111 protein-coding genes (2 of these 111 running past the window's edge) are annotated in these 115,343 nt (G+C 32.1%); 74 read left to right on the forward strand and 37 right to left on the reverse strand.

The window, feature by feature from the left end; translation table 11 throughout:
- A protein-coding gene (locus NMK29_RS17005; RefSeq protein WP_108802069.1) for a hypothetical protein crosses the window boundary here: on the reverse strand, positions 1–259 show its 5' portion. 29 nt of this gene lie to the left of the window's left edge; the window shows 259 of its 288 coding nt (coding positions 1–259); its start codon is at positions 257–259; its stop codon lies beyond the left edge, outside the window.
- A gap of 107 nt (positions 260–366) precedes the next feature.
- On the opposite strand from NMK29_RS17005, the gene NMK29_RS17010 reads away from it, so the two are divergent.
- Positions 367–1,023, forward strand: a complete 657-nt coding sequence (locus NMK29_RS17010; RefSeq protein WP_108802070.1) for a DUF2461 domain-containing protein — start codon at positions 367–369, stop codon at positions 1,021–1,023.
- Here NMK29_RS17010 and NMK29_RS17015 read toward each other — a convergent pair.
- Entirely contained in the window at positions 1,020–2,267 is a 1,248-nt protein-coding gene (locus NMK29_RS17015) for a 3-deoxy-D-manno-octulosonic acid transferase (RefSeq protein ID WP_234424211.1), read from the reverse strand. The two genes, NMK29_RS17010 and NMK29_RS17015, sit on opposite strands and share 4 nt — an antisense overlap.
- 207 nt (positions 2,268–2,474) lie before the next feature.
- On the opposite strand from NMK29_RS17015, the gene NMK29_RS17020 reads away from it, so the two are divergent.
- The 7 genes from NMK29_RS17020 (at position 2,475) to NMK29_RS17050 (ending at position 11,567) form a co-directional block, all read left to right on the forward strand.
- Positions 2,475–4,280, forward strand: coding sequence for a T9SS type A sorting domain-containing protein (locus NMK29_RS17020; RefSeq protein WP_108802072.1), 1,806 nt, complete (start codon positions 2,475–2,477; stop codon positions 4,278–4,280).
- A 144-nt stretch (positions 4,281–4,424) separates the two neighbouring features.
- Positions 4,425–5,594, forward strand: coding sequence for a DegT/DnrJ/EryC1/StrS aminotransferase family protein (locus tag NMK29_RS17025; RefSeq protein WP_108802073.1), 1,170 nt, complete (start codon positions 4,425–4,427; stop codon positions 5,592–5,594).
- Between the two features lie 104 nt (positions 5,595–5,698).
- The gene (locus NMK29_RS17030) at positions 5,699–6,883 is read left to right on the forward strand and encodes an SNF2 helicase associated domain-containing protein (protein WP_108802074.1); all 1,185 of its coding nucleotides are present in this window, start codon (positions 5,699–5,701) and stop codon (positions 6,881–6,883) included.
- Between the two features lie 74 nt (positions 6,884–6,957).
- A complete protein-coding gene (locus NMK29_RS17035; RefSeq protein WP_108802075.1) occupies positions 6,958–8,601 on the forward strand; it encodes a DEAD/DEAH box helicase in 1,644 nt (547 codons plus the stop codon).
- 67 nt (positions 8,602–8,668) lie between these two features.
- Positions 8,669–9,622, forward strand: a complete 954-nt coding sequence (locus NMK29_RS17040; RefSeq protein ID WP_108802076.1) for a S9 family peptidase — start codon at positions 8,669–8,671, stop codon at positions 9,620–9,622.
- Positions 9,623–9,739: 117 nt separating this feature from the next.
- A complete protein-coding gene (locus NMK29_RS17045) occupies positions 9,740–11,014 on the forward strand; it encodes an amidohydrolase family protein (RefSeq protein ID WP_108802077.1) in 1,275 nt (424 codons plus the stop codon).
- Between the two features lie 46 nt (positions 11,015–11,060).
- On the forward strand, positions 11,061–11,567 hold the full coding sequence (locus NMK29_RS17050; protein ID WP_159092097.1) for a TlpA disulfide reductase family protein: 507 nt from the start codon (positions 11,061–11,063) through the stop codon (positions 11,565–11,567).
- 23 nt (positions 11,568–11,590) lie between these two features.
- Here NMK29_RS17050 and NMK29_RS17055 read toward each other — a convergent pair whose 3' ends face one another.
- Positions 11,591–12,739 carry a gliding motility-associated C-terminal domain-containing protein gene (locus NMK29_RS17055; RefSeq protein WP_159092098.1) on the reverse strand — a complete coding sequence of 383 codons (1,149 nt, stop codon included), beginning with the start codon at positions 12,737–12,739 and terminating at the stop codon, positions 11,591–11,593.
- A 275-nt stretch (positions 12,740–13,014) separates the two neighbouring features.
- Between NMK29_RS17055 and NMK29_RS17060 the strand changes: the two genes are divergently transcribed.
- Positions 13,015–13,539 carry a hypothetical protein gene (locus NMK29_RS17060; RefSeq protein ID WP_108802080.1) on the forward strand — a complete coding sequence of 175 codons (525 nt, stop codon included), beginning with the start codon at positions 13,015–13,017 and terminating at the stop codon, positions 13,537–13,539.
- A gap of 52 nt (positions 13,540–13,591) precedes the next feature.
- Here the strand turns inward: NMK29_RS17060 and NMK29_RS17065 are convergent, their stop codons facing one another.
- The 8 genes from NMK29_RS17065 to NMK29_RS17100 form a co-directional block, all read right to left on the reverse strand.
- Positions 13,592–14,575 carry an Ig-like domain-containing protein gene (locus tag NMK29_RS17065; protein ID WP_108802081.1) on the reverse strand — a complete coding sequence of 328 codons (984 nt, stop codon included), beginning with the start codon at positions 14,573–14,575 and terminating at the stop codon, positions 13,592–13,594.
- Between the two features lie 76 nt (positions 14,576–14,651).
- Positions 14,652–15,533, reverse strand: coding sequence for an ACP S-malonyltransferase (gene fabD / locus NMK29_RS17070; RefSeq protein ID WP_108802082.1), 882 nt, complete (start codon positions 15,531–15,533; stop codon positions 14,652–14,654).
- A gap of 79 nt (positions 15,534–15,612) precedes the next feature.
- Positions 15,613–16,368, reverse strand: a complete 756-nt coding sequence (locus NMK29_RS17075) for a LytTR family DNA-binding domain-containing protein (protein WP_108802083.1) — start codon at positions 16,366–16,368, stop codon at positions 15,613–15,615.
- Entirely contained in the window at positions 16,352–18,229 is a 1,878-nt protein-coding gene (locus NMK29_RS17080; protein WP_159092099.1) for a tetratricopeptide repeat protein, read from the reverse strand. The genes NMK29_RS17075 and NMK29_RS17080 overlap by 17 nt, the downstream gene beginning before the upstream one ends.
- A 232-nt stretch (positions 18,230–18,461) precedes the next feature.
- Positions 18,462–20,813, reverse strand: a complete 2,352-nt coding sequence (locus NMK29_RS17085) for a T9SS type A sorting domain-containing protein (protein ID WP_108802085.1) — start codon at positions 20,811–20,813, stop codon at positions 18,462–18,464.
- Between the two features lie 92 nt (positions 20,814–20,905).
- Positions 20,906–23,221, reverse strand: a complete 2,316-nt coding sequence (locus NMK29_RS17090; RefSeq protein ID WP_108802086.1) for a cellulase family glycosylhydrolase — start codon at positions 23,219–23,221, stop codon at positions 20,906–20,908.
- A 154-nt stretch (positions 23,222–23,375) separates the two neighbouring features.
- Positions 23,376–24,224, reverse strand: coding sequence for a fructosamine kinase family protein (locus NMK29_RS17095; RefSeq protein WP_234424212.1), 849 nt, complete (start codon positions 24,222–24,224; stop codon positions 23,376–23,378).
- A gap of 14 nt (positions 24,225–24,238) precedes the next feature.
- Positions 24,239–25,183 (reverse strand): dihydrofolate reductase, encoded by a 945-nt coding sequence (locus NMK29_RS17100; protein ID WP_108802088.1) that lies wholly within the window; start codon positions 25,181–25,183, stop codon positions 24,239–24,241.
- 78 nt (positions 25,184–25,261) lie between these two features.
- Here NMK29_RS17100 and NMK29_RS17105 point away from each other — a divergent pair, with 78 nt between their 5' ends.
- The 3 genes from NMK29_RS17105 (at position 25,262) to NMK29_RS17115 (ending at position 30,050) form a co-directional block, all read left to right on the forward strand.
- Positions 25,262–26,332: an aminotransferase class V-fold PLP-dependent enzyme gene (locus tag NMK29_RS17105; protein ID WP_108802089.1), complete on the forward strand. Its 1,071-nt coding sequence runs from the start codon at positions 25,262–25,264 to the stop codon at positions 26,330–26,332.
- 306 nt (positions 26,333–26,638) lie between these two features.
- Positions 26,639–29,533, forward strand: coding sequence for a T9SS type A sorting domain-containing protein (locus tag NMK29_RS17110; protein WP_108802090.1), 2,895 nt, complete (start codon positions 26,639–26,641; stop codon positions 29,531–29,533).
- A gap of 220 nt (positions 29,534–29,753) precedes the next feature.
- On the forward strand, positions 29,754–30,050 hold the full coding sequence (locus NMK29_RS17115; RefSeq protein WP_027393025.1) for an isoamylase early set domain-containing protein: 297 nt from the start codon (positions 29,754–29,756) through the stop codon (positions 30,048–30,050).
- A 34-nt stretch (positions 30,051–30,084) separates the two neighbouring features.
- On the opposite strand, the gene NMK29_RS17120 is transcribed toward NMK29_RS17115, so the two are convergent.
- The 9 genes from NMK29_RS17120 to NMK29_RS17160 form a co-directional block, all read right to left on the reverse strand.
- Complete coding sequence (locus NMK29_RS17120) at positions 30,085–30,366, reverse strand: DUF427 domain-containing protein (RefSeq protein ID WP_108802091.1); 282 nt, start codon at positions 30,364–30,366, stop codon at positions 30,085–30,087.
- Between the two features lie 31 nt (positions 30,367–30,397).
- Positions 30,398–31,372 carry an L-histidine N(alpha)-methyltransferase gene (gene egtD / locus NMK29_RS17125; protein WP_108802092.1) on the reverse strand — a complete coding sequence of 325 codons (975 nt, stop codon included), beginning with the start codon at positions 31,370–31,372 and terminating at the stop codon, positions 30,398–30,400.
- A gap of 10 nt (positions 31,373–31,382) precedes the next feature.
- Entirely contained in the window at positions 31,383–32,549 is a 1,167-nt protein-coding gene (egtB, locus tag NMK29_RS17130; protein WP_108802093.1) for an ergothioneine biosynthesis protein EgtB, read from the reverse strand.
- 102 nt (positions 32,550–32,651) lie between these two features.
- Positions 32,652–33,077, reverse strand: a complete 426-nt coding sequence (locus NMK29_RS17135; RefSeq protein WP_159092100.1) for an energy transducer TonB — start codon at positions 33,075–33,077, stop codon at positions 32,652–32,654.
- A gap of 25 nt (positions 33,078–33,102) precedes the next feature.
- Positions 33,103–33,927 (reverse strand): thymidylate synthase, encoded by an 825-nt coding sequence (locus NMK29_RS17140; protein ID WP_108802095.1) that lies wholly within the window; start codon positions 33,925–33,927, stop codon positions 33,103–33,105.
- 159 nt (positions 33,928–34,086) lie between these two features.
- A complete protein-coding gene (locus NMK29_RS17145) occupies positions 34,087–35,790 on the reverse strand; it encodes a NupC/NupG family nucleoside CNT transporter (protein ID WP_108802320.1) in 1,704 nt (567 codons plus the stop codon).
- Between the two features lie 55 nt (positions 35,791–35,845).
- Positions 35,846–36,463 carry a bifunctional nuclease family protein gene (locus NMK29_RS17150; RefSeq protein ID WP_108802096.1) on the reverse strand — a complete coding sequence of 206 codons (618 nt, stop codon included), beginning with the start codon at positions 36,461–36,463 and terminating at the stop codon, positions 35,846–35,848.
- 87 nt (positions 36,464–36,550) lie between these two features.
- On the reverse strand, positions 36,551–37,519 hold the full coding sequence (locus NMK29_RS17155; protein ID WP_108802097.1) for an electron transfer flavoprotein subunit alpha/FixB family protein: 969 nt from the start codon (positions 37,517–37,519) through the stop codon (positions 36,551–36,553).
- Positions 37,520–37,583: 64 nt separating this feature from the next.
- Complete coding sequence (locus NMK29_RS17160) at positions 37,584–38,330, reverse strand: electron transfer flavoprotein subunit beta/FixA family protein (protein ID WP_108802098.1); 747 nt, start codon at positions 38,328–38,330, stop codon at positions 37,584–37,586.
- A gap of 164 nt (positions 38,331–38,494) precedes the next feature.
- Here NMK29_RS17160 and NMK29_RS17165 point away from each other — a divergent pair, with 164 nt between their 5' ends.
- The 5 genes from NMK29_RS17165 (at position 38,495) to NMK29_RS17185 (ending at position 46,702) form a co-directional block, all read left to right on the forward strand.
- Positions 38,495–39,472: a pyruvate dehydrogenase complex E1 component subunit beta gene (locus NMK29_RS17165; RefSeq protein WP_108802099.1), complete on the forward strand. Its 978-nt coding sequence runs from the start codon at positions 38,495–38,497 to the stop codon at positions 39,470–39,472.
- A 391-nt stretch (positions 39,473–39,863) separates the two neighbouring features.
- The gene (locus tag NMK29_RS17170) at positions 39,864–42,362 is read left to right on the forward strand and encodes a DUF5686 and carboxypeptidase-like regulatory domain-containing protein (protein WP_108802100.1); all 2,499 of its coding nucleotides are present in this window, start codon (positions 39,864–39,866) and stop codon (positions 42,360–42,362) included.
- A gap of 210 nt (positions 42,363–42,572) precedes the next feature.
- Positions 42,573–43,103, forward strand: a complete 531-nt coding sequence (locus NMK29_RS17175) for an inorganic diphosphatase (protein WP_108802101.1) — start codon at positions 42,573–42,575, stop codon at positions 43,101–43,103.
- Between the two features lie 111 nt (positions 43,104–43,214).
- A complete protein-coding gene (locus NMK29_RS17180) occupies positions 43,215–45,623 on the forward strand; it encodes a sodium-translocating pyrophosphatase (protein ID WP_108802102.1) in 2,409 nt (802 codons plus the stop codon).
- An 80-nt stretch (positions 45,624–45,703) separates the two neighbouring features.
- Complete coding sequence (locus NMK29_RS17185) at positions 45,704–46,702, forward strand: App1 family protein (protein WP_108802103.1); 999 nt, start codon at positions 45,704–45,706, stop codon at positions 46,700–46,702.
- Here the strand turns inward: NMK29_RS17185 and NMK29_RS17190 are convergent.
- Positions 46,699–47,466: an XRE family transcriptional regulator gene (locus NMK29_RS17190; protein WP_108802104.1), complete on the reverse strand. Its 768-nt coding sequence runs from the start codon at positions 47,464–47,466 to the stop codon at positions 46,699–46,701. The two genes, NMK29_RS17185 and NMK29_RS17190, sit on opposite strands and share 4 nt — an antisense overlap.
- 167 nt (positions 47,467–47,633) lie before the next feature.
- Here NMK29_RS17190 and NMK29_RS17195 point away from each other — a divergent pair, with 167 nt between their 5' ends.
- The 4 genes from NMK29_RS17195 to NMK29_RS17210 are packed head-to-tail and all read left to right on the forward strand — an operon-like array spanning position 47,634 to position 50,469.
- Positions 47,634–48,014 (forward strand): endonuclease domain-containing protein, encoded by a 381-nt coding sequence (locus NMK29_RS17195; protein WP_108802105.1) that lies wholly within the window; start codon positions 47,634–47,636, stop codon positions 48,012–48,014.
- Positions 48,004–49,266, forward strand: coding sequence for a putative DNA modification/repair radical SAM protein (locus NMK29_RS17200; protein ID WP_108802106.1), 1,263 nt, complete (start codon positions 48,004–48,006; stop codon positions 49,264–49,266). Before NMK29_RS17195 ends, NMK29_RS17200 begins: the two co-directional genes overlap by 11 nt.
- A 10-nt stretch (positions 49,267–49,276) precedes the next feature.
- Positions 49,277–50,050, forward strand: a complete 774-nt coding sequence (locus tag NMK29_RS17205; protein WP_108802107.1) for a TIGR03915 family putative DNA repair protein — start codon at positions 49,277–49,279, stop codon at positions 50,048–50,050.
- A 53-nt stretch (positions 50,051–50,103) separates the two neighbouring features.
- On the forward strand, positions 50,104–50,469 hold the full coding sequence (locus tag NMK29_RS17210; RefSeq protein ID WP_108802108.1) for a hypothetical protein: 366 nt from the start codon (positions 50,104–50,106) through the stop codon (positions 50,467–50,469).
- A gap of 54 nt (positions 50,470–50,523) precedes the next feature.
- Here NMK29_RS17210 and NMK29_RS17215 read toward each other — a convergent pair whose 3' ends face one another.
- Positions 50,524–51,099: a nitroreductase gene (locus tag NMK29_RS17215; RefSeq protein ID WP_108802109.1), complete on the reverse strand. Its 576-nt coding sequence runs from the start codon at positions 51,097–51,099 to the stop codon at positions 50,524–50,526.
- A gap of 71 nt (positions 51,100–51,170) precedes the next feature.
- On the opposite strand from NMK29_RS17215, the gene NMK29_RS17220 reads away from it, so the two are divergent.
- Both NMK29_RS17220 and NMK29_RS17225 read left to right on the forward strand, forming a co-directional pair.
- Positions 51,171–51,875 (forward strand): methyltransferase domain-containing protein, encoded by a 705-nt coding sequence (locus NMK29_RS17220; protein WP_159092101.1) that lies wholly within the window; start codon positions 51,171–51,173, stop codon positions 51,873–51,875.
- A gap of 2 nt (positions 51,876–51,877) precedes the next feature.
- A complete protein-coding gene (locus NMK29_RS17225; protein ID WP_108802111.1) occupies positions 51,878–52,306 on the forward strand; it encodes a hypothetical protein in 429 nt (142 codons plus the stop codon).
- 15 nt (positions 52,307–52,321) lie between these two features.
- Here NMK29_RS17225 and NMK29_RS17230 read toward each other — a convergent pair whose 3' ends face one another.
- The 4 genes from NMK29_RS17230 to NMK29_RS17245 all read right to left on the reverse strand — a co-directional run bounded on the left by NMK29_RS17230 (position 52,322) and on the right by NMK29_RS17245 (position 55,387).
- The gene (locus NMK29_RS17230) at positions 52,322–53,443 is read right to left on the reverse strand and encodes a pentapeptide repeat-containing protein (protein WP_108802112.1); all 1,122 of its coding nucleotides are present in this window, start codon (positions 53,441–53,443) and stop codon (positions 52,322–52,324) included.
- A 141-nt stretch (positions 53,444–53,584) separates the two neighbouring features.
- Positions 53,585–53,806 (reverse strand): hypothetical protein, encoded by a 222-nt coding sequence (locus NMK29_RS17235; RefSeq protein WP_108802113.1) that lies wholly within the window; start codon positions 53,804–53,806, stop codon positions 53,585–53,587.
- Between the two features lie 208 nt (positions 53,807–54,014).
- The gene (locus NMK29_RS17240) at positions 54,015–54,809 is read right to left on the reverse strand and encodes a hypothetical protein (protein ID WP_108802114.1); all 795 of its coding nucleotides are present in this window, start codon (positions 54,807–54,809) and stop codon (positions 54,015–54,017) included.
- A gap of 5 nt (positions 54,810–54,814) precedes the next feature.
- Entirely contained in the window at positions 54,815–55,387 is a 573-nt protein-coding gene (locus NMK29_RS17245; RefSeq protein ID WP_108802115.1) for an RNA polymerase sigma factor, read from the reverse strand.
- Positions 55,388–55,776: 389 nt separating this feature from the next.
- Here NMK29_RS17245 and NMK29_RS17250 point away from each other — a divergent pair, with 389 nt between their 5' ends.
- A complete protein-coding gene (locus NMK29_RS17250) occupies positions 55,777–57,114 on the forward strand; it encodes a S8 family serine peptidase (protein WP_108802116.1) in 1,338 nt (445 codons plus the stop codon).
- Between the two features lie 98 nt (positions 57,115–57,212).
- Positions 57,213–59,960 carry a CHAT domain-containing protein gene (locus NMK29_RS17255; RefSeq protein WP_108802117.1) on the forward strand — a complete coding sequence of 916 codons (2,748 nt, stop codon included), beginning with the start codon at positions 57,213–57,215 and terminating at the stop codon, positions 59,958–59,960.
- 37 nt (positions 59,961–59,997) lie between these two features.
- Here NMK29_RS17255 and NMK29_RS17260 read toward each other — a convergent pair whose 3' ends face one another.
- From NMK29_RS17260 to NMK29_RS17275, 4 genes are all read right to left on the reverse strand, one after another.
- Positions 59,998–60,165 (reverse strand): hypothetical protein, encoded by a 168-nt coding sequence (locus tag NMK29_RS17260; RefSeq protein ID WP_159092102.1) that lies wholly within the window; start codon positions 60,163–60,165, stop codon positions 59,998–60,000.
- Positions 60,166–60,442: 277 nt separating this feature from the next.
- A complete protein-coding gene (locus NMK29_RS17265) occupies positions 60,443–63,115 on the reverse strand; it encodes a T9SS type A sorting domain-containing protein (protein ID WP_108802118.1) in 2,673 nt (890 codons plus the stop codon).
- Between the two features lie 58 nt (positions 63,116–63,173).
- Positions 63,174–64,304, reverse strand: coding sequence for a hypothetical protein (locus NMK29_RS17270; RefSeq protein ID WP_108802119.1), 1,131 nt, complete (start codon positions 64,302–64,304; stop codon positions 63,174–63,176).
- A 30-nt stretch (positions 64,305–64,334) separates the two neighbouring features.
- On the reverse strand, positions 64,335–66,248 hold the full coding sequence (locus NMK29_RS17275; RefSeq protein ID WP_108802120.1) for a T9SS type A sorting domain-containing protein: 1,914 nt from the start codon (positions 66,246–66,248) through the stop codon (positions 64,335–64,337).
- A gap of 2,157 nt (positions 66,249–68,405) precedes the next feature.
- Here NMK29_RS17275 and NMK29_RS17280 point away from each other — a divergent pair.
- The 8 genes from NMK29_RS17280 to NMK29_RS17315 all read left to right on the forward strand — a co-directional run bounded on the left by NMK29_RS17280 (position 68,406) and on the right by NMK29_RS17315 (position 73,528).
- A complete protein-coding gene (locus NMK29_RS17280; RefSeq protein WP_108802121.1) occupies positions 68,406–68,879 on the forward strand; it encodes a hypothetical protein in 474 nt (157 codons plus the stop codon).
- A 96-nt stretch (positions 68,880–68,975) separates the two neighbouring features.
- The gene (locus NMK29_RS17285; RefSeq protein ID WP_108802122.1) at positions 68,976–69,374 is read left to right on the forward strand and encodes a hypothetical protein; all 399 of its coding nucleotides are present in this window, start codon (positions 68,976–68,978) and stop codon (positions 69,372–69,374) included.
- A gap of 36 nt (positions 69,375–69,410) precedes the next feature.
- On the forward strand, positions 69,411–69,737 hold the full coding sequence (locus NMK29_RS17290) for a DUF6678 family protein (protein WP_108802123.1): 327 nt from the start codon (positions 69,411–69,413) through the stop codon (positions 69,735–69,737).
- Positions 69,738–69,808: 71 nt separating this feature from the next.
- On the forward strand, positions 69,809–70,423 hold the full coding sequence (locus tag NMK29_RS17295; RefSeq protein ID WP_159092104.1) for a hypothetical protein: 615 nt from the start codon (positions 69,809–69,811) through the stop codon (positions 70,421–70,423).
- A 532-nt stretch (positions 70,424–70,955) separates the two neighbouring features.
- Positions 70,956–71,108: a hypothetical protein gene (locus tag NMK29_RS17300; protein WP_159092105.1), complete on the forward strand. Its 153-nt coding sequence runs from the start codon at positions 70,956–70,958 to the stop codon at positions 71,106–71,108.
- Positions 71,109–71,191: 83 nt separating this feature from the next.
- Complete coding sequence (locus tag NMK29_RS17305; protein ID WP_108802126.1) at positions 71,192–71,431, forward strand: hypothetical protein; 240 nt, start codon at positions 71,192–71,194, stop codon at positions 71,429–71,431.
- A gap of 19 nt (positions 71,432–71,450) precedes the next feature.
- The gene (locus tag NMK29_RS17310) at positions 71,451–71,903 is read left to right on the forward strand and encodes a hypothetical protein (protein WP_108802127.1); all 453 of its coding nucleotides are present in this window, start codon (positions 71,451–71,453) and stop codon (positions 71,901–71,903) included.
- A gap of 395 nt (positions 71,904–72,298) precedes the next feature.
- Positions 72,299–73,528, forward strand: coding sequence for a site-specific integrase (locus NMK29_RS17315; RefSeq protein ID WP_108802128.1), 1,230 nt, complete (start codon positions 72,299–72,301; stop codon positions 73,526–73,528).
- A 12-nt stretch (positions 73,529–73,540) separates the two neighbouring features.
- Here the strand turns inward: NMK29_RS17315 and NMK29_RS17320 are convergent, their stop codons facing one another.
- The 4 genes from NMK29_RS17320 to NMK29_RS17335 form a co-directional block, all read right to left on the reverse strand.
- Positions 73,541–74,557: a DinB family protein gene (locus tag NMK29_RS17320; protein WP_108802129.1), complete on the reverse strand. Its 1,017-nt coding sequence runs from the start codon at positions 74,555–74,557 to the stop codon at positions 73,541–73,543.
- Positions 74,558–76,741, reverse strand: coding sequence for a prolyl oligopeptidase family serine peptidase (locus tag NMK29_RS17325; protein WP_108802130.1), 2,184 nt, complete (start codon positions 76,739–76,741; stop codon positions 74,558–74,560).
- Between the two features lie 116 nt (positions 76,742–76,857).
- A complete protein-coding gene (locus tag NMK29_RS17330) occupies positions 76,858–76,998 on the reverse strand; it encodes a class I lanthipeptide (protein ID WP_159092106.1) in 141 nt (46 codons plus the stop codon).
- Positions 76,999–77,134: 136 nt separating this feature from the next.
- Positions 77,135–78,850 carry a helix-turn-helix domain-containing protein gene (locus NMK29_RS17335; RefSeq protein WP_108802131.1) on the reverse strand — a complete coding sequence of 572 codons (1,716 nt, stop codon included), beginning with the start codon at positions 78,848–78,850 and terminating at the stop codon, positions 77,135–77,137.
- A 522-nt stretch (positions 78,851–79,372) separates the two neighbouring features.
- Here NMK29_RS17335 and NMK29_RS17340 point away from each other — a divergent pair.
- The 4 genes from NMK29_RS17340 to NMK29_RS17355 all read left to right on the forward strand — a co-directional run bounded on the left by NMK29_RS17340 (position 79,373) and on the right by NMK29_RS17355 (position 87,454).
- Positions 79,373–79,837 carry an RNA polymerase sigma factor gene (locus NMK29_RS17340; RefSeq protein WP_254097304.1) on the forward strand — a complete coding sequence of 155 codons (465 nt, stop codon included), beginning with the start codon at positions 79,373–79,375 and terminating at the stop codon, positions 79,835–79,837.
- 198 nt (positions 79,838–80,035) lie between these two features.
- Entirely contained in the window at positions 80,036–80,494 is a 459-nt protein-coding gene (locus NMK29_RS17345; protein WP_159092108.1) for a hypothetical protein, read from the forward strand.
- A 37-nt stretch (positions 80,495–80,531) separates the two neighbouring features.
- The gene (locus tag NMK29_RS17350; protein ID WP_108802134.1) at positions 80,532–86,978 is read left to right on the forward strand and encodes an FG-GAP-like repeat-containing protein; all 6,447 of its coding nucleotides are present in this window, start codon (positions 80,532–80,534) and stop codon (positions 86,976–86,978) included.
- 92 nt (positions 86,979–87,070) lie between these two features.
- Complete coding sequence (locus NMK29_RS17355) at positions 87,071–87,454, forward strand: RDD family protein (protein ID WP_108802135.1); 384 nt, start codon at positions 87,071–87,073, stop codon at positions 87,452–87,454.
- Between the two features lie 41 nt (positions 87,455–87,495).
- On the opposite strand, the gene NMK29_RS17360 is transcribed toward NMK29_RS17355, so the two are convergent.
- Positions 87,496–87,777 carry a hypothetical protein gene (locus NMK29_RS17360; RefSeq protein ID WP_159092109.1) on the reverse strand — a complete coding sequence of 94 codons (282 nt, stop codon included), beginning with the start codon at positions 87,775–87,777 and terminating at the stop codon, positions 87,496–87,498.
- Positions 87,778–88,310: 533 nt separating this feature from the next.
- Between NMK29_RS17360 and NMK29_RS17365 the strand changes: the two genes are divergently transcribed.
- The 11 genes from NMK29_RS17365 to NMK29_RS17415 all read left to right on the forward strand — a co-directional run bounded on the left by NMK29_RS17365 (position 88,311) and on the right by NMK29_RS17415 (position 96,986).
- Positions 88,311–88,919: a porin family protein gene (locus NMK29_RS17365; protein WP_108802137.1), complete on the forward strand. Its 609-nt coding sequence runs from the start codon at positions 88,311–88,313 to the stop codon at positions 88,917–88,919.
- A 302-nt stretch (positions 88,920–89,221) separates the two neighbouring features.
- Positions 89,222–89,695, forward strand: a complete 474-nt coding sequence (locus NMK29_RS17370) for a hypothetical protein (protein ID WP_108802138.1) — start codon at positions 89,222–89,224, stop codon at positions 89,693–89,695.
- 227 nt (positions 89,696–89,922) lie between these two features.
- Entirely contained in the window at positions 89,923–91,227 is a 1,305-nt protein-coding gene (locus tag NMK29_RS17375; RefSeq protein ID WP_159092110.1) for a hypothetical protein, read from the forward strand.
- A gap of 281 nt (positions 91,228–91,508) precedes the next feature.
- Complete coding sequence (locus tag NMK29_RS17380; RefSeq protein ID WP_159092111.1) at positions 91,509–91,679, forward strand: hypothetical protein; 171 nt, start codon at positions 91,509–91,511, stop codon at positions 91,677–91,679.
- A 4-nt stretch (positions 91,680–91,683) separates the two neighbouring features.
- Positions 91,684–91,974, forward strand: a complete 291-nt coding sequence (locus tag NMK29_RS17385) for a helix-turn-helix domain-containing protein (RefSeq protein WP_108802140.1) — start codon at positions 91,684–91,686, stop codon at positions 91,972–91,974.
- Between the two features lie 221 nt (positions 91,975–92,195).
- Positions 92,196–93,407 carry a hypothetical protein gene (locus NMK29_RS17390; protein ID WP_108802142.1) on the forward strand — a complete coding sequence of 404 codons (1,212 nt, stop codon included), beginning with the start codon at positions 92,196–92,198 and terminating at the stop codon, positions 93,405–93,407.
- Between the two features lie 3 nt (positions 93,408–93,410).
- The gene (locus tag NMK29_RS17395) at positions 93,411–93,662 is read left to right on the forward strand and encodes a hypothetical protein (RefSeq protein ID WP_108802143.1); all 252 of its coding nucleotides are present in this window, start codon (positions 93,411–93,413) and stop codon (positions 93,660–93,662) included.
- 104 nt (positions 93,663–93,766) lie between these two features.
- Positions 93,767–95,122, forward strand: a complete 1,356-nt coding sequence (locus NMK29_RS17400; protein ID WP_108802144.1) for a B12-binding domain-containing radical SAM protein — start codon at positions 93,767–93,769, stop codon at positions 95,120–95,122.
- Positions 95,109–95,783, forward strand: coding sequence for a hypothetical protein (locus tag NMK29_RS17405; protein ID WP_108802145.1), 675 nt, complete (start codon positions 95,109–95,111; stop codon positions 95,781–95,783). Before NMK29_RS17400 ends, NMK29_RS17405 begins: the two co-directional genes overlap by 14 nt.
- Positions 95,784–95,896: 113 nt before the next feature.
- On the forward strand, positions 95,897–96,184 hold the full coding sequence (locus NMK29_RS17410; RefSeq protein WP_108802146.1) for a DUF3144 domain-containing protein: 288 nt from the start codon (positions 95,897–95,899) through the stop codon (positions 96,182–96,184).
- Between the two features lie 58 nt (positions 96,185–96,242).
- A complete protein-coding gene (locus tag NMK29_RS17415; protein WP_108802147.1) occupies positions 96,243–96,986 on the forward strand; it encodes a hypothetical protein in 744 nt (247 codons plus the stop codon).
- A gap of 3 nt (positions 96,987–96,989) precedes the next feature.
- Here NMK29_RS17415 and NMK29_RS17420 read toward each other — a convergent pair whose 3' ends face one another.
- Positions 96,990–97,160, reverse strand: a complete 171-nt coding sequence (locus NMK29_RS17420) for a hypothetical protein (RefSeq protein ID WP_234424213.1) — start codon at positions 97,158–97,160, stop codon at positions 96,990–96,992.
- 31 nt (positions 97,161–97,191) lie between these two features.
- The gene (locus NMK29_RS17425) at positions 97,192–97,347 is read right to left on the reverse strand and encodes a hypothetical protein (RefSeq protein ID WP_159092112.1); all 156 of its coding nucleotides are present in this window, start codon (positions 97,345–97,347) and stop codon (positions 97,192–97,194) included.
- A gap of 5 nt (positions 97,348–97,352) precedes the next feature.
- Here NMK29_RS17425 and NMK29_RS17430 point away from each other — a divergent pair, with 5 nt between their 5' ends.
- The 26 genes from NMK29_RS17430 to NMK29_RS17555 all read left to right on the forward strand — a co-directional run.
- Positions 97,353–97,814, forward strand: coding sequence for a hypothetical protein (locus NMK29_RS17430; RefSeq protein ID WP_108802149.1), 462 nt, complete (start codon positions 97,353–97,355; stop codon positions 97,812–97,814).
- Entirely contained in the window at positions 97,814–98,749 is a 936-nt protein-coding gene (locus NMK29_RS17435; RefSeq protein WP_199915024.1) for a hypothetical protein, read from the forward strand. The genes NMK29_RS17430 and NMK29_RS17435 overlap by 1 nt, the downstream gene beginning before the upstream one ends.
- 18 nt (positions 98,750–98,767) lie before the next feature.
- Positions 98,768–100,024, forward strand: a complete 1,257-nt coding sequence (locus NMK29_RS17440; RefSeq protein ID WP_108802150.1) for a hypothetical protein — start codon at positions 98,768–98,770, stop codon at positions 100,022–100,024.
- A 132-nt stretch (positions 100,025–100,156) separates the two neighbouring features.
- A complete protein-coding gene (locus tag NMK29_RS17445; protein ID WP_234424214.1) occupies positions 100,157–100,645 on the forward strand; it encodes a hypothetical protein in 489 nt (162 codons plus the stop codon).
- A gap of 111 nt (positions 100,646–100,756) precedes the next feature.
- Positions 100,757–101,380, forward strand: a complete 624-nt coding sequence (locus NMK29_RS17450; protein WP_234424215.1) for a hypothetical protein — start codon at positions 100,757–100,759, stop codon at positions 101,378–101,380.
- A gap of 51 nt (positions 101,381–101,431) precedes the next feature.
- Positions 101,432–101,836: a hypothetical protein gene (locus tag NMK29_RS17455; protein WP_108802153.1), complete on the forward strand. Its 405-nt coding sequence runs from the start codon at positions 101,432–101,434 to the stop codon at positions 101,834–101,836.
- Between the two features lie 170 nt (positions 101,837–102,006).
- Positions 102,007–102,420, forward strand: coding sequence for a hypothetical protein (locus tag NMK29_RS17460; protein WP_108802154.1), 414 nt, complete (start codon positions 102,007–102,009; stop codon positions 102,418–102,420).
- A 15-nt stretch (positions 102,421–102,435) separates the two neighbouring features.
- Positions 102,436–102,732: a hypothetical protein gene (locus NMK29_RS17465; RefSeq protein WP_108802155.1), complete on the forward strand. Its 297-nt coding sequence runs from the start codon at positions 102,436–102,438 to the stop codon at positions 102,730–102,732.
- Positions 102,733–102,837: 105 nt separating this feature from the next.
- Positions 102,838–103,173 carry a hypothetical protein gene (locus tag NMK29_RS17470; protein ID WP_108802156.1) on the forward strand — a complete coding sequence of 112 codons (336 nt, stop codon included), beginning with the start codon at positions 102,838–102,840 and terminating at the stop codon, positions 103,171–103,173.
- On the forward strand, positions 103,157–103,990 hold the full coding sequence (locus NMK29_RS17475; protein ID WP_159092114.1) for a hypothetical protein: 834 nt from the start codon (positions 103,157–103,159) through the stop codon (positions 103,988–103,990). Before NMK29_RS17470 ends, NMK29_RS17475 begins: the two co-directional genes overlap by 17 nt.
- A gap of 65 nt (positions 103,991–104,055) precedes the next feature.
- Positions 104,056–104,238: a hypothetical protein gene (locus NMK29_RS17480; RefSeq protein WP_108802158.1), complete on the forward strand. Its 183-nt coding sequence runs from the start codon at positions 104,056–104,058 to the stop codon at positions 104,236–104,238.
- Between the two features lie 3 nt (positions 104,239–104,241).
- Positions 104,242–104,667 carry a hypothetical protein gene (locus NMK29_RS17485; protein ID WP_108802159.1) on the forward strand — a complete coding sequence of 142 codons (426 nt, stop codon included), beginning with the start codon at positions 104,242–104,244 and terminating at the stop codon, positions 104,665–104,667.
- Positions 104,668–104,671: 4 nt separating this feature from the next.
- Positions 104,672–105,658 carry a peptidoglycan-binding protein gene (locus tag NMK29_RS17490; protein ID WP_159092115.1) on the forward strand — a complete coding sequence of 329 codons (987 nt, stop codon included), beginning with the start codon at positions 104,672–104,674 and terminating at the stop codon, positions 105,656–105,658.
- Between the two features lie 62 nt (positions 105,659–105,720).
- A complete protein-coding gene (locus NMK29_RS17495) occupies positions 105,721–106,113 on the forward strand; it encodes a hypothetical protein (RefSeq protein WP_108802161.1) in 393 nt (130 codons plus the stop codon).
- The gene (locus NMK29_RS17500; RefSeq protein ID WP_234424216.1) at positions 106,110–106,607 is read left to right on the forward strand and encodes a CHAP domain-containing protein; all 498 of its coding nucleotides are present in this window, start codon (positions 106,110–106,112) and stop codon (positions 106,605–106,607) included. The genes NMK29_RS17495 and NMK29_RS17500 overlap by 4 nt, the downstream gene beginning before the upstream one ends.
- 24 nt (positions 106,608–106,631) lie before the next feature.
- The gene (locus NMK29_RS17505; RefSeq protein WP_108802163.1) at positions 106,632–107,294 is read left to right on the forward strand and encodes a hypothetical protein; all 663 of its coding nucleotides are present in this window, start codon (positions 106,632–106,634) and stop codon (positions 107,292–107,294) included.
- Positions 107,291–107,461 (forward strand): hypothetical protein, encoded by a 171-nt coding sequence (locus NMK29_RS17510; RefSeq protein ID WP_199915025.1) that lies wholly within the window; start codon positions 107,291–107,293, stop codon positions 107,459–107,461. Before NMK29_RS17505 ends, NMK29_RS17510 begins: the two co-directional genes overlap by 4 nt.
- Before the next feature lie 5 nt (positions 107,462–107,466).
- Positions 107,467–107,706 (forward strand): hypothetical protein, encoded by a 240-nt coding sequence (locus NMK29_RS17515; RefSeq protein WP_159092116.1) that lies wholly within the window; start codon positions 107,467–107,469, stop codon positions 107,704–107,706.
- 1 nt (position 107,707) lies between these two features.
- Positions 107,708–107,938 carry a DUF4248 domain-containing protein gene (locus tag NMK29_RS17520; RefSeq protein ID WP_108802165.1) on the forward strand — a complete coding sequence of 77 codons (231 nt, stop codon included), beginning with the start codon at positions 107,708–107,710 and terminating at the stop codon, positions 107,936–107,938.
- A 142-nt stretch (positions 107,939–108,080) separates the two neighbouring features.
- On the forward strand, positions 108,081–108,713 hold the full coding sequence (locus tag NMK29_RS17525) for a RadC family protein (RefSeq protein ID WP_108802166.1): 633 nt from the start codon (positions 108,081–108,083) through the stop codon (positions 108,711–108,713).
- On the forward strand, positions 108,710–109,933 hold the full coding sequence (locus tag NMK29_RS17530; protein WP_108802167.1) for a DNA cytosine methyltransferase: 1,224 nt from the start codon (positions 108,710–108,712) through the stop codon (positions 109,931–109,933). The genes NMK29_RS17525 and NMK29_RS17530 overlap by 4 nt, the downstream gene beginning before the upstream one ends.
- A gap of 63 nt (positions 109,934–109,996) precedes the next feature.
- Positions 109,997–111,196, forward strand: coding sequence for an antirestriction protein (locus NMK29_RS17535; protein ID WP_108802168.1), 1,200 nt, complete (start codon positions 109,997–109,999; stop codon positions 111,194–111,196).
- Entirely contained in the window at positions 111,193–111,855 is a 663-nt protein-coding gene (locus NMK29_RS17540; protein ID WP_108802169.1) for a hypothetical protein, read from the forward strand. Before NMK29_RS17535 ends, NMK29_RS17540 begins: the two co-directional genes overlap by 4 nt.
- A gap of 71 nt (positions 111,856–111,926) precedes the next feature.
- Positions 111,927–112,244, forward strand: a complete 318-nt coding sequence (locus NMK29_RS17545; RefSeq protein ID WP_108802170.1) for a hypothetical protein — start codon at positions 111,927–111,929, stop codon at positions 112,242–112,244.
- Positions 112,245–112,540: 296 nt separating this feature from the next.
- A complete protein-coding gene (locus tag NMK29_RS17550) occupies positions 112,541–115,030 on the forward strand; it encodes a DEAD/DEAH box helicase family protein (protein ID WP_108802171.1) in 2,490 nt (829 codons plus the stop codon).
- 60 nt (positions 115,031–115,090) lie between these two features.
- Positions 115,091–115,343: the start of an alpha/beta fold hydrolase gene (locus NMK29_RS17555; protein WP_108802172.1), read on the forward strand. It continues 515 nt past the right edge of the window; the window shows 253 of its 768 coding nt (coding positions 1–253); its start codon is at positions 115,091–115,093; the stop codon falls past the right edge of the window.

The raw sequence follows: 115,343 nt of genomic DNA on the forward strand, positions 1-115,343 counted from the left end.
TAGCTTCCTCGCTGTCTTCTTTTACTGCTTTATCTAAAGAATTATCTATTTCTTCTCCAGCTTCTTTTACCGCTTTTTCAGCTTCCTTTTCTATAGCTTCAGCTTCTTTTAAGGCTTCTTCTGCAGTATTTTCAACTTCTTTTTGTACTTCGCTGGTTTCTTCGGTAGTACTTTCTGTTTCTTTATTCGTTTCTCTACAAGAAACAAACATTACATTTAAAGTAAATAAAAACGCTAAGGCTAAAATTACTTTTTTCATAATTAAAAAATTTTAGTTGTTATTATATCGTTATAACGGTATTCTAATCTCACTATTTCTATTACCTTGGTAATGTTTTCACAAAAAATCTTAATTTTTTTAACAGAATGAATTTCAACGGTTTATTTCAATTTTTATCAGAATTACAACAAAATAATAACAAAGAATGGATGGATACTAACAGAAAATGGTATCAAGAAAATCGAAATTCTTTTATAGATTGGTTGGATCACTTAGAGCTAGAACTTGCCAAAATTGATCCAGAATATTATCTAACTTCTGGAAGAAAAGGAATCAATCGAATTAATAATAACTTACTTTTCCATCCTAACAAACCTGTCTATAAAGATCATTTTGGTGCAGGATTGGATCAATTATCTAAACAAGGTGATTTTTATATCGAAATTGGACTTTCTCAATGTGTTCTAGCAGGAGGATTTTGGCGTCCAGAAAGTAAAACTCTGCAAAGTATTAGAGAAGCTATTGATTATAACGGAGAAGAATTAAAAAAAATTCTTGCTAAAAAAAGTTTCAAAAATACCTTTGGTAATTTATATGATGACGGAAATTCTCTAAAAAAGGCGCCCAAAGGTTACTCTATAGATCATGAACATATCGATTTATTACAAAAAAGAACTTTTGCAGTAGCTTATGAATTACAGAGAGAAGATGTATTGGATTCTGATTTTACAGACAAAGTAATTCAGGTATACAAAGAAATGCTTCCGTTTAGAAGATATTTAAGAGAAGCTGTATCTGTTTAGAAGTTGGTAATTTTCTCAGTTAAATATGATACGATCGTATCTGTTGCTCCGGTATTACTATTGATAAAATGTCCAGCAATCATTCCTGTTTTTTCTCTAAACTTCTGATCATCAATTAATTTATTCATGATAGTGCTAAATTCTTCGGAAGTAAATATAGAATATAAACCTGCTAACTTCTGCAATTGCTTTGCTTCCCTAAATTTCTCAAAATGCTTCCCTATAATAATTGGAATCCCAAAAGTTGCCGGTTCCAGTATATTATGTAATCCAGAAGTACCCATTGCTCCTCCTACATATGCGATGTCACCATAACTATATACTCGTGATAAATAACCAATCGTATTCATAACAAAGACCTGATGGTCTTGTAAATCCTTTTCTTCTCTTTCTGAAAAAACAACAGTCTTTTTGATTATTTTTTTCTGCAAAGACTGCACTCCACTATTTTTTATTTCATGAGGAGCAATAATAAAACATATATTTTCGCTTGCTTGATTTATAAAATCTATAAATACCTCTTCATCTTCTGGCCAAGAGCTACCAAAAACAATACAAAGTCTATTTCCTATAAATTCTGAAATAAAATCTACTCGATTATCCATTTCTATTTGATGAGATACTCGATCAAATCTAGTATCGCCACTCACAGTAACGTTATTGAAGCCAGCTTGATTAAGCAATGTTTGAGAAATCTTATCTTGAACAAAAAAATGATCCACCGTTTTTAAAGCATTACGCATAAATCCACCATACCATTTAAAAAAAGCCTGATCCTTTCTGAATGCAGCAGAAATTATTGTTATTGGAGTATTGTTCTTTTTTAACTCTCTTAAGTAATTAGGCCAAAACTCATACTTCACAAAAATTGCAAGTTTAGGATCGGCCAATTCTACAAACTTTTTAGCATTTTTCTTTGTATCTATCGGAAGATAAACAATACTATCAGCGAGGGTGCTATTTTTTTTTATCTCATATCCTGAAGGGGAGAAAAAAGTCACTAATAACTTATAATTAGGATACTTATTTTTTATCATCTCCATCACAGGAACACCTTGCTCATATTCTCCAAGTGAAGCACAATGAAACCAGACTATTTGATCTTCTTTTTTTAATTGTTCATTTAAAATTTCGAAAACTGTCTTCCTCCCCTTTACGAACAGAGTAAGTTTAGGACTTAAAAGTCCCATTATAGGAAGCATACTATTGAAAACTGAAATAAGGAAATTATAGAAAAAATTCAAAAGTCTTGATTTTATACATCGCTAAAATACGGCTCTTTCCTGTAAAAACTGATAAACATACAATGCAAAACTTCAAATTATCAAATTATCAAAAACGCATCATAATTGACATTTTGATAAAAATTTATTTATAATTTTACATAATTACTAAAATAATATTGTTAAAATTACTAAATTAACACCTCATATCACACAAACTCAAATCCTATGAAATTAAAATTTACTTTAATTGCAATCTTCTCTTTTACAATATTATTTTCTCAGAACTTTTTAGAAGTACAACTGCCTACACCTGATAAACTCAATCCATTTTTTGTTGGTCCGCTTTTTAAATCAACCATTCATTATGGAGCGACTCCTTCAAATTATAACGGAAAAGTGATTGTTTTTAATCACGGATATATTGATCTAAATCAAAGTCAATTTTTATTTGATAATTCTTTTTATCAAAAAACATATGATGAAGGATATCAGGCTGTTTTTGTTGCTACAACAAGAGGTGGTGGTATATGGGTCAATGGAGAACTACTTGCAGAGTCCATTGACATTGTTACAAATAAATATAATGTCGCAGATGTATATATCATAGCGCATAGTAATGGAGGAAAAGCCGCGGAAGCTGCTATGATTCAATATGGAAAAAAAGATAAGGTAGAACAAGTTTTTGCTTTGGGAACTCCATATTGGGGAACTTATCTAGCCGACATTTCTCAAATGCCCTGGTTAAACTGGGCTTGGCGATTGACTGGTTTAAATGAAGGTGCTAGAACCTCTACCACGTATTATTGTCGAGATGTAGTTCGGCCATATTTAGATAACAATGAAAATAACGAGCCAGAAAAATTTGTTGTTTTAGGAGCTTCCGGTTATTTCAATGGATCAAATCTTCTTGCCAGAGCCGCTTTTACAGTTACTGGTGGAATTTTACTTCCTATACAAGGTGCAAATGATGGTGTTGCGCCTTATAGAAGTACGCTAAGGCCTGGAGCAATATATGTCTTCAAAAAAAATGATTATCGCGCATTCTTTGATCATATAGATGTAAGTTTTGGACAATTTAGTTGGCCTTATGTAAAATCATACATACAAAATCGTTCTCAAAAAAGTAATCCATCTTTTGAAAACATAAATCCAAAGAATTACATCATCACTAGTAACTATTACATCATACATTCTGAAAATGAATACGACGAAATAATTCTTGACAAAAACTCTAGATTTGCTGTAGCCGAAATTATACACGAAAATCCTAAAGCTACGTTTCAAGGCATTAACAAAAAACAAACAGATCAGTTAAAAATTAATACCCAAGGCAATCATAGATCTGTAATCTCTCTTTCTTCTAACAATATCAAGTTACAAAGTAATTCTCGTTTTGCTGCCTTTGTAAAACAAAATAATGGAATCACGATGTCATTAGAAAATCAAATAAGAAATAAATATCCTTTATTAAAAGTTGATATTTCTTCAACACAAAAAAACAATTCTTTACTTACAAACATAGAAACACGCGGTGTAATTATTAGAACTTCTAATATTGATGGAACACAAGTACAAAGTGATCCAGAAATAATCACTTTTGATAAAATCAACGAAAGCTTTTATTACGACACCAAAAATCTGGAAGAAGGTGTATACAGCTTGTTTCTAAATGCGGAAAGTACAGCTAATTTTAAAAGAAGTATTATCTCTGGTTTTGTAGTAGGAGATATTAATAAGGCTTTGACTTTTAATACGGAAGTAAATAAGCCTTTAGATAAAAACGAAAAATCAATAAAATTATCACCAAATTCGGTAAAAAATTATGCTTTACTATCACTACAAGGATATTCTATATCCGATAAAATATCTTTAGCAGTTTACGATATAACTGGCAAAAAAATGAAGAGTTTTGAAATGAAAGCAGCCAAAAATTCAGAATTTGATATCTCAGAAAAGCTACAACAATTGCCCTCTGGAATATACCTTTTACAGGTAAATAACGAAAAAACAATAAAATTCGTTAAGGAATAGTTTTATAAATATCTAAAAGAAAGGCTGTTGCTAAAATGATACTATTTTGATTTTATTCGTTAATAAAAAACAGATCAAAACTAAGTATCACATTGGCAATGGCATCATTATTTTGTACTTTCGTCCGGTTACAAAACACATCCTATGAAGAAGATTCAAATGGTTGACTTAAAGGGTCAATACGAACAAATAAAAGAACGTGTAGACTCCTCTATTCTAGACGTTATTTCATCTGCTGCATTTATTAATGGCCCTGAAGTACATAGTTTTCAGAAAGAATTAGAAGAATATCTTGATGTAAAGCACGTGATTCCGTGCGCGAATGGAACGGACGCTTTGCAAATAGCAATGATGGGATTAAATCTGAAACCAGAAGATGAAGTAATTACTGCAGATTTTACTTTTGCTGCTACAGTAGAAGTAATTGCATTATTGCAGCTAACTCCAGTACTTGTAGATGTGGAAAAAGATTCTTTTAATATTGATCCTAATGCTATCCGCGACGCAATTACTCCTAATACAAAAGCGATCGTACCGGTTCATTTATTTGGCCAGGCTGCCAATATGGATGAAATTATGAAAATAGCAAAAGAACACGATCTATATGTTATTGAAGATAATGCTCAAGGGATTGGTGGTAGTTATAAATTTGATGATGGTAAAGTTGCTAAAACGGGAACTATTGGTCACGTATCTTCTACTTCTTTTTTTCCTTCTAAAAACTTAGGATGTTATGGTGATGGTGGAGCTATTTTTACCAATGACGATGACCTAGCGCATACAATTCGTGGTATTGTAAATCATGGAATGTACAAAAGATATCATCATGATGTGGTTGGTGTAAATTCTCGTTTAGATTCTATACAAGCTACAGTACTTAGAGCAAAACTACCTAATCTGGATACTTATAATGATGCCAGAAGAGCAGCTGCTAGAAAATACAATAAAGCTTTTGAAGGAATTGAGAATATTATCACCCCAAAAGTAAAAGGAAATAGTTGTGAAACCAGCGAAAATGTTATCTGTGACACCTGTGATTGTCATGTATTTCATCAATATACCCTACGGGTTGTAAATACAGACCGGGATGCATTAGTAAAACACCTAAATGAACAAGGGATTCCTTGTGGTGTATACTATCCAATACCCCTACATAATCAAAAGGCTTATCAAGATGATCGTTATGATGATGCAAATTTTACAATTACTAATCAGCTTGTAAAAGAAGTGATTTCACTACCAATGCATACCGAGTTAGATAATGAGCAAATTGATTTCATTACAAAAAACGTTATCAATTTTGTAACTAAATAGATAAAAAACTAGTAAAATTAGGTTAGAAAAATAATTTTAACCTCTTTACATATATAAAAATAACCCCGTAGTTAATAACTAAATACAACCAATAAATACCCACAATGGATTCACTTTGCATCTGTTATAATCTAGTTGACCATAATAATTTACCTGGAATTCCTCCATTACCAGAAGCGTATATTGTACCTGTTACAAATGAACGGTTAGGATATGTAGAAAAACAGGCTACTCCCGCAACATTAAAAAGTTTTGGGATACCATATTTAGAAACAGCACACGAGCAATTGCTGGAAATATGTTCCAGTTTAAAAATAGCTGTTTTAGAACAACAGTTTAGACCTGCCAAAAAAAGAAAAACATTCGGTTTAGCAGACATTCTAAAAGACCCAAAAATTAAAGATGTTGTTATTAACTATGTAAATAATAAACTTTCTGATTTTTATGGTCTAGTTATAAAAAATGAATACTCTGTAATACATAATGCACAAAGAAAAGACCCTTTTGAAGTGCATAGATTATCGATTGGTAAAAGTATTCTAAATCCTATTCTAGAATTTACAAAAACGGATGAAGGAATAGATTATGCATTTTCATTAAAAGATGAAGAAAAAATTATAATCCCACAAAATCATAGCATTCAAATTTTGCTAAATGAGCCTTCTTGGATTGTTGTAGATAAATCCATACACCACATCAATAACCTGAATGCCAATAAACTAAAACCTTTCTTCAGTAAAGAAAAGATAACAATTGCCAAGAAACATATTAAAACATATTTGGACAAGGTAATTATTCCTGTTATCAAAAATGTAGATGTAATTGCTAATGGTTTCGAAATAGTAATTCATAAAAACATAGCATCCTACAGACTAGAAATTATCCAAGATTTTATAAAGGAAAATTATGCTGCGAAAGTAATTTTTAATTATGGAGAAGCTGTTTTTGATTACAATAGTAATAAAAAGACATCTTCTGATGTACATTTTGGAGATAATGAAGAAATCCAGATCACCCAAACAAAGAGAGATCCAAAGGCTGAAAAAGAAATAATAGACTTATTAGAGTCTAAAGATTTAAAGGTAAATGCTAACCTATTACTAGAGACTACAACTTCTGATGATCCTTTAGCAATTTTTAGCTGGGTACAGAATCACCATAAAGATCTTGAAAAAGAAGGTATTGAAATCATCCTACCGGATTTAGATAATAAATCTGTAAATCTTGATTCACACGAAATCGAGATAAAGAATAAAAAAAAAATGACTGGTTCGATGTCAAAGGAATAGTACAAATTGGTACGAAAGAAATTCCTTTTTCGAAATTCATTAAATATATAAAAGAGAACAATCGTTTCTTTCCAATGGATGATGGAACGATTTTCATTATTCCATTGGAATGGATGACTCGTTATAAAAAATTGGCAAATTTCGGAAAAGTAAAAGAAGATAGCATCCTTGTTAACAAAGGGAATTACACACTACTTAAAGAAATCGTTGACCCAGAAGAACTAGAAATAAAAGATACAATTGATTTAAAATATCAATCATCTTCTAAACTAAAAGCTACATTAAGACCATATCAAGAAGAAGGCGTAAAGTGGTTAGTAAAACACCAAGGAAATCATCTGGGAGCTTGTCTTGCTGATGATATGGGACTTGGAAAAACACTACAGACTATAGCAACTCTTGTTTTTTCAAAAGAACAACTAAAAACAGAACAATCAACTCCAAAAACCGTTCGACTAGATCTATTTAGTGATCCCCTAGAAATAAAAACTTATTTAAAAGCTCTAATTGTTTTACCATCTTCTCTTGTTTTTAATTGGGCGCAGGAAATACTAAAATTTGCTCCGCACCTTACTATTACAAAGTATATCGGAAGTGATCGAAAAAAAATAGCTCCTTATTTAGAAACCTACGATATTATATTAACTACCTATACTACTTTAGCTAAGGATATTTCCATTTTACAAAAAACGATATTCGCCTATTTAATAACAGACGAAAGCCAACAGATTAAAAACAAAGAATCTAAAATCTTCAAAGCGATTAATAGTATAAACGCAACGCACAAACTTTCATTAAGTGGTACTCCAATAGAAAATTCATTGTCTGATCTTTGGTCTCAAATGGAATTTATCAATCCGGGAATGTTAGGAAGCTTTCCATTTTTTAAAGATCATTTTAAAATTCCGATTGAAAAACATCAGAATGAAGAACGGATTGAGGAGTTAAAAACACTCATAGAACCTTTTATTCTAAGAAGGACCAAAGAACAAGTAGCTAAAGATCTCCCTAAATTATCTGAGCAGATTATCTATACTGAAATGCTTAATGAACAAGAAAAAGCATATGAATCTCAAAAATCTGCTGCCCGTAATTTATTATTAGGTATCGATACAATTTCTACTAATAAAATTCATATTATAAACACCCTAACAAAACTAAGACAACTAGCCAATCACCCTAAATTACTAGATTCTAAAACAGAAGATTCTTCCGGTAAATTTAAAGATGTTACCTCTTATTTAGACACCTTAGTTAGATCTAATAAAAAAGTATTAATATTTAGTTCTTTTGTATCCCACTTAGAGGTATATCAAACTTGGTGTAGAGCACAAAACATATCCTTTGTTAGCCTTACCGGCCAAACAAAAAACGCTGATAGAGAAAAAACAGTTAATGAATTTCAGGAAAATGATGCAATCTCTTTATTCTTTATCTCGCTAAAAGCGGGTGGAGTTGGTCTTAATCTTACTAAAGCCTCATATGTAGTTTTATTAGATCCTTGGTGGAATCCTTTTATTGAAAAACAAGCTATTGCTCGTGCTCATCGAATTGGACAAGAGCACAATGTTATGGTGTCTCGTTTTATAACTAAAAATACTATCGAAGAAAAAATCCTTCAATTACAAGAGAGAAAACAGCATCTTTCTGACGAAATAATAGCTATCGATACAATCCCAGATTATATAGAAAATGATCTCGTAGAATTATTAAAATAATATTTAAGCTATTAAAGCATTATGCAATATTAATTTGGTTTAACTGTCCTTAAGAAAAAGTAAAAAAATGAAACGGTATTTTCTAGTTCTCTTAGTTATTGTAAATCTTTACTCATGTTCATCTCAAGAATCAATAATTCTAGAGCAAAAGAAAGTTGATTGGCAACTTTACCCTAAGGTATTTACAGATTCTTCTAAAACTAAATTTAAAGATAGATTTCGTTATTCAGAAAACGTAGACATGTTCGAAATCACTTATTTAAGTGATGGGCTAAAAATTCAGTCTTTTGCTTCAGTTCCGAAAGGAGATAAGAAATATCCAGTTATTATCTATAACAGAGGAGGAAATAGAGATTTTGGTAATTTAAATGTATTGTGGGCATCCATTAGGTTTTCAAAACTAGCAAGTGAAGGTTATATTGTAATTGGTTGTAATTATAGAGGATCTGGTAAAAGTGAAGGGATGGAAGAATTTGGAGGGAGTGATATAAATGATGTCTTAAATTTATCTAAAGTAATTAAAGAGCTACCAAAGGCAGACACAACTCGTATTGGCATGTATGGTTGGAGTCGAGGCGGAATGATGACATATATTGCTCTTACCAAAATGAACAATATAAAAGCAGCTGTTACCGGAGGCGCAAAGTCTGATCTAAGAACAATTGATAGACCTAATATGGAAAAAGGTGTTTATGCTGAGTTAATTCCTAATTATCATCAAAACAAAGAAGCTGAACTAGAAAAAAGATCAGCAATAGTATGGGCAGATAAATTCTCTACTGAAGTTCCTATTTTATTATTACACGGTAATGCAGATTGGAGAGTAAAATCAACCAATTCCTTAAAACTAGCTTTAGAATTTGAAAAACATCGAATACCCTATAGATTAAAAATCTATGAAGGAGCAGATCACGGTATCAGTCAATTTAAAGAAGAAAGAGATCAAGATGTACTTGATTGGTTTAATAAATATCTAAAAGGAAATACAGCATTACCTAATATGAAATTTCACGGTAAGTAGTCATTATTACAAGCCTTTATTTCTAAAAGAAATCATAATCTATTGATCAATTAGATTAATTTATTTTAAATTGTTCACTTGATAATATACACAAACAACTTCACAATTTATTAGCTTATGAAATTCTTTTACACTTTACTTTTTGTTTTAATAAGTATTACAATTACTGCCCAAGACACATATCTGCATTGCGGAAAATTAATTGACACCAAAACTGGAAAAATTCTCCCTGAAAGAACCATTGTTGTTTCTGGAAACAAAATAAGCAAGGTAGAGATCGGTTATACCGAAGGAGAGAGTAATGATATCATTATTGATCTTAAAAACAAAACCGTTATGCCAGGGCTTATCGATATGCATGTACATATGGAGAGTGAATCCAATCCAAAAGCTTATTTAGAGCGTTACACCCATAATGATGCAGATGTTGCCTACAACTCTGTAAGATTTGCCGAGGTTACTTTGTTAGCAGGATTTACTACAGTAAGAGATCTTGGAGGAAGCGGTGTAAACATCTCTTTAAAAAAAGCGATTGCTAAGGAAAAAATAATAGGTCCACGAATTTTTACAGCTGGAAAAATCATTTCTAGTACTGGAGGGCACGGAGATCCCACTAATGGAAGTAAAAAATCTATTATAGGAGATCCAGGGCCTAAAGATGGTGTTGTAAACGGCGTAGAAGATGCTAAAAAAGCTGTAAGACAACGTTACAAAAACGGAGCAGATCTTATTAAAATAACTGCCACAGGAGGTGTACTAAGTGTTGCTAAAAGTGGTTCTAACCCTCAATTTAAACTAGAAGAAATAAAAGCAATTTGCGAAACCGCTAAAGATTATGGATTTCATGTTGCGGCTCATGCACACGGTGATGAAGGTATGCAGCGAGCTTTGAATGGTGGAGTAACAACCATAGAACATGGAACTCTAATGAGTACTAAAACCATGGATCTTATGAAAAAAAAGAAAGCCTATTTAGTCCCTACGATTACTGCTGGTAAAGAAGTAACCGAAAAAGCAACAATTGACGGGTATTATCCAGCTATTATTGTTCCTAAAGCGTTAGAGATAGGTCCCAAAATTCAAGATACATTTAAAAAAGCTTATAAACGAGGAGTACGAATTGCATTTGGTACCGACGCAGGAGTTTTTAAACACGGGCAAAATGGAAAAGAATTTGGATATATGGTTGAAGCTGGAATGCCAGCAATAACTGCTATACAATGTGCAACCATAGTTAATGCAAAAGTATTAAATATGAGCAAAGAACTAGGACAAATAGCTCCAGATTTTATTGCAGATATAGTGGCAGTAGACGAAGACCCTAGGGATGACATCAAAACTATGGAAAATGTAGTTTTCGTTATGAAAAATGGTAAAATCTATAAGCAATAGTTTTTTACAACCATAGACTATTAAAAAAGATATATCTCAAATAAAAGTGAAAAAAATATCACAGTACATTATTCTAGGAATTATTGTCTTATTTGGGATATTCTATTTGTATACAAAATTTTCGGCAGCGAAAAAAGGAGATTTAGCTCCAGATTTTGAAACGACTCTTATTGATGGCACTCCATTTAAATTATCAAATCTACAAGGAAAATATGTACTGCTGGATTTTTGGGGTTCTTGGTGCGGTCCCTGTCTTAAAGAAAGTCCTGAACTGGTCGCACTCTATAAAAAACATGATAACCAACTTACTATAGTTACGGTTGCTCTTGAAAAGAATCTAAAGTCTTGGAAAAAAGTGGCTGATAAATTTGGGTATACATGGAAGAACCAAATTGTAAATCAAAACCGTTTTGTTTTGCTATCAGATATTGCAAGAAAATATGGTGTTTCAGAAATTCCGGCTAAATTTTTAATCTCTCCAGAAGGGGAACTTATGGGAACTTATACATTTAAACAAATTGATGATTTATTATCAAACTCCATTAACAATTAGTGCAACTATTTTTAATTCCTTATCTATCTATTAATATAAAAATATCCAGCTCTATCTTTCGTTCCTGTTATGTTCAATACATAATAATATGTTCCTTCAGGTAATTCAGATTTTTGAGAAACTGTAGCTCTTCCTTCAGAAATACCTGCAAAGTTTTGATTTTCGTGATATGCTTTCTTCTGAAAAACTAATACTCCCCATCGATTATATATAAATAATTCGTTATCAGGAAAATTTGATAATCCTTGAATCTTAAACGTATCATTCATTCCATCTCCATTAGGTGATACAGCTGTAAAAATTTCTAAATCTCCATCTAATAATCTATTTGATGATCCAAAAGTTAATATCTCATAATCATCCGGGATAATTGCTTTAGAAGAAATTTCACCTTCGTTTACATTCCCGATTACTGAAGTATTACCTAAGTTAACCCACTTACGAAGTTCTTTACTCCAACCTACTACTCTTAAGTCATTAAGATCTCCAACCAATGTTGGTATATTACTATTACTATCCCATGTTAAAGTAACTCTAGTTTCATTACTACCATCTAAATCCCAAAATTCAAAAATGCTAACACCAAATAATAACTCTTCATACATTTCAGTATTAAAACTATCAGAAAAAAAATTCGGTGTGTTAGGGTTTTCAAAAAAGTACGCAGCCCTAGAGCCGTTACCAGCAGCTTCATTCTCTATTTTTATAGGTCTTAATCTAAAATCATCACCTACAGGAAAAGAAAAATCTAAGTTTCCATTTAAGGTAGCATACCCATCGACATATCTATCATCATGTTCTCCTAAATAGGGAGCATCATTTATATAGTCTAATGAAACACTTTTCTCATCCCTATCAGTTATTACTCTACCATCTACAAATTCCTGAAAGTTAGTAACTCCTACGCCGATTTCTAAAACCAGATCATCTTTAACATCGATTTCTAAATCATAAAATACTGGTTTGTTATTTCCAGATACTGTTAAACCATTATCGTTATAAAATCCAGCTTTACCTACATTATTATCAAACTCTCCATTATTGATAACATTTATATGAAAACCTATCTGACCAGTTGAATGAATCTGAACATTTCCGAAATTATGAAAAGCCTCTTGAGCAAATCCTGAAAAGCTAATTAAAGTGATTATTATGCTTCTTAAATACGACATTTTATTTTGGGTTTTTGTATTTGCTGTCGTAAATATAATTTGAGAAAATCCATAAAAATCCACCAACCAGATAGGATGACATTTTATACCTGTGAATGGAAAAATACATCCGTTAAGTTGTTATTTGCTCGTTGAAATGGAATAAGTGTCGGTCAATGGAAGTTATTAATCGATGAATAGAACTTGAAGTAAAAAAGTATTATTTTAAATTAGCTGAATAGAATTTCTGAGAAAGAAAAGTTATCACTCTAATATGTTTTTTAAATCAATAATACATGAATTATAATATTATCAATTTCGCGATTATATTTCTTTCGTTTATAAAATTAATATCAGCACAAGAATCAAAACCTGACCTTAGCATTTTCGAAAATCTCATAAATAAAGAATGGAAAGCTAATGGTACTTGGGGAGATGGTACTATGTTTAAGCAAGAAACAATATTTAAATTTGAGCTTAACCAAACAATTGTGATCGCAAAATCAAAAGGATTTACGGATAAAAAACAAACTAAATATGGTTTGCGTAATCATGGAATCAGAAAATTTGATCAAGAAACCAATACCATCAAATTCTGGGAATTCGATATCTTTGGAGGTGTTACTGAAGGAACTGTTATACCCGATGGGAAAAACATTTTATATCAATACCATTATGGGAATTCATTGGTAACTGATATGTGGGAATATGTCGATAATAACACGTATAATTTTAAAGTTGGAAATTATTTAAATGGTAAATGGGAACAAATATATCTTGAGACTCAATTCAAAGCAGAAAGATCTAATAGCAACAAGTAAAACTCTATAACAAAAACAATACTCTCTTTTATTTTAAACTAAAGAAAAGAACTTAATTTCCTCTTACTCGATACGTTATATTACGATTGGTAATAACAGTTACTCTTAAGACATTTAAAGTTACCTGGGCAGTATCACACAATTTGCTAGTATCGGTTGTACTTATGGAACACAATGATGGATTTACATTACCTGCATTATCCATAAATCGACCAATTGTAACATTTCCCGCTAACGATATATCTAATGGAGAATTATCTGGTGCTATCTCTGTTCTTGTTTCTACACCGTTACGCCTATAAATAATGTCACCTGTAACTTCATCATATTCTACCATATAATCATTGTAATTAGATCCAAAACCTCCCAAATTAAGAGTATAGGCTGTTGAAATACCAGTAACACTATTTACAACATTAACTCTAACTCCTATCTCATTAGCTGTAATATGATATATTCTAAAGTTCCCTCCACTGATAATATCAGCTGTACCTTCATTATCTCTATAAGTAAATTCTATTCTAAAACTTCTAAAACCAAAAATACCTGCAGTGTTAGGAACAACTATATCTAAACCAGCTGATCCTCCAGTAGATCCCGATGGTATTCTTATACCACATCCAGATTGAACAGCATTTGGATTAATGGAAGTTCCATTAGGACCTACTGTAGCATCTGTTAATGCTGCAGTATTAAAGTCAAATTGAGAAACTAGATCATCTATCCCACTATCGCATACTTGATACTCAAACATGTCGATTCCTATAAAATTTACATTTGGTGTATAAACAAAACTACTATCCGTATTTAAAACCAATGTTCCATTTGTTGGGTTTGTTATTGGATTAGGACTTACTCTAAGAGGTAATGATTCTGGATCAGTGTCATTAATTAAAACTCCTTCAGATGCATTTACAGAAATTATATTATTGGTAATTCCGTTGTACTCATCATCGACAGCCACTGGAGGCAAATTTTGAGATCTAGTTACTATACAGAAAAAAAATACAATAATGGAAATTATGTATCTAAGCATTTAATACTAAATTGGGACTATTGCAATATACACAAAAATCCAATCAAACTTCAGGGAAGACCCAATGTTTTAAAAATCAAATGCTTGCCGAGATTGTTTCCATAGATCTATCTACTTTTTTCACTAATCCTGATAGTACTTTTCCTGGACCAACTTCTGTAAACGATGTTGCTCCATCTTTCATCATATTCTGCACACTTTGTGTCCATTTTACAGGAGCAGTTAACTGAGCGATTAAATTCTTTTTGATTTCCTCAGGATCAGTTACCGCAGTTGTAGTTACATTTTGATATATTGGACAGTTTGGTGTATTAAAAGTTGTTTCTTCTATTGCCGCTGCTAACTCTTCTCTAGCAGGTTCCATTAAAGGAGAATGAAAAGCGCCTCCAACTGGCAATACTAAAGCTCTACGAGCTCCTTTTTCTTTCATAAGTTCACAAGCTTTTTCTATAGCTTCCACTTCTCCAGAAATAACTAACTGACCAGGACAATTATAATTTGCAGCCACAACAACACCATCAATTTCTTTACATCCTTTTTCTACTACCTCATCATCTAACCCTAAAACGGCAGCCATTGTAGAAGGTTTTAATTCACAAGCGCTTTGCATCGCTAATGCTCTCTTAGAAACTAATATAAGCGCATCTTCAAAATTTAATGTTCCGTTAGCCACTAAAGCAGAAAACTCACCAAGAGAATGACCCGCTACCATATCTGGTTTAAAACTATCTCCTAATACTTTACTTAAAATTACTGAATGTAAAAATATCGCTGGCTGAGTAACTTTTGTTTCCTTTAACTCATCAGCTGTACCTTCAAACATGATTTTAGTTATTTCAAAACCTAAAATATCATTGGCTTTATGAAAAAGTTCTTTTGCAATTTCTGAATTCTCATATAAGTCCAGTCCCATTCCTGAAAATTGAGCCCCTTGACCTGGAAAAACATATGCGTTCATGTACTGTGTCTTTTAAAATTTTAACAAAAGTAAGTATAAATACCAAGAGTAATTAACTTAAAAAATGTTTTTAAATAGCCTACTTGATTTTAAAACTTCTAAAGAAATCTACTTTCCTAGTTTTAGAAATAGATAACTTTTTTCCATCATCCATTACAACAAAACCTCCATCAGACTTACTAATACGAGTGATATGATCTTTATTGATTAAGCTAGAGTTGTGTATCCTTAAAAAACCAAAATTCTCCAACAGATATTCATAATATTTTAAATTCTGCGAAGCCACAATATGTTTATTATTGTTTAGTGTCAATTGAGTATAACTTCCATCTGCTAAGCAATATAAAATCGAACTTATGGAAACAATCTCATAACCATCAAAGGTGGGAATAGATATTTTATTAAACTTATCTTTTTCTAACTTAAGTTGCTCTATCAGTTCTTTTGCATTATTAGCAAAATATCTTCTCTCCAAGCCTTCTAAAAGTCTATTGATAGCTTTTTTAAAGTCATCAATATCGATAGGCTTTAAAAGATAATCTAATGCCATATACTTAAAAGCTTCTAGCGCATGATTATGTGCAGACATGAAAATTATTTCAAAATCAATTCTTGTAAACTTTTCTAAAAACTCGAAAATACTTCTAGTACCAATCTGAATGTCCAAAAATGCTACGTCAATTGTATATGATTTCAAAAGGGTCTGGGCCTCTTCGAACGTTTGTGCAGTGCCTACAATTTCAATTTGCGGATAGAATGTTATTAATAAAGATTGTAAATTTTCTATACCGTTTAATTCGTCATCTACTATTATTGCATTAATTATTTTTGTCATACATATTCTTTAATGGTAGAATTAATATACTCCTAGTTCCTTTTACCTCGTTATTTTTATCAAAGAGATCTTCAAAATAATATCTAGCATCCTTATATCCTGATTTTACCAGTATGTCTATTCGTTGTTTTGTATTAATCGAAGTAATTCCGATAAAACCTTTTGGTTTAGACATTTTAATTTTTTGAGCTTCTTTTCTTCCAATTCCATTATCTTGAACAATAATTTTTAAGTTACTATTAAATGGTTCTATTGTTAAAGAAACATGGCCTCCATCTGGTTTATTACTAATACCATGAATTATTGAATTTTCTATGATAGGTTGTAAAATCATTGCAGGAATATAGGGATTCTGTTCTTCGATATTAGAATCTACCTTTAATGTAAAATCTAGTTTATTTCTGAATCGAATTTTTTCTAAATCTACGTATACTTTAATAAGGTCTAATTCTTTTTGCAACCTGATAAACGAATCATTCGAATTATCCAGAATTAATCTAATTGATTGAGAGAACTTACTTAGGTAATTATATGCACTAAATTTATCTGACTTTAATATCGAATTTTGCACTCCATTTATAGTATTAAAAATAAAATGAGGATTCATTTGTGATCTCAATGCGAATAATTTCATCGTAGAAATCTGCTTCTGCTTTTCTGCAAGATACACTCTATTGCGATATACATACACCACAATCATTCCTATAATTGCTATTAAAACAATACTTACTATCCAAATGATTCTTTCTATATCAGATTCAAATTCTTTTTTATCTTCTGCTTTCTCTTTTGATAAAGAAGCATAAGCAACATCCTTTTGTTCAATTACTTTTGACGATTCAATTTTTGATATTTGTTCAGAGAAATTCTTATCCAATAATTTAGACTCTAGTGAATTAAACTTTTCATAATACAAAAGTGCTTCCTGATAGTTTTCGGTTTTTTTATGATATCTACATAAATCTTTATAAGCATCAATAATCGCCGTCTTTATTTCATATTCTTCTGCAATTGACAAAGCTTTATTAAGATTATATTCTGCTTTTTTATAAGCTCCAATATCAAGATACACATTGCCTAAAGTACGATAGGTTTGTCCTACTCTACTATCAAACAATTTATCTGGTTTAATTGCTAAAGATTTTTTGGCATAGACAAGACTAGAATCATACGCTTTTACTTTATAATAGTTAAATGCTAGATTGTTATAACATGTCCGTCTTTGATTATAATACGTCAGATTATCGTCTAGAATTTCACTTAATATCTTTTTATACAATACAATTGCATTTTCAAAATTTTCTAATTGAGTTTCTATTACTGCTAAATTTATATAACTAGTAATTTCTCTATCTTTTTCACCCAATAATATTGCGACTTCTAATGCCTCGGAGAATATATCTACTGATCTATCATTTTTATTTAGCTTAGAGTATAAAATTCCCAATCTATTTAATGATTTATGTTTTTCTACAGAAGGTTCTTCATCTTTAAAAAAGTAATATGCTTCCATTAGATTGCTCAATGATTCTTTGTAATCACTTTTTCTTTGAAATAATAACCCAATGTCTGATTGAATATCTGCAATTAAAAAATAATCCTTCTCATCATTTGCAATACGTTTAGCTCTATTAAAATAATTATACGCTAAATCCGTATCTTCTGAATACATATAAATGACACCTAATCGTTTTAGACTACGCGCATATAAACCATAATCCTTATGTTCTAAGGATAATTTCTTAGAAATTTCTGCATATTGTAAGGAAGTATCCATATCTACATCCTTGTAATACAAACTAAGATGATAAGATGCTCTAGCCTGTTCAACATCTTCACAAATGGTATAAATAGTTAACAAACTATCTTTTATCCCAACGTTTTTCTTAGTTTGGGTTTGCGATACTGTTACTAAAGTAAAAAGTAAAAAAAACCAACATATATTTTTATTATACAATTTCAACGTGATAGCTTAAGTTTTTCATCCATAACTGTATTTTTTTTGAATACTACTTTAAAATAGATAAAGCAGATAATTTTAATAATTACCTGCTTGGTTAACTGTATTTTGATTAAATCTATTGCGAATGATTTTATTCTTTATAAATTTTAATAGTTTTTTGGTCTCCACTAATCTTAGAATATATACTTATCAAATACATCCCTTTAGGAAGATCTTCTATAGCAAAAGTCGATTTGACATCATCGGTTTTGGACTGAAATGACTTAAGAATTTTCCCCTCTAGGTTTATAACCTTAATAGAAAGTGATTCATTTTTTATATTATCTATAAAAAATGAATTCGATATCGGGTTAGGATATATTTCTAAGGCCTCCATTGTTGTCTCTCCATTTCGGTTTTGACCACAAGGAAGGTTTCCAAAATCAAAATTCCCATTACAATATAACCATTCTGAAGAACCACATCCTGTTCTGCTAGAATAATCTTCTGTTTGATACAAAGTATTACAGATTTTAATCCAATCGATATAAGCATTTAAATCACAAGAACTATTATTATCATTTACAAAAGCTATTTTAATATTTTGACCTTCTTTATAATTGGCATAACGATACACTTCGATATCATTAGTTAAAGTAAACTGAGCTACCGATTCATTGTTCAAAAGTATTTCTATTTGCTCGCCAGAGCAATTTCCTTTTGCTCCTACTTCTAAAACTTGAGTGACAGTATTTCCTGAAACACAATCAATATTTGGCTTATTCAGGTTACCTAATCGATTGTTCCAATCTCCTCCAACCGAAGTTATATATACCTGAAACTGATATTTATCTATTCCTAAAGGAGTGTTTTCTGGTATAAAAATCGGAATATCAATAGTTCCTAAGCCTTCCGAAACTCTAATCCTGTTAGTTTTATAAACAGTATAGGGGCTAGAATCTAATTGAAAAACAATGGATATATCTCTATTCTCTTTTGCTTCATATGATACTGTAATATTCATTTCCTGTCCAACGACGACTTCAGCAGGAACTAATGTAGAAACAATGATATCATCAAATGTATTTACTACTCCTTGAAACTCCTTAGCTCCTATATCAATTGATCCTCCTATAATAGTTCCAAATCCGACATTAACACCTCTATCGATAGCGGGACTATTAGATTGAAGGTTCATATCCTGAACTGGAAAATTATTATTCTTTGTAGGAGTAAATAATTTTGCAGAAGCTCCATTGATATCAAACGGGTTCGATGTAGTTGCCAGTAGATTTGTTTGTGATTCACTTAATGGCTGAATATTTTTTAATTTTGGATTTGCAATAAAATCATTAGAACTTATCGGTTCTGGATTACCCACTTTGTTCCAATGTATATTTTGATCATAGGTTATATTTTCGTCCTGATATCGAGATATTGTAGTTTTTGAATCATTAGAATTATATAAAATATTATTCTTTACACGAGCATTCTTAACTCTTCCTATCGATAATTGAGAATCTCCAACAGCAATCGGATATGCAGGATTAGATATGCGTGTACTTTGCGCATTATCAAACAAAGTATTGTTGTATACATCAACATTATCGCTTGAAAACACATTAATTCCTTGCCCTCCATTACCATAACAAATATTCCCTATCAATAGTGTTCTACTATTGTATGGAACTCCGTTTTCTTTTTGATCTTGGATGTGATCATCCACAATAATTCCATTACCATCCGTAATTCTATTACCTCCGCCAAGAAAACCTCTAAGATTCACATTATATCTAGAAACATTATTTTTATATATAATTCTATGATTTGGATATTCTGGAAAGCTACTAACATCTAAATTTGCTGGTTGATATGACGAAATTCCGCTATTTCCATTCTGACTTCGAAACGCACAATGTTCTACCAAATTCCCTTCTATTAAAACGACTTCTGATCCACCAATAGCAATTCCATTTCCGGGAAAATCGTGTACATAATTATTACGAATAATAATATGATGCGAGCCGTTATCTATTCCAATAGCTCTTCGTGCCCTCCAAAGCTCCAAACCAAAAGAAGGATTATCTATCATTCCTTTCACATCTTGATTAGCAGGAACAAACTCTAAGTTTTCTATAATTACATAGGAAGACCCTAACATATCAATTCCTTTTACTGAAGCTGAAACTATTGTAGGTAATTTTCCTTGTGCATCAGGTACTCCAGAAAAAGTTATGTACTTTCCTTCGGATCCAGATATAGACATAAATATTTCGCTCCATGGACTATCATTTCCACCTGTATATATTCCTGATAGAATTCTTACAGTATCACCTTCATTTACAGAATTTACTGCTTTCTGAATTGATTTAAAAGCTACATTTTGATCTAGTCCTGAGTTATTGTCATTCCCGTTTTGAGAACTCACATAATATGTTGTTTGTGCACTTGTAAAAAACGTAAGCAAGACACAAAACATTATCATTATATTTATTTTTTTCATTACATGAAGTATTGTAAACAATTGATATTCTATAAACAAAAAGAAACGCCAAGTATAGTTTTACGTTTGGCATTTCTTTTTTACTTGAATAATTAACGATTGTCTAAAATTATTTTTTTAGTTTCTTCGGTCTTCGTAGTACGATCATACATTTTTAGTATATACAAACCATTATTTAGATGATTTGTTAAAATGGTAGTCGTATTAGATACATTATTTTCTTCATAGACCTTTTTTCCTTCCATATTATAAATTGCAATTGTATATTGCTCAGAGCCTTTTATGGTAACCTTATTATCAGTTACAGGGTTAGGATATATCTCAAAAGCATTCTGAATACCCTCCTCTGGACTTTTATTATCACAACTAGGAGTTCCGAAATCGAAATTACCATTACAAAATAACCACTCCGAATTTCCGCAACCTGTTCTTGAAGCTATATCTTCTGTTTGATATCTTGTAGTACATACTTTTATCCAATCTATATAAGCATTTTTATCGCAATCGTTTATGTTGCCATCATTTATAAAAGCAATCTTTACATTCTCATTATTTTTATATCCTTCGTAAGTATATACTGAAATATTGGTACTAAGAGACCATTCAGAAACTTTTTTATTATCAATTAACAATTGAATTTTTTCACCTCCACAGTTTCCTTTCGCTCCTATTTCAATAGTTCCTACTTGATTTAAATTAGCTCCGTTTCCGAAATTAATATAACCATTACAGTGAATCGCTTGGGTAAAACTTCCTCCACCACAAGTTACATCCCAGGCACCTGTATTTTCTTCTCTAGATTCTGCTTGGATTCTTTCCCCATTGATTTCTAACCAATCGATTTCTACATCTCGTCCGGTATCATCATTAATAAAAGCTACTTTAAAGTTTCCTGAAGTCTCTGGAATCGATAAACTATAATTAGCAAAACTATTAGTAAGCGTTATAGCATTATCAATTAGCACATCATTATAGCGTACTTCAATTTTCGAATTATTAGTTCCTTTTGCTCTAACTTTAATATTGTCTGGATTATCAACATTATCAACACAACCAATATTTACTTTAGAAATAGTATGTAATCTTTCATTCCAATCCCCATCTTGAGGTGCTATAAAAACTTGAAATTTGTAATCATTATCGGCTACAGGAGTATTCGCATCGATAGGAACTTCTAATTCTATAGTATCTGTACCTTCTTGAACATTTGTTCTTTTTGATCCATAAACGGTATAAGGGCTTTTGTTCAATTGAAAAACAGCTACAAGGTCTCTATTAGTAGTCGAAGAATACTCTATTTCAACAAAAGCTTTTTCTCCTTTCTTTACTTGATCAGGAGTTATTAAAGATTTGATAATATCTTCATCAGTTCCTCCAGTATCATCACAAGATGATGGAGGTGTATTCACTGTCCTAAAGTGATCTCTGTTCCATCTCCCTTCCGCAGTAAGATCAATATTATAATTCCAATTACCATTGGGACTTGCAGATCTATTAAGAGATGAACTAATTTCATTTTTATTACTTAATGACCATTTACAATAACTAATATCATTATTATCCATCCATTGTTCCCAACGGTTCCACTCGGCAGCATCTAGATTGTTATTAGGTCCATAATTAGTTCCAACTCTTCCACATTCAGTCATAAACAATGCTAACCCTTTATTAATCGCATAATTTCCTTTATCTCTCAATGATTGCTTGTGTGCTCCGGCATATGCATGTATTGTATAGGCGATATTACTTACTGGTTTATTATTAATATCTACAGTTAAAGGATTGTCTGCTGCTGTATCTACTCGTTGCGAATAAAAAGGGGTCCCAACTACAATAATATTATTGGGATCATTTGCTCTAATCTCTGCTATTACTTCTCTAGAATAACTTTTTATCTCATTCCAAGTACCAACAGCATTCCCATAATCTCCAATAGGTTCATTCCAAATCTCATAGATAATATTAGGATATGCTCCATACTCCTTAGACATTTGTCTAAAAAAGGTTTTAGCTTGTTCTTTATAATTAGGATGAGCATGAAAATCTATTACCACATAAACCCCATGTTCTATAGCAGCATCTACAACTGATCTAACCTGATTCACAGAACCAATAGGGTCATCTATATAATCTCCACCTCCACCACGAACACCCATTGCAGCTCTTACTATTTCTACTTTCCAATCATCTCTTAACCATTTTAACGCATTACTATTCCAATATTCGCCTCCTTCCCATTGATGCCAGAAATAACTCATTCCTTTCAACTGAGTATTTCTATTACATTTATCCTTTATTTTCGTTCCCTCTACTCTTAATTGTCCGTGTCTTTCTACAATTGTTTGGGCTGACAACTGAAATATCGTGAATAGCATCATTACGATCATTAATAGGTTTGTTTTTCTCATAATAAAAATTGATTTGTGTTAGACCTCTAAAATAAAAGCTAAAACGATCGGTAGAAATGCTCAATTTGACGAACGACCATTCTCAATCAATGGTTGGCCTCTATTAATTTGCAGTACGTTTTTATTAAAAAAGAAAAGAATATTAAACCATTCCTTAGGAATATTTTTTAAGTATTGATTGAATTTGTGGTAAATAAGAATCTCCAAATAAATTAAGATGCACTAATAAATAGTATAATTGCCAAATTTCCATTCTTTTTTTCCAACCATCTATTAACGGAAAAATGTCATTATAAACCTCAAACAATTCGTGTTCGAAACCTCCAAACAGATACATCATTGAGATATCCATTTCTCTAGACGCATAAGCCACTGCTGGATCTATTAAACAAGGAGAACCATTAATATCAATCATAAAATTACCACTCCACAGATCTCCATGTATTAAACTAGAAGCTTCATCTGGAATTTCGTTTTCAATAGCTACATAAAAACTATCCAAACTCGAAAAAGAAAAACCTCTTTTAATAGCCATTTGGAATTGTGGTTGTAATCGTTGAGTTATATAAAACTCTGAAGCAGAAGAATATTTAAAATTATATTGTTGCAAACTCCCAATATAATTATCACTTTCAAAACCAAAATAAGGTTTACTTTGCTGATGCAAACTTGCTAGTCGTTCACCAAATATTGACCAAAAATCTGGAGTTTTATTTCCAGACTTTATATATTCTAAAAGCAAAAAAGATACATCAACATCTTTACCAAAAAACAAAACTTCAGGTATTTTAAAAATATTAGCATCCATCAGTTCCTTTAAGCCCCTTGCTTCCGCTTTAAACATTCCAGGAAATTTAGATACACTATTTATTTTAACCACCATTTCTCTATTATTTGTGGTTAAAAGAAATGCTTCGTTGATATCTCCTCCAGATAAAGGCTTAGTAGAAATGATTCTCTCAGAAAGAAGGTTTTCTAGATGTTTTATGAGTTTTTTTGACAACAAATCAAAAACTCTTACTTCTTATTATAGGTCAAATATGTAAATGCATACTCATGTCGCTCGTCTGCACCATGAAGTTCTTTTTTATCAACAGTCCATTTCTCAGCATCTATTTCTGGAAAAAAAGTATCCGCTTCGAATGTCCCATGTACTCTAGTAAGTTCTATACAGTCCGAATATTCCATCCCTATTTTATAAATCTCACCGCCACCAATGATAAATGGTTGAGGATCATCTTTAGCTATTTTTAGAGCTTCTTCCATAGAATGTACCACAATAGCACCTTCTGGTTTGTAATTTTGATTTCTAGTAATTACAACATGTACACGATTTGGTAATGGTTTTGGAAATGATTCAAAAGTCTTTCGCCCCATAATAATATGATGTCCAGTAGTCAATTGCTTAAATCGTTTAAAATCATCAGGAAGATGCCAAACCAAATCATTATCTTTTCCCAACTCATTGTTTTCTCCTGCCGCCGCAATCATTGTAATTATTTGGTCTTTCTTAGATACTACAGGCGTCTCAATAACTTTTGATTGTTGTTGTTTTATAAATTCATCTTTCTTTTTAACCAATTCGTCTTTTGGATACATCTTATCTACATCTTTTTGAATCAATGCTATTTCCGCTTTTTGTTTAGCAATCAATCGTTCCATCTGTTTACTTGTCCATTCTGTACCCATAAACTTGTGAAACAACCAGACATTACAAAAATGTAACACTAACAAAAATGCCCAACAAACTACAACTATTAAACACCAGTCAATACCAAAAAAAGTAATCTCTTTGCCTATCCCAATTAATAGGTTAAGGATAACTAAAAATATAGATCCAACTAAAAATACTATGAAATGCTGAAATAGTCTTTTCTTTTGAACAATTCGTTTACGGGCATGTTCATATAATTCGCGCTGCACAGGGTCAATTTGTGGAGTTTCTTTTCTTTTTGAAAACATTTTAATAGTACCTTAGTAATGCTTGATTAATTATCAAAGTAAATATAAAGGTTTTACCAAAAAACCGTAAAATAACTTATGAAGAATTTAAAAAAAGAATTTCCCGTATTATCTCAAAACATATATCTCAACACGGCTTCCTCCGGTTTATTATATGATTCTTTGTTAGATTATAGACAAGAGCATGATCTTGATTTTCTTATTGGCGGGAGTATGTTTAGAGAAGATCAAGAAAAACTTTTAAATTCCGCAAGAGAATCAATTGGTTCGTTTTTAGGCTGCAAATCAGAAAACACGATATTAACACCGAATTTTTCTTTGGGTTTTAATACTATATTAAACGGATTAGAAAAAAACAAAAAAGTACTTCTTTTAGATGAAGATTATCCATCTATAAACTTTTCTGTAATAAACAAAGGATTTAATGTATGCTATGCTAAAGTGAACACTTCATTAGAGGAAAATATCGAAAAAGCTATCGCTAAATATAACCCTACTGTTTTTGCTTTTAGCTTAGTACAATACATTAGTGGTATAACAATAAATCTTGAATTCCTTAAAAAATTAAAACTAAAAAATCCTGATCTTTTAATAATTGCTGATGGCACACAGTTTTGCGGAACTAGAGTTTTTGATTTTGACACTTCAGGAATTGACATTCTTGGATGTAGTGGATACAAATGGTTATTAGGATGTTATGGCAACGGATTTTTATTATTTAAAGAAGGCATTCTTAATAAAACAACACCGGATACTTATAAGAAAGCTTCCTCAACTGCTAATTATGATCCTTCATACACAAACCTACGAGCAAGATATGAATGCGGACATTTGGACACCTATAACTTCGGAAGTTTACAGTTTTCTTTAGAATTTTTATCCAAAATTGGTCTCCCTAAAATTGAAGAAAACATACAAGAACTAAAAGAGTACACAAAAACAAAATTAGCCTCCTTAAACTTATTAGAAACTGATGTAATAGAAAGGAATGATCATAGCTCTATTTTTAATATAAAAGGAGATCAAAAATTATATAATACACTAAGAGAAAGAAATATAATCACCTCTCTAAGAGGAAACGGAATACGAATAAGTCTTCATTTTTATAATACTATCGAAGATATTGACACCCTATTAACCTACCTATAAAACCTTTTCATGACACGTGCATTATTTCTACACTAATTGTAGAAATAGTATAAATAAATATTGGGTTAAAATATGTAATCAGCGATTCTCATTCAGGTTTAAAAAATGGTATGATTTTTTGAAGTAAATAAACAATTATTGCTGAACTGATTACCAACCACAAAGTTATAACAGATAACTACAAATTAGTACTAACCAAATATTGCTTTAGTATATATAAATATACTAGCAAAGAAGTACCTTTCTTGTTATAACAATATAACCATATAGATTGCTCAATTTTGTTAAAACGTAACACAAAATATCATGAAAAAACTTAACTTATTACTCACCCCTTTATTTTTATGCATTGCTTTTTTAATTACTTCGCAAGAAGTACCGATATCTAATATCGAATCAAACGATATAATTGCTAAAGTTATAGGAAAAGAAGATAAAATATTACACATGTCTGCTAATCTAGTAGTAGATGAACCAGAAGATTTATTTGTTTATATTGATAGAGCAAAAGCAGCTGGAGCGAATACTGTTCTATATTCTGATTCTAAATTAAATACGTATGGACTAGAAGGGACTGCAGGATCTAGATGGGATGAGCGAATCCAAGTATTGGTTAATGGAATTAAAGAAAGAGGAATGAAATTACATTTCATCACTATTTCTATGGGGTTTGCGGGTTCACTAATAGGATCCAACCCTAATTTAACTACTGGATATCCTATTGAAGAACAAGAATTAAAAGCTATAGATGGCGAACTTAGACCTATTAAATCTTCTAATCTAATTAACGGAGATTTTGAAGACTTTGATGGAAACAAAGTTCTGCAATGGAAATTTCAAGATGCAATCGGAGAACGAACTTTTATTGACACCAATATTAAAAAAAGCGGTAATGCTTCTTTTAGAGCAGAAGCTACTAACAATGAAGATTCTAGAATTTTTACAGTTTTTGATGTGAAACCATTTCATCAATACACATTAAAAGTTTGGATCAAGACCGAAAATCTAACTGCAAGAAACTTAGCAGCATTAATTAGAGATGAAAATAATAAGGAACGTACTTTAACGAATTTACATATATCTCTTCCAAATGATAACGGAGGTAGAAAATATTACAATAGTCCTAACAACTTAACTACAGAAGGTTGGGAAGAAATACGTATTGGATTTAACAGTTTAAATGCTACTGAAGTTAATTTAGCATTAGCGGTCTTTGGAGGTCAACAAGGTACAATTTGGTGGGATGATTTAGAAATTATTGACTCTCCAACTCTTAACTGGTTAAATCGAGAAGATTTGCCAACATCTCTAAAACATAATAATGGACAAACACTTACATTTGGAACTGATGTAATTCCAATATCAGATGATCAACTTGGTGTTTCTGGATTTTCTGGAGCTTTTGATACGCAACATTTATCCCCTAAAATACTCATTAGCAGCACTATAAATATAAAAGAAGGCGATATAGTAAAAATAAGCGGATATCACGGACTTCCTACTGCAAGTGGACAAGTGTCTGCTTCTTGGAATCATCCCGAAATATATAGTAGAATGCGAAGAATTCATCAAAAACTAAATAATGATTTTGAGCCTGACGGCTTTTTATTGAATTATTCTGAAATAAGAACAGGAGGATGGGAACCTTTAGATACCCAAATTGGAAATTCTGGTGCTGCCTTATCAGCTAGCATCGAACGGTCTTTTAAAGATCTTTTTGAAGTTGCGCCAGATGCAGCATATTATTTTTGGAGTGATATGATTGATCCAGAGCATAATGCCATTGCAGATTATTATCAAATTAATAACACCTTAGATCAGTCTTGGGTTAACGTAGATCCAAATAAAGTTATACTTGCAACTTGGTGGGAAGGTCAAAAAATTATAGATAAAGGTACAAAATCGCTCAAATTTTTCTCTGATCTAGGCTTTAAACAGATTGTAGGTGCATTTTACGATGCAGATGTTGAACTTAACTTTAATCAGTGGCAAACAGCAGCTCAAGATACAGAAAACATCATTGGGTCTATTTATGCTACTTGGGTTAAACCTCGTAATTATACACAAATAGAAAATTTTGGTTCCCTTTGGTGGTCACAAAATCAAGCAAACGATGAAATCGTATCTATAGATGGTCCTGACACAATTTCTCCTGGTGATATCGGAATAATAAATTTAGAGTATTCAGCATCGGCAACTAGAGATATTATTGTTTCCCTGCAACTTAATAGAGCTCCGTGGACCAATTATGGTGTTAAAATCACTACAGTTCCCGCAGGAACAAATAATATAGAAATTGAAGTTGTAGTAAATGAAGATATACCAATAGCGGATAACGATTATAAATGGTTATCTTATATAGTTCCAGAAAATGAAAATTGGAATAACCGTTTTGACGATCTTCAAGAAATTAATATTAGCGCTATAAATAATGACACAGAAATAGATATTAGTGGAACACTATGGAGATTAGAAAATAAAGCTACCAAGCAATGGATAAGAACTAGAGGATGTTCTAATGATTATAGTGAAATCACGCCATTAGTAATGACTTCAACCAATAATACTGGAAATTGCACAATCTTTGAATTCATACCAACAGATGAAGGATATTACTATCTACAAAACAAAGGAACAAATGGAAGATATCGTCCAAAAAATTGTAGTAATACTGCCAATGATTCTATCGAAATAGTTCAGGTAAGCTCAGCTTCTTTTGGCTGGTGCGAGCAATGGAAATTAATAGAAACGGATGAAGAAGGGTATTTTAGAATCCAAAATAGACAAACAAACAACTGGATAAGATCCAAAGGTTGTTCCGCTAATGTTGACGAATCTATTGCAATCACACAGGTATCACAGGGCTACACAGGCAACTGTACCAAATGGAAACTAATTGATACTAGTAATAATCAAATTAACAGAGATTTTATAGACACTAATATAGATGATATAAAGCTATTCCCAAATCCGGCCAATAGCGAAATATCCATTCAAAAATCTACAAGTAATACAAACGAAATTGTAGCTATTAATATTTATGACTTACAAGGAAGAAAACAACTAACGGTTGATTCTCAAAAACTCATAAGTAATGGAAACAATATTGAGGTATCACATTTAACCACTGGTATGTATATATTATCAGTTGACTATCATAAAAAAGAAACTCAGAATTTACAATTCATGATAAGTCATTAATATTTTTCTCTAAGTTTATGTAATGGTTTAACTTCTAAGAATTACTGTAGAATTACAATACTAGTTTAGGTTAAAGATACTACATCGTTATCGTTAATATTTAATTGTTAATTGTTCATTAAATTATTGAAAATCCGAGAGTTTACACTTTTATTTTTTAATGTTTTGTGGTAATTTCCCTTAAATTTTATTAACCAAGAATTAATTTTAAACTAAAATTATGGCAATAACCAAACAATACTTAAAGTCAAAACCTATCTGTAAAGTTACTTTTTCTGTTCCGGCAAAAGAAGCAACTAATGTTTGTGTGGCTGGAGAATTTAATGAATGGAATACTGAAGCAACGGTATTGAAAAAGTTAAAAAATGGTACATTTAAGGGGACTTTAGATCTTCCGAAAGATCAAAAGTTTGAATTTAAATATGTGGTAGATGGTCAATGGACCAACGAAACTGAAGCAGATGGATATCAATGGAACGATTTTGCTGCTGCAGAAAATAGTTTATTGGTTCTTTAACTAATATAATAATTTTTAATTGGGGTTGTAGTTATTATTCTACAACCTCAATACCTTTCCAAAATGCAACATAGCCTTTTATTTGCTTAGCAAGATCACTGGTTTCTGGATAAAACCATGCTGCATCCCTATTTTCCTTGCCATTTACAGTTACTGTATAATAAGACGCAACTCCTTTCCATGGACAGTTCGTATGTGTTTCACTTGATTTAAAAAACTCTTTTTTAATAGCTTCAGGAGGAAAATAATGATTATTTTCAATCACCTTGGTATCATTGCTTTCTGCAATTATTTTATTATTCCATATTGCTTTCATAACTATTTTCTTTTTTTTGAATCTGAATTATCTATTCTGATTTCTTGAAGACATAATTCTTATAATATTTATTTTCATCTGTAAACCATTCACTTATCTCAAATCCAGATTCTTCCGCTAACCATTTTACAGTATCGTCATCATACTTCTGAGAAATCTCAGTATGAATACTCTCCCAAGCTTCAAAATGAACCTGTATAGATAAACAATCAATATCAACCGTTTGCTTTTTAGTACTTACTAGATAACTTTTAGCAGTTCCACTTTCGGGATCATACACTTCCCAATGAGTAAATGCATCCAAATCAAAATTACCTCCTAACTCTTTATTTATTCTAGCTAAAACATTCTTATTGAATGCGGCCGTTACACCAGATTTGTCGTTGTAGGCATCTAAAACTTTCTGAGGATGTTTCTTTTGATCGAATCCCATAAAAATAAGGTCATCAGGATGCATGACAGCGTTTAATTTTTTCAAAAACTGAATCGCTCTAGGATGTAAAAGATTACCAATATTAGAGCCCAATACCATAATAACTTTTTTACGATCACTAATATGCTGCAATCTATCTAATACCTCAAAATACTCTCCTACCTGACCTTGTACACTAAGACTAGGCAACTCTTGTTCTAAATTAGAAACTAAACCATCAATTGCATTTTTACTAATATCTATAGGATGGTACGTAACTGAATATTCTTTTTCTAACAGTTCTCTTAATAACACTTTTGTTTTCTTTCCATCACCTGCACCAAGTTCTACCAGATCAAATCCTTCTCTATCAGTATCAAAACTTTTTAAAATATCCGTTTTATGTAGCTGAAAAATATTAAACTCTGCATTAGTTAAATAATACTCTGGCAAGTCCATAATCTGCTGAAATAACTTATCACCTAATTCATCATAAAAAAATTTAGATGACAAATATTTTGGAAAAGCTGTTAGTCCTTCGTTTACTTCTTTACCGAAAGTACAAAGCAATACATTTTGATCTTTAGAATTCATGTAATGGGGATTATTTATTTTTTACTAGTCGCAATCCATTAAATTGCCATCTTAGTTGAGGGTGAAAAAAATTACGATATGTAGGTCTTGTATGATTATTAGGAGTAGCCACAGAACCTCCTCTAAGCACTTTCTGATTTACCATAAATTTTCCGTTATACTCGCCAAGAGCTCCAGGAGCTTTACTATAGTTAGGATAAGGCAAATATGCACTTTCAGTCCATTCCCATCTTATCCCCCAATCAAAAAATTGTTGAGCCGCTTCCCATTCAAATTCTGTTGGAAGACGCTCTCCCTTCCATTGAGCAAACGCAAAGGCTTCATAATAAGATACATGAGTAACAGGAGCTTCTAAATCCAATTCTATTAATCCCCTCAATGTATACTGAGAATATCTTTCATCTATATTATGCCAATAAAGCGGTGTCTTAATATCATTAGAATTAATCCAATCCCAAGCTTCTGCATGCCACAACAAACTATTCTTATACCCTTTATCATTTATAAAATCAAGGTACTCCCGATTAGTTATCAAATTATTGGCAATATGATACTCCTCAATAAACACTTTATGTGAACTAAGTTCATTATCATAACAAAATCCTTCTCCCTTATAACCAATCTCGTACAATCCTTCATTAATCTTATGATATCCAGTTGAAGGATTTACTTTCGGATTCTCATTAAACGTATCATTATATTTTGGTAATAACGGATTGTTACCTAGAATATATTTTATATCCGTTAATAATAACTCTTGATGTTGTTTTTCATGATGAATACCAATCTCCACAAGTGCTCTAATCTCTGTATTATCATTATCTTCTAAAAATGAATACAAACTATTAGTTACATAGTCTCTATACTCATAAACTTCACTAACCGTAGGTCTAGAAAGATTACCTCTATTAGTTCTTATAACTCGTTTCCCTACACTTTCATAATAACTATTAAAAACATATGCAAAATCATTATGAAATCGAATATAATCCGTTTTGTATTTAGCAAGAATAAACTCTTCAAAAAACCAAGTAGTATGTCCTAGATGCCATTTTGGTGGAGAAACATCAACTATGGGTTGAACAACATAATCTTCTGTTTGAAGCGGGGCGCAAATTTCTTCTGTATGAGATCTTGTAGCTAAGAAAGAAGAAAGCAAATTATCAGTAATTACCATAAAAAAAGAGCGTATTCGATTTACGAATACACTCAAATTTAATGATTTTTATTATTTCACTACTTGATAATAGAGTTAATCCAATGTTAAAAACTCAAATATCTATTTTGGCTTAATAAAAGTAATTGGCACCTCATATGCTATAGCAATAGGCTTTTTACCCCATTTTCCAGGTTTCATTTTAGGAATAGCTCTTATAATTCTAACAGCTTCTCTTTGCAGGTGTCTATGACCACCTTTAACATCTATTACTTCAGCCTTGCCTTTATTATTAATTATAAAATCCACAGTTACTGTGCCTTCTAATCCATCTTTTTCCGCAATTTCAGGATATCTAAAGTTTCTAATAATATGATTTCTAAGATTATTATCAAAACATTTTATAGGAGTTTGTCTTGATTTATCACATTTAGGCCATATAGGGGTAATCCCTTTTTCATTTGCATTATCTTGAGATAGGATTACATTATCCTGAGCAAATAAAAAGGTGGAACATAAAATTGTAGCAATAAGTAGTAGTTTTTTCATAGTATTCAGTTTAAGTTTTGGGGGGTTAAACTGCAACTGCACCTTTAATATGAGGGTGCGGATTATAGTCTTCCAGTATGAAGTCATCAAAAACAAAGCCAAAAATATTTTCAACCTTAGGATTGATTCTAATAGTTGGTAATTTTTTAGGAGTTCTAGACAACTGTAATTCTAATTGTTCTATATGATTATTATAAATATGAGCATCTCCAAATGTATGTACAAACTCTCCTGCTTCATAACCACAAACCTGAGCCATCATCATTGTAAACAAAGCGTAGGAAGCTATGTTAAATGGTACTCCTAAGAAAATATCCGCACTTCTCTGATACAGCTGACAAGATAATTTCCCATTAGCAACATAAAATTGGAAAAATGCATGACAAGGAGGCAATGCAGCCTTTCCATTTGCTACATTTTCAGAAAAAGATTTCGATGTATCCGGTAAAACACTAGGGTTCCAAGCAGATACTAACATCCGTCTACTATCTGGATTATTTTTTAAAGCTTCAACGATCTCCTTAATCTGATCAATTTCATCTCCATTCCAATTACGCCATTGATGTCCATAAACTGGTCCTAAATCTCCATTTTCATCTGCCCACTCGTTCCAAATACGAACTCCATTTTCCTGTAAATACTTAACATTTGTATCTCCATTTAAAAACCATAATAACTCATATATAATAGACTTTAAATGAAGTTTCTTAGTAGTCACCATTGGGAAACCTTCGCTCAAATCAAAACGCATTTGATATCCAAAAACACTTTTCGTTCCCGTTCCCGTTCTGTCTTCCTTTTCATTTCCATTTTCTAGCACATGACGTACCAGATCCAAATATTGCTTCATACTCCCTTTCTAACTTTCTTTTTGAGTTTGTTAAAATTATACTAATTCCTGTCAAATATACAAAAAATAGGTTTTGAGATATCGTTTAATGTGTAGATTATGAAATACTTGTAAAATCTAATCAACAATTACATTTTTAACAAAAAAATCTATCTTATTTTATCCGATAATCATTCCGGCGATAGTGGCTGATAAAAGTGAAGCGATCGTACCACCTATTAAAGCTTTCATTCCAAATTCTGATAATGTTTTTCGTTGTCCAGGTGCAAGAGAACCAATCCCACCTATCTGTATCCCAATTGATGCAAAATTTGCAAAACCACATAACATATATGTAGCCATGATTACTGATTTATTATAAGTTAAATGTGTTACGTTTGCTACATTTTTTAAATCTGCTAATTGGATATATCCAACAAACTCACTAGCAGCTAATTTAATACCGAGAAGTTGCCCCATTAAAGCGATGTCTTCTTTCGCAACTCCGATTAGCCACATTAATGGCGCAAAAATATAGCCCAAAATAAGTTCAAGAGATAAACTTTGGTAAGCTGTGTTTGAGGCTATCCAGGTATTTATAGATGTTACATCTCCAACCCAACCTAACATACCATTAAGCATTGCAATAAAAGCCACAAATACTAATAACATAGCTCCAACATTTACCGCCAATTTCAAACCTTCAGTTGTTCCGTTTGCAATAGCATCTAAAATATTAGATCCTATTTTTTCCGAAGAAACATATACATCGGTATTAATTTCTTCTGTTTGTGGAAATAATATCTTAGAAATAATAATCGCTCCTGGTGCAGCCATTACCGATGCAGCCAACAGGTGTTTTGCAAATTGCAATCTCAAAATCGGATCGTCTCCTCCCAAAAACCCTATATATGCTGCTAATACAGCACCTGCAACAGTTGCCATACCACCAATCATAACCAATAGCATTTCGGACTTATTCATTTTTTCTAAGTATGCTTTAATCAATAAAGGCGCCTCTGTTTGACCTAAAAAGATGTTACCTGCAACACTTAAACTTTCTGCTCCAGATATTTTTAACGCTTTAGTTAATAACCAAGCCAGACCCTTTACTACCTTTTGAATAACACCTAAATAAAATAGTAATGAAGTTAAAGCCGAAAAGAATATTATAGTAGGCAATACTTGAAAAGCAAATATAAAACCAAAAGTATCCATATCTACCACCAAACCTTCAAACAGAAATTTACTTCCTGCTCTAGTAAAGTCTAATACACTTACAAACAGACTTCCTACCCATTCAAAAATCGTTTGAACAAATGGAACTCTTAAAACCCCAATAGCAATTATTAATTGAAACCCTACACCTAGGCCAACTGTTTTCCAATTAATTGCTTTTCTATTACTACTAAATAGAAATGCAATAGCTAGTAAGACAATCATTCCTAAAACTCCTCTCCAGAAACTCGAAAAAGAAAAACCTTGATTAGGAATTAGTTCACTATTTTTTGGTACAGGAGCAACTTCAACTATTTTCTTATTAGAAATAAAAGAATATGTTATATCTTTTTTAGATAAAACTAAGGTGGAATCCGTAGTACTTTGGATTTTATATTTTATGATAGAATCTTCTGCGTTATCAGGAAAAAATAATAACACATTATTTTGAGCGAAGTAATCACCTTTAAGATTTTCTAATTGATTATTTAACTTATAAGAAAACAAACCTTCTTCTAAATTTAAATAATCGTTGTCTCCAGGTTTAAATACATTATCAGAGGTTCCTTCAACATTTTCAAGGATCCATTTTTTTTCTATAGACTGTGCTGATAAAATGGTAATAGCAAATAATGATAGTAGGAGAAATAGTAGTCCTTTTTTCATATAAGTAGAAAGTAATATTATATTATTTCGGAATATGTGATAAATGTCATCAAAACTAACCTCGTTTTGAAATTTCATCTCTTATTCTAGCTGCTAATTCATAATCCTCATTGCCAACAGCTTGATCCAACATGCGATTCAATTCGTCTAGAGATAAATCTTGATAACTGGTTTCTTTACCAACCATTTCTACATCATCTGAGACTAATTCATCAACCAATAAACTTTCAGTATCATCTTCGCCATCCTTTTTAGGATTTACTTTAAGATAAATACCTGCTTGATCTAAGATATTTTTATAAGTAAAAATCGGTGCTTGAAAACGTAACGCAAGTGCGATAGCATCACTTGTTCTAGCATCAATAATTTCTTCAATCTTATCGCGTTCGCAAATAATACTTGAATAAAAAACTCCATCCACTAACTTGTGAATGATTACTTGTTTAACGACTACATCAAATCGATCAGCGAAGTTTTTAAATAGATCGTGAGTTAAGGGACGAGGAGGTTTAATCTCCTTTTCTAATGCAATCGCTATTGATTGCGCCTCGAACGCTCCAATAACAATTGGTAATTTTCTTTCTCCATCTACCTCGCTTAAAATCAATGCATAGGCGCCATTTTGGGTTTGACTGTAAGATATTCCTTTTATGTTCAGACGAACTAAACTCATAGTAATTTTCAATAAAAAAAGGCTGTTTGAACAAATGGACTTTTTCCTGAGTTCAAACAGCCCTTGATTGGGCACAATTTATGAAAATTATGCGTTATTCGCCTTAAATTCCTTTAATTTTTCAATTAACTGAGGTACTACCTCAAAGGCATCACCAACAATACCATAATCTGCAGCCTTAAAGAAAGGTGCTTCTGGATCATTATTGATTACTACTTTTACTTTACTAGAATTAATTCCTGCAAGATGTTGAATTGCTCCAGAGATCCCAACCGCAATATACAGATTGGTTGCAACCGGTTTTCCTGTTTGTCCTACGTGTTCTCCGTGAGGCCTCCAACCCATATCACTTACAGGTTTAGAACAAGCAGTAGCAGCTCCAAGAACATCAGCTAACTCCTCTATCATTCCCCAATTTTCAGGCCCTTTAAGCCCTCTACCTCCAGAAACCACAACTTCCGCATCCGCGATAGACACTTTATCCGTTGCCTTATCTACTGATGTTACATTAACACCAAAATCGGCATCTGATAATGATGGATCAAAACCTTCTGCTGTCGCAGCACCTTGAGTTTCTTTTAATCCAAATGCATTATTAGATAATCCTACTATTTTTACATCTGTAGAAATCTCTGTAATATTAAACGCTTTATTCGTAAAAGCTGTTCTTTTTACAGTAAAAGGAGCTACACTTTCAGGTAATGCAACAACATTAGAAGCATATCCCGCATTAAGATTAACAGCCAACATAGAAGCTAAAAACTTACTATCTGCACTAGAACTAACCACTACAACTTTTGCTCCTTCTTTTTCCGCAGCTTGCTTCAATGAATCTGCATATGCTTTTGCATTAAACGTAGCAAGCTTATCGTTTTTAATTTCTAAAACTTTATCTACTCCATATGTTCCAAGATCACTACTATTCTCTACGTTAACACTAACTGCGGTAACAGTAGTACCTAGCATATTTGCTATTTCTTTTGCATAAGATGCAACCTCAAAAGCAGCTTTCTTAAATTTGCCTCCTTCACTTTCTGTGTATACTAAAACTGACATATATACTGTTTTTTTATATTGAGTCTATTATCATTATTATAATAATAGACATTCTTTAAAATTATTATATTGCTTTAGCTTCGTTATGTAATAACTCAACTAATTGACCTACATTATCAGGAGAAACCAAAGTTACATCTCCTTTTGGAGCTGGTTTTTCGAACTTAACAGCTTTTGTCTCTTGTGTAGCCTCTACAGCTTCTATAACGGTAAGCGGTTTTTTACGAGCCATCATAATTCCTCTCATATTAGGAATTCGAAGATCACTTTCTTCTACCAACCCTTTTTGACCACCTACTACAAGTGGTAATGTAGTTGTCGAAGTTTCTTTTCCTCCATCAATCTCACGAACTGCAGTAGCAGTATCTCCCTCTATCTCTAATCCAATACAAGTATTTACAAAATTAGCTCCTGTTAGTGCAGCTAACATACCTGGCACCATACCGCCATTATAATCGATAGACTCTCTTCCTGCAATTACAAGATCATATCCCCCATCTTGCACAACTTTAGCCAGTTGTTTTGCCACATAAAAACCATCCGTAGCTTCTGTATTAACTCTAATTGCATTATCTGCTCCAATAGCTAAAGCTTTTCTTAAAGTAGGTTCAGTTTCTGCTCCTCCAACATTTACAACATCAACAGATGCACCTTGTTTTTCTTTAAACCACATAGCGCGCGTTAATCCAAACTCATCATTAGGATTAATTACAAACTGTACTCCATTTGTGTCAAACTTTGTATCTCCTTCGGTAAAATTAATTTTAGAAGTAGTGTCCGGCACATGGCTAATACAAACTAATATCTTCATTTTATATAGGTATTTTTTGAGAATTTAATAATAAAAGCGAAGGTACAAATAAAATGTCGAATTTACTATGCATGCATAGTAAATTTTTCAATTTTCAATGATTAGTAAAAGGTATTAATTGCTACTTTTGCCTTTCGTGTAGCACAAAAATAATTATTTTAGAAATGAAAACGATACAATTCAGAGAAGCAATTTGCGAAGCAATGAGCGAAGAAATGCGCCGAGATGAATCTATTTATCTTATGGGTGAAGAAGTAGCTGAGTACAATGGAGCTTATAAAGCTAGTAAAGGTATGCTTGATGAGTTTGGCCCAGATAGAGTTATTGACACTCCAATATCTGAGCTAGGTTTTTCTGGTATAGGGGTTGGTAGTGCTATGAATGGTAATCGTCCGATCATAGAATTTATGACTTTCAACTTTTCATTAGTTGGAATTGACCAAATCATTAATAACGCTGCAAAAATGCGTCAAATGAGTGGTGGACAATTTAATATTCCTATCGTATTTAGAGGACCTACTGCATCTGCTGGACAACTAGGTGCTACACACTCTCAGGCTTTTGAAAACTGGTTTGCAAATACTCCAGGACTAAAAGTAGTAATCCCTTCTAACCCTAAAGACGCTAAAGGTTTATTAAAATCTGCTATCCGTGATAATGACCCAGTTATTTTCATGGAAAGTGAGCAAATGTATGGAGATAAAGGTGAAGTACCCGAAGGAGAATACACAATCCCACTTGGTGTTGCAGAAACTATTAGAGAAGGTGCTGATGTAACCATCGTGTCTTTTGGTAAAATTATCAAAGAAGCCGTAAAAGCTGCAGATGAACTTGCAAAAGAAAACATCGCCTGCGAAATTATAGATCTTAGAACTGTACGCCCTCTAGACTTGGATGCTATTTTTACTTCAGTAAAAAAGACAAATCGACTTGTTATTCTAGAAGAAGCTTGGCCATTAGCAAATATTGCATCTGAAATAACGTATCAGGTTCAATCTAATATTTTTGACTATTTAGATGCTCCTGTCATAAAAATAAATACAGCTGATACTCCAACACCTTATTCACCGGTTTTATTTGAAGAATGGTTACCAAACAGTAAAGATGTTGTTAAAGCTGTCAAAAAAGTAATGTATAAATAAAAGGAACCCTTTTTCTTTGCATCTGATAGATTTTTAAATTTTGATTTGCTGCATCATAAAAGTTGGCTCGGAATTTGATGAAATATCACAAGTTTACAAACGTCAATTTTTAGGGCACTTTGAAATTTTGAGTTTATATATTTAAAAATGTTTTGTGTTAAGCTTTTGATTATAGAGCTTAACACAAAACATTTTTGGATTTGTAAAATATAAGAGGTAGGGTTTTTATATATTGATGTGTTTTAGATAGAGCAACATTAAATTGATCAAACAGAATTAGGTTATTACATTGCTAATTAACTTAGATAAAAGAGGACTTAATTGATCCTTTTTGATTTTATAAGATCAAATTATTTCAATGATGCTAATCGTAATTATTTAAAAATATTAGATGAGATATTGGGTTTTAGGGTTTTTATTTTTTGCATTTAGCAACTCCTTCGTTTTCGCACAAACTAAAGTAAGTGGTTATGTTTATGATAGCAATAAACAATCTGTTCCATTTGCAAATATTGTTTTCGTTAATTCAACTATTGGAACTATCACAGATGAAAATGGTAAGTTCTATATGGAATCTGATCAAAATCACAGTAATATTAAAGTCTCTTTTATCGGTTTTGAAACAAAAACAATAAAACTTTCCAAACGTACTACTTACAATATGGAAGTTGTATTAGAAGAGGAAGCGGCTTCATTAGATGAAGTTGTTATTTATAAAGGAAAAACCTCTAAAAAAAACAACCCCGCGATAGATATACTTCGTAAAATTTGGGATAACAGAAGAGAGAATGGTGTTAAAAAGTTTAAGCAGTATAATTATGATAAATACGAAAAACTTGAATTCGATTTAAATACCATAGATAGCGCCTTAGTTAATAGTAGAATTTTTAATGGAATGGAGTTTATTTTCGAAGATATTGATACTTCGAGAATTACCGGTAAAACCTATCTCCCAATCTTTCTTAACGAAGCAATTTCTAAAGTTTACGGTGACAATGAACTCAATGAACTTAAAGAGGTTTTAAAAGGTAATAAAAATGCAGGTTTTAGTGATAATCAAACGCTTATAGCATTTGTAAAAGATTTATATTCTGATTATGATATCTATGACAATTACCTAAAGTTTTTTGACAAAAGTTTTACTAGTCCTCTTTCTAGAACTGGAATCAATGTATATAATTATGTCTTATCAGATAGCGCTTATATAGGGAATAAATGGTGTTATAATATTATCTACTACCCTAGAAGAAAAAACGAACTTACTTTTAAGGGAGATTTTTGGGTAAATGACACTACTTGGGCAATCAAAGAAATTAACCTAGAAGTTACAAAAAGTGCTAACATCAACTGGGTAAAAGACCTATACATCGAACAAGAATTTGACGTTCTCAACGATTCTATTTTCCTTATTACCAAAGATTATTTTCAATCAGATTTTGCCTTTAACAAAAAGGAGAAATCTCGAGGAATGTATGGTAAAAGAACTACACTTTATGACAACTACAAATTTGATCAAAAGAAAGATAAAAAATTCTACCAGAGCCAAGTAGATCCATATAATCAGGATATCTACAATAGAGATGATTCTTTTTGGTCTAACGCGAGAATGGAAGATCTTAATAAGGATGAACAAAAGGTATACAAGCTACTAGACACACTTAGAACAGTAAAAGCCTTTAAAAGACTTTATAATGTAGGTACCATATTAGCTACAGGTTATGTAGAATTTAATGGATGGGATTTTGGTCCTTTATTCTCTACCGTAGGGTATAACACAATTGAAGGGTTTAGATTAAGAGCTGGAGGTCGTACATATTTTACTGCAAATGATCGATGGAGGATAGAAGGATATGGAGCTTACGGTTTTAGAGATAATAAATTTAAATATGGAATTTCAGGAAAATATCTAGTAGATAGAAAGTCTAGATTAATAGTTTCAGCTGGAAATCGAAGAGATGTAGAACAATTAGGAGCTAGCCTAACTAACACAAACGATGTAGAAGGACGAAGTTTAGCGTCTTCATCCATAGTTGCTACAGGTGATAATAGTAGATTAACCTCTATAAATCTATCAGCTTTTTCGATGCAAATAGAGCCTCGAAAGAATTTCACTATAGGAGTCACTGGATCATATAGAACTTTAAAACCAGCAGATGATGATCTATTTAGTCTTGACTTTTTCGACCCTGAAACTGGCGAAATAAAATCTGAAATTAAGCAAGCAGAAATAGCTACTACGCTGGCCTATTATCCAGGACGTAAAACAACCGGATATGGTGTAGATAAAATAACGGTAAATGACGGCGACTATGCACAACTATTTCTTAACTATTCTTTAGGATTAGATCATATCTTAGAAAGTGATTTTGAGTATCAAAAACTTCAATTCTTCTATAGGCAACCATGGAACATTGGTGGCTTTGGTGTTCTTAGTAGCTCTTTAGAAGTAGGTAAAACTTTTGGAGAAGTACCATTAGGACTGCTAAGTGTAGTACCTGGTAATCAGACATACTTATCAATTCAAAATACATTTCCGTTATTAAATTTCTACGAATTTGTTACAGATACTTATGCTGCTGTACATATTGAACATAATTTTAATGGTAGAATTTTTTCCAGAATACCATTATTGAGAAAATTAAATTTACGAGAACTTGTTGGTGTTCGAGGAGTTTGGGGTGAACTATCTGATGAAAACATTGCATTAGATGCCTCTGGTTTCTTACAGACCGTAGGTGCACCAGATGAAGAAATTTATTGGGAATATAGTTTAGGTGTTGGAAATATATTTAAAGTATTCAGAATTGATTTTCACTTTAGAGGAAATTACTTCGATAACCCTGATGCTCGTGATTTTGGAGTAACAGGATCTTTCGGGTTCTATTTCTAAAGAGATAAACTTTATATGATTTAACCTCTTTTATCAAGCTTTATATTTTTGCTCATTTATTTTATAAATCGTACTATCTGTTTTTACGAAAAGGTTTAAGGTTACCATAACATTAAAAATTAGCACAAAAATCTGTTATTTTTGGTTATAAATTTTAACCAAACCCCTGTAATACTTATATTTGCCGCCCATAAAAATGAGAATAATAATATGAGCGCAGCAAATCGCGAAAGTTTCGATGTACTAATCGAAATTCCAAAAGGAAGCCGAAATAAATATGAATACGATTTTGATATAAAAAAGATCCGCTACGATCGCATGATCTTTTCTTCTATGATGTATCCAGCAGATTATGGATTTATCCCAGAAACTTTAGCATTAGATGGTGACCCACTTGATGTTCTAGTATTGGTAACAGAACCTACATTTCCTGGATGTGTAATGGAAGTTAAACCAATAGGTGTTTTTCATATGACCGATGAAAAAGGTCCAGATGAAAAAATCATTTGTGTACCTGTGGCAGATCCTATCGCTAGTCGTTTAGCCGATCTAAAAGAAATGAATCCACACCTTATAAAAGAAATAGAACATTTCTTCCAAGTATACAAGGATTTAGAAGAGAAAAAAGTAGATGTTGGTGGCTGGGGAAATATAGATGAAGCCAGAGAAATCATCAAAGCCTGTGTAAAACGTTTTGAGGATATGCCAAATAAACCAAAAGGTTTATTCAGTATTCACTAAAGTCTATACAAAAAATAAATAAAAGCGCAATATTTTGTTAAGAATATTGCGCTTTTTCTTTTTAGCTTTATTTCACTACATTTAGTGACTAATTAACTAAAAATACATTTAATGGAATCAAATATGATTTATATGCCAATTGTTTTGGCATTATTAGGGCTTATTTATATGCTGGTTAAAAAATCTTGGGTAATGAAACAAGATGCCGGTGATGGAAAAATGAAAGAAATTTCAGATCATATATACGAAGGAGCCTTAGCTTTCCTAAATGCAGAGTACAAATTACTTGCAATATTTGTAGTAATAGTAAGTGTATTACTTACTATTGTATCTTTTGTAGTACCAACTACTCATTGGTTAATTGTTATTGCTTTTATATTTGGAGCGGTTTTCTCTGCTTTTGCAGGTAATATAGGGATGAAAATTGCTACCAAAACCAATGTAAGAACTACACAAGCGGCTCGTAGTAGTTTACCAAATGCATTAAAGATTTCTTTTGGTGGAGGTACGGTAATGGGTCTTGGTGTTGCTGGTTTAGCAGTTTTAGGATTAACTGCGTTTTTTATTGTCTTTTTTCATTATTTTATGGGAGGACAATGGACCAACACATCTGATATGACTGTTGTTCTAGAAACTTTAGCAGGATTCTCCTTAGGAGCTGAATCTATTGCTTTGTTTGCTCGTGTTGGTGGAGGAATTTACACCAAAGCTGCAGATGTAGGAGCGGATTTAGTTGGAAAAGTAGAAGCAGGAATCCCAGAAGATGATCCTCGTAATCCTGCTACTATTGCAGATAACGTTGGAGATAATGTTGGAGATGTTGCTGGTATGGGTGCAGATTTATTTGGTTCCTACGTAGCTACAGTATTAGCAGCGATGGTACTAGGTAATTATATCATTAAAGATATGGGAGGAAATATCGTTAGCGAAGGATTTGATGGAATTGGACCTGTTTTATTACCCGTTGCAATAGCAGGAGCTGGAATTATTATTTCTATTATCGGAACGATGCTCGTAAAAATAAAAAGTAACGATGCCAAAGAAGCTCAAGTTATGGGGGCTCTTAACATAGGAAACTGGACATCTATAGCATTAGTTGCCGCCTCTTGTTTTGCTTTATGTACATATATGCTTCCTGAAACTATGAAAATGGAATTTTTCGGAGAAGGTTTAATTGATATTTCTTCAATGCGTGTATTTTATGCCACATTGGTTGGTCTTTTTGTAGGAGGAGTTATTTCTGCAGTTACCGAATATTATACCGGTTTAGGTAAAAAACCTATATTAGAAATTGTGCAAAAATCAAGTACTGGAGCGGGGACTAACATTATCGCTGGTCTAGCTACGGGTATGATCTCCACTTTTTCCTCCGTTTTATTATTTGCCGGAGCTATTTGGGCTTCATACGCTTTTGCTGGATTTTATGGAGTAGCTATGGCTGCATCCGCTATGATGGCTACGACAGCAATGCAATTAGCAATTGATGCTTTTGGACCTATTGCTGATAATGCCGGAGGGATTGCAGAAATGAGTGAACAAGAACCAATCGTAAGAGAACGAACTGATATTTTAGACTCAGTAGGAAATACAACAGCTGCAACTGGAAAAGGATTTGCTATTGCATCTGCAGCGTTAACCTCCTTAGCCCTATTTGCTGCATATGTAACATTTACAGAAATTGACGGAATCAACATCTTTAAAGCACCTGTATTAGCAATGTTATTTGTTGGTGGAATGGTGCCTGTAGTATTCTCTGCCTTAGCTATGAATGCGGTAGGAAAAGCTGCAATGGAAATGGTATATGAAGTGCGTCGACAATTTAAAGAGATACCCGGAATTATGGAAGGAACTGGGAAACCGGAATATGACAAATGTGTTGCAATCTCGACAAAAGCGTCCTTGAGAGAAATGATGTTACCTGGATTACTAACTATAGGATTTCCATTAGCAATTGCTTTTATTCCCATGATTTTTGGAATGAATAATCAGGCTATAGCAGAAATGTTAGGTGGATATATGGCCGGAGTTACAGTTTCTGGTGTTTTATGGGCTATATTCCAAAATAACGCCGGTGGAGCTTGGGATAATGCTAAAAAATCATTTGAAGCAGGTGTAGAAATAAATGGAGAAATGACTTATAAAGGTTCCGATGCTCATAAAGCAGCCGTAACTGGAGATACTGTTGGAGATCCTTTTAAAGATACTTCTGGACCTTCTATGAACATCTTAATAAAATTAACATGTCTAATCGGTCTTGTAATTGCACCTATTCTTGGTGGACATACTTCTGAAACCGCTGTTGCGACCAATGAAATAGAAGTTATAGAAACAACATCTTCTTCTGATAAAACGGGAAAATTAATTCAAGTTGAAATGAACATGGATGGTGATATTGCAAATGCTAAAGTTACTATAACCAAAACAGTCAATGGAAAAACTTCTACCGAAGTAAAAAAACTTAATGGGACAGAGAAAGATGTAAAGATTAAAATTGAAGAAATAAAAGCTTCAATAAAGTAATATTAAAGCTATTTAATAAAAAAACCTCGCTATTTAGCGGGGTTTTTTATCTTTATATTGCTACTATAATTAAAACTATAATGTTCAAAAAAAAACCACTACGAATTAATTCTTACCTAGGATATGGAACCACAAACAGATTAAGAGCAACTGGTAGAGCACTAGAAGATGAAAATGTCAATTTTGATGGAAATACTGGAGCTTTCAAAACATTACGAAACATTTATCGACAATTCGAAAGTGATGAAATTAGAAAAACTTATATCAATCTAAAACTATCTAATGGAGAAAAATTTACCACAATCACCGATGCCGAAGGATACTATAACTTTGATGAAATTATATCAAACCCTAATGAATTACTAAATAAAGAAGGATATATTAATTATACAGTTTCCTATCAAAATCCAGGTAACAAGAAAGTAATTCAATCAAATACCTTTAAAGGAAAAATGTTAGTCCCTTCTAAAAATGCTTCTTATGGTATAATCAGTGATATTGATGATACAATTCTGCATACAGGTGTAGCATCTATCTTAAAGTGGCGAGTTATTGCAAACACTTTTTTTAAAAATTTTGACAGGAGATTACCGCTTGAAGGAACTGTCCAATTTTATCAGAAACTGAAACTTGGTAAAGCCAAAAAATCAACTAATCCAATTTTTTATGTTAGTAATAGTCCTTGGAACTTATATGATTATTTAACCGCTTTTTTAAAAAAACATTACTTCCCAGAAGGACCTATTTTATTACGAGATTTCAGAACACCTTTTGACAAAACACCAAAACCAACAGCTCCACATAAACAGTCAGAAATTTTAAATATCCTAAAAATATATTCTGATTTAAAGTTCATACTTATTGGAGACAGTGGCGAAAAAGATGCAAATATTTATACAGAAATCGCGGAACAATTTCCCGACCGAATATTAGCAATTTATCTGAGAAGCGTTAATCATAAAAGAAAGGAAAAACGAATCATGGATATTATTAATTCTTTTACCATTACTCCTATCCTACTTGTTCACTCATCACAAGAAGCGGAAGAACATGCAAGAAAACATGGATTTATAGATTAATTTTTTAGACTTCTAACTTCAGATGTCAAAACCATCATCGCATCCTGTAATTGTTTAATACTAGCAGTATCAGAATTTGCATCAATATTAAAACTAAGTTTACTGTTCACTTCCCAAATCTCCACTATTTGATGCGTATGAATTGTAAATGGTAAATAATCAGTATTCAGAGAAATTAACGTCAACACTGATGAATCTTCATTCTTTCTAACTTTCTTCACCACTACACTATCTTGTAAAACCACAACATACAAAGCATTACTACTCAATTCCGACAGATTATTTACAGCTTTTCCAATAACCCATTCTTTAGGCTCCAAAACAGGCAGCATACTATCTCCTTCAACCTGAAACCCTCTATAAGTAGCATTCCTATATTCTGGTAATGGTATATCAAACGCAGGCAATTGTTGATACCAATCCACATCCTGAACGTTATGCGGATAACCGGCCGCGGCCTTTACATTAACAAGAACAATATTTTCATTATTCTCTGAATCCACAGTAACCACCTTAGGTGCAACATCACCGTTATGTAACTGGATTCTCTTTTGATCACTCTCGCCAAACAACCATAAAGGATTCACTCCAAACTCCTGAAGCAATTTAGAAACTACTTTTCCTGAAATTTTTGTTTTTCCTCTTTCTATATCCGCTGTAGAATTCTTAATATTCAAAACCTTAGCAAAATCAGATTGCGTAAAATGATTTTCCTCGCGGATTGATTTAAAGCGTTGAATGGTTTGGTTAGTTAAATTATCCATACAACTATTATTTATTTATTAGCATACATTTCTGTTACTCCGGTTAGGGATAATTATGTAACAAATATACTGTTTTTTGGAATAATTCCAATTTTAACACTATTTCATTTTTATTTTGTTGGAATAATTCCATAAATTTGGAAAAATTACTAGTCAACTATAATCTTATGAGATCACAAATTGTATTACATCAACCGGAATCAGAAAAAATCATTAAGTATTCATTAAATAATTCTATTCCAGCAACAGAAGAACTTTATGAAAGTTTAACCAAGAAAGGGTTTTATTTCCTTAGGAATCACAAGGTTGATAATTATACTTTTAACTTTTATTGTCCTGTATTAAAAATCGCCATAGAAATAGATGGGTATGCCCATGAATTTTCTGAAGTATATAGTCAGGATGCTCCTAAAAAATTACACATTCATTCCTTAGGTATAACAGTATTACGTTTTACGGACTATCAAATCCTTGTTGACATTGAAGAAATATTTAGAGCATTAAAGCACGAAATCAAGACATCCAATCAAAATTCGTATGTCGTTTGATAGAATCACTGCAAAACTATCGATTCTTGCCGATGCAGCTAAATACGATGTATCTTGTGCAAGTAGTGGAGGAAAAAGAGCAAATACACAAAAAGGATTAGGCAATAATACCGGAATGGGTATATGCCATAGTTATACAGAAGACGGACGCTGTGTATCCCTATTAAAAATTTTACTTACTAATCACTGTATATTTGATTGCGCATACTGTGTTACCAGAAAAAGCAATGATATAAAAAGAGCCGCATTTAAAATCCAAGAGGTAGTCGACCTGACTATAAATTTTTACAGAAGAAACTATATAGAAGGTTTATTTTTAAGTTCTGGAATTTTTAAAAATCCTGACTATACCATGGAACGCTTAGTAGCAGTAGCCAAGAAACTAAGACTAGAAGAGAATTTTAACGGCTACATTCATTTAAAATCTATCCCGGGCGCAAGTGATGAACTTATGAGAGAAGCTGGACTTTATGCGGATCGATTAAGCGTCAACATTGAAATCCCCACAATATCAGGGCTAAAACTATTGGCTCCAGACAAAAAACATGAGGATTTCATAAAACCTATGAGAAAGGTGAAAAATGAAATAATTCGTTACAAATCTGAACAAAAGTCGATAAAAAACACTCCTAAATATGCTCCAGCAGGTCAAAGTACTCAAATGATTATTGGAGCAACCGGAGAGAGTGATAGAGATATAATGTATTCTGCAAACTATTATTATAAAAAATTTAATATGCGCAGAGTTTATTATTCAGGTTATATTCCAATAACCACAGATAATCGATTACCTTCTATACAAACAGAAGTACCAATTTTAAGAGAAAACAGATTATACCAAACTGATTGGTTACTGCGCTTTTATGGGTTTTCGATCCAAGAACTATTAAACGAGCAACATAAAAACCTAGAATTAGATATAGATCCAAAATTGAGCTGGGCATTACGAAACATGCAGCTTTTTCCGATTGATATTAATAAAGCTGATAAAAATATAATTGCTAGAGTACCCGGAATCGGAATGCAATCAGTATACAAAATACTACAAGCTAGAAGATTTAGAAAATTAGATTGGTCACATCTTAAGGCGATTGGTATTTCTCTAAACAGGTCAAAATATTTTATAACCTGTAATTCTACCAATTTTTTTCATAAAGATATAGCTCCATTAGACTTAAAAAAACTTATCATGAATTCTTCCAAAAGTAAGCACGATAAATATTTCACAAATCAATTAAGTCTATTTCCTTAAACGAAATACTATGAATCCGCAAACTATTTTATTATACGATGGAAGTTTTGATGGATTCTTATCATGCGTTTTTATAATCTATGAGCAAAAAATTAATTCACCAATTATACAAAAACAACAGGAAATAAATAATCAATTATTTACGATTTCCGAAACAGTCCATACGGATAAAGCTAAAGCCAAAAGAGTCTGGAAAGGTATCCAAAGTAAAACTGACGTATCACAACAAAAAATTCTTTTCAGAGCCTTCTTAAGTGAAATTAAAGGTGTAGAAAACACCATATTTTCTTATATAAAGAACACTTTTAAGACAACAAATTCTAAATTCATTGATTATAGCAACAAAGATATTCTTAAAATAAGCCAAGTAGCCAAGATGGTTAGTAGAGAAAAGCATCGTATGGAAGCTTTTGTAAGATTTAAAAAAACCAAAGATAAAATCTACACTGCTACTGTAGAACCTGATTTTAATGTATTACCATTATTAATCCATCACTTTAAGGATAGATATGCTGATCAAAAATGGTTAATTTATGATATTAAAAGAGCTTACGGAATATTTTATAATCTTCACGAAGTAGAGATCGTTACTTTAGACTATTTTTCCAAACATACCACTACAATAAATAAAGAATATTACACCAATGATGAACTGGAATTCCAACAATTATGGAAAACGTATTTCAACAACGTTAATATAAAATCTAGGAAAAATTCAAAGCTACATATACAACATCTTCCAAAACGGTATTGGAAATACTTGATCGAAAAAAACAATATATAAAATAAAATGTTAAATTTGGCGTTCAATAACCCAATTAACTATATCTATCAATTATGAAAAGATTATTTTTAGGAGCAATTGCTCTAACGTTAGCCGTTTCAGTAACTTCTTGTAAAGACACAACAAAAGCAGAAGATGCTGCTAGTGATGCTGTTGAAGAAGTAAAAGAAGCTGCTGAAGAAGCAAAAGAAGCTGCTGGAGAAGCAGTAGAAGAAGCAAAAGAAGCTGCTGGAGAAGTAGTAGATTCAGTAAAAGCTGCTGCTGGAGAAGCAGTAGACGGTGCGGTTGATGCTGCAAAAGATGCTGCAGGTGATGCAGTTGATGCTGCAAAAGACGCTGCCGGTGACGCAGTTGATGCTGCAAAAGATGCAGTAAAAGACGGAGCTAATAAAGCTACTGATGCACTTAAAAAGCAATAATATATAGTCATATATATGTAAAAACCCTTCCTGTTTGGAAGGGTTTTTTATTTGCTAATCAAGCCATTTTACTTTCTCTTCGACTGGATTTCTTTTAGAAGACAATTCATCTTCTTTATCATAATTACCTATATAAAGAAAACCTAAACATCTTTCTCCTTCTTCAAGTTCAAAAAACTCGCCTGCATATTTTACTAATGCGGGACTACTCCAATAACACCCAATATTATTAGCCGCACACGTAAGCCACATATTCTGGACAGCCATAGCAGTTGCAGCTATTTCTTCCCATTCAGGAACTCGTTCTTTAGCATCTCTTTGCATACATATAGCTATAATAGTATCAGAAGCATCACATTTATCTTTGATCTTTTTAACTTTAAATGGTGAAAACTTATCATCTGGTGTGATATCGGTATAGGTATCTGATAAAAAAATTCCTAGTCTACCTTTTGCTTCTCCACGTACGACCTTAAAACGCCACGGTTCTGTTAACCGATGTGTAGGAGCCCAATTTGCATTCTCCAATAAGCTTTTAATAAATTCTTTAGAAACTGGCTTATTATTATATTGAGAAGGAAAAATTGCTCTGCGTTCTCTAATAACCTTATTTAAATATTCATTATTCATGAATTTTATGTTTTTAATGTAAAGTTATTATTAATATTGAGACGAATAAAAATAAAATCCCAATTTAGATCTTGAATTTGCGAATTCGTCTTCATAATAAAGAACAACTTGATAATTTATCTCTATCTGGAAAAAAATTATCGAAAGCATTAATAAGCTTAAAATTAATCAACAAGCTGTTCGGAAATCATAAGCAACTAGCTAAAAGCACTCTTGATTATTGTATCAAAAATCCTAATAAAAAAAGATTTCGAATAGTGGATATTGGTTGCGGAGGTGGCGATAGTATTTATAATGTTTTTAATAAGCTTAATAATAACGGCATTCAAGGTGATTTTCTTGGAATTGATGGGAATCCACAAAGTGTTAACCATGCTAATTCTTTATATGCTAAAAAGGATCATATACAATTCGAGATTGGCGATATTCTAGATCCTGCATTTCTAATTCCTGATTGTGATATTATCATAAGTAGTCATTTTATATATCACTTTGAAGATGAAGAACTAGTTAATTTTATAAAAAGGATACAAGAAAAAGGAATTAAGCATATTATATTTAGCGAATTAAAAAGAAGTAAAACTGCTTATATTTTATTTAAGTATTCGAGTATTTTTTTACCGATTTCCAAATTAGCCAAACAAGATGGGTTAATTGCAATACGCAGGGCTTTTACTATTAATGAATTAGAAAACATTCTTAATAAAAGTGGCGTAAAAAAATACACTATACGCAAAAAAACCTGGTTTAGAACCTTAACAAAAATAGATCTTTAATTATGAAAGAAATCCTTATTCAAAGTCTCAAGGAAATAAAGGAAACTCCTAAAACAATGATCTTCACATATATTATAATATATTTTTTATGGGGATTGGGAATGAATCAGTTTGGTGCAGAAATGGAAATTGCAAGATTTAGTTATTGGTGGCAAGTAATTACTTGTTATATCTTGTATATGGTTCCGATTTCAATTTTATTAAAAAAATACAACTTCTTTAACCAATATGCATACGGATTAGTAGCTATGGGTATTCTGGAGTTTCTGGGATATTGGTTACAAACTTCTTATGTATACCCAAACAATCTGCTTGACCAATTATTTAATCCTCAGAATTTTAGTTTAGGAATGGCTTTGTTTTTTGCTTTATACTTTCCCGCTGGAAACTGGTTGGTAAACAAAGTTCATAGCCTAATTTTCAAAAATTGATATAAACTTTGTTTTTTACTTTTTAACCAAGATAAACTGCTGCTCGCCTTGTTTTTTAACTCGATATTTATCTTGAATATCTTCTGCACCTTTTAGATCCAAAGAATCCTTAACATAAGCTATCCAATCTTGTCGATGTACAATTACATTATCTAAAACCACATCTGATAAATTAGCATCATCTAACTTAGTTCCCCATAAAGTAGCTTCCGTTAAATCTGCTTCTGTCAGATCTGATCCATATAATTTTGCATTTGTTAAATCAGAACTTAATAATTCTGAATTGGTTAGATCGGCGTTAGTCAGATTAGCTCTTTTCAATATAGCATCGGAGAGATTTATTCTTTTTAAATTGGCGTATACCAATTCTGCTCGCTCTAAATTAGCTGCGGGAAGATTAACTTCTGATAAATTAGAATGACTTAAATTGATATACTTTAAATTAACTCCTCTTCCCAAGAATATATCTTTAAAATATGTATAACTAAAATCGGATGCATCTAAAATCTCTCTGTAAGATTGATCTGCTAGATCACTTCTTAATAAACTAAATAGCAATTGCCCTTTTTCTGGACTTATCTTTTTATCAATAAGTTCACCATCTTCTTCATATCTATAGGGTTTCATTGCTCTGGACAAGCTTGCTATTCTTGCCTCTAAAACTGGACTAATATTACGTTCACTAGAACCTTTATATTTTAGTTCCTCACTTAGATCAGAAAGCAAATTATCCATAATAAAAACTAAAGAAGATCTTCTTTCTGCTTCTATTAATTCATTTTGATTATCAACTAACTTATTCTGGTTAATGACCAATTTTGTTTGGTATAAAAGTATGACAGAAGGTATTAATGTCACAAACAACCCAAAAAGACCAATTCTAGTAATCCGCCATATGATATTAGAAGAAACATCAGAAACGGTATCTACAGAAACAGTTTTCGTTTCCTTATACTCACTTATAGCATTAGTAATACTTTTCTTAAGTTTTATTCCTAAGAGTGGAACACTAGATTTTTTAAGCAACCAAAAACCAACACTTTTTTTCTTTTCTTTTCTTTTTTTGATTTGATCTAATCGATCCTGAAGTTGTTGTTTTTCCTTCTCTAGCTGTTTTATTTGTTCTTGTTCGGTCACTTTACTCTAGGGTTTGGGATTTTGAATCTCCAATATATTAAAGTTAAATGACTAATACCAATTAAAAAAAAGAAAGCCTTTTTATAAAAAAAGGCTTTCCAAATCTAACATAATAAAATATAGTCCAAAAAAACCATACCCTTACTTTATATAATTAGAAATATCTTCTGTAATACTTTCTATTAACGAAGCTCGTTCTCCATCATCTACCTGATTAATAATTTTTGCTAAAAGCAGTAAATAACTCGCAACATAATCACTTTTCTTATTTTCATCCACATACTCTTTACCTTCAACCGCTATGAAGGTAATTAGATTACGTATAACGTCTCTTAAATCCGAAATACTTAACTCCTCTTTCATTTTTCAAGTAGATTTGTTTCTCAATTTTATAATGAAAGTAAGGTTCTAACCCTCTAAAAATGAATCTAAAACTTTAGAAAAATGATGATTCTCGATAAAAGGCAACTTTCATCGATTTAGAGAATTTTGTAGAAATTTAAAGGAAAATAGACAGTTAATGAAAGCTCATAAATGTGCTATCATTAAAATATTATTATTGAATAACAGTTTAATCTAATTGTTCTAACAATTCTTTGGCTTCTAGCTTCTTGAAATTCAAATTACTGTTTGCCAGTGATTTAAATTCATTTTTCGCGTTCTCCAACTTATTAATTTTCAAGAAACATAGTCCCAAATACCAATGGGCTTTAGAAGAATCAAGACTATTATTGTTCAGCAATTTTGTGAAAGATTTAATTGCATCTTCATTCATGTTTAGTTCTAATTGATTGGCTCCTAAGTACAAAATAATTTGTGAATCCAACTCTTGATTATTTTCTAACATAAGTTTTTCTATCAAGATTAATGATTCTTTGTGTTTTTTGCTTTTGAACAGTTTTTCTATATTGACTAACTCAGTAGCATTATCTCTTTGGGTTAAAGAAGGAAGTGTATTCCAATCTTTATACTCGGCATATAACTCGGTATTATCAATATTAGTAAACTGGTTTAAAAGAAATAATCCTGCAATAAAAATGGCTGCTACTCCTCCAACATAAAGAAAAATTCTTTTTATTCTCGATGATTGTAATTCCTTAAAATATGATTGCTCTACCTCATCTAGTGTATTTGCTATAGATTTTCCTTTATCGCTTTTAAGAAACCTTTCATAATCATTAATTTTCTTATAATTAGATTTACTATCTATTAGCTCCCAATTTTCAGTATCGTATACAACGTTCATCTCCTGATAAAGTTTCAAGGACTCTTTTGCTTCTGGATCATTATCTATTTTTTCTAAAAAGGTAATCTCCTCTTCTGAAGTCATTTCACCATCAAGATATTTTTGGATATCTCCTTCCATAGTACTCAAAATTCTTTTAATTCATTATAGCGTTGATCAGAATGTATTGCGGCTTTTAACTTTGATTTACATTTAAAAATACGTTGTCTTACGGTATTTTCAGTTGCATAGCCTAACTTATTAGCTATATCAACATAAGAAACCTTATTAAAGAAAAAACCTAGCACTTTTCTACAATTTTCTGATATTTCTAATAATTTTTCTTGAAACAACTCCCATTTCTCTTGTTCATATGCTGCTAAGGCAATCTCTCTTTCTTCATGAACAAGATCCAAAACACCATCATTTGTTACCCTAAGTTTTGATAATTTTGATGCACGTCTCCATAAATTTTTACAAATAGTTACAAAATAACCGTCAAAACTAGAAGTGATCTTAAAATTTTTATCCTGTGCTCTAGCTGATAATTGTAATAGCGCTTTTTGCATAACATCCTTAGCATCATCCTCTGATCCATCATGAGTAATTATATAAGCCTTTATTTTAGGGTACAGTCTGTTATATATCTCCTTAATACCCTTATCATTACCTGATATAAGGCTTTGTAATAGATAATCATCAAGCTTTTGATTTACCATGGAATCTCTAAGTAATTATAGAATACTGTCTTTACTACTTTATATACGAAGGACACAAACATAACTATAATTCATTAAACCTAATAAGGGGAATAAAACTGTTTTTTTATGGGTTAACTACTCTTTTCTATTTGTCTCTTTTCAAAAAGAAAAAAATATAATCAACTTTAAAACAGATAGCAAAAATAAATTCAACCACCTGAATAACAAATAATTAAAACCAAAAAACAAAAAATAATTCACCTGCAATTTAAATAGTTAAATAAAATATCCTAAACACTTGGGTAACATTTCTACTATTTTCGAATCCGGTCTATGAATATCAACTAAAAATGTGGTTTAGTAATATATCATATGACTTTACGCATTAAAAAAACAAACTAACTATCATGAAAAAAAGTATCGTATTAGTAACATGGATATACATTGCATTAATTGGAGTATGGGGATGCTCCGTTGATGAAGATATTATAACTCAAAACACTGGTTTCAGAGAAGTTTTAGAAAAAAACACTCCTAATAATACTATAGTACCGGAAATCATTAGAAATCAAGTTGTGGTAAAATTTACGGATTCCACTTTAAACGAGACTCAAAAAAAGAACCTGCGTTATGATCTTGAGCAAACTTATGATTTTAAAATATTACAGAAGGAGGTTTGTGACTGCGATCCTCAAGGGCCGGAATTATGGACAATAGACACCATATTTTCTGATTTTAAAGGTGTAAATCATTTGGTTGAAAATTTAGTAACCAATCATGAAAATAATTCGGGAGATGAAGAAGTAGAAGAAGGCAGAGCCATATTTGATTATCAATTCTACATAACTATTGCTAATAAGACTTTATCTGGTCATTACAGTAGTCGTTTAGGAGATAAAATAATCTCATCTACCAATCCTGATTATGTAAATATTGCAATAGTAGATACAGGAATTGACTATGATTATTTTAATGACCCTATATTATACAGTACAAGGAGTGAATATAATGGAAGCTTTGGAGATTCTGGTTGGGATTATGTAAATCATGATAAAGATATGAGAGATGATAATGGACATGGTTCTAAAGTAGCAAAAATCATTAATTTCGAATTAACAGCTAATCAAATTCCGCATCAATTATTATCTATAAAAGCCTTTGATGAGAATGGGCGTGGTAGTTACTATGATATCGTTTGTAGTTTAAACTATATTTCGAAATTAAATAATATCGATATTGTAAATATGAGTTTTGGATGGTATGGTTTAAAAAAACAAAAAATTCTAAAAAACAGCATTCAATCTATGGAAAACACTGTATTATTTATTGCTTCTGCTGGTAATCGAGGATTAAATGTTGATGAAGAAATCGCTCATTTTCCATCAGGATATGCAATAGAGAATCTTTTGGGAATTGGCGGTTATGAAATTGAGGTCAGTGAGCAAGTGGAGATGCCAGATTTACTAGATTTCATATCTATAGTAGAATCAAATTATGGACCATCGACTATAGACATAGCTGCACCAATAGGTGGATATTTCTATACTATGGATACTGAATCAAACCTCACAATTAATCCTATAGGAACCTCTTTTTCCGCAGCCTACATAACAGCTGTTGCCGGAAAATTATATGACAAAGAACTTACTTCATTACAGCTCAATAACGCGATATTAAATAGCGCATATAGGATACAACGATTACAAAATTTTATTCAACAAGGTAGAGTGATCGTTAGAAGGTAATTTAAAAGCATATGCCCTACATTCAAAAATTTAAAAACAATAAATCGTAGGTATAATTTCATTACTTTTATAAAGTGTAATTTTCATATTTTTAATGTATGAAAATTGCACTTTTTTTCTTGCTACTAAGTATTATTCCCTTCACCTTATATTCGCAACAAGACAAAGATGAGTTTAATAAACTATTGAACTTATCTATCGATCTGGAATTGAAAGAACACAAATTAGATTCTTTCTTTAAACATCCAAAAGAACAATATACCTCAACTATTGCAGACAATTATCACGACTACGGGGTCTTTCTATTTAAAAAATGGAAAAAAACTAATGAAAGAGAAAACCTTCGTAAAGCAATTTTATTTACAAAAGAATCTTTATCAATTAAAGATAGTTTACAAATTAAATCATCCAAATCATTAGATAAAACATTATATAATTTAGGTGTCTTTAATTCAAGAATACAAGAATATTTTACCGCCATCACTTACCTCATACGGTTATCAGAAACAGGACAACGTAATAAAAAAATAGTTGCTAATTCAGAACTTTCCATCGCATATAAAAATATAGGAGACTACCACAAAGCTTTAATCACTATAGAAAAAGCTATTGAGTTGTGTCCAAATGATTCTAAATATGATAAAAAAAGAGTTGATTTCTATTTGCTCAAGGCTGATATATATTCTTCTATGGGGTATAAAAAAAATTCAAGTAAAATTAAATCAAGTCTTCAAAAAGCGGATTCTATATTACAATCCGTTTCTTACAACCCTATAATCCAAAAAAGTAATCTGCTTCAAACTGAGGGAAATCGCCTATTAAAAACTGAAGAATATCATAAAGCCATTGTTAAATTCTCTCAATCTCTTAAAGGATTGCATCCCTTAGACTCTAGTAATATAGCTACAACACATAATAGCTTAGGTCTTTCATTTTTAAAAATAAAACTATTAGATAGTAGCAAACTGCATTTGCAAAAAGCCACTAAATATAATCGAAGTTATACGCCTGCCTACGAAAATCTTGGTGATTTTTATATCACTAAAAAAGAATTCAAAAAAGGATTACTGTTTTATCAAAAAGCTATACAATATACTTTTGATCCAACTAAGACATATGATTACAGCGACATTATTAAAGAAGAAAACTTAGAACTAATACCTAATAAATACTATACCCTAAATCACCTTATCCAAAAAGCCAATGGTTGGATGCAGTACTATGACCACGACAAAAACGAAGAACATCTGACTCAAGCTTTAAAAACCTTTAGAATTGCGGATAAACTAGTTGATGTTATTCGTTTCGAAAGCTCTGAATACAAATCTAAATTATACTGGAGAGAACAAGCTTCATCTTTATACATGAAAGCCGTAGAAGCATCTTTTCTATTAAAAAAACCTGAAGACGCCTATTATTTCATGGAAAAAAATAAGGCAATACTCCTATTAGAAGATATCACCAATGAGCAAGCAAAAGAAAATGCTAAACTACCCTCGAAACTAGCTAGCAGAGAATATCAGCTAAAACAAAATATCTATCTATCAGAAAACAAATTAAATACACTAGACAATATATCAAAAGATAGTATTCTTAAAGTAAAAAAAGAAATCTATCAACATAAGCGCAGCTATGAGGTCTTTGTAGACTCTCTTAATATCAGCTATCCCGAGTACGCTATTAATAAGCAAAAAGTTGAGGTTCTACCCTACTCGAATTTTACAAGGAATTTTATTTCAGATAAGGAAGTTGTATTACAATATATTCTAAATGAGGATCAAGGATATGGAATTCTTCATGCGAAAGGCAAATCCATATTTTTCGAGCTTCTTAATCCAAAAGAATTAATTCGGGATATTCATATAGCAAACCATCAAGTTACTACCTGGTTTAAAGATCAAGACGAGTTAAGAACCTATCACAAAATAGCACATCATATTTTTAATCAACTTATCCCAGAGAATGTCTACTCATTAATTAAAGAAAAAAATGTAACAATCATTCCGGATTATGCGTTACAGCAACTTTCTTTTGAAACATTGATTACATCAAAACAAGAACATAGTTATTTGATTAAAGATACCGAAATTAGATATGCCTATTCTATGAGTTATTTAGATCAAAATAAAAACAAAAACAGAAATCCTGAACTCAATTTTTTAGGTGTTGCACCAATAGATTTTAATATTGACAATCTAAACCCCTTAATTCATAGTAAAAAAGAAGTGACCACCATATCTGATATCGTTTCTGGAGATATACTATTAAAAGAAAAAAGTCTTAAGGATAGTGTTGTCAACAACTTTGACAAATACAATATCCTACACCTTTCTACACATGCTGATGTTGGAACTATAAAAAATCCTTGGATTGCTTTTAGAGATCAAAAAATGACATTGCAAGAAATTTATGCCAGTAAAAATCAATCTGAAATGGTAGTGCTAAGTGCGTGTAAAACATCTTTGGGAAAAGTCAATAAAGGAGAAGGAGTCATGAGCCTAGCCAGAGGGTTTTTCTATGCAGGTACTAATAGCGTAGTGTCTTCTTTATGGTCTGTAAATGATAAAGCGAATCAAGAATTGATGATTGACTTTTATAAAAACATCGATAAAGGATTTACAAAATCCTCTGCTCTTCGAAATGCTAAACTACACTACATAAACACTCATGATGGTAGCGAATTATCTCCTTTTTATTGGGGTTCGTTAATACTTATTGGTAATAACACTCCTATTTCCCTAGATCAAAATTCGTTTAAGCCTTATACCGTTTTCATTCTTTTGATTCTAGTAATTGGCGCTACATGTCTCTATTTTTTTAAAAAGAAAAACAGAAAGGCTACATGAATATGATTATCATTTTAGACTTTGTATAAAGCAATATTTACTCAACATTTTCGTCTCCATTACTACTTGATTGGTTTGTAACCAAATCTGCTTGTATTTCAAACTCTTCTAGTTCAGATAATTCTTTATCGTCTTGTTCATCAATAGTACAACTTTGTAGTCCAACAATCGCCATGCAAGCAGCTAAAAACAGAAAAATCTTCATACTTTATTTTTTTTTAAATTACAAATTAACTTAAAGGGCTCAACTTCTCTCATATAAAATATTAAATGACATTACCCTTACAACTATATAGTGTCTTAAACAGATAATATGTTACCTTTATTATTGAGATATTATTTAAAAAAATCAGAATTGACACTGCACTCTCTGAATAAATTAATCCATAAACCCATTATAAATTTAAAATACACCTCATAAAAGAAGAATATTTCCAAATCTAGAATGGGTTTATTGTTTTTATATTAAATCACTGCAATCGCTATTTCTTATTTGCAACAATTATTTTATGTGTTTTTACAAAACCATTATTATCAGAAAATTTAATAATATAAATTCCTTCCATATAGGAGCTCATATCAATTTGGTGGCTATTTTGTTTAACATTTTCAGAAACTAATTTAACTCCTTTAAAATCAAATATTTCAACAGCAACTCCATCCGTACTATAAATATTAGATTCAATTTTCATATATATCTGATCCGATACCGGATTAGGGTATAACGTAATTACATAGGGATTAACTTTGTCTATTTCCTGAGACAATAATGTACTATCTGTATTTTGCTTATTATGCAATTCATTACTGCGATACATACTAGATAGTTCGGGCCACTTTTCATAATACAAAAAATCATATCGTTCATAATATTTTAATGCAAGTACATGTTTTTCATTATGTGGTGTTGCTTTTACCGTTAAGTAATCATTTTGAACCCCGTTTAAATACCAATTATCAAGCCTCCCTGTTCCTGAATTATTCCAGTTTTGCTGAAAATCAGTTCCATTATAATCAGCAGTTGCTGACCAAACATTGTTAATATTTAAAACCTCATCTGTTGGATCTTGATCAAAATTACCTATCAATATTTTTTGTTCATTATTTAGAGGTAATATCTGCATATGTGCAAATTTTGAGTCTCCGTATTGACTCCAAACCCAATTCCACTGAGAAGTATTCGTATTAAATCTCAAAACTGTAACCCAAGTATTTACCCAAGTCAACAATTCATCTGTATTAGTGACAGTAAATTTACCAGGTGTATATCGATTCCTATAACTTGCATCCACTCCTCCTATTCTGCCGCTACCACTATTGGTCCAACGTTGGCTAAAAATTCCTCCATCAAAATCAAACAGACTCGACCAATTATAGGAGAACCCCAATAGTTCATCTTTTCCATCTCCATCAAAATCTCCTATCTGAAACTGATCCGAGGATCTAATATGCCAGGTAGAAATATTAAAACTACCATAATTACTCCATTTAAAATACCATGAATTAGTTGTTGCATCAAATCCTTGTAAGGTTGCCCAAGCATTACTTACAGACATAGACAATAGATCCGTAATTCCATCACCATCAAAATCCCCTGTAAAGTGTCTATCACCATCATTCATATACCAAGACCCAATCCATCGACTTCCGTTATTATTCCAGATATCATACCAGTCTGTTCCTGTATCACACGAAAAATCTTCCATTCCGGACCATGTGGTACTACTCATAAAAAGAAGTTCTTCGTCCGTATCTCCATCAAAATCTCCTACCAACTTATGGTCTCCATTATTAAAATACCATCCTCCTAATCTTCTTTTATTTCTTTCATTGGTCCAAGTCATCTCCCAATCATTTCCTACAGTAGAAGAATTTATATTATTTAGACAACTACCATACGAAGTGAGATGATTCTGAGTTCTAATTACGCTAGATGGGTTAAAAAAATACCCAGTAGAACCATAGCACATAATACCTGGATTTATATTACATTCTGTATTACCAGAAACTTCAAATGGATGAGGCATATCTAATGCATGCCCTATTTCGTGTGCAATCGTCATAAACGCGCTAGAAACATCACCAATTACCGTACAGGCATAAGTAGGAATGCGACAAACTGTTCCTAAATAAGCAATTCCCCCTACAGTTAAGCTTCCGTTATCATTTTTCATACGTCTTAATCCAGTAAATAGCATATTTAGATCTCTATTCACCCCGGCAAAAATCGAAGGACTATTTGCTCTCAATTCTCCCAATCGATCTTCTGCAATAATAGATGTATATGGATCTGTACTTGATGTATGTACGTTCTGACCAGTAACACTAAAAAGAATATTAAAATAAATAGAAAAAATTCCTTCTGTTTGGTTTAACAAGGATAAGATTTTGGCATTAGAACCTCCACTATTTCTATATTTTTGATAGTGTTCATAATCCGCATCGGTTGCGATTTCCAAATATTTTGGTGTACAATTTGTTGTACCACTTTTTGCAGTAAAAATTTTACCTCTAATACTGATTTCTTCCTCGTCTTCTATCGCTATAATTACCTGTTGACATGTTCCCAATGATTCTTCTTTTAGGTCATTCATTCGGTATACCAACAATAAATTTTTCACTTCATTATTTTTCAAAAAACTACGAGTGGACTCAAAAAACAACCAATCATCTTTTTCCTTATCATAGATATATCCCCAAAAATTATCTTTTGCGATAGTTACTCTAACTACATTATTTCTGTTTTTATCTGCAAATCCTTTATATGTATCCACCTGATCAATAATGTTGGTAGTTTCTACTCGCTCATTAATAATTTCTCCATTAATTGCTTCTACATACTCTGGGCTTCTGATATCATTAGATTGCAACCTTATTATATATTTCCACTTTTCTGCAGCTATCACTAATTCAGAAACATAATTATCTTTATTAACATGTTTATAAACCTCTTCAAAATTAAAATCAAAAAGCTCATATCCTTCTAAATACTCTTCTAAACCGGCTACTGTTTCATTAGAAGTTGTTAATTTAAATGTCTTGGGCACATACGTATCGATGTGATCAAAATCACTTCCTTCTTTTATCTGTTCTTGTCCATAAAGTATGGTAATCCCAAAACTTATAAACAAGAAATTTTTTATGAATGATTTCATTGCTTAAGTATATTTTATCCACCTCCATATCTTTTACCTATAGAGGTGGATTGTTATATTAATTATTTATGGTCCAAACCCCAAGATCTGTACATCCAGAAGGATTCATTGTCACTGTAGACAAGTCTATAATAGATGTATGAATTGGTCCTCCAGGGATACATAAACACAAACAAGCATTTAATTGAAATACGCTATCAGGACATACCCAAAACTCTACAAATCCATTTGCATCTGGCGTAAAATGTCCAGAAAAACCATTATACGTAAGTCCGGTAGCCCACACATAACATCCTGGGTCACCATTCGTATATACAACCTGTACACGTACACATACTAACGCATTTGCACAAGGATCATCCGCATTCCAAGAACTATTAACCGATGTAATCTCTCCTCGTAAAACATTTCCTTGGTTAATCAAAACTCCAGAGATATCCCAGTATCCTGTATCTCTATTTAGCTCATATAAATTGACTTGTTCTGGAGTATTTTCTGTCCGTATGGGAAATGAAGTATCAATAGCAACGCCTTCGGCCAAATCTAAAGGAATATTTTCTTCAGGAATTGTTGCTGTTATTTCGATCATACCGAAAGAAGTTAACGGATATAGAGTACCATCTTCTTCGTTTTCTGCAATGTAACTTCCTGGAGCACTTCTTAACTCTAACTGATTTGTTATATCTATATAAGTTGCTCTAATCTCTACTAAACCATTGTAAGGTTTTCCTTTATAACTGAATGCATTTGGCGGTATTGTTATCTGTCCATCAGAAGCTACAGAGATTTCTGCTCCTTTTTTAGAATCAATCACATGAGCTTTAGCTCTTTCTTTCATCAAAACGAACAATTTTGTGTTTTCTTCAATTACTTTAGATACAGTCACAAAACCCTGATGTTCTATAGTTAATACATCACCAAGACTAAAACTATTTTCTTTTAAGATAAAGCTTCCTTCTGCATCACTTATTCCTATTATTTTTCCTTTAAGTTTTATCGTTGCATTATCTATTGGTTTATTATTTGTAGTCTGAAGCGTTCCACTCAGTCGATCTAATACTCCTTCTTTTTTCAAAGTGGTTTCCAATACAACCTCCTTTTCTGATGCTGTAAACTCATCATTACAAGCATAAAAAAAGGTTATAATTGCTAGCAAAGTGATCAAAAAAAATGATTTTAAATTTTTCATTTATTCTATATTTTAAGTTGATTTAAATCTTTATTGTATTGCTAACTGTTGGGTTATTATTTCACCAGAATTTCTTATAATTCTAACAAAATACATTCCTTTAGAAACCCTAGAATCAATCTCCAAAAGGATGTTTTCTTTCTGAACTGAAAAAGATAACGAGGTACTTTTTCCAGAAAGCTCCACCAGTTCTATACTTTTAATTGGATCATTAAAAGATCTCGAAATGGTAAGTGTATTTCCTGACTGTACCGGATTAGGATACATCTCTAACTTAGATAGATCGGTATTTTTATCATCTGAAGAATTCTCTCTTTCATATTCTTCATATAGTTCATAAATAGCACCCGAATTAACTAACTCATTAATTTCTTTGGTATAAGCACTATCTGGCTCAAAAGGATACTCTTTAGTTTCTAAAATAAAACCTCCAATATTATTTTCACTTTCTTGTATCTGAACTCTAAAATATTTTCTAGTTTCTTGCCATTCTTTGCAATCATTCCAGATTCCATGCTTCACATAATACCAGGTATTTATTAAAAGTCCTTGAAAAGAAGCCACATCAGAATTACAGCAAAATCCACTGATTACATTATGGTTTACATCATACACCTGCCATCCATGATATACTGAAACTGGATTGCTATCTGCCTGTACATTTACACTTACCTGACCATTAAAATTAGAACTTACACTTAATGCAAAATCAGCAGTGTATCCAGCCCAACTAACAGAACTAGGAATAATTTTTCTAGTTTCTTGCCACGGATAACAATTTTCATCAGCATCTTTCCAAACTCCATGTTTGATATAATAATTTTTAGTTCTACTTAGTCCACTAAAAGTAACTGTTGTTCCACCTTGGATAGGTCCTATTTGCGTACCTCCATTAGCAATAGAAGTTGGTGTTTCGAATAATCCCCACCATTGATACGCATTTGGGTTTGTTGCTGTTACCTGTACTGTAATGGTTCCATTACCAGCACAGCTAGTATTCATGATAAAATTAGAATCCAATCCTACATTAGGCAATACTGTAAATCGCTTGGTTAAAGGCAACCATCCGATACAATCATTACCCAATGCTACTTTGATTTCATATTCATATCCAGCTTCAAAATTCACATTATTACCGGCAAATAGTGTCGTTAAATTAACTGTTTGCAATTGTCCTGTAGTCCAACCTAATCCAGATACGTACTGAAAACTACCTGTACTTCCCGTAGGTCTTCTCCAAGCATCTATAAAATAACGAACCTCTCCCTGAGAAGCGCTTCCGTTTAAGAGAATTGTCTCTCCATCACAAAAAGTATCTTTAGTATTAGCATCAGTATCTTCAAAATGAAAATCTACTTCAAGATTTTGTTCTTCAATCACGATATCATCAATTGCCATTTCTGCCTGCTTCACTCCTCCTGTATATAGCGGATTTATTAAAAGTCTAGCATAGTTTGCATTGGGTGTAAATGTAGTTGTAACCAAATGCCAGTTATTTCCTAAATATGTGCCTATGGTATTAGAAAAAATAGTTTGTTCATTAAGAATAGTACCGTTCTGGAAATTAACAGCTCTTACATTTATAGTACCGTGATCACTTATGTCCTGATTACCTCTATCATTAGTCCTTACTTTAAAAGAAACTGCATAACATTTTCCGGTCTCAAATGCGATAGGAGTTTGTATACTTTCATAATGATTAGTGGAACCTCCTGACCACATCCAAGCATGTGGATTAGACGATACGCCGTGCAATGAAGGACTCCCAGAAAAGGAGTTCCAATTAGGAACGCAATTATTGCTGGTGGTAGTAAACGCAAAACTATAATCATTACAATTTGTATTGTAATTAGAAAAATCTCCGTTAGTAACAAGATTTTGTGCTACCCCCAAGTTAACCGACACTATTGTAAAAAATAGTAGTAAAATATTTTTAAAATTCATTGTATTAGTTTTAAAAGAAATGCCTACTCATACGCTTTTCGGCTGCCGCGTTTCGCTTCACAAAAAATTATACAGGTTGATCAGACCGAGAAACAATTGCTTATTTGGTAGGAGGAGTATATTTATCTCTAAATGTTACCCTGGGTTTTTATTTTTTTGAAATAGATGATTTTTCGTAATGAATCATCAGTGAGATACATCTAAGAATACGTGTATCAATCTGGAGAAAAGAAAAGCAGAAATGAGATGAGTACGAAACCAGAATGTGGAATCATTATATTCGAGTTATGTAATTATTTTGAATTAGACTTTATTTAACTTACTAAATGTGTTCTTTTAAAATGGTTAATTATAAAATCACTCACAACTTTGATGTTTTCTACTAATATAAAAAGCCAGGTAAGTCGCCTTGAAACATCTTTCGTAGAAAAATAGTTGTGGCAGAGATTAAATTCCATAATCACGGATCTAAAGCGGATAGTTTGTTTACAGTTATCCTGGAGAGGAATAAAGGGTTGTTTAAAAGATTATTGAAATAGATTTGATAAACTGGTACATTCTTTGGGCAGCTGATCTTGTTGTGCGTATTTTATTGTGTGAATTAGTCCACCTATTGGTGGGGTTCTTAAATTTTTGAAAATACACCTTAATTTGAGTCTAAATTCTATCAATAGTTCTATTATGTTTCTATGTATTGTTTAATGTGAAATAGGAAGGGTGTATGATTAGGGAATTCTATCTGTTTTCATTATATTTTATGGTATTAGTATGAGATAGAAGGAAAATTTTAGATTTTATTTAGGTTTTATTTGGAATTTGACGAAATTTACCAGTATTTAACGGTTTTTACAATCATAAATATCAACAAATTCATGTTAAGAACTTCGAAAGTACTGATTTTGTTGATGTTTTCGGGTTCATCAAGATAAACAAAATGGTTAATGAAAAGGAAAGATTTTTATTTGTTCAATACAATTTTTCTTTTATATTGCAACTGTATTATTCCCATAAAGGGATGAACAAAAAGTCATATTCAAGTAGACTTTAAAAATAAAAAAGGAGATGCTGTGAACACCTCCTTTTGAATCGATGAGAACTTAAGAACTCTAATGTGGTTCTTAAATTGTAGTAATATATATTGGTTACTACATGTCATCTACGCAACTTATGAAGAATTCTAACAAGGCTGCCAATTGGTAGCCTTACTCACTTGCGATACACAAAGATCAAAAAATGTGTTAGAAGTTTCACAAAAAGTTAGCAAACGTTTTCAACAAAGTTTTCAACACGGCGGGTATTATCGATAGAACTGATTATTAATAAAATTACCGTAAATTACTGATTATCAAATATTTATTTAAAAAAATAAGATGTTTACAATACTATTAACAACCTCAAAAATCACTTATTTTTCGACTACTGCCAAAGCTTTTTGCTTATAAAAATAGAAAATCAAAAAACCTTTAATTTTACTGCAAAACCACAAGTTAATAAACGTAAATAAAAATTACTCTTTTAAGTAAAAACTTGATTTTCAAGTACCTGTTGTTGAATTATGTATTAATTATGACGATGTTGTAATTCGATAAAAGAAATTTTCCTTATTAATTGAAATCTTATATACTTAATATATTGTTGTTTTAATGAATTTGTAGCTGGAAACTGTAGAATATAACCTATCCAGTTCAATAAAACGGTTCAATTCCTAAGTTTACCAAATAACACTTAAATGAACTAGTATGTTATTTGGATATGCAAGTATAAGTGCCCCATCTCAAAAATTTGATTTACAAAAAGTCTATTACAAAAATTACATAAAAAAATGAGGGAAAAAATAGTCTTGTAATTTTATTTTGTTAATTTAGAAGTAACAAAATTATAAACCACCCCATGTCTGAAGATTTCTTCGGATATGGGGTGGTTTATTAAAATTATCCCCCTATAAGAATCATTGGATGAAATATTAACTAAAAGTCTAATTAAAGAATGAGAGATATGAAATGTAAAAAATGTGGAGAAGTTATTTTTTATGTAATAGAAGAAGGGCCAATAATTGAATGCACTATTTATGGTAATGTAAATATTGTTGACTATAACAAAAATTAAAGTTAAATAAAACGATACATTATTAATTAAATCTATAAGCAAAATTTATTTATGAACCCTTATGAAGAAATAAAATACTTGAGAATCCATGTCATTGATAGTTGTATAGAAGTTGAAACCCACATCTCTATTTTACTAGGAGCTATCATAAAAATAGATTGGGAGAATTCAAGAACTTTAGGCCATAAGTCAGGCGGTTTAAGTTTTAATCAAAAAGTTTATATGATACAAGATATAGAATCTATATCCAATGAAATGGTTAATAAATTTACTTGTCTAATGAGGATTAGAAATAAATTTGCTCATGTAGCTGCTATAAATACTTTTGAACGTTTGTTCGCTAATACTAAAGTAGGTAAAGAAGTACAAAAAAACTTAATTAAATGGTATGGAGATACATTTAAAAAGGATAATTATAAATCAGAAGAGCAATGGTATTTAAGACTATTTGATCTATTGCAAGATGAGTTAATTGGTTTTTTAGTTGATATACAATATGAATACCATGTAAAGGGATTTAATTAAGAAGAATCTCATGATATAAGATCGACAAATTATGAGAATGATAATAAAGACAATCCAAAATAAGTAAATTAAAGTTCAATATAACGATAATTAATAATGAGTATTTTATTTATTTTAATCGGAGCTGTTATCGGAATAATTATTTTGGGCATAGGAATTGTTTATTTGCGATATTTTATTCCATTGCGTCCACAAGAAAATGGATTTGAATATGTATATGTAAATAGTGATGGAACTGTACGAGAATTATATGATGATGAGATTGAATATTTGAATGAGAAATTTAATCCAACTGATAGCGCAAGACCGTATATTAAAAGTAGATGTAAATCATTAGCCCCAGATCAAAAAATGTCAGGTTTTATACAACGGAAAAGAGTTCCAAGAAAAGTGGAAATAAAAAACGTTGTGCGGCAAAGTATCATAAAAAAAACAGAACACGAAGTTGATGAAACGGGAGCTTCAGGTATATTTACGAAGTCACCAAATTTCTAATTTAGCTTTTAGAGTAAAAGTTCAATAAAACGATACATGAAATTCAATAAGTTATTAGCATTGATTGGAGAGTTCAGGGAAAAACCTTGGGAATTTCGTATGAAACTTTTTAGTTTGGATTACGCTAGTAATTGGAGTGGAGGGATTTGGAGCCCAACAAACAATTATATAGAAGTTTCTAGTTGTTTAACTGCGTTTTCTGATTTAGAAAACATTCAAATAAATCCAATTGAAGATAGGTATATAGGAAGATTAGTTCCTAATAGAATTTATGATCATACTCAGGATGTTTGCGATATACTAAAACATCATGATCTGGAATATGAAATACAAGAAAAAATAATATTAATAAAAGTTCAATAAAACGATTATAATAGATAAAATTACACGAAATACAAAGGACATACATCCTTTATATTTTTGTTGCGGCACATATGAAAAAGACTTTTCTAATATTGATTAACATTCTTATCACGATGATTTTGATTTCTTGTGTGACCAAATACAAAATTCAAGAAACAGAATATCAATTTATTCCGTACAAAGGAAATGAAGTGTTAGTATTTGAATCGAATAGAAGTAAAAAAGATACAATTAGTTTAAAAACATACAAAGGTTGGTATAAAACAGAAAGAGTTCCTTATAGAATTTTTCATAATAAATATGAAAAATATGGGATTGATTTAGTACATCATAGTTCAAAAATCGTAGATTCTATTCCAGATTTTTTAATCGAAATATTCGCATTTGATTGGAAAGGATTAAGAATAAATATAAGAACCAAATCTGACAACCATAACTATGTAAATAAAACGAGCTTTACTGTGTTTGAATTTGATAGTATACCAAATACAGAAATGAAAATTAATCAAATTATATATTCAGACGTAAAAGTAATTTTAGGTGAGAATGATGAAAACAAAACTGGGAATCAGGTAAGTCAATTTTATTGGAGTGAAAAGAATGGGTTATTGGGATGGGATATCAATAATGTTGAATGGAGATTGAATAAAAGATACGTGCCACAACAAAATATGAAAATGGATTAAAACACCTTTTACACTAAATATTAAAGTTCAATAAAACGATAATTTGAAAGCATTCTTAATCATATTTTTTTTAGTAGTAATTGTTATTGCATATTTTGTTTGGTATCTAAATAAAAACCGATGTCCTAAATGTAACGCAAGCTTTTTTTACTACAACACTATAGAGAAAAAAGATTTAGGTTATGATCCACATTATAATTTTGTAAGAATCAATCAGCAAACGTATAAATGCTTAAAATGTAAACATACCTGGAAAGAAATAACGAAACATGATGAGAGGAATTATTAAAAGTTTAAATAAACAATGAACATACTTCAGGAAAATCCGGAGTTGGTAAAAACTGTAATCGCATTACTTGTGACACTAATAATTTCAATGTTATCAGATAAAATTATAAAAGCTTTAAAACTAGGAATATCAAATAAACAGTTTATAGTAATTGTATTCGTCATTTATCTTATTCTAGATTTTATAGTATTTTAATTAAAAGTTAAAATAAATCGACAATTAAATAACTATAGATAAGATACTATGATAAAATTAAATCAGTCTTTAAATTTCGAAATAATTAATAAACAGTCTTCAAATAAAATTAAAGGTGGGAATCACGGAACTCGAAAATTTATTGAATTCCCTGGTATTCCAATTAATGAATCATCTTTTGAAACAAATGAAGGAGGGTGATTTTTAAAATCCATAGTTGTATAAAGCAATGATCACTCGATAGCAATATAAATAAGTTTAAATAAACGATAGAAACATACAGAATGATTAATATTCACAGTAGAAAAGAGTTTATTAATTTTCTAGAGGGTCTCTTAAAAGAGTATCAAGAGCATCCAGAGAATTGGGAAAACCATAAGATGGAAGATTTTTTAGAAGCTATGATACGATATTCTGATGCTGTTCAGCAATACTATAAAAATACAAATCAAGGTATTAATGCAGATGAAGCCCAATGGAAAGTATTTGCAGATATTATAAAAGGAGCTTCTATTTATGAGTAATCAATATGTTTAAAATAAGATGTTATTAAAGCTACTAAAAAAACCATACTTACTTTTTTGGGGTATTATTCCTTTATTATTGCTTCTTTCCTATTATGAAGCTGATCAAACATTAGATGTAAATATTCATGACACTTATTATGTTTTTTCACGGCAACAATTAATAATCCTAATAAGTATCCTTTTTGGCCTAACTGGTTTTATATATTGGTTGTTAGAACGTTTCAATTTTAAAACTGTAACCTTATTAAATCTCTTACATTTAATTTTTACGATTGGACTTATCTTGATAAATAGCATCCAAGAACTTTTAGGAGACTATTTTTTAGGCAAAAGCTACTATACAAACTCTCATGTTCCCAATTCATCTATTTGGCTCTTTATTTTGATTATCAGCATAGGACAAATCATTTTTGTAGTAAATATTTTTTTAGCTATTCTGAAAGGAAGGAGTTATACAACTAAAGTCTAGTAAACTGCCAATGTTGGGGTCTTCTGTTCTTGAAAGCCTTACCTAACTTATCGAAGTGCATTTCTCTCAAAGTTGTAGCCATCGAACTAAGGTTTTTTTCTCAAAAAAAGAAACGCTTAAAAACAAAAAAGCCTTCAAAATCAAAAGATTAAGAAGGCTTTAAGTACTCGGGACGGGACTTGAACCCGTACGTCCTAATGGACATTGGATTTTAAGTCCAAATTTTCACGGTCTCAAAAAAACCATAAAAAACCGTAATACCCCATAAACACTAATAAAATCAATACTTATGAGATATTTATAAAATCAAAAAAAACCAAGATAAATCATAAAATGTTGAAACTATGTTGAAACCAGATTGATTATATTTGCATTTTAAAACTCAAAACATCTGTATGGCTACTACTAAATTAATACTGTATAAAGGCAAGAAAAAAGAAGATGGAACACTTCTTCTATCACTTAGAATTACTCACAATAGAAAAGCGAGTTATTTGTTTTTTGATTGGCTATCAGAAAAACATTGGGATAGTAACCAAATGAGAGTTAAAAAATCACATCCAAATGCACAACGGCTAAATCACCGTATTATTCAAAAACTGGCAGAAGCCAATGATTTCATCCTGGAATTCGAAACCAAAAGAAAATCATTTACATCGACAGATGTTGTCAATGCTCTTAAAGACGGAAGAAAAGATAGTTCATTTTTTAAACTAGCAGAAGAATATATTAACGAACTCAGAACACAAGGGAAATTCAATAGAGCAAACCCGGATAGCAGTAGAATAAAGCTATTTAAAGAATTTCTTAAAGGTTCGGACATCCAATTTCACGAAATAGATACAGCACTGTTAAAACGTTTTAAAACCTACATACTCACCAAAACTAACCAACGGGGTAAGACATCTGCAGAACGATCCGTAATGAATACATTTGTCGTAATTAGGACGCTATTTAACCGAGCAATTACAGAAGGCAGAGCAGATCAAAAGGATTATTCTTTCGGGAAAAGTAAAATACAGATTAAGTTTCCTGAAACTGTAAAAGTAGGATTAGATGAAAAAGAAATTTCACATATTGAATCATTAGAATTAGAACACTACTCTCCTATTTGGCATACACGCAATGTTTTTCTTTTTTCTTTTTATTTAGCCGGTATTAGAATTTCTGATGTACTAAATGTTAGATGGTCAGACATACAAGATGATCGTATTATTTATAGAATGAATAAAAACAATAAAGTAGACTCATTAAAATTATCGGAAAAAGTAAAATCAATAATAAACTACTATCGTCACGATAAAAAAAGTAAACATGATTATATTTTTCCTGAATTAAAAAAAGCCAATCAAAAAGACTTAAAAGATATCAATGCCAAAGTCAAAACTGCCGTTAAAAAATTTAATAAGTATCTAAAGGAAATTGCTAAACAGGCAGAAATTGATAAAAAAGTAACAACCCATATTGCAAGGCATTCTTTTGGTAATATTGCGGGAGATAAGATATCTCCGCAAATGCTCCAAAAATTATATCGTCACTCTCATTTAAGCACTACCATAGGTTACCAAGGAAATTTTATTCATAAAGACACAGATGAGGCTCTAGATAATGTGATTAATTTTTAAAAGACTTGTATACTACAAACCTACCCTCATCATTTTTTTTAATATCATTATTTCTCCAAAATGATAAGACTGATGTTCTAGAATATGCAACCAATGGTATAAATTCGTATCATCTAACACAGAGCATTCTTTATCTAACCATTTATCGCTCTTAGCTTTAAACAACTCAAAAGTCTTTCTTCTAGTTTCTCGAAAACTATTTAGATAATAATCTAAAGGAAGATTCTGAAAAGTATGATTAGCTACTTTTCCTAAGTTAATAGAAATTGCTAACTCGTTTTCTTCCTCATTACTAAGTAATCTATTCTCAAATGTTAATTTTTGATAATAAGCCTCTACTGCAGATAGATGCATTAAATAGGCTCCTATCGAATTTATATCTTCTTGCCTTACATAATCCAATTCATCAAGAGAAAGCGTCTGAACCGCTCTAATTATCTTTCTTCCAATATTGTTAAGTGCTAACAAATACTGACCAATTCTACTCGAATATTGATTAATATCAAAAGAATCTTTTCCTATAATTTGTAAATACCGTTCTGAAGTGTTTAGTTCAGAAGACATTATTGAAATATCATATTCTTCAATTTTAATTGGAGTGGTCTTACCGTTACCTTGTACCCAACCATTGGTCTCAACACCGAATGATTCTTCTTGAAAAGAGGCATTTAAAATTTCGACTTCCTTAAATAAACCATTATCCAATTCTAATTCAAGTGAAAAGTTCTTAAAACAGAAGGTTCCAAAAGATTTACACAGGCCTCCGAAGCATATGATCTTAGTATTATTATTGATTACACCTTCCAAGGTTACTCTTTTCCAGTGGAAATCTCTGATTGGGCGATCACCCATATTATCAAAATACCCCACTGTATTATCCTTATTATCTACCCGTACCCATATTGCGGCAGAACTCTCCTTATGTAAATTAGTAGTCTTAACATCCGCACTTAGTCTAAATTTTAATTCTTTTTTGACTTTAATGTTAAATGATTGATAAAAAGCATTCCAGTCTTGCGAAAAACTCATCTAAAAACTCCTAATTTTCTTGGGTTGATAATTTGGATGTCCAGTTTGCCAAAATGCAAATGCTAAAACATCTGCGGTATCATTTAACCTTTTGGTTTTAGAGTTAGAGCTACCATGTCCAGATTCAAAATCTACTTTTAACAATATAGGATTACCGGATGAATTGTAGTCTTGTAGTCTAGCAACAAATTTAGCAGGATCCCATGGAGGTACTCTAAAATCATTCATGCCCGTAGTTAAAAGGGTCGCTGGATAACTTTTACCTTTGCTAATATTATTATAAGAATCCATTTCTAGAAGTGTTTGAAATCCTTCTTTTGTTTTTATCGTACCGAATTCTTTAGTATTGTTAGCACCATTACTATGGCTTTCTAATTTTATGGCATTCATAAAACCAACATTTGCAATAACAACTGCAAATAAATCAGGCCGTTCGGTCATTGCCCTACCAACGGTTATACCACCAGCACTTACTCCGTTAATAGCAAGTTTATTTTTTGAAGTATACTTTCTATCTACAATGAATTCAGCGCAAGCAATAAAATCTTTCCAAGTATTCGATTTAGTTTCTTTAAAACCACCCTTATACCACTTATCACCTTTTTCACCTCCCCCTCTAACATGTGCAATAACATAGATCCCTCCTTCATGAATCCAAGTCATGATTTTTTCAGAAAACCTAGGTCTCAAAGAAGTTCCATAAGATCCATACCCTATCATAAATGCAGAATTACTACCATCTCTTTTCAAACCGTTTTTATAAATAAGAGATAAAGGTACCATTGCGCCATCATGGGACTTAACTTCTAATTCTTCTACCGTTATATTGGACACATCCAATAAATCATCTGATTTAATAAGACTTCCATCCTCGAAGTTTTTACTTTCTAAATTAAATATCAGTCTTTTATCTTTTTGTAACCAACCTCTTATTCCTAATGTAATATCCTTTGTAAACTTGTTTACATCTTCAATAGATATTCGTCCAGCTTTCATAGGTAAATCTACCTTTTCTTGAATTCCCTTGGAATCTACTATGAATAACTCTGATTCCACACCATTCTTAGTAGTAGTATATACGATTAAATCATTAATGACTCGAAAACTTTTAACTACTTTATCATTGGGCTCTTCAACTAAAATCTTTGGATTTTCAATATTTGGATTTAAAATTGAAGTTTTACAAATTTTAAAATTTGAAGCATTTTCTGAAGTAAGATATATAATACTATCGTTATCTTGATAAAATGACGTTACCTTATTTTCTTTTTTAAATAAAGACTTCCATTCTATTTTATTAATATCTTCTTGTTCTTCATATTTAGAAACATAGTAATCATGATAGGGCGTTGCACCTGCAATTGCAGCAATTGAATATTTATCTGTAGATTCTTGAAATAAAACGATTGGAATATCCTCTGATTTCATTCCTAATTTAGAATTATTTTTCTTAGAAAAGAATGTTTTTGGTGAGGAATCATCTAAAGTCTGTAAAACAACTCTGGTATTCTTAAAAAGATCTTTCTTTTCCAGATTCTCCTTTGGAATTTGTAAATACGTTACACCTGAATTATTGGGAAGCCAGTAAACCCCTCCATAACTAGGAACAGCCATATCCATAATTATAGGAAGAAGTTCTTTAGTTTTAATTTCCAAAAATCGCATTTCAGAAATTTCTTTACCTTTTTCAGAAAAACTTAACACAATCTTCTTTTCATCCCAACTAACCTTGTAATAATTTATGTAGTATTTTTTTAATTCATTTCTCTTATAATCTGCAGGATCATAAATTAACTCTTCTTTAGAATTTAAAGTTTTTCGATAATATAAATTTGGATAATCATCTTTATCCAAATTTCGTTTTAGATAATAAATAGCTCCCGAAGATGTAATTCTTATGTTAGATACATCTTCTTTTGTATTATTAGAAAAACTTTTTTGTAATTCTATTAGTCTTTTTTTTCCTGGTATATTTTTTAATATATCAGATGTACTATCTCTTTGTTTTCTGAACCAATCTATAACACTAGAGTCTTTTAAATTTTCGAGATATTTATATTCATCCAAAATCCTAGTTCCATGATAGAAATCGTAATTGTTTTCTTCTTCTTGTGAATTTGAATTACAGTTTGTTAAAAGAAAAAATAAAATGATGAACTTAAATATGGAAAGAACTTTTTTCATAATTAGTTTATAGTATTTTGAAAAAGAAACCTGCAGATTTGTGTATTAATTTTAATTGATATAAAGTAAAAAAAGAAATAACTCTATATAAAAGTTATTTCTTTTTTTATTTGTTTTTAGTAGGTAAGAGTAGTATCACTTACATCCGATAATCCACCTACACCTGTTATTACTCCTCCTTTAATTTTTATTTTCTGATCATTATTTAATTTAGCAATAGTCAGTTTTTCCAATTTTAGATCTTTCTTTTTTTTCATTTTTATATAGTTAATTAATTTTGGTCAAAAGTAAAGTTTTAAACTGAGGATATCCTAATTTAGAGTTAATTAGTACATCCAATTTATAAATTGAGACCACTCTTATCAGTAATATTCATTATTAATGAGCATAAAACTATTCTAGATTCTTAATAAAATATGATGGCTGTATTCCTGTATTCTTATAAAATGCTCTAGAAAAAGATTGCACACTTTTAAAGCCAACTTCTTCACCAATATATTTTATGGCATATCGCCTGAACTTATTATCATTTTTCAATTTTTGAATGCAATATTCAATTCTTAAATCATTCACATAGTTAGCAAAATTTTTTCCCTTATATACGTTTATCACCTTAGAAAAGTAAGACGAGTTTGTTTCAAATTTGGAAGCAACCAAACTCATTTTTATAGAAGAATCTAAAAAATGATTTTCTTTTTCAAAAACCGTTAACTTTTCTAGAATATCGTTTATTATATCAGATGGTATATCCAGTTCTTCTTGCGTTATTTCGTTTTTCTTGGGCTCCTCTAATTTTACTTTTTCCTTTATAATCTCCTCAAACCTTCTTTTGTAAAGTTTTTGCCTCTTATAATAAATTATAACAAAACTAATAAGAATCAAAACTGTAACTATTAAAATTAAAAGTTTAAACCTTGAATTATTTTGATTTAATTTTAAATTTTTAATTATTCTATTTCTTTCAGCAATAAGTAATTTTGTATCAAATTCTTTTACTATCTCGGATTTTAAACTTTCATTTCTCCTATTCGAAATACTATCAAGGGTAATTAACTTACCCATAAACTTTAATTGATTAGGTACATCCTTTTTCTTTTCAAAGTATTTAATTAGAAGTTCAAACACTTTCCTATTATCATTAGAATAGTTTTGCTTGGTAATCAAAGAATCTAATTTTAACAGATATGGAATTGCCTTCTCCTCTCTATTTAGTCCAACTAAGGACTCTGATATTTTTTGATAGCAATAAATAGCATTTGTTTCGCTGTAAGAAGGGGAATTATTATTAAGTTTCGCAGTTTTGTATAATGAATCAAGGGCTTTATCATAATTTTGAAGCATATAACTATTTACTCCATTTAATAAAAGAAAAGTAGCATATGAGTCTGTATCATTCTTTTTTAGACTTTTAAAAATTCCCTTGTTAATATAACTGGAAGCCGAATCTGGTATATTGGACCTATGAAAAGAATCTGAAATTGCAAACAAACTACTTATGTAAATTCCGTAATATTTATTAATAGTATCTTGTGTTTTTACATACTCAATATTTTCCTTAAAAAACTTAATTGCCTCTTTAAAATCCCCAGTTGAATTTTTTAACAAACCAATATTGTGTTTGATAGCCATGTTCTGGAAGCTATTATTATTATTTTTGGCATACTCAAAAGCTACTAGATAATTTTGAAGAGCCTGTTTATTTTGAGATTTTCTAAAATAATATCTACCTTTCCACAAGTAAGCTAATCCTGGATAATCCTTGTTTTTAATATTTTTAGTTAAATCAATTAAACTATCAAGATAGATTAATGAAATAGTATCTTTAAGAGAAGAAGCTAGAAATTTATATCCATCAGCAATTCTTAAAATATCTTCAGCTCTTTTAGCCTTTTTCATATAATATTTTAAATAGACTGTTGAACTTTTAGACTTGATATTTGAATTATTAAACAACTCTTTTAATTCCTCAAAAGTCTTATTTTTCAATGAATCTTTAAACAACTCTTTTTGAGAACCGTCAACCGCCAATTTAGAGTTTTGAGAAAAGATGAAATTGGTAATTATGAAAATCCCAAAAACACAACTTCTTACTAAAGTAATTTTATTCATATAAAACCTTTTACAACAAGAGCATTACAATAATTTAACGTGTTGTTTTACAGTTACTTAAATATTAACCAATTTATAAAATAATAGTTTCAATTTATAAATTGAAATAACTCATACTTGCACTAACGCAAATCTCTAACATATATTTGCCTCGATCAAAATTTGATCTTGATATCAAATCAGTTACAAAGCTAAAATAAAAAACTAAAGAGACTGTACAGATTTCCGTAATTGATAATAACAACAAAACGAATGGCATACTAAAAATAGCTAACCTATAGATCTGACCAATTTAGCAGATCTAAATAATTCATAAAATCATTCTACTGCAACTACAAGTTTGCAGACTTTATAAACGGTGTTTACAAACACCGACAAGGTATCTTATGTCTAATTTAAAAGGGAAACACAACAATATGAACACAACAAAAAATCAACAAATCATAGATGGAATCATTGCTGGGGATAGTATGATTCTAAAGTCATTTTACAAAAAAAAACCTACCTCCTGTCAGAAAGCTAATTAGACAATATCAAGGAACTGCAGAAGATGTAGAAGATATATTTCAGGAAGCCTTGGTATTACTTTATCATAAGCTACGTTCTGGAAACATAGAACTACCTATATCTTCTATAGAAACCTACTTTATTGGAATTTGTAAAAATCTGTGGAGAAACAAATTACGCAAACAACGCAGGATAGAACATCAAGAAATTAACGAAAAAAATCTGGCAGATACATCAGATTCAATTTTAATCGGAATTACAAAAGAACACCAACTTGATATCTTTCATAAACACCTTAATAACCTAAGCAATAGCAGTAAAAATGTATTAAATCTATTTTTTGAAGGAAAAAGCATGAAAGATATTGCTAGCAGTACCGGATATACTGAGGGATATACACGCAAAAAGAAATGCATAATTAAAGAACGTCTATACAAAATGGTTCAAAACGATCCTGTGTACAAGGAATTGGTAGCTTAATAAAAAATTCAGCATATAAGAGTTGACATTATCCATGTCCTGAAACGTAGCAAAATGTCATCATAATAAAAAAATAACAATTCGAGGTAACATTTCGATTCGTAATGACACAATACACTAGTAACTAACAATATAATCCAACATATTTCAATTAAACAAGAACCTCAAACATTTTATAAACTTTTAAAATCATAAACTATGAAACGAAAACTCTTTTTCATGTTGATCCTACTATTAGGGTTTGTATCTCATTCTCAAACAGTTTTGGACTTTACCTATGATCCATCAGGTAATCAAATGCTTAGAAAAGAAGGAACTGCTTCCAGAAGTGTTCAAACCGCTGTATCAGATAGCATATCTTACAATAAAGATCCACTAAATGAATTAACCGCTGAAGTAATCGAAAATCATTTCACGGTTTCTCCTAACCCTACTACAGGAGCGGCAACCCTTCGTTGGGATCCTATGTTTTCGGAACAAATAATCAATATTGAACTAATCAGCTTGATTACCAGTGAAAAAACTCCAATAAAACGGACCAGAGGAAACTCATTGAGCATCGATCTATCAGGAAAAGTAACTGGACTTTATGTGGTGACTTTTTATCTCAATAATGAAACTGTAAATAAAGTGCAGAAAAAAATCATAAAACTCTAAAATACACATCATACAAACATCTTTAAAATCAGCGTAGATGAAAACAAAACATATCACATACTTATGTGCCTTCTTTTTATGGATACTAAGTATACAAACACAAGCACAGGAAGCTACCAATCTACACCCAGTAGATGAATTCTCGTATACCAAACATCGGGCAACAGTATCTTTTACTGAAAATACAACTTCTAAAAATAACAAAGTATCAACCGCTAAAGAAACCGCTTTCAGCACAAAAAGTAGTAGCAGAGAAGCCGGAATAACTCCGGGTATTTTTAATGTTTCTCTAACCGGAGCAGCTACCTATACTGTTCCTATTAACGTACCTCCAGGAATCGCAGGAGTTTCACCGGAAATCAGCATCGCTTATAATAGCCAATCCGGTGAAGGAACTATTAGTAATGGCTGGAACATAGGTGGACTATCTTCCATTACCAGAATATCGTCTACTAAGTATCATGATGGTTCGATAGACCCTGTTGATTTTGATGCCTTAGATCGTTTCGCTTTAGATGGACAACGGTTAGTTTTAAAAACAGGAACCTATGGAGCGAATGGAGCAGAATATCAAACAGAGAATTATTCCAATCTAAAAATAACTTCTCACGGGACTTCTCCTTATGGTGCTAGTTACGGACCTTCTTATTTTATGGTCAAATATCCAGATGGCTCTACGGCTTTTTATGGTAATACAACTGCTTCACGATCTCGATTGGAATATGCTTTAACCACTTGGGAAACTCCACAGGGTATTCGAATTACATACCAATATACTGCTCAAGATAATGTACTTCAAATTTCTAAAATATTATATGGCTCTAAAGGAAGTGCTACGGCTATTAACGAAATTCGATTTATATACGGTAATAGAGCTGTAGCACAAAATACAGCGGTTGTAAACACGGGATTTACTAGAAAAAAGATACCAACAGAGATACAGGTCTATGGAAACGGAAGTCCTTATAAAAATTACCTGTTAACATATCGCACCGAAATAAATTGGGGTGTCAATAAAAGTATACAAAATCTGCATAAAATTACAGAATACACTGGGGATAAAAGTAAATCATTACAACAGATTATTTTTGGTTACGGAATCGATGATGGGAAAACAAACCACGCACTTACCACTAGTGATCTAGGTGTGGTCAATATAGAGCAACGTAATTCGGAAGTAGTATCTCTAGATCTTACTGGAGATGGGAAAATGGATTTTATGGTATATCCAAATACCAAAGATAAGTTCTATCTTTTTAAAGATACTAACTATAGACGCTCCTATACAATTGATACAGGAGGAAAGTTTGAAAACATTTTTCCTACGACCTGGTTAAATCATCAGAATAAAATACTTAAAGGACAAGGGCTAACGGTTGTTCAAAACAGTTCGAACAACAAAGTAAAATTTAAAGTGTATTCAAATGGTTTTTCTAGTAGTCCCGTTGACTTGCAATATGAAAAGACCTGGAGTGCTCCTACCTATACTGAAATGTTTAGCTGTAATTTTGGTTCCAGTACCAGAAGGATACCACAGAGATATATTTCAGGAGATTTTAACGGTGATGGACTCTCCGATATTATCGCCATTGGAAAACCCTATTCTAGCAGGACCTGTAGAACTACAACACCTCCACCTGGACAGAGTTGTGACGGTGGGCCCGATCAAATCGCTGTTAATAATGATCCAACTACTAATCAACAAACCAATTTATTTGGAGGTTGTTGTGAATGTAATACAAACAACAATGATATTTCAAGAGTCACATTTATTAATATGGATAGAAGACTCACTTCAGGCTTTGCTATTAATTCAGGACGTATAAGACCTCTTGGTGATGATGATAGAATTTTTGGCATTGATGTCAATGGGGATGGAAAAACAGATATTATGCATGTATCTAACGGACGTGTAGATGTATATTCTATTAATGGTAACAATCAATTAGCCCTTTTATGGTCAACTACTAACTCATATATCAAAAATGATTTCCCAATTCTTATTGGAGATTATAATGGAGACGGGAAGACCGATTTTATGACTCCTCAAGGAAATAATTCCTACAAATTCCAGTATTTCACATCTACAGGAAGTAAATTTATAGCACAATCTTCCACTTTTTCCTTCAATTTTAAAAATAGTTATTTCAGCGAAGCAAGTGGTAAATGGTTTGGTTTTAACCTATTTCCAGTAGATATTAATAAGGATGGTAAAACGGATATCATTCAATATGATACCGAGACTTGGAATAATAGTTCCAATGGAAAACAAAAATTTAACATTTTCCATAATCTCGGTAGACAAGGAAACAGTGCATCGATTACTTTTCAGGCTAAAAATGCCGACAGCAAATCAATTACCGGAAATCTAAAACATTTTCCAGTACCCGTATTTCTATCATCTCAGGGACCTAACGATAACTTGGAGTTTGCCACAATTTCTAATCAATGGATACATTCATTTACATCTACTACAGATTTTAAAAAATTAAGTACCCTACAAAGTATTTCAAATAATGGAGTGGTTTATAATATCAACTATACTACATTAAATGACACAGGTGATGGTAGTACTTACAAAGAAGGGAACTCTCAAATATATCCTTATGTAGATATTCGTAATTCTCTGGGGATTGATATTGTAAGTAATGTAGAACGAAAAGTATCTGGTATTCCAACCGTACAACAAGAGTTTTATTACAATGGAGCTGTATCCCATTTGGAAGGTTTGGGATTTCAGGGATTTCAATATATATCCCGCAGTAACTGGCATACAGGCGCAACAGATCGAATTTTTACCAATTATACCCATGATATATCATTAAGAGGTGCTATTACTTCCCAGTTTCAGACTCCCTACACCCAACGATTCGGAACAATACCTTCTGATTATATAGCGAAAACTACCAACATCTTTGAGCAATCATTGGCTACTAATAAGGTTTTCAAATTAAAAAACACCCAGTCTACAGTACAAAATCAACTCGATGGAACTGTAACTACGAGTCACTTTGTGTATGACGGTTATAATAATCCTACCAGTATTACAGTGAACTTTTCTGGCCATGGAAGCACTACAACTACGAATACGTATAGTAATAGCACTGGAAACGATTTCTATATTGGAAGACCAACAGTAAAAAAAGTAAGTACTTCTATAGGAACACAATCATTTAGTACAGAAGAGCGATATACCTATTCAGGTGCATTGATTACAAGTGTAAAAACCAAAGGAAACGCAACACAGTTCGATACAGAAAGTTATACCCATGATGCTTTTGGAAATATTACCAAAATTACTTCTGCTCCCTATGGAGAAACTGCGAGAATAGCTAGTTATAAATACGATGCTTCTGGTAGATTTTTAACAGAGTCTACTGATACAGAAGGATTAACTTCTGCTTATCAATATAACACTAATACCGGAGTCATGATTAATCAAACGAATCCGTATGGTCAAAAAACAACATATGAATACGACCTATGGCATCGTCCAGTAAAAGTAACTGACTTTCTGGGCAACAGCACTGCAACTACGTTTTCTAAAAGTAGTAGTTGGGTGACAACTGCAACGGTTACCAGTGATGACGGAAGTGCTGTAGAATCTATAACTGACCCTTTAGACCGTTTAATCAGCGAAGGTAGAAAAACAATGGATGGTAATTGGTCTAAATTATCTTATCAATACGATGCATTGGATAGAGTAACCGGACGAAGTGAACCTCATTATGGAAATGCTGCTTCTGAGTGGAATACCATTGAATATGACTTCTATGGAAGAGTAGCAAGAGAAAATCTATTTTCGGGTAAAACGATTACATATACCTATAATGGCTTGGCAACAACTGTTAATGATGGTACTAAAATAGTAACCACTACTAATGATGCACTTGGAAACGTTACACGATTGGATGATCCAGGAGGTACCATTAGATATACTTATTTTGGAAATGGAAATATGAAAACTTCTTCTTTTGAAGGAGCAACTCAAATTATCGAACAGGATGGATGGGGACGTAAAACCAAACTTACAGATCCTTCAGCAGGAGTATATACCTATAGTTATAATGGATTTAATGAGATTATTGAGCAAACTTCTCCAAAAGGAATAACAACTAATACCTATTCAGCAACTGGACGAGTGCTGAGTAGTCATATCAAAGGTGATCTGACCGATATGATGAGTATTTATAATTATGATACCACTACTAAATTATTAGACCGTATTGATGGGACAGATGCAATTAACAGAAAGTCATATTCCTTCATATATACCTATGATCAGCATTTAAGACCAAAGCAAATTTCTGAAAATAATGGGGAGGCTAGTTTTTCTTTAGCCTATGAATATGACCAATACTCCAGAATTCGAAAGGAAATACATACCGCGGATCTCAATCGAAGAAACAGTACTAGTGAAATGGTATACAATTATAATACTCATGGAGCTTTTATAGGTTTTGATCAGTGGAAGATCAAAGAAACCAATGCTCGTAATCAGATCACCGATATTGAGTTAGGAACTGGTGATTTAGAAACGATGGAGTACGATACTTACGGATATCTTAAGAAAAATGCAGTGTATAATACAGATTTGGGTGCTAACTATATCGAAAACACTTATACCTTTAATGCAAGTCTCGGAACACTATCTAGCAGATCTCATAAGACATCTATTACTGGTCACTCCGCTACTTATACTGAGAGTTTTCAATATGATACTCAGGATCGATTGACCTCCATTAGTGGTCCTTTTGCTAAAATCAATGTGTATGATAATTCAGGAAGAATTACAAAAAATTCTGATATCGGTGATCTTGCATACCAAGGAGGTAGTAAGCGATACCAACTCAAAAACATTAGCCTAAATACCAAAGGAGAACAGTTTTATCAAAACAGAGCAAGACAAGAAATCTCATACAATGCCTTTAAGAAACCTGTGGATATTTATGAAGATGGTAAAGGAAGAGTAACTTTTGAGTATGGACCTATGGGTAATCGTGTACGCGCCTGGTATGGAGGTTTGGATAAAAACAAAGAAGAGCGTACATATCGTAAACAATATGCATCGATTATTCCAGCAGAGATTGTCCAAAACACCAATGATAATAGTTACAAGTTTATCTTTTATAAAGGTGGAGATGCTTATAGTGCACCTATGGCAAGAGTCCATAAAATGACTGATCAAGGCAATAGTGCTGCTGAATACTACCTGCAAAGGGATCATCAGGGAAGTATTCTGAACATAACCAAAGAAGTAACTGTAGGTAATCAGACTAAAGGAGAAGTTGTGGAACGAAGACAGTTCGGGGCTTGGGGAACTGTAGATGCATTCTGGTCTAAAGATACAGGAACTACTATGGGGCATAATAGCCTTTTGGATCGAGGGTATACTGGACATGAGCATTTCTTTGATGTTGGGTTAATTCATATGAATGGACGAATGTATGATCCTAAGATGCAACGTTTTTTGTCACCTGACAATTACATACAAAATCCATATGACACTCAAAATTATAACAGATATAGTTATGTCTTAAACAATCCATTAATGTATACCGACCCTACTGGAGAAATGGCAAATTGTGGTTGTGGAGGTTTCGGATGGTCTTATGCAAATGGTGGTTCTTTTAGTGAAAACTTACGATCCATCGGTGCCACTTTTGAAGGGCTTGGAGATACTTTTAGTAATGTTGGAGATTGGTTTAGTAGTAAGAAAACTAACTTAAAAAGCATCAGAGACTGGGTTGGTGGATGGTTTAAGAAACGATCTGCACAAGCTAGAAATATTGAAGTGGCTAATTCTTCAGTGAGTGGTGATCCCCTGATACATACAAGTTCAGTTGTATCTCTTGCTTTTACTAGTTCCGGTAGTTCAGCAGCTAGATCTAATGCACTTATGGCCCAATTTCGAAAAGCTTTTCGATTTAAATATGAAAGAGGCTTTGGTTTTGGTTTGGGAGTCAAGGCTACCAAAAAATTTAAACTAGAAGGAAATCTAGATGTTCTTAAAGCTGAATATTATTCAGGAAGAGATAGATTGAAACTTAAACTTTTTGATCTTACAGGGAAAGTTAATATAGGAATTCCAAGATCAAGCGATATTAATTTTGACTTGGCTGGTCAAGTGGCTGAATTGCGTTTTAAAAATGTATTTAGTAATTCATTGAAAGAAAAACCTGAAGCTCCTAGTTTTGAGCGATTCGATTTTGGAAAAGGAACAGCTATTTTTATCGGAGGGTTAGGTCAAGAAAAGATTCGTTTTGGTGGGACAGGTTCCATAGCAAGATACACTCCTGAAAATCAACTTCAAATTTTAGTTGGAAGACCTGTTTTTGGAATGGGAACAGAAAATACTGGAGCGTTTGATATTTTTGATGAAGTAGATTTGGGATTTAAATTTAAAGCATTAAAAGGCCAGATAACGTTAGGATTAAACGTGAATGAATTACAAAAATTTATTCAATTGGTAAGAAAAAAATAGTTTGCAGTTTCTCACAATAAGTATTTGTTTTGATTATTTTTAATTTGTTTATTATAAAAATAATCAAAACAAATACTTAAAAAACTCAAAAAATGAGACAATTGATCAAGAGAAGATTATTAGCTGCGATGATAGACATGGCTTTAATATTGTTAATGATCTATTTCTATGCAATAGCTTACAACGGTTTTGTAGAATACACAAATCTTTCTGTTAAAATATACCATATACTATTTATAATATATGGCTATTTTATTACGCAAGAATTCATCTTTAAAACTACAATTGGAAAAAGAATGAATAGAATTCGAGTTGGTTTTGAAGAACAAAATCTAAAAAATCTTACCCAAATAGTTCTTAGAAACTCGTTTATTATATTTGAAATTTTTGTTCCTTTTATTTATTTAATTCCAATATTAATAAACAATAATAAAATTGGAGATTTTTTTAGTAAAATAAAATTAATATATGATTAAAAGAATTAGAACCAGAAAAAGGTTAGCGGGTCAATTTTATTCTAATAGATTCTTTTCGACTTAACTACCTTTTTATTTTGATCTATAGTAAATTCTGCTACTTCAAAACCTCCGGTACCAGAAAAGGTATAATTTCTGAATTGTAAACTATCAATTTTAGGATATTTATTGATTATATACTCATTAATGTTAATGGCAATAGATTGCATTTCACTCATTGATAAGTTATCATGTGCTACATCTGTAAAATAAAAGGAAGCAGAGAGAGCGTCATTTTCCGATTCTATGCTACTAAAGTTATATTTGGAATTAACGTCATTCATCACTTTTGTGTAAAATTTAAAATTTTCACTACAACTTGATAACATTACTGTTGTCAAAAAGAAATAAAATACACTTCGGCACATGATTGATATGTTTAAAAATTCAATTCAAAAATAATATTATTTGGATAGATGACACAAAGACCTATAAAAAATAAGGTCGAACAGGTTATGAAAACTTAATATTTATTCCCAAACGATCTCTATTTAAATTCTAAAAACAATAGTGTTAATAATTCGGACCGGAAATATTACAACAAGTATTCAATTGAATAAATTTTACAAGAAATTATAATAAAAAAATGAAACAAAAACAACAACTATTATATAAAGTCATGCGTCATTTTGAAGAGCATGCAAAAAATAGAAATATTATTATCTCATCCTACTATATCATAGGTTCCAACAATTGGAATTACCTGTCATTGGTGACCAAATTTTGGAAGAACAGGTACAACAAATATTTAATTTTCCAGAGTAACAAATTTCACTAAAAATACACTAAGAAATATAACCAATCATAAATTTTTACAATGAAAAAATATAGTTTACTAATAATCTTGAGTTTTTACAGCATAATTTCTTTTGGACAGGATATCCAAGTGGGAATAAAAGGCGGTTTGAATATATCAAATACTTGGGTTAATGTTAAAGGAGCTGATTTAGAAGTTGAAGATACGAAAAGTCGCACTGGAGTTCATATTGGAGGTTTACTGGATGTAAATCTTAATTCATGGGCTCACCTCCAATTGGAAACTCAATTCTCGAGAGAAGGGGATGATGCGGCATATTTTGATTACATCAATGTCCCATTAATTTTTAAATTTTATCCCGTAAAAGATGTTTTTCATATAAATATAGGACCACAGATTGGTTTTTTAACCAAAGTAGAAGGTGGTGATGAAGGTTTTAAAAAAACTAATTATGCAATCAATTTTGGATTGGGTGTAGGATCTAAATCTGGGTTCACCTTAGATGTGAGATATGGATTAGGAATTTCTTCTTTTATAGATGAAGATGTTGTCTTTGAAACTGAACCAAACTCTATATTTAATGGATTAAAGGCATACACGCAAGTACTGCAAGTTAGCGTAGGATATAAGTTTGATTTATCTTCTAAAAAAAGTGATTTCCAAAAATGAAAATCTAAAATAAACTCTTCGAAGTAAGATATTCTAAGGTAGTGTTAACTTCATGGTGGTATGAATAACAATATAAAAGTAAAGAACCGATGAAATTAATTTGTAGCTGGTTTTTCTATTTACAACCAGGCTGCACATTTTATTATAGAAGATCCTAAACCAATATTTTACCACATTTATGTAGGTCTCTTAATTACTAAAGTAAAATATAATTTTTGAAAATAATTTAATTCGTAAATAATTAAAGATTAGAGGTAACATTTGTTCTTTTTATTACATCATACTAATAGATACTACAAAACATGAAACAAGAACAGCATTTATTATATAAAGTCATGCGTCATTTCGAAGGCATGCAAAAGATAGAAGTCTTTGATCTTTTGCATAGGATGGAAGTATTATTATTTTATGCCAAAAGTCCTTTAAAAGCAGAGCATCTTAAGCAAATTATAACTTCTGATATAGATCAGGAAAGCGATGTGGATCCTTTTGGATTTACCATCTTACCTAATGGCAACTTTTGTGAATTCGAAGGGTCTAATGATTGGATTCATATCTATAAAGAAGTAAAACGAGGCTTTAGTAAATGTAATCCTTTTACAACATATTATTTCAAAACAAAATATGCCCCCTTAGAGCTTTTAAAATTAACAAAGAAAAATCTATTAGAAAACGTTCACAATACACCTCATGAAATAGAGATAGCTGTTTTTTTATCAGTTCACGCTATTTCGAAAAGAGATTCACAAGGAAATTTGCTGCTATTGGGATTATAGAAAGCAAATTAATACTGAAAAAACAACTTTAAAAAAGCACTATGAATACATAAATACAATTAAAAAGGGAAAATAACCAATATCAGCTCTGATATAAAATGATCACCCAAATAAATTAAGTTATTTTGGTTTCATAGGAGAATGAAAATATCTAGATAGCCTTAGTTATCGATATATTTTATAACGAAGTATGAGATCAAAAGAAATAATTTATAAGATTATTTTATGTGAGAGATGGTATCAAACACACATCGTCTATGGAACCTATGGATATCTTTTATCAGATCCTACATGAAGATCTGAATCCATTGACCAGCCAAACAACTCAAAATTTTAATTCACAACACTCTAAAAACCGAAAAGTACCTGATGAGATAACCAAAGAAAAAAATATAACCAGCAATACAGAAACATTTACTTTCTACGAAAACCTTTTAGCAGATACCCTTAAAAAGGTAAAACGGGATATTCACGAAAAAGTATTTAGATGTATTAATGACCCTAGCAGTATTAATTCCATCATACAGAATCATCAGATACTGATTTTGAACTACTGTAGCGTTATTGAACAAAACTATCTCCTAGAAGAAACAAACAAGAAATATCAAATTTCCGAAGATAAATCCGTTACAGATATTTTTAAATTGATATATCAAACACTAGATGCTATCTTAAACTACCTAGAAGTTTCTTTTAATAAGTATCTGGAACCATCCTTAGAAATACCATATCAAAGAAGGTTATGGTTTGTGCATCAGAAAAAAGAAAGATGTCGATTACTAATAGTGATGCTCAATGATACAGATATCCCACCACCATTAACTGAGATTATTTGTGACCCTCTTCATAAGATCATTCATAATAATCTTCATCGTTTTACTTATCAGCAAAAGGAATACTATACTTTGTATATTAAAGTACTATTCAAATTACTTTCTAAAGACACTATAGTTACTGAAGAAGTATATGCTGTACTAATAAGTCTGGAATTTAATACTTTCAAAATCTTCTTTTATCTGCGCGATCAATACGTTGCTAAAAAGGTAAAACGAACCTATGGTGCTCAGAAAAAGATAAATACACTGCATCTGTTTTTAAAAGAAATAAAAACAACGACAATCACCAGCGATACTAAATATAATCCTAACCTTCCATCCTTAAAAGAACAATTGCTCATTTGGATTCGGGAAGAAATTAATGGACTACAGAGAACGATAGAAAGTTCATCATCTTCAATCGTTAAAGAAAAAGTAGTAGCGTATAATCAAAACACAAAAAAGATTTTGAAACTATCGGTTTCCGAAATCTCATTGATAACCAGATTACTGTATGAACAAGGAATGTTGGAAGGATCTAAAAGAACATTTTTTGAATTTCTATCCAATACCTTTAAAACCCATAAAGCTAAAGTCATTTCCCCAGAAAGTTTAAGTAATAGATATTACTCCATTCCGGATAGCACCAGAGCTTCTGTCAAAAAGATACTCCGAGGTATGCTTTTAAAACTGGATACCATACAAAGTGAAGTATAATTTAAATGGATAAATCTACGTATAACGTTAATTCTACCTTATTTTCTTTAAAAAAGATAAAGATTAGGGGTTGTAAAAGGGTTTAGTTTTTTGGGTGATTTTATGGGATAAAGGTCATTTTTACTCCTGTTTTCACACAAAATTCATCTTTATTTTGTTTTTAAAAAACTAACAATCAATTTTTTAACCCAAAAAATTAGGGTTGTAAACCCTTTTACCACTGTTTTGGTATGATTCTATTGTTTCTCTTTACACCCAGATAAAAGAGAAATTAACTAATAATGGAATCAAACAGATCAAAACGGAAGGTATTACTTCAAAAAGAATTACCATTCGCAGAACAAATTCCAAGACAACATCTTGATTTATTTCAGAATAAAACAATAAATCGTTCTGTATTTATTTCACGACAAGAATTTCTCAAGCTATTAGAAATCAATGTAAACAACTAATGATATGGAAGTAATCGTATTAGAATCAGAAGCCTATCAACATCTACAGAAAGAGATGATGCAATTAGTAAGAACCACTATTCGCGAAGCTAAAGAAGAAGCCATGGCCAATATGGACCCTGCTAATGATTGGTTATCATCAGTGGAAGCCAAAGAACTCCTAGGAATCAAAAGTAAAACCAAACTACAGGAACTACGAGATTGTGATGAAATTCGATTCTCAAAAGCCGGAAAAGTAATTCGCTATTCCAAAAAGAGTATTCTAGAGTATTTAAATAGACATATCGTACTGTAAACTTTTGTAAACACCTTATATTATTATGCTCACCCTAGAAGAACAACTGTTATTTATAAAGGAACAACGCAAAGAATCTATTAGAACTATTCAATGTTTACAAGAGCAATTTGGAGATCGATACAGACACATATTTATGGAAAAAATGAATCACACTATCTTTTGTTGTGACTCAGTATTATCCTCTCTTAAAAAGTTACAAACGATTAAAAAGAGCACTTGTGGAAAATAAGAATATACCTGCCGTGTATTATGATTTTAGTAAGCTGTTTACAGCTACTAAGAACTTTATTGATGGTCATAATAAAAATCACCATCATCTCAAAGAACGTCTAAATGCCAATCACAGAGCTACTGCGGAATTAATTACCAGACTCTACGCCAAACAACTAAATAAAGCGATTACATTGGGAGAAGATATAGCTGAAGAATTACCAGGTTTTAAAACATTTAATCCGAGCCTGGCATCCTGCAAAGGATGTACCGTAAGAACCATCATCAATCATAAAGAACGATTAAAAGCTGCAGGATTTATTACCAAAGAAATCCATAAAGGAAAATCAGGGGTTGAGCTATGGATCAATCCTGCTATTTTTAAAGCGAAAAAATCACCAACAATAGTTGTTGAGATACCAACACATTTAAAGAATAATAAAACCGTCTCTGACGGTGAAGTGAAAAATTTACACCCATTAGTTCATGAACAACAAGAACTAAAAAATAATAATAGCACTGTGGATAAGTTAACAACCGAAAAAGAAGGAGTTCGCTTATCAGCTCACAAGGAATTTGATAACTCCGTTACAGGAACACAACAAGAACAACACAAGAACACCAGGGAAAGCCGAAATTCTGCTTCTAAAATGCAAAAAAAGATGGCAACATCTTCAAATGTGAAAGAGGCAGATTCGGCTTTTTTACTACAACTGGTACGTGATTTTTGGAACTACACCAGATTGCTACTCTATCCTGACACAATGCTGAGTAAACCGGAAGAAACTGAAATCCTAAATTATATCTGGGCATCCGTGTTTAAAAAATTTAAGATAACCGGAAGTAAGAAGGATTGGGAAGGCTATCAGGAAATCCTGTATAAACGGATCGACATGGTCTCCAGATGGCTGGATCGGAATCCCAATCGATGGGTTCCACCACCACACCTGTATTTCAATCCTGAAAACAAGAGGAATGGATTTAATAAAACCTATGAGTGGTTTCTAAAACAGGAACTGCTCAAGAAAGAAATCCGAAATCAAATCCTGATTCAAAAAACAGAATCGGAATGGAAAGATCATAACAAAGGTATGGGAAGGCACAAAAACAAAACACGTTTACAACTTTTTAGAATACAGCAACAACGGTTGTCGCAGTACAAAGACGAGCGTTTACTACAGCAATATGAAAAAAGTTTACACAACATGGTCAATCTGTAAACAATGGTACATCCCAATTCAGATCGGGCATTGAGCAAATGCATAGTGTATTTCCACGATGGAAACTCCAGAACTTTTTATTCTTTTGATAAAAAGCATAGAAAATCCAAACCTAATCAGGCTTTAGGAATCCGAAGATTAGAGAAAATGCTGTTGCAACATTTTAAAGGCACCTGGGAAACCGCTATTATTTATGAGAATAAAGAAAAAGGCAAAGAATTGGCTAAGTTTAAAGATGGAGTGAGGCTTTTATAAAAACTATAACGGTCCCTGTTTAAAAACCTTTGAATCTTAGGTAACAAAATTGATAATTATTACATTTATATAATAACCGTGCCTCATATTAAGTAAATTTATAAATGAAGAAACAATATAAAGTCATTTTAATTTCAATGAGTGGTGTAAGGGTTTACAATAAGCGATTGCTTGACCTTGGATTGACTTTACCTGGCTTTGTAGAGAGAAGTGAAGTTATTGCCAGTTTACCAAGTCTAGGATTATTAACACTTGCAGCCCACACACCCAAAAATTGGGAAGTAATCTATAAAGAATTAGACAATTTTTCTGAATCTGAAATTACTGAAATAGTTAATGAAAATCCGGATTTAATTGCATTTTCTTCATTAACTGCTAGAATTAATGAAACGTACAAATTAAGTCAAAGATTCAGAAATATTGGAATAACAGTAGCAATCGGTGGATTACACGTATCAGCTGTTCCAAATGAAGGGCAAAAATTTGCCGATATTATTATTCAAGGGGAAGGTGAAATAATTTGGAAAACAATTCTCAACAACTTTGAAAACAATACAACAAAGTCCTTTTATAGTTCACTTTCGAACTCAAAATATACATTTAATTTTAATGCCTGTGAAATACCAAAATATGAATTACTAGATATTTCAAAGTATAATAGACTGACAATTCAAACTACCAGAGGTTGTCCATTGAATTGTAGTTTTTGTGCAGCTTCTCGAACTATAAGTTCTTACAAAAAGAAATCAATATCACAAATCGAAAAGGAATTAAACAAAATACTTGAAGTTTGGGATAGACCTTTTATTGAATTAGCAGATGACAACACCTTTGTTGATAAAAAATGGTCGAGAGAACTGTTAAAACTATTCGCAAAATATAAAATCAAATGGTTTACAGAAACTGATATTTCTATTGCATACGATGATGAGTTATTAGAATTACTTTCTAAATCTAACTGTGCTCAAGTGTTAATTGGATTTGAGACTGCAAATAAAAATGGACTAAAAGGAATTGATAGAAATAATTGGAAGCATAAACAATTTGACAATTATCTAGAAGCTATTGACAAAATACAATCCTTCGGAATCTCTGTTAATGGTTGTTTTATTCTGGGATTTGATACCGACACAAAAGAAACTTTTAAGGAAACAGAGGAGTTTATAGTTAATAGTAACCTTTCAGAAGTTCAAATAACATTACTAACACCATTTCCAGGAACGGAACTATATAATCAACTTAAAAGAGAACAAAGATTATTAACTGACAACTATTGGGATAAATGCACATTATTTGACGTGAATTTTATTCCAAAAAACTTTTCTGTAATGGAACTTGAAACAGAATTTGAAAAATTAATGACAAATATTTATTCTAAAGAGCTTGTTGTAAATAGAAAAAATAATTTCAAAAAAACACTATTAAACAAAAGAAAAACAAACTTATATGAGTCTATTTAACACCTTATTCAAACTGTTGACCTTTAAGTTAACCAGAGAAGAAATGTTGAAATTTAACATGAAACATTTCTATTTAGGTTTAGTTGGTACTTGGCTGGTTGGAATGGGTAGATATTGGGATGATAGTGGTGCTAATCTGATGCAACATTTAGGATTAGGTTCTGTAATTTACATTTTTGTATTAGCTTTATTTATTTGGTTAATTTTAATTCCATTTAAAATAGAAAACTGGAACTATTTTATTGTTTTGACATTTATTGGACTTACCTCCTTCCCTGCGATTTTTTATGCAATCCCAGTAGAAAAATTTCTTTCAATAGAAACCTCAAACACTATAAATGTTTGGTTTTTAGCAATCGTTGCAGCATGGCGATTAGCTCTATTATATTACTTTCTAAAGCGCTTTACCAAATTAAGCATGGGTAATATTATTACCGTTACCTTAATGCCAATTTGTATTATAATATCTGTATTAACAATGTTGAATTTGCATAGAGTTGTTTTTAACATTATGGGAGGAATGAGAAACCCAACATCACATGATAGTTCTTATATGGTTTTAATACTTTTAACTGGAGTGTCATTAATTTTATCAATACCACTATTGATTGCGTATGGAGTTGGAATTTATAATAGAAGAAAAGGATTAAATACTAAGTAAAAATGCGAAAGCACAACAGTTTAAATATTCTATATGCGGCCTTTGGCAGTAATACGCAACATACAAAAAATGATATACTTCGTTAAAAATACTTAATCAAAATAACACCTCTAATGAACAAAGTAGATGACACATTTTATGATCGTGCTGATAAGCATATTAATCTATCAAACAATCAACTGAAAACCGAGACCCCTGGTAAAGTAAGTGCATCTATGATGTACAGTGTTGCAAGATTTAATGCTTGGGTAAGCGCAAGTGGATGGAATAACGGAGAAGAAATGAGATCGGGAAGAGAGGAAACTATTGACTATTTTGTGACAGAATTCAGAAAAATGTTAGAAGAAAATATCGATGACTACATTCAAAATTTTGACGATTATATGAAGCCAAAAAAATAAAGTAAAAACTCATCAGAATTTGTGGTTGAGTTATTAGAAAAATTTAGGGATATTTCTTATGAATGAATTTATTAAATACGAAGCTTGGGAAAATCATTGGTACTTTAAGCCAAACAATCAATTAAATCTATCCAGATTTTTGGAATTAGATTATACGTCATGGAAGGAGCGTGATAGAATTCAAATCCTCCTGGAGGCGGATGAAATAATGGAGAAACCTAATGATAATCAAATTCGTACTCTTCAATTCATAAAAGACATGCAAGATCAAATAATTGAGTCGATGTTTGAATATTATCAAAAAGTAATATTCCCTGTATTTAGTGAGGCGACGGATATTGAAGAGAATGAAATTATATATGATAAATCAGAACTGTCTAAGGTTTTTGGTATTCAAAAGATAGAAATTCCAATATTCAACATGGTTGATACAAAATATTTTCTTATCAAACTTGATTTTGCATATGATCCCGAACACGGTTTGTACATCTTATTTGACAATACAAATCCGATAGATTTTTTTGGAGAAGGAGATAAAAATTATGATGCAATTAGTTTTTATAGAGATGGTCTAATTTATAATACTGGGGAACCATTAAAAGTGAATCTATATAAACTTAATGGTGAAACAGTTTTTCAAGAAAACTATCATTATGATGAATTAATAAAACTTAAACTTTTAAAAGGAACTTATAGAACTTTCATCACATTTAACCAAACTCAAATATGTAGAAATTTTTACGTATCTAAAAATTTAGAGGAGTTTACGTTAAGAGAAATATTAACTCATAAGTATTACTAAGTTTTACTCCTCCACCCCAAACTCTTTAAAAATCATTCGTACTTCATAAGGATACAGTAATTGTCTCCTCCCAGTATCCAACCCTTTAATTTTCTTCAATCGTAATCGTAGGGTTTCCCGACTGATTCCAAAACGAATTGCCAACTCCGCTTTACTCCAAAATCTATAGATCATTTTTTGCATATTTAAGTTCAAAAAAGTGTTTTTAAACATAAAGAACCAACCAATTCCTGATAAATAACCAAAACCACTTCTGCCCTACTAAACTACCATAATTACCAGTAGTTTCCATAACCAAAACAAGCTTATACAAACCTGTTTGCGACCCATCATCACAAGCTATTTCTTTGATATAAAACAAAGAGTATGTTTAAGTGGATAGCCGGTGGATTGGCTGCTTTATTTTCTATTCGATATTTATCTCGTTTACAAAAAGCGAGTACCAATATCACTTCCAGAATTCGAGTACGGATCCATAAGGTAAACCTAATGGGAATTGAACTCAAAGCAATGGTGCAATTACAAAATCCCAATCCGGTATCCTTACGATTACAACATCCTTTTGTCAAGATTTTACATAAGAATAAATTATTAGGAAGCTCTACCGTAGAAAATACAGTGATAGAGATTCCTGAAAATAGTCAGAAGGATTTTGACCTACATATTCAATCTGCAGGATGGCTAACATTAATTCAAATATTAGGGACAAAAATAGCCAGTGACATACGCGTAGGAAACCCTATACAACTCAACATACAAACACAGATCATAACTCGCGTTAATGGATTACCCTACGAACAAACTGATAATATTATTCTACAACTCTAATGAAAGCAACTAGTAAAAGGCATATAAATACTACTACGCGCTTTGATCATTTGATTCCCAAAAGTGTTCAAAAGGATACTATTGTGGTAGGCACTGGTAAAGCAAAATTGGAGGACACCCTTCAACTAATGCAACTCGTCATACGAGAAACTTTACCAGACAGCCAGAAGCTGGCAGACAAATTAAAAGGTTCTAGTCTTATCGATACCTGTAAGAATATTTGGGAGTTTGTATACCAGCATATCCAGTATAAAATGGATAAAACTGGTATTGAACAAGTACGTAGACCTTCCAGAACTTGGGCAGATCGTTTTACAGGAGTGGATTGTGATTGTTATACTGTGTTTATAGGAAGTATTCTTACCAATCTTGGTATTTCATTTAAAATGAGAATTACAAAATACGGAGGCAAACATCACTTCCAGCATGTGTATCCAATCGTACCAACTGCTAATGGACATATTACTATGGATTGTGTAACGGACCTGTTCAATTACGAAGTCCCCTATTCCGAAAAGAGGGATATTATCCCTACTAGTAAAAATATTATGATTGATGGTTTGGGAACTTTGAGTGGAGTAGATATGACTGATATTAGTCTGGATGCATTGGAGGAATCATCGATTCCATTAAGAAAAATAATAGTTTCTAAAAGAGAACAATCACGCTGCCTTATTCCAATTGAAAACACCAAACTGCCTCTGGTAGAGAAATCAGGACGTGTACTGTCTCCTTTTCGATTGGATGATGGAAAACAGATCAAAACAATCTCTCCGAATAAGGATTTTAACCTAGTAACTTTTTTAATCCTTTCAGGAATATCAGTTGCTGCTGGAATAGGCGTATTAAAACTACTTTCCCGAAGCAAGGGAAGAAAGCATAGTAAGCGTCCTACTACAAACAAAACGAAATCAAATATTAAAAAAGGTCTATAACCTTACATAGAAAATGATATGGAATTACACCGATTAGACGGCTTCGATGCCACAGGACTTGATGCATTGGATATCACAGATTCTCAGAGCATGAGTGAGATACTAAATGGAGTCTCTGATTCCCCGGAAATTGCTTATGAGATATTGGATGAGCAGGGCAATGTAGTTATGTATGCCGATCTGGATGAGAATATTTATGTGATCGATGGACTCGGAGGTTTCTTTAAAAAGATAGGCAAAGGCCTAAAGAAGTTTGGTAAGAAAGTGGTAAAACCCGTAGTAAAAACCTTTAACCGTTTTTTAAATCCAGCTACGATCTTGCTTAGAAACGGATTTTTGTTAGCAATGAAGATCAATATGTTCAAGGTAGCAGAGAAATTACGTTTTGGATATCTCAGTGAGGCTGAAGCCAGAAAACGTGGTGGTGATATGCGCAAGTTTGCCAAGATGCGAAAAGCAGTTTCCAAAGCGGAGAAGATTTATGATATGGCTGGCGGTAAAGTCAAGAATCTTAAGAAAGCTATTCTGAAAGGAAAAGGGAATAAAGACAAGCAAGTACCCCTTAGCGGATACGCTTTAGGGAATCCCTTTGATGATGAGGAACCTGATATGTTCAATGATCCCTTTGAAAAATTTGTGGTGGAGTCTGATCCAGATGTGGTAGAAGCTTTTATCAATAATGAAATACAAATAGAAGGATTGGGAGCTGTAGCAACTAGTGCATCTATTGCTGCAGCAACCAGTGCTGTGGCAGGTGTAGCAGCACTAGTAGGTAAGATTGGAAATATATTCACCAAAGGAAAACAGGTAAAAGAACAAGCAGAAAGTTTATTTAAAAAGCCAAAACAATTACCTCCTATTAAATTTGGAGATCCCAGACAGCAACAGTTCCCTGTACAGAACTTTGCACCTTCTTTTCCAGGACGTCCGGTAAACCCTCAAGCCATAACTCAAAATCAAGCAATACCACAAAACAATAATATCAATACTTCCGTAAAAGAAAGTTTTTTAAAAAAACATAAAACTCCCATTCTGATTGGAGCCGGAGTATTAGTGGTTGGAACAGGAATCGCCATTGCTATGCGATCTGGTAAAAAGAAAACCATCAGAACTATTTCTGGAACTCCAAAAAGACGATCACAGAGAGGTAAACAAAAAACGACATCAAGAGATGCATTAGGAAGATTTACTAAAGGCACCGGAACTCGGAGAGGTAGAAAAAAGAATACAACCAGAAAAGCTCCAGAGAAACTTGTACCAAAAGTATTATTGTAAAAACAGAAATCAAGAATTATTATGAACACAAAAGCAAATACAAAAGATAGTCTTCTGGACGTTGGAAAACATCTCAGCACAGGCGTATTAGGAATGATCGCAGGATCAGCTGTAGGAAGGTACTCCCTCGCATTGGGTGCACTGACTATTTTCGGGGGAGCCTACTATGGTAAAGACTGGATCACTTCTGCTGGGGTGGGAATGGCATTTTCAAACGGATTTGGAACAAAACCACAAACTACAAATGGAGTCGATGGAATTAAAGACAATCTCGATGATGCCAAAGACAGAACCGTTACTTCACTCAAAGCAATTGGTAAAAAGCTATTTCTCGATAAACTCTCCCCTTCCCTAGCACAGAAACTGGCACTCGGAAATATTGAAGATCGCCCCTTAGTTTTTATGGGATCTGAGGTTGCTGATACTGGTGATTTTGACACTAGTGAAGTAGACGAAATCATCCGAAAAATCGAAAACGGAGAACAATTACCTACAATTGATATTCAGCAGGATTTTGCCAATGGATTTGATGGAGATATGATCAGCGAGGATATAAACGGAATAGATATGATGCAGCTAAACGGAGCCGAAGATATTACAGAACTCAATGCAGTGGCATAGCGATGCGCCTGTGAGTAAGTGAGCATTTGAATAATCAAATACTTATCTATTCCAACAAAACAAACTCACCTCTCAATACTAAAAAACTCAAATACTAATATGATGAATACAATGAAAAAAAGTTCAAGATCACAATTCTTAGAAATTGTGAATGCTCATATCTCACTAAGAGATCAGGCAAAGAAATATGATCCTGCAATGGTCAATGTTGCTACAGGTATTAAAGAAGGAAGATTACAATTAGCCGATACGGCATACTATGCAATCAAGTTTGCAGGAAACAAAGCCAATATTGATATGTTCGAAACCCAGGATGCTAAAGAGATTGGTATTACCAATGTGACACAAGCAAAGCTTCAGAAAGATCGCCTTTTCCTTTGCAACAGGATCATCTTGTTGGCTGCAGAAATAGAAGGAGATCTTCCAGGAAGTGATTCTGAACTTAAAAGAGTCATTAAACAAACCAATTTTGATAGTATCAAAAAAGTCGGTGGGTTACAGAATGGTGTATTCTCATTGATTGCCAATAAGAAGATCATTATCGATGAGCGTCCTATGCAGGAATTTGCCACAGATGGAAACACCATGCTCAATCTAGGCACCTACTTTTTAGAAAGTCCACGCTTTATTCGGGATGATGAGGAATTTGAATTCAATATCGAATTAGGTGATGATGCTCCGGAAAAAGCATTGATCAAAGTAGTACTTGCAGGAACAGCAACCGTCCCAGCCTAGGTCGGTCGATAATCGACATTTAAAATAGATTGAATGTGTAATACTTGTTAGATGAACTTAGCAGAAAAAGAAAACACAAAGGAAACAAGAGTTGTATTTTCCTTTAAAGTGGAAAAGCAGAATGGGCTGATTACCGTTGATAATTTTGAACTTCCAAAACACACAAAATGTGTCAAAGGAATTCAATTGATATCCGATTATCCAGATCGCTTGTACTACAGAGGGAAACAACGTATTGAAATTGGTGGGGAAGAACTCTTTCCCGATGGATTTGAGAGTAAAATTTTGATGTCCTCCTTAAGTGTAGCTCCAAGAGAACGCTTTTTTGAATTAGGAGATGTATTGCCCGGAGATCTTTCTGTAAAAATTCGATTTGAAGATAAAGATCATAGTACCGCAGCTTTTGAAAGAGGATACACAGTAACCCTTGTCATCCTAATCCAAGAGCGGTCATAGATCGCATTTAGCTAGCCAATAATTGGCATTAAAAATAGTATGAAGAATATTTTAAGAAACTGATCGTTTTGAAGTGCATAGTAAAAGAAAAAAATAAAGGTGGCAATGCCACTATAGTGCGGAGGAAGTTTGTCCCAATAAAATTTACAATCCAAAGGGAAAACCAATTTTTGAACGCAGGGGCAAAACTTCCATTCGCTACTTCAAAGGTACAGGCACTTCTAGTTACTTCTAAACTAGAAAATAAATGTAGCGATTTACCAATTATTCCCAGGTATTATTTCGGAATTACAGATTCTAAAATGGAAAACAATAGTTTTCTTCAATTAAGCGATGGTATCGAATACAATGGCATCTATCCACCTGATATTTTTGTGGCACCGCAAACTGAAGGATGGTGGTATTTTGCACATCCTGCTACCGATAGACTTCCATTCTATCAGGGAGATGGTTTTTTAGAACCATTGGAAGATTACAAAGAACTAAATCTTCAATTTGAAGGGCAATGCAATCCAGATCTTTTCTTTTTATGGAGCGGAATTCATACAGGAACTACTTTTATAACCTTCGAAGAATACACCTAGTCAAAATTTTAAAATATGCTATTAGGAACATTATCATTATTTCAGAAAAGAGGGGTTTTCTATAAAGAACAACAACTACATTCAGAAGATATATTCTCAAATGTTATTGAAAAGGAACTCACTGCTGATATGCAATTACAAGTATCAGATGTACCCAAGAAAGAACAATTACTACCTATAGATGAACAAGGTGATACCGATTACATCACCACTTTCTATCAGGATGAAGGACAAGCAACATATCCATACGAAGTAACCGTATGGCTATTAATCGAAGAGTTACCAGAGAAACTTTATAAAAGGGATTACTAATCAATCATCTCCGCTAGAATAAATACATAAATCACGCAATGCGTGCATAAGAGTGAAATAATAGATCGCCCTATGGGTGTGAGATAATAAAATTAACAATGTGTGATGCGTGAGGAATTTGCACTGCAGTATGCAGACAGAAGAGCTAAAGAGCGAGGACATGAAAACTATAGGATTATTCATAGGGACTTTACTATACCCCCTATGGGGGTGCTGAAGTTTCAGGCGAATAATGAACTCTGGCTAGTGACTTATATCGCTTGGGGATTGATTGTAAAATCAGACTATGGGCGCTATGATAACTGGTACACGCAGGGAATTGTTGAGAATGCGCATGAGCATGGAGATCGGATAGAGATCATCAATACGCGCAAATACCAGCGCACCATTCGCTTTTTACAAGTGATACTAAAAACAAAGGATGATGGAAGCAAGGAATAGAAAACCCGGATCAGTGCGGTTGAACGAGGAACAGTATGCAGAAATGGATCGATTGGGATTCACCAGTGAGAGTGCCTATGTAAAATATAAAATGCAACAGGGGCAGTCCAAACTTGAAGTTTTGAAAACAACTTCTGAAAAAGATACAGTGAGACAATTACCTGTGACAAGTACATCTCGTCAGGGAGGTACTGAGGTAGAAAACAGGCTTACTATTCAGCGATTATCCATAGAGAATCGAAAGCTTCAGGAGAAGCTCGAAGAAGTTTCTAAAAACAGTCAGGAAACCTTAAACGGAGTACATCATAAGGTGCATAGTATGCTTCAGGAAGAACTTCAAAAACGAGATTTTGAAGAACTCAAAGAGGCTTTTGCAAAAAATAAAAAGGAGATAGAAAAACTAGAAAAAGATCTCAGTGAATCCAAGAAAGAAACCGAAACCAAACAAGAAGAAATTGAAACCTTGGTTAAAAAGTTAGGATTAGTAGAATTAGGAAAAGCTCTTCTTCCAGGCGCCATTTCAGGATTAGCCAAACAATACCCAAATCAAATGAAAGGGATCGCAGGAACACTTGGGAATTTAGGTCTCAGCCACAATGTGGCAGATGAAAATTTAGATAATGGAGAAGATAAGGATTACTTACTCCAAATTCTAAATCATCTCAATGAAGTGTTTACTGAAGAGCAGTTTGAACAAGTTGTTCAACTGATGTTTCAGTTAGGAGATCAGCTAAAAGATGATCAGGGGATTCTCCAAAAAATAGAATACTATTTAAATCAATTACAAAAGAAAAAAGGACAAAGTGAAAAAGTATAAAGTACTGATATAATTAGATACTATGTACTAATTACTTAATACTAAATAAGCTAAAACGAGAAATTATGGAATCACAAATCACAGTAAACATAGCTGTCAAAGATAAAACAGAAGCACATCAAGTGAAAAAGGCTTTTGAAACCATGAATAGACATTTTGGAGCTAAAGGGATTATCAAGATGGAACATCTATTTCTAAATGATGCTTTTATCCGAAATCTGGTAAAAATTAAAATTAAAAGAGTATAACCGATGGCGCTCCCTACAGTACTGGCTATGCAAGCAATAAAGCAAAGATCAAAGGTTAGTATCGGTAGTACTGCTATTTCTGTACTACTAGCTACAGGATTAGGCGCTGTCGGCTTTTTTGGAATTCGAGCATTAGTACGGAAATTCAAAAGGGATATTCGTGAGGGACAAGCCCTCAATGAAGGTAATCCTGCCAATTTTGCCATTCGATTGGTCATGGCTTTTGAAAATGACAACGCTTTTGGTTGGGGAACAGATGAAGAGGCTTTATTCAGAACCTTAGAGCAAATCCCATCGGCTAGTATGATGCGAAAAGTACAGCGCGCTTATCGAGATCTGGAAGGTATAAATCTTGCAGCTGACTTGCAAAGTGAACTTACTACAGAGGAGTTCGCTATTGCCAATGAAATTATTAATTCAAAAAGATAAAAAGATGCAACAAATTATAAAAAGTAGGACCCGAAAGAAAAAAAAGCCATTATCACAAAAACAGATTTTGATAATTGGACTTGGTAGCGGTGTGGCATTAGGTTTAGGATACCTAGCTTATAACCATTTTAGAAATAAAGCTGCTGTAAGACGAAGCTTTACTAATAATCCAATTACAATTCCTTCCGAAGACATTGTAACAACACCAAATTTACCAGTGGCTGCCGTTGGCAACTTTCCAGTGAAAAGAGGTGCCAGAGGTTCATTAGTAGTGATGATACAAAATGCACTCCTGGCAAAAGGAGGACAAGCCGCTATGATCATCAAAGAGACTAGTTTTAGAAATGGTCGTGTGGACGGAATTTTCGGTAAAGGAACAGAACGAGCACTTAGAGCAGCCGGTTTTCCTTCGGCAATTACGCAAAGTATTTTTACCACTTTAGTAGGCAAAACTACAACATCAGGATTCGATGCTGCATCGATCTCAAAAGAAATTATAGATGCTGCCAATAAAAGAAATCTGTTTGGAGTACTTGGTGGATTGAAGAAAATAAATTCTGTACCCCAATATCAATCAGTGAGTACTTTTTTTCAGGGAGTACGAATCGCAGGGATTAGGGTCACTTCTTTAGTCAACGCCTTATTAAGTGTGGCATTCAAACAAAAAGAACTTGAGAAGGTAAAAATAAGATCAGAGTTCAGGCGTATGGGACTCAAACAAAATGCTCGCGGAATATGGTTCATACCAGGACTCGGTGGAGCCATTGGCTCTTTTGATAACAATGCAAATCAAGTCAATAATGAGTGGAACTTGGCTATCGCAGTTAAACCTACCCTACTAAAGTCTACTGATGGATCTTTTATAGTTCCTGAATTAACTCCTAATACGGTAGTAGGATATATCACAGGTATGGAAAATGGAGTCACCAGAATTCTAACTCAATCTGGAGAAACCGTCTTCGCTCCTACCAGAAACCTATCCTCCTTTTGACTGCCATTGACAGATTAATCATAAATCAACCAGATAAAACAAAGCTTTAAAAACTAACAGAAATGAAAAAAATAATAAAATGGTTACAACCGATTTTTGATAAGTTCGAACCTCTTTGGAGCTACTTTAAAGTATGGCGGGAATTATCCTCATTAGCGGTTGGGCTAATTCTTTGGATTCATAGTGCGGTTTTCCTTCGTTGGATAGATCCTACTGCAGGGACGTATGATGCGGGTGTATTTCAGGTATATCTATTTGCCATTATTGGGATTTTTATTCTACACGGAATTGTACGGATCTTGATGAAACTCATCTGGCCTACTTCCGAAGATTATCTCGACCATCATTTCAGAAATGACTTTAACACCGTTACACCATGGCAGAAACTAAAACTATCAACCTTTATATTCTTTGCTTTCTTATTTGCAGTAGCCTTACTGGCCAGGGCTCTATGAGCCATAGAGGCAACCATAAAGATGAGCAATACACTAGACAATGTGTAAAAGAACTATACGATTCCCAAGTTGGGGTTCGAGAAACTGGAGGTTCTAATCGAGGACCTCAGGTAGAGATGTATTTAGAGAGTGTGGATTTAGGTCCTGGATATGCCTGGTGTGCAGCTTTTGTTTCTTGGGTTTATCAGAATACAGGTATTCAAACGCCACTTAATGGTTGGGTACCGAGTTATGCATTAGAGCGTAAACGCATTTATCAAAGAGGAAAGTTTAGTAAGAGTAAGCCACAACAAGGCGATGTATTTTTAATCTGGTATCACAAATTGAATCGTCCGGCACATATCGGATTTGTAGATCAGTGGGGAGATAAATGGATTGTAACCGTAGAAGGTAATACAAACGATAATGGCTCTCGTGAAGGTGATGGTGTGTATCGAAAACGAAGATTGAAAAAACAAATCTGGGTAGTATCTGATTTCATTGGTAACAATTAATATCAAAATGTAACATTAAAGTAAATGCTTGGAAAGAGTTTGCAAATATTACGAAGTAAAGGATATAAGGTTTATAGACAGCCTTATAAACTCAATATCGTGGGGTATCGCAGTCGTTTTATACATAGTAATCGTTTTGACGATGAGATACACGTTTTTTATACTAATGATAAAGGGAAATGGGTATATCATATGTTTAAAGCAACTACGGATCCAGGGCAATATTGGTTAGACAATCCTATGCATTCTCAAGGAACCGCTTTTTTAAAAAAAGGACAATATATAGATGCCTATAGTTTAGGATTGCATAGAGGTATTTATCAAGCTCTTATACAAAAAGCTCCGGTAAGTGTTATTCGAAACTATGAGCGAAAAGGATTGTTTAAATGGTTCGAATCTGGATTTCAGGATACAGGAAAATTTGGAATCAATATTCATCGAGCCAGAAAACAAGGAACTACCAAAGTGATTGATGACTTTTCCGCTGGGTGTTTGGTGTTTGCCAATGCCAATGATTTTGATCGTTTTCTAAAACTTTCTAATGAACATAGAAAACGATATGGAAATTACTTTACAGTGACATTAGTAGATTTTAGAGATGAACGAAGAAGACGATTGCAATTAGCAGCTTGGGGATCTTTGATAGCTGCCGGTGGATTATTAGCAATTACCAGAATGAGCGTATGAAAGTTTCAAAAAATACACAGAAAGCCGGTTGGGTTCTCATTGGGAGTATGTTGGGGTTTATAGTAGCTAAAAAATATGCTCCAAAGGAAACCTATCCTTTTGTACTAATAGGTGGTTTTATAGGAACTTGTTTGGGTGAAGAATTAATATCACAAGAAGAAAAATGAATGATATGAAGTGGAACACAAAACTTCAAAAGGATAAAAGAAAACGATGCAGAGCTTTTATAAAAGCGTTGGAAAAGTTATCATCTCAATATGGAGTAGCAATTGATAGTTTCGGAGCTCCTTATGTTTTAGAAAATCCACAACCGATTATCTATGAAGTAGATGATGATACCGAATCTTTGGAATCCCTATGGGACGGAAAAGAAGGGTATGATTCTTTCGCAAATAAAAACTTAGCAAAGTAGTATGAAATCTATACGACAAAAAGGAATCTATTTTGAAGGAGAGGAACCGGTTAAGCTAAGAGCTTATTATAAATATGAACTAGCTGCATTATACAATGTATGCACCAAAACCTTCTCTTCTTGGATACATACCTATTTGGAAGAGTTAGAGAAATTTGGATATAAAAAAAGTACCAAGCTTCTGAGACCAGAAGTGGTGCGTTTTTTGTTTGAAAGGTTGGGGGAACCTTAAAACAAAATAATATTTAAGGAAGATATAAAGCTGGTATAAACATAATACAGGAAGCTATTTATCTTTTTTAAGTATTATGAGAACTCAACCCGAAACTAACTCCTAGTGATTCTATATCATTACCTCCAGATATTCTAAAGTAATGATCAAGAGAAAAAACACTGTTGCTCACATCAGCAAACGAGCCAAACAAATCCGAAAAAAAGGAGAGAAATGGACGGATGCGATCAAAAGAGCATCCAAAGAATTAAAATCAAAGAAGCATGTACTTGGAGCAACTTCAAAAGCTCCTTCTTATACCATCAGTGGATTAAATGGTTTAAAAGGATCTGCTAACACTACTCCTATTCCCGAGATTAACATTACTTTTTCTAGAAGAAGAAAGGTTACCGGAAAAATAGGTTCTGCAAGGGATGTAGCTAACACTATCTCCAAATTTTATACAAAAAACACAATCGAAGTTAGAGAGCAATTTTTTGTTTTGTATTTGGACAATAGTTATAAAGTACTAGGATATCACACCCATTCCGTTGGTGGTATCAAAGGAAGCCTTGTTGATCTAAGAATTCTATTCTCCGTTGCATTAAAAAGTTTAGCAACCAGTATTATCATAGCACACAATCATCCATCCGGAGCCTTAAGACCAAGTTCATCCGATATCGGTATAACCTCTAAGATTAAAAAAGCTGGAGAGTTATTAGACATCCAATTATTGGATCATATCATTATTACCAAGGAGAGCTTTTACTCATTTGCTGAAGAAGGGAAACTATGAAGAAACCCGTATTGCTGGACCTGTTTTCCGGGATAGGTGGATTTCCTAAAGGACTCATAGAAGGTGGTTTCAAATTCAAAAAACACTACTTCAGTGAAATTGATCCTTTTGCTATCGCCAATTATTCATATAACTTTAAAAATGCTACTTATGTCGGACCAATCGAAAACATCAAAAAAGGAACCATCCAAAAACCAGATATCATCACCTTCGGTTCCCCATGCCAGGATCTTTCGATGGCTGGAAAACGGAAAGGTATCAAAGGAAGTAAGAGCAGACTCTTTTTTGAAGCAATTAGAATCCTCGACCTTCATAAACCCCGTCTGTTTATCTTTGAAAACGTCAAAGGACTTTTCTCCAGTAACCAAGGCAAAGACTTTGAAATCGTACTTAGATCGTTTGCCAACCTTGGGATATATGACATCCAATGGCAATTGCTTAATACTTCCTGGTTTCTCCCCCAGAATAGAGAGCGGATCTACCTTGTCGGATCACTTAGAGGAACAACCAGACCCCAAGTATTTCCTATCGGAGAAAGCTGTCAAAAGACTGAAAATTGCACTCGAAGAAAACTCTCGGAAGCCAACATTTCTTCAACAATACATACCAAAGTAGGTGACTCTTATGTAAAAGACAATCCCTATATCTTAACCATCAGAGGCGGTAGAAATGTAAAAAGTGGATCAAAAGTAGAATTCCGAAAAGATGGAAACACCAATTGCCTAACGGGTGTTCCTGAAGACAATCTGTTTTATAATAATTGGATACCATTAAAATCTGAACGCACTGAAAAAGCAAAAAGCATTCGAAAAAATCATCAGAAAAAAGGAAAAGATTATGCTCCTTTTAAAGAAAAACAATTGGTGCCTCGTGCTGATGGGAAAACAAGCGCAATCCTGTCGCAAGGACATCAAGATAATCTAATCACTAATTTACATTGTGTTCGTAAATTGACTACTTTAGAATGTGAACGCTTGCAGGGTTTTCCTGATCATTGGACAAAATATGGTATTCGTGATGGTAAAGAAATAGAATTGAGTGATAGTAGAAGATACCAGTTGATCGGAAATGCAGTGAGTGTTCCTGTTGTGAAAATGGTTGGCATACAACTTTTAAAAGGGATATCTCAAAACCAAAACCCTGTAAAGAATACCGATCACAATATGTTCATCTTACAATCAAAAGCATTGAAGCTTCAACTTTTATTTTTGAAATCATAACACATTGTAACCTATCCCGAACTATCAGGAAAGCATAAAAACATTTTAACCTAGCATTGTCTAATGAGAAAAAACGCTGTTTCATTTGACAATTATCATCAAACACTCTCCCAGGATGATATAAAAGATCTTCCTGATATTCTACAAAAAGGACATCAATTCTTTTTGGAAGCTAAAGAGTTCTATCACCAAGAACCAGAAATATGGGAAACCATTGATATCTATCTGGAGCAATTGAACTTGTTCTTATCATCCCAGGAAAAAAAAAATAGCAATGATGCTGCAGTTGATTTTCTAAAAACCTTCCTGAATATGCATAACTCTGTTCAATCCAAAGATGAATTAAAGGATTTCATATTTAGACTACAAAAAGCAGTCTCCAATAAGAAAATTACCAAAGATGATCGGTATGCAACGCATATAGAACAATTGCAGCACAAGCTGATCAAACAACATAACGAAATGATCCTGCAGGATCAGGTTAAAATTTTCATCAATCGCAAATGGAGATCCCAACTAAAAAGGATTGTCAATCCATTGCCAGACAAAAACCTATCCGGTCTTGATATCACAACTCCTAGAGAAGGCTACCTATTCACCTCTTTTGATCAACAACCTATAGCCAGCGCTACTCCAACTTTTCGATTGCCTGGAGCGATGGGCGAATTGTTAGGGGATTTAGAAAAATTTGAATTAGCCATTACTATTGAAGGGGATCAAGGAGGTGGGAAAACTAGATTTACATACCAGTTAGCCGATGCTTTTGCAGAGATCGGAAATAATGTTGCCATTTTCACCTTAGAGATTGGCGGTAAATCTGATTTAATTACCCGAATGAAAGATGAATATCTCAGTCCACAAAATAGGAATCGTATCTCCAGAGCAGATCAACTTCCTGACGGATATCAAACAATTTCAAATGCTACTGGTGTCTTTGATGTGATCATTATTGATAGTTGGAACAAGACAGGATTACCCTCACAAGACTTTGATCGCTTACGAAAACAATATCCGGATACCATATTCATCGTTATTTTTCAGCGTACTACTCAGAAAACCATTCGTGGAGGAACGGCTCCTTTATACGATGCAGGAATCAATATAGAAGTGATTAAAGTAGACGATACCTTCCAAAACAATTATGCGGTGACCACTAAAAATCGATATGGTATTACAGGGGTCAAATACAATATTTCTACTAAAGAAATTATTCGAGCTACCAATGATGTATCAGAAACAGAACCTCAAACAGAAACGGCATGACCTATTATCTCAATATCATCAAAACCATCTGGAGGTTATTACCAATAGCATTGCTGATTGTACTAGGAATCTTGTTTTTCCAATGGAAACGTGAACGCCAGAAAGTAACTGATTTTGCAGCAATCCAACATGCGCAATTTCAGGAGATAGAAAAGTGGAAAGATGCTGCAGGAAAAAACAGAGCCAGAGCAGAAATTGCGGAGATTAATGCTAAAAATGCAAAACTAGTAATGAATGAAGAACTCCGGCAACTACTGAAAAAAGAAGTTGGAAATCTAAAACGTAATTTGATCAGTTATTCTGCTGTGAAATCTTCTACCAAAGGTGAGTTTAAGACAAAAGGAAAGGATACTATGTATGCAGTAAATAAATTACAGTCTTTACCTGCAAAACAATTTGGAATTCATAATCCGGATCTGGATTTCGAAGGTTTGTATGTTCCCAACCTGGATACGCTAATGGCCAATTATAAAATCACACATAACTTTGACATTTTCTATTACTACAAAAAGCCTGGTAAATCTCCTTGGAATCTATTTCGCAGAAAAAGAGCAGTAGCTGAGATTAAATTTCATAACCATGGATCTCAAGCAGATAGTTTATTTACAGTTGTTTTGGAACGGAAGAAAGGATTATTGAAGAGACTTTTTAACAAATAAAAATCTGTTTACAACTTTAATAATGGAATATTTCCAAATTTTATACTTTTGACTAGGAATAAATCCTAGTCATGAAAAAAGTTTTAGTAAAGGAACATATCATTTTGGATAAAGAATTGTTTGACTCTTTTTATGCTGATGCTAAAAAGAAAGGTCTGCTTGTCATTTCCAATAAAAAAGGAAGAGCAGAAATGAGTACAGGCATTTTTATGCTTAACGGTATCCCCGATGTATCAAAAAATGATCATTATATCAAAAGAGTATTATTTGGCTTAATCCAAAAATACGGTTGCTTCCATTTTACATCCAAAAGATTTCAAGAAAAAATGTTGCTATATGAATACAAGGATGAAACAAAGACTTGGAGCAGTTATAATCGGTTCGAATGAAAATATTAAAAGCTTTTAGTTTAATATAAACTTCCTCTTTTTACTATTAAATCTCTTAAATTCTAAAATGATTATTAAACACATAAAAAAATGTAAATTTTGAGGGAAAAAATAGTCTATTAAATTTTTATTATTAACTTAGAGTAACATAAATTTATAGAAACCCCATACCCAGATGTAATCTGGGTATGGGGTTATTTGTTGAAATTCTAAAAACTTATGAAAAGAATGTTGAATAAATAAGCTCCGTACAATCCTAAAAAATACTTTTTATAAACTTTAATCTGAATCAAATAATGAACTTTTTTGCTAGGAAAAATAAAACAATAGAAAAGAAAAAATTAGAAATTGAACCAATTAAACTATATAGTTCTCTTACTAAGAGTAAAGAATATACTTATTTAAGAGGTATTCAAGAAGAAGTTCTTAAAGAATGGCATACTAGAAGAAATGATAAAGAATTAATAGTTAAGATGAACACCGGAGCAGGAAAAACTCTAACAGGACTGCTGATGCTTTATTCTAAAATGTTAGAGAGTCAACAACCCGTAGTTTATATGTGTCCTGACAATCAGCTTTTTCATCAAGTAGTTGAACAATCTAAAAATTATAACATACCAACCTGTATTATCGAAAATCAAGATTTTCCCGAGGAGTTTCTAAATGGTGAGGCTGTTCTAGTTACTACTATTCAACGAATGTTCAATGGTAAGAACATTTTTGATAGAGATAAGATAAAATTAAAGGCAATTTTAATAGATGACGCTCATAAATGCGTGGAACGAATTATAGAAAGTTTCACCCTTAAAATAGCCAAAAAACATGATTTATATGAAAAGCTTAAATTACTATTTAGAGCTGATCTTAAAGAGCAATCTATAGGTTCATATGAAGCAATGACATTAGGTGAACCATCCTATTATATGAGAGTTCCATTTTGGTGTTGGTTGGAAAAAGAAAAAGAAATAGTTGGTCTATTTACAGAGTATATTTCAGATAAAAAGACTCTCCTTTTTAAGTGGGATCTTATGATAAATAATTTATCACAATATGAAATGTACATTAACGGTTACGGGATAGAAATAAGTCCTATGGTTTCTTATATCAAAAATGTAACAGCATATGATACGGCATCTCATAAGTATGCTCTTTCAGCAACATTTGTTAATGATTACTCATTAATTAAAGATTTAAATTTTTCTAAAGAATCTATAACAAATTCAATTACACCACGGAATAGAATGGATTATGGACAAAGACTTATCCTTACTCCTAAGAGATACTATAATAGTTTAAGTGATAAACAGCAGTTGGATATTATAGATCATCATTTAAAAAACAAACAAAATGTAGTTGTTTTAGTATCAAGTAAGAAGAAGGCAGAAGGCTGGGAGAAAACAGGAGCTATAGTAGCGGATAATGATAATTTAGAAGAGACTATTGAAAAAATCAAATCATCAAAAGGAAAGCTTTACGTTTTCGTTAATCGTTATGATGGAATAGACCTTAGTGGAGATTCTTGTAATGTTTTAGTTGTTCACGACCATCCAAGATTTAAATTTTTAAAAGATGAGTATTATCAGAACATACATCACGAAACAAATTCTAACAGAATAGCGCAAACACTTGAACAGGGTATGGGTAGGAGTGTTAGATCGAGTAGTGATTATAGTGTTGTTTATTTGGTCGGTAGATTCAATTTAAATTTTCTAAGAAAAAGAAAAAATTTAGATTTTTTTAATAATCATACAAAAAAACAACTAGAAATGGGTTTATCCTTATTAGATGGACAGAAACTTGATGATAGTAATGCGGTATCTACTATTACTGAAATAGCAGATTACTGTTTGAATCAAGATGATGAATGGAAAACTTTTTATTCTAATTTTATGAATAAAGATGAGGAGGTAAGTACCGAATCGAGAGATAAAATTTTACAAATAAATTTGTTAGAAAGAGAAGCTATTTATGCTTTTGTCAAAGAAGATTATGAAGAAGCAATCAGCTATATAAATGATATCATCTCATTAGGGATAAGTGATATTGAGAGAGCTTGGTACTATCAAATACAAGCTCACATTGCTTATAGACTTAATAAAAATACCTCCAACGATTTATTACAAAAAGCGAGGACATTGAGTATCAAAATGTATCAACCTTTTTTAGGAAAAACGAAACATAAACAACAATTTTCTAATTCTCAGTATAGAAGAGCGCTTGATTTTATCCAATCATTTTCAACTGATAATGATTTATTATCTCATATTGATGAAATTAATAAAAATCTTGTATATAAAAAACAGAATTCTGCCATATTTGAGAAGACTTTGAAGGAGCTAGGGGAACTATTAGGTTTTAAGGCTTCCCGACCTGAAAAAGATTCTAAAGAAGGTTGCGATGTTCTTTGGTTTTCAGATGATTATACTTTTGTTATAGAGGCAAAATCTGAAAAATTACCGGAGAACAAAATATCCAAAAGTGATGTTGAACAATTATATCATTCTTTAGAATGGTTTAATGATAAATACATTTATAATGGAGAAATCATAGGTGTATCTTTTCAACCAAATAACAGAAAATATGATGATGCGGTTGTAACTGATCAAATACGTAGTGTGTCAGAAGCTTCTTTGGAAGAAATAAGATTTGCTATTAAACAGTTAAAAGTTTTAGTTAAAAATAATGGAATAACCTCATTAAGTGAAAATGACATTAAAACCGAACTCGAAAAATTACATTTTAATAGTAATCAAATTAGAAATAAATATTTTAAAATAATTAAATAGGATATCTGAAGCTGCAATAATGCTTAATAAAAAGAAATTATAGAATATAATATTTAAGAGATGCTAAAAGACTATCCTATTCCAGGAAACCTAAAAGGAACAATAATTTTTATTCATGGTATTTCATCTTCATCAGAAGTTTTTAAAGATATAATGAACTCCAAAGAAATTCAATTTTCTAAAATTTCTTTCGACCTTCCCGGACATGGTAAGGCTTACGGTTATCAGGAAGATTTCTCTTTATTAAGTTATAAGAAGGCCCTTGTATCTTATATCAGTATCATCCAAGAAGATATAATTCTAGTTGGCAACT

The organism is Aquimarina sp. Aq107, from assembly GCF_943733665.1.
Lineage (GTDB): Bacteria > Bacteroidota > Bacteroidia > Flavobacteriales > Flavobacteriaceae > Aquimarina.

Bases quoted from the DNA above. Each gene is read 5' to 3' on its own strand.
- NMK29_RS17010 (WP_108802070.1), top strand. From the start codon at position 367: ATGAATTTCAACGGTTTATTTCAATTTTTATCAGAATTACAACAAAAT.
- NMK29_RS17020 (WP_108802072.1), top strand. From the start codon at position 2,475: ATGAAATTAAAATTTACTTTAATTGCAATCTTCTCTTTTACAATATTA.
- NMK29_RS17025 (WP_108802073.1), top strand. From the start codon at position 4,425: ATGAAGAAGATTCAAATGGTTGACTTAAAGGGTCAATACGAACAAATA.
- NMK29_RS17030 (WP_108802074.1), top strand. From the start codon at position 5,699: ATGGATTCACTTTGCATCTGTTATAATCTAGTTGACCATAATAATTTA.
- NMK29_RS17035 (WP_108802075.1), top strand. From the start codon at position 6,958: ATGGATGATGGAACGATTTTCATTATTCCATTGGAATGGATGACTCGT.
- NMK29_RS17040 (WP_108802076.1), top strand. From the start codon at position 8,669: ATGAAACGGTATTTTCTAGTTCTCTTAGTTATTGTAAATCTTTACTCA.
- NMK29_RS17045 (WP_108802077.1), top strand. From the start codon at position 9,740: ATGAAATTCTTTTACACTTTACTTTTTGTTTTAATAAGTATTACAATT.
- NMK29_RS17055 (WP_159092098.1), bottom strand. From the start codon at position 12,739: ATGTCGTATTTAAGAAGCATAATAATCACTTTAATTAGCTTTTCAGGA.
- NMK29_RS17060 (WP_108802080.1), top strand. From the start codon at position 13,015: ATGAATTATAATATTATCAATTTCGCGATTATATTTCTTTCGTTTATA.
- NMK29_RS17065 (WP_108802081.1), bottom strand. From the start codon at position 14,575: ATGCTTAGATACATAATTTCCATTATTGTATTTTTTTTCTGTATAGTA.
- fabD (WP_108802082.1), bottom strand. From the start codon at position 15,533: ATGAACGCATATGTTTTTCCAGGTCAAGGGGCTCAATTTTCAGGAATG.
- NMK29_RS17075 (WP_108802083.1), bottom strand. From the start codon at position 16,368: ATGACAAAAATAATTAATGCAATAATAGTAGATGACGAATTAAACGGT.
- NMK29_RS17085 (WP_108802085.1), bottom strand. From the start codon at position 20,813: ATGAAAAAAATAAATATAATGATAATGTTTTGTGTCTTGCTTACGTTT.
- NMK29_RS17090 (WP_108802086.1), bottom strand. From the start codon at position 23,221: ATGAGAAAAACAAACCTATTAATGATCGTAATGATGCTATTCACGATA.
- NMK29_RS17100 (WP_108802088.1), bottom strand. From the start codon at position 25,183: ATGTTTTCAAAAAGAAAAGAAACTCCACAAATTGACCCTGTGCAGCGC.
- NMK29_RS17105 (WP_108802089.1), top strand. From the start codon at position 25,262: ATGAAGAATTTAAAAAAAGAATTTCCCGTATTATCTCAAAACATATAT.
- NMK29_RS17110 (WP_108802090.1), top strand. From the start codon at position 26,639: ATGAAAAAACTTAACTTATTACTCACCCCTTTATTTTTATGCATTGCT.
- NMK29_RS17115 (WP_027393025.1), top strand. From the start codon at position 29,754: ATGGCAATAACCAAACAATACTTAAAGTCAAAACCTATCTGTAAAGTT.
- NMK29_RS17120 (WP_108802091.1), bottom strand. From the start codon at position 30,366: ATGAAAGCAATATGGAATAATAAAATAATTGCAGAAAGCAATGATACC.
- egtD (WP_108802092.1), bottom strand. From the start codon at position 31,372: ATGAATTCTAAAGATCAAAATGTATTGCTTTGTACTTTCGGTAAAGAA.
- egtB (WP_108802093.1), bottom strand. From the start codon at position 32,549: ATGGTAATTACTGATAATTTGCTTTCTTCTTTCTTAGCTACAAGATCT.
- NMK29_RS17135 (WP_159092100.1), bottom strand. From the start codon at position 33,077: ATGAAAAAACTACTACTTATTGCTACAATTTTATGTTCCACCTTTTTA.
- NMK29_RS17140 (WP_108802095.1), bottom strand. From the start codon at position 33,927: ATGAAGCAATATTTGGATCTGGTACGTCATGTGCTAGAAAATGGAAAT.
- NMK29_RS17145 (WP_108802320.1), bottom strand. From the start codon at position 35,790: ATGAAAAAAGGACTACTATTTCTCCTACTATCATTATTTGCTATTACC.
- NMK29_RS17150 (WP_108802096.1), bottom strand. From the start codon at position 36,463: ATGAGTTTAGTTCGTCTGAACATAAAAGGAATATCTTACAGTCAAACC.
- NMK29_RS17155 (WP_108802097.1), bottom strand. From the start codon at position 37,519: ATGTCAGTTTTAGTATACACAGAAAGTGAAGGAGGCAAATTTAAGAAA.
- NMK29_RS17160 (WP_108802098.1), bottom strand. From the start codon at position 38,330: ATGAAGATATTAGTTTGTATTAGCCATGTGCCGGACACTACTTCTAAA.
- NMK29_RS17165 (WP_108802099.1), top strand. From the start codon at position 38,495: ATGAAAACGATACAATTCAGAGAAGCAATTTGCGAAGCAATGAGCGAA.
- NMK29_RS17170 (WP_108802100.1), top strand. From the start codon at position 39,864: ATGAGATATTGGGTTTTAGGGTTTTTATTTTTTGCATTTAGCAACTCC.
- NMK29_RS17175 (WP_108802101.1), top strand. From the start codon at position 42,573: ATGAGCGCAGCAAATCGCGAAAGTTTCGATGTACTAATCGAAATTCCA.
- NMK29_RS17180 (WP_108802102.1), top strand. From the start codon at position 43,215: ATGGAATCAAATATGATTTATATGCCAATTGTTTTGGCATTATTAGGG.
- NMK29_RS17185 (WP_108802103.1), top strand. From the start codon at position 45,704: ATGTTCAAAAAAAAACCACTACGAATTAATTCTTACCTAGGATATGGA.
- NMK29_RS17190 (WP_108802104.1), bottom strand. From the start codon at position 47,466: ATGGATAATTTAACTAACCAAACCATTCAACGCTTTAAATCAATCCGC.
- NMK29_RS17195 (WP_108802105.1), top strand. From the start codon at position 47,634: ATGAGATCACAAATTGTATTACATCAACCGGAATCAGAAAAAATCATT.
- NMK29_RS17200 (WP_108802106.1), top strand. From the start codon at position 48,004: ATGTCGTTTGATAGAATCACTGCAAAACTATCGATTCTTGCCGATGCA.
- NMK29_RS17205 (WP_108802107.1), top strand. From the start codon at position 49,277: ATGAATCCGCAAACTATTTTATTATACGATGGAAGTTTTGATGGATTC.
- NMK29_RS17210 (WP_108802108.1), top strand. From the start codon at position 50,104: ATGAAAAGATTATTTTTAGGAGCAATTGCTCTAACGTTAGCCGTTTCA.
- NMK29_RS17215 (WP_108802109.1), bottom strand. From the start codon at position 51,099: ATGAATAATGAATATTTAAATAAGGTTATTAGAGAACGCAGAGCAATT.
- NMK29_RS17225 (WP_108802111.1), top strand. From the start codon at position 51,878: ATGAAAGAAATCCTTATTCAAAGTCTCAAGGAAATAAAGGAAACTCCT.
- NMK29_RS17235 (WP_108802113.1), bottom strand. From the start codon at position 53,806: ATGAAAGAGGAGTTAAGTATTTCGGATTTAAGAGACGTTATACGTAAT.
- NMK29_RS17240 (WP_108802114.1), bottom strand. From the start codon at position 54,809: ATGGAAGGAGATATCCAAAAATATCTTGATGGTGAAATGACTTCAGAA.
- NMK29_RS17245 (WP_108802115.1), bottom strand. From the start codon at position 55,387: ATGGTAAATCAAAAGCTTGATGATTATCTATTACAAAGCCTTATATCA.
- NMK29_RS17250 (WP_108802116.1), top strand. From the start codon at position 55,777: ATGAAAAAAAGTATCGTATTAGTAACATGGATATACATTGCATTAATT.
- NMK29_RS17255 (WP_108802117.1), top strand. From the start codon at position 57,213: ATGAAAATTGCACTTTTTTTCTTGCTACTAAGTATTATTCCCTTCACC.
- NMK29_RS17260 (WP_159092102.1), bottom strand. From the start codon at position 60,165: ATGAAGATTTTTCTGTTTTTAGCTGCTTGCATGGCGATTGTTGGACTA.
- NMK29_RS17265 (WP_108802118.1), bottom strand. From the start codon at position 63,115: ATGAAATCATTCATAAAAAATTTCTTGTTTATAAGTTTTGGGATTACC.
- NMK29_RS17270 (WP_108802119.1), bottom strand. From the start codon at position 64,304: ATGAAAAATTTAAAATCATTTTTTTTGATCACTTTGCTAGCAATTATA.
- NMK29_RS17275 (WP_108802120.1), bottom strand. From the start codon at position 66,248: ATGAATTTTAAAAATATTTTACTACTATTTTTTACAATAGTGTCGGTT.
- NMK29_RS17280 (WP_108802121.1), top strand. From the start codon at position 68,406: ATGAACCCTTATGAAGAAATAAAATACTTGAGAATCCATGTCATTGAT.
- NMK29_RS17285 (WP_108802122.1), top strand. From the start codon at position 68,976: ATGAGTATTTTATTTATTTTAATCGGAGCTGTTATCGGAATAATTATT.
- NMK29_RS17290 (WP_108802123.1), top strand. From the start codon at position 69,411: ATGAAATTCAATAAGTTATTAGCATTGATTGGAGAGTTCAGGGAAAAA.
- NMK29_RS17295 (WP_159092104.1), top strand. From the start codon at position 69,809: ATGAAAAAGACTTTTCTAATATTGATTAACATTCTTATCACGATGATT.
- NMK29_RS17300 (WP_159092105.1), top strand. From the start codon at position 70,956: ATGATAAAATTAAATCAGTCTTTAAATTTCGAAATAATTAATAAACAG.
- NMK29_RS17305 (WP_108802126.1), top strand. From the start codon at position 71,192: ATGATTAATATTCACAGTAGAAAAGAGTTTATTAATTTTCTAGAGGGT.
- NMK29_RS17310 (WP_108802127.1), top strand. From the start codon at position 71,451: ATGTTATTAAAGCTACTAAAAAAACCATACTTACTTTTTTGGGGTATT.
- NMK29_RS17315 (WP_108802128.1), top strand. From the start codon at position 72,299: ATGGCTACTACTAAATTAATACTGTATAAAGGCAAGAAAAAAGAAGAT.
- NMK29_RS17320 (WP_108802129.1), bottom strand. From the start codon at position 74,557: ATGAGTTTTTCGCAAGACTGGAATGCTTTTTATCAATCATTTAACATT.
- NMK29_RS17325 (WP_108802130.1), bottom strand. From the start codon at position 76,741: ATGAAAAAAGTTCTTTCCATATTTAAGTTCATCATTTTATTTTTTCTT.
- NMK29_RS17330 (WP_159092106.1), bottom strand. From the start codon at position 76,998: ATGAAAAAAAAGAAAGATCTAAAATTGGAAAAACTGACTATTGCTAAA.
- NMK29_RS17335 (WP_108802131.1), bottom strand. From the start codon at position 78,850: ATGAATAAAATTACTTTAGTAAGAAGTTGTGTTTTTGGGATTTTCATA.
- NMK29_RS17345 (WP_159092108.1), top strand. From the start codon at position 80,036: ATGAAACGAAAACTCTTTTTCATGTTGATCCTACTATTAGGGTTTGTA.
- NMK29_RS17350 (WP_108802134.1), top strand. From the start codon at position 80,532: ATGAAAACAAAACATATCACATACTTATGTGCCTTCTTTTTATGGATA.
- NMK29_RS17355 (WP_108802135.1), top strand. From the start codon at position 87,071: ATGAGACAATTGATCAAGAGAAGATTATTAGCTGCGATGATAGACATG.
- NMK29_RS17360 (WP_159092109.1), bottom strand. From the start codon at position 87,777: ATGAATGACGTTAATTCCAAATATAACTTTAGTAGCATAGAATCGGAA.
- NMK29_RS17365 (WP_108802137.1), top strand. From the start codon at position 88,311: ATGAAAAAATATAGTTTACTAATAATCTTGAGTTTTTACAGCATAATT.
- NMK29_RS17370 (WP_108802138.1), top strand. From the start codon at position 89,222: ATGAAACAAGAACAGCATTTATTATATAAAGTCATGCGTCATTTCGAA.
- NMK29_RS17380 (WP_159092111.1), top strand. From the start codon at position 91,509: ATGGAATCAAACAGATCAAAACGGAAGGTATTACTTCAAAAAGAATTA.
- NMK29_RS17385 (WP_108802140.1), top strand. From the start codon at position 91,684: ATGGAAGTAATCGTATTAGAATCAGAAGCCTATCAACATCTACAGAAA.
- NMK29_RS17395 (WP_108802143.1), top strand. From the start codon at position 93,411: ATGGTACATCCCAATTCAGATCGGGCATTGAGCAAATGCATAGTGTAT.
- NMK29_RS17400 (WP_108802144.1), top strand. From the start codon at position 93,767: ATGAAGAAACAATATAAAGTCATTTTAATTTCAATGAGTGGTGTAAGG.
- NMK29_RS17405 (WP_108802145.1), top strand. From the start codon at position 95,109: ATGAGTCTATTTAACACCTTATTCAAACTGTTGACCTTTAAGTTAACC.
- NMK29_RS17410 (WP_108802146.1), top strand. From the start codon at position 95,897: ATGAACAAAGTAGATGACACATTTTATGATCGTGCTGATAAGCATATT.
- NMK29_RS17415 (WP_108802147.1), top strand. From the start codon at position 96,243: ATGAATGAATTTATTAAATACGAAGCTTGGGAAAATCATTGGTACTTT.
- NMK29_RS17420 (WP_234424213.1), bottom strand. From the start codon at position 97,160: ATGATCTATAGATTTTGGAGTAAAGCGGAGTTGGCAATTCGTTTTGGA.
- NMK29_RS17430 (WP_108802149.1), top strand. From the start codon at position 97,353: ATGTTTAAGTGGATAGCCGGTGGATTGGCTGCTTTATTTTCTATTCGA.
- NMK29_RS17435 (WP_199915024.1), top strand. From the start codon at position 97,814: ATGAAAGCAACTAGTAAAAGGCATATAAATACTACTACGCGCTTTGAT.
- NMK29_RS17440 (WP_108802150.1), top strand. From the start codon at position 98,768: ATGGAATTACACCGATTAGACGGCTTCGATGCCACAGGACTTGATGCA.
- NMK29_RS17450 (WP_234424215.1), top strand. From the start codon at position 100,757: ATGAAAAAAAGTTCAAGATCACAATTCTTAGAAATTGTGAATGCTCAT.
- NMK29_RS17455 (WP_108802153.1), top strand. From the start codon at position 101,432: ATGAACTTAGCAGAAAAAGAAAACACAAAGGAAACAAGAGTTGTATTT.
- NMK29_RS17465 (WP_108802155.1), top strand. From the start codon at position 102,436: ATGCTATTAGGAACATTATCATTATTTCAGAAAAGAGGGGTTTTCTAT.
- NMK29_RS17470 (WP_108802156.1), top strand. From the start codon at position 102,838: ATGCGTGAGGAATTTGCACTGCAGTATGCAGACAGAAGAGCTAAAGAG.
- NMK29_RS17475 (WP_159092114.1), top strand. From the start codon at position 103,157: ATGGAAGCAAGGAATAGAAAACCCGGATCAGTGCGGTTGAACGAGGAA.
- NMK29_RS17480 (WP_108802158.1), top strand. From the start codon at position 104,056: ATGGAATCACAAATCACAGTAAACATAGCTGTCAAAGATAAAACAGAA.
- NMK29_RS17485 (WP_108802159.1), top strand. From the start codon at position 104,242: ATGGCGCTCCCTACAGTACTGGCTATGCAAGCAATAAAGCAAAGATCA.
- NMK29_RS17490 (WP_159092115.1), top strand. From the start codon at position 104,672: ATGCAACAAATTATAAAAAGTAGGACCCGAAAGAAAAAAAAGCCATTA.
- NMK29_RS17495 (WP_108802161.1), top strand. From the start codon at position 105,721: ATGAAAAAAATAATAAAATGGTTACAACCGATTTTTGATAAGTTCGAA.
- NMK29_RS17500 (WP_234424216.1), top strand. From the start codon at position 106,110: ATGAGCCATAGAGGCAACCATAAAGATGAGCAATACACTAGACAATGT.
- NMK29_RS17505 (WP_108802163.1), top strand. From the start codon at position 106,632: ATGCTTGGAAAGAGTTTGCAAATATTACGAAGTAAAGGATATAAGGTT.
- NMK29_RS17510 (WP_199915025.1), top strand. From the start codon at position 107,291: ATGAAAGTTTCAAAAAATACACAGAAAGCCGGTTGGGTTCTCATTGGG.
- NMK29_RS17515 (WP_159092116.1), top strand. From the start codon at position 107,467: ATGAAGTGGAACACAAAACTTCAAAAGGATAAAAGAAAACGATGCAGA.
- NMK29_RS17520 (WP_108802165.1), top strand. From the start codon at position 107,708: ATGAAATCTATACGACAAAAAGGAATCTATTTTGAAGGAGAGGAACCG.
- NMK29_RS17525 (WP_108802166.1), top strand. From the start codon at position 108,081: ATGATCAAGAGAAAAAACACTGTTGCTCACATCAGCAAACGAGCCAAA.
- NMK29_RS17530 (WP_108802167.1), top strand. From the start codon at position 108,710: ATGAAGAAACCCGTATTGCTGGACCTGTTTTCCGGGATAGGTGGATTT.
- NMK29_RS17535 (WP_108802168.1), top strand. From the start codon at position 109,997: ATGAGAAAAAACGCTGTTTCATTTGACAATTATCATCAAACACTCTCC.
- NMK29_RS17540 (WP_108802169.1), top strand. From the start codon at position 111,193: ATGACCTATTATCTCAATATCATCAAAACCATCTGGAGGTTATTACCA.
- NMK29_RS17545 (WP_108802170.1), top strand. From the start codon at position 111,927: ATGAAAAAAGTTTTAGTAAAGGAACATATCATTTTGGATAAAGAATTG.
- NMK29_RS17550 (WP_108802171.1), top strand. From the start codon at position 112,541: ATGAACTTTTTTGCTAGGAAAAATAAAACAATAGAAAAGAAAAAATTA.